General features: G+C 43.9%; 121 protein-coding genes (1 of these 121 running past the window's edge). 83 read left to right on the forward strand and 38 right to left on the reverse strand.

All coding sequences use genetic code 11. From position 1 onward, the window contains the following. The first annotated feature begins 25 nt into the window (after positions 1–25). On the forward strand, positions 26–190 hold the full coding sequence (locus AS034_RS07770) for an IS3 family transposase (RefSeq protein ID WP_082641752.1): 165 nt from the start codon (positions 26–28) through the stop codon (positions 188–190). Positions 191–697: 507 nt separating this feature from the next. Here the strand turns inward: AS034_RS07770 and AS034_RS07775 are convergent. Continuing rightward, a complete protein-coding gene (locus AS034_RS07775) occupies positions 698–1369 on the reverse strand; it encodes a B3/B4 domain-containing protein (protein WP_058298111.1) in 672 nt (223 codons plus the stop codon). 104 nt (positions 1370–1473) lie between these two features. Between AS034_RS07775 and queG the strand changes: the two genes are divergently transcribed. The 13 genes from queG to proC all read left to right on the forward strand — a co-directional run bounded on the left by queG (position 1474) and on the right by proC (position 12706). Continuing rightward, positions 1474–2616: a tRNA epoxyqueuosine(34) reductase QueG gene (queG, locus tag AS034_RS07780; protein ID WP_058298112.1), complete on the forward strand. Its 1143-nt coding sequence runs from the start codon at positions 1474–1476 to the stop codon at positions 2614–2616. A gap of 90 nt (positions 2617–2706) precedes the next feature. Continuing rightward, complete coding sequence (locus AS034_RS07785) at positions 2707–3582, forward strand: amidase domain-containing protein (protein ID WP_244888149.1); 876 nt, start codon at positions 2707–2709, stop codon at positions 3580–3582. Between the two features lie 64 nt (positions 3583–3646). Further along, positions 3647–4135, forward strand: a complete 489-nt coding sequence (gene trmL / locus AS034_RS07790) for a tRNA (uridine(34)/cytosine(34)/5-carboxymethylaminomethyluridine(34)-2'-O)-methyltransferase TrmL (RefSeq protein WP_032089361.1) — start codon at positions 3647–3649, stop codon at positions 4133–4135. Between the two features lie 85 nt (positions 4136–4220). Then, positions 4221–4970 carry an oxygen-insensitive NADPH nitroreductase gene (gene nfsA, locus AS034_RS07795; protein WP_058298113.1) on the forward strand — a complete coding sequence of 250 codons (750 nt, stop codon included), beginning with the start codon at positions 4221–4223 and terminating at the stop codon, positions 4968–4970. A 358-nt stretch (positions 4971–5328) separates the two neighbouring features. Further along, complete coding sequence (locus tag AS034_RS07800) at positions 5329–7224, forward strand: PrkA family serine protein kinase (RefSeq protein ID WP_032089359.1); 1896 nt, start codon at positions 5329–5331, stop codon at positions 7222–7224. A 100-nt stretch (positions 7225–7324) separates the two neighbouring features. Next, positions 7325–7519 (forward strand): hypothetical protein, encoded by a 195-nt coding sequence (locus AS034_RS07805; RefSeq protein ID WP_032089358.1) that lies wholly within the window; start codon positions 7325–7327, stop codon positions 7517–7519. Between the two features lie 87 nt (positions 7520–7606). After that, the gene (locus AS034_RS22705) at positions 7607–7777 is read left to right on the forward strand and encodes a hypothetical protein (RefSeq protein ID WP_098151221.1); all 171 of its coding nucleotides are present in this window, start codon (positions 7607–7609) and stop codon (positions 7775–7777) included. A 487-nt stretch (positions 7778–8264) separates the two neighbouring features. Continuing rightward, the gene (yhbH, locus tag AS034_RS07810; protein WP_411159365.1) at positions 8265–9425 is read left to right on the forward strand and encodes a sporulation protein YhbH; all 1161 of its coding nucleotides are present in this window, start codon (positions 8265–8267) and stop codon (positions 9423–9425) included. Between the two features lie 191 nt (positions 9426–9616). Next, a complete protein-coding gene (locus tag AS034_RS07815; RefSeq protein WP_032089356.1) occupies positions 9617–10108 on the forward strand; it encodes an STAS domain-containing protein in 492 nt (163 codons plus the stop codon). Positions 10109–10242: 134 nt separating this feature from the next. Next, a complete protein-coding gene (locus tag AS034_RS07820; protein ID WP_032089355.1) occupies positions 10243–10542 on the forward strand; it encodes a YciI family protein in 300 nt (99 codons plus the stop codon). A 21-nt stretch (positions 10543–10563) separates the two neighbouring features. Next, a complete protein-coding gene (locus AS034_RS07825; RefSeq protein WP_058298114.1) occupies positions 10564–11580 on the forward strand; it encodes a phosphotransferase enzyme family protein in 1017 nt (338 codons plus the stop codon). Positions 11581–11584: 4 nt separating this feature from the next. Then, on the forward strand, positions 11585–11788 hold the full coding sequence (locus AS034_RS07830) for a hypothetical protein (protein WP_058298115.1): 204 nt from the start codon (positions 11585–11587) through the stop codon (positions 11786–11788). Positions 11789–11899: 111 nt separating this feature from the next. Further along, the gene (proC, locus tag AS034_RS07835; RefSeq protein ID WP_058298116.1) at positions 11900–12706 is read left to right on the forward strand and encodes a pyrroline-5-carboxylate reductase; all 807 of its coding nucleotides are present in this window, start codon (positions 11900–11902) and stop codon (positions 12704–12706) included. A 51-nt stretch (positions 12707–12757) separates the two neighbouring features. On the opposite strand, the gene AS034_RS07840 is transcribed toward proC, so the two are convergent. The 3 genes from AS034_RS07840 to AS034_RS07850 all read right to left on the reverse strand — a co-directional run bounded on the left by AS034_RS07840 (position 12758) and on the right by AS034_RS07850 (position 14864). Further along, entirely contained in the window at positions 12758–13426 is a 669-nt protein-coding gene (locus AS034_RS07840; protein ID WP_058298117.1) for an SIMPL domain-containing protein, read from the reverse strand. A 3-nt stretch (positions 13427–13429) separates the two neighbouring features. Continuing rightward, positions 13430–13825 carry a hypothetical protein gene (locus AS034_RS07845; protein ID WP_058298118.1) on the reverse strand — a complete coding sequence of 132 codons (396 nt, stop codon included), beginning with the start codon at positions 13823–13825 and terminating at the stop codon, positions 13430–13432. 91 nt (positions 13826–13916) lie between these two features. Then, on the reverse strand, positions 13917–14864 hold the full coding sequence (locus tag AS034_RS07850; protein WP_058298119.1) for an L-lactate dehydrogenase: 948 nt from the start codon (positions 14862–14864) through the stop codon (positions 13917–13919). A gap of 241 nt (positions 14865–15105) precedes the next feature. Between AS034_RS07850 and AS034_RS23405 the strand changes: the two genes are divergently transcribed. The 3 genes from AS034_RS23405 to AS034_RS07870 all read left to right on the forward strand — a co-directional run bounded on the left by AS034_RS23405 (position 15106) and on the right by AS034_RS07870 (position 16992). Continuing rightward, a complete protein-coding gene (locus AS034_RS23405; RefSeq protein WP_321203269.1) occupies positions 15106–16155 on the forward strand; it encodes a tetratricopeptide repeat protein in 1050 nt (349 codons plus the stop codon). Between the two features lie 62 nt (positions 16156–16217). Then, positions 16218–16421, forward strand: a complete 204-nt coding sequence (locus AS034_RS07865) for a hypothetical protein (protein ID WP_058298120.1) — start codon at positions 16218–16220, stop codon at positions 16419–16421. Positions 16422–16437: 16 nt separating this feature from the next. After that, a complete protein-coding gene (locus AS034_RS07870; RefSeq protein WP_058298121.1) occupies positions 16438–16992 on the forward strand; it encodes a histidine phosphatase family protein in 555 nt (184 codons plus the stop codon). 185 nt (positions 16993–17177) lie between these two features. On the opposite strand, the gene AS034_RS07875 is transcribed toward AS034_RS07870, so the two are convergent. Next, positions 17178–18479: an NCS2 family permease gene (locus AS034_RS07875; protein ID WP_032089348.1), complete on the reverse strand. Its 1302-nt coding sequence runs from the start codon at positions 18477–18479 to the stop codon at positions 17178–17180. 191 nt (positions 18480–18670) lie between these two features. On the opposite strand from AS034_RS07875, the gene AS034_RS07880 reads away from it, so the two are divergent. After that, complete coding sequence (locus tag AS034_RS07880; RefSeq protein ID WP_419184976.1) at positions 18671–20317, forward strand: M20/M25/M40 family metallo-hydrolase; 1647 nt, start codon at positions 18671–18673, stop codon at positions 20315–20317. A 41-nt stretch (positions 20318–20358) separates the two neighbouring features. On the opposite strand, the gene AS034_RS07885 is transcribed toward AS034_RS07880, so the two are convergent. Continuing rightward, on the reverse strand, positions 20359–20976 hold the full coding sequence (locus tag AS034_RS07885) for a nitroreductase family protein (RefSeq protein WP_032089347.1): 618 nt from the start codon (positions 20974–20976) through the stop codon (positions 20359–20361). Positions 20977–21168: 192 nt separating this feature from the next. Beyond that, positions 21169–21297, reverse strand: a complete 129-nt coding sequence (locus AS034_RS23315) for a hypothetical protein (protein WP_272867397.1) — start codon at positions 21295–21297, stop codon at positions 21169–21171. 126 nt (positions 21298–21423) lie between these two features. On the opposite strand from AS034_RS23315, the gene AS034_RS07890 reads away from it, so the two are divergent. The 6 genes from AS034_RS07890 to wrbA all read left to right on the forward strand — a co-directional run bounded on the left by AS034_RS07890 (position 21424) and on the right by wrbA (position 29412). After that, the gene (locus AS034_RS07890; protein WP_058298122.1) at positions 21424–22383 is read left to right on the forward strand and encodes a LacI family DNA-binding transcriptional regulator; all 960 of its coding nucleotides are present in this window, start codon (positions 21424–21426) and stop codon (positions 22381–22383) included. A gap of 304 nt (positions 22384–22687) precedes the next feature. After that, positions 22688–23149 carry a large conductance mechanosensitive channel protein MscL gene (gene mscL / locus AS034_RS07895; RefSeq protein WP_058298123.1) on the forward strand — a complete coding sequence of 154 codons (462 nt, stop codon included), beginning with the start codon at positions 22688–22690 and terminating at the stop codon, positions 23147–23149. An 81-nt stretch (positions 23150–23230) separates the two neighbouring features. Further along, positions 23231–24163 (forward strand): ATP-grasp domain-containing protein, encoded by a 933-nt coding sequence (locus AS034_RS07900; protein WP_058298124.1) that lies wholly within the window; start codon positions 23231–23233, stop codon positions 24161–24163. 1103 nt (positions 24164–25266) lie between these two features. Continuing rightward, on the forward strand, positions 25267–27537 hold the full coding sequence (gene helD, locus AS034_RS07905) for an RNA polymerase recycling motor HelD (RefSeq protein WP_058298125.1): 2271 nt from the start codon (positions 25267–25269) through the stop codon (positions 27535–27537). 144 nt (positions 27538–27681) lie between these two features. Continuing rightward, complete coding sequence (locus tag AS034_RS07910) at positions 27682–28512, forward strand: aldo/keto reductase (RefSeq protein ID WP_058298126.1); 831 nt, start codon at positions 27682–27684, stop codon at positions 28510–28512. Positions 28513–28797: 285 nt separating this feature from the next. Beyond that, the gene (wrbA, locus tag AS034_RS07915; RefSeq protein WP_058298127.1) at positions 28798–29412 is read left to right on the forward strand and encodes an NAD(P)H:quinone oxidoreductase; all 615 of its coding nucleotides are present in this window, start codon (positions 28798–28800) and stop codon (positions 29410–29412) included. Positions 29413–29477: 65 nt separating this feature from the next. Here wrbA and AS034_RS07920 read toward each other — a convergent pair whose 3' ends face one another. Then, a complete protein-coding gene (locus tag AS034_RS07920; RefSeq protein ID WP_058298128.1) occupies positions 29478–30368 on the reverse strand; it encodes an RluA family pseudouridine synthase in 891 nt (296 codons plus the stop codon). A gap of 174 nt (positions 30369–30542) precedes the next feature. On the opposite strand from AS034_RS07920, the gene AS034_RS07925 reads away from it, so the two are divergent. Then, positions 30543–30941 carry a YhcU family protein gene (locus AS034_RS07925; protein WP_231938024.1) on the forward strand — a complete coding sequence of 133 codons (399 nt, stop codon included), beginning with the start codon at positions 30543–30545 and terminating at the stop codon, positions 30939–30941. Between the two features lie 469 nt (positions 30942–31410). Here AS034_RS07925 and AS034_RS07935 read toward each other — a convergent pair whose 3' ends face one another. Together AS034_RS07935 and AS034_RS07940 are read right to left on the reverse strand one after the other, a co-directional pair. Beyond that, positions 31411–31878: a thioredoxin family protein gene (locus tag AS034_RS07935; protein WP_058298130.1), complete on the reverse strand. Its 468-nt coding sequence runs from the start codon at positions 31876–31878 to the stop codon at positions 31411–31413. A 1-nt stretch (position 31879) separates the two neighbouring features. Then, positions 31880–32305, reverse strand: coding sequence for a disulfide oxidoreductase (locus AS034_RS07940; protein WP_032089339.1), 426 nt, complete (start codon positions 32303–32305; stop codon positions 31880–31882). 292 nt (positions 32306–32597) lie between these two features. On the opposite strand from AS034_RS07940, the gene AS034_RS07945 reads away from it, so the two are divergent. From AS034_RS07945 to AS034_RS07970, 6 genes are all read left to right on the forward strand, one after another. Continuing rightward, positions 32598–34139: a bifunctional GNAT family N-acetyltransferase/carbon-nitrogen hydrolase family protein gene (locus AS034_RS07945; RefSeq protein ID WP_058298131.1), complete on the forward strand. Its 1542-nt coding sequence runs from the start codon at positions 32598–32600 to the stop codon at positions 34137–34139. Positions 34140–34694: 555 nt separating this feature from the next. Continuing rightward, positions 34695–36428, forward strand: a complete 1734-nt coding sequence (locus AS034_RS07950; RefSeq protein ID WP_058298132.1) for a phospho-sugar mutase — start codon at positions 34695–34697, stop codon at positions 36426–36428. 134 nt (positions 36429–36562) lie between these two features. Further along, positions 36563–37285: an SDR family oxidoreductase gene (locus AS034_RS07955; RefSeq protein ID WP_058298133.1), complete on the forward strand. Its 723-nt coding sequence runs from the start codon at positions 36563–36565 to the stop codon at positions 37283–37285. A 644-nt stretch (positions 37286–37929) separates the two neighbouring features. Beyond that, the gene (locus AS034_RS07960; protein ID WP_058298134.1) at positions 37930–39045 is read left to right on the forward strand and encodes a GAF domain-containing sensor histidine kinase; all 1116 of its coding nucleotides are present in this window, start codon (positions 37930–37932) and stop codon (positions 39043–39045) included. Positions 39046–39056: 11 nt separating this feature from the next. Continuing rightward, the gene (locus AS034_RS07965) at positions 39057–39692 is read left to right on the forward strand and encodes a response regulator (protein WP_058298135.1); all 636 of its coding nucleotides are present in this window, start codon (positions 39057–39059) and stop codon (positions 39690–39692) included. A gap of 20 nt (positions 39693–39712) precedes the next feature. Next, positions 39713–40258, forward strand: a complete 546-nt coding sequence (locus tag AS034_RS07970; RefSeq protein ID WP_058298136.1) for an NADPH-dependent FMN reductase — start codon at positions 39713–39715, stop codon at positions 40256–40258. Between the two features lie 117 nt (positions 40259–40375). Here the strand turns inward: AS034_RS07970 and AS034_RS07975 are convergent, their stop codons facing one another. Further along, positions 40376–40630: a YhdB family protein gene (locus AS034_RS07975; RefSeq protein ID WP_058298714.1), complete on the reverse strand. Its 255-nt coding sequence runs from the start codon at positions 40628–40630 to the stop codon at positions 40376–40378. A gap of 171 nt (positions 40631–40801) precedes the next feature. On the opposite strand from AS034_RS07975, the gene AS034_RS07980 reads away from it, so the two are divergent. From AS034_RS07980 to AS034_RS07995, 4 genes are all read left to right on the forward strand, one after another. Next, positions 40802–41119, forward strand: a complete 318-nt coding sequence (locus AS034_RS07980; protein WP_058298137.1) for a DUF3889 domain-containing protein — start codon at positions 40802–40804, stop codon at positions 41117–41119. A 209-nt stretch (positions 41120–41328) separates the two neighbouring features. Further along, positions 41329–42510, forward strand: a complete 1182-nt coding sequence (locus tag AS034_RS07985) for an MFS transporter (RefSeq protein WP_058298138.1) — start codon at positions 41329–41331, stop codon at positions 42508–42510. Positions 42511–42928: 418 nt separating this feature from the next. After that, complete coding sequence (locus AS034_RS07990; protein ID WP_058298139.1) at positions 42929–44341, forward strand: SpoVR family protein; 1413 nt, start codon at positions 42929–42931, stop codon at positions 44339–44341. A gap of 108 nt (positions 44342–44449) precedes the next feature. Beyond that, positions 44450–44794 (forward strand): hypothetical protein, encoded by a 345-nt coding sequence (locus tag AS034_RS07995; protein ID WP_058298140.1) that lies wholly within the window; start codon positions 44450–44452, stop codon positions 44792–44794. Between the two features lie 447 nt (positions 44795–45241). Here AS034_RS07995 and AS034_RS08000 read toward each other — a convergent pair whose 3' ends face one another. The 3 genes from AS034_RS08000 to AS034_RS08010 form a co-directional block, all read right to left on the reverse strand. After that, positions 45242–45874 carry a YczE/YyaS/YitT family protein gene (locus AS034_RS08000; RefSeq protein WP_058298141.1) on the reverse strand — a complete coding sequence of 211 codons (633 nt, stop codon included), beginning with the start codon at positions 45872–45874 and terminating at the stop codon, positions 45242–45244. Between the two features lie 296 nt (positions 45875–46170). After that, positions 46171–46947, reverse strand: coding sequence for a 3-hydroxybutyrate dehydrogenase (locus AS034_RS08005; RefSeq protein ID WP_058298142.1), 777 nt, complete (start codon positions 46945–46947; stop codon positions 46171–46173). A 41-nt stretch (positions 46948–46988) separates the two neighbouring features. Continuing rightward, positions 46989–48275, reverse strand: a complete 1287-nt coding sequence (locus AS034_RS08010) for a GntP family permease (protein WP_032089324.1) — start codon at positions 48273–48275, stop codon at positions 46989–46991. 187 nt (positions 48276–48462) lie between these two features. On the opposite strand from AS034_RS08010, the gene AS034_RS08015 reads away from it, so the two are divergent. Continuing rightward, positions 48463–48813: a hypothetical protein gene (locus tag AS034_RS08015; RefSeq protein ID WP_032089323.1), complete on the forward strand. Its 351-nt coding sequence runs from the start codon at positions 48463–48465 to the stop codon at positions 48811–48813. 110 nt (positions 48814–48923) lie between these two features. Beyond that, positions 48924–49112 carry a Fur-regulated basic protein FbpA gene (locus AS034_RS08020; RefSeq protein ID WP_032089322.1) on the forward strand — a complete coding sequence of 63 codons (189 nt, stop codon included), beginning with the start codon at positions 48924–48926 and terminating at the stop codon, positions 49110–49112. 44 nt (positions 49113–49156) lie between these two features. Here AS034_RS08020 and AS034_RS08025 read toward each other — a convergent pair whose 3' ends face one another. Then, positions 49157–50059 (reverse strand): aldo/keto reductase, encoded by a 903-nt coding sequence (locus AS034_RS08025; RefSeq protein ID WP_058298143.1) that lies wholly within the window; start codon positions 50057–50059, stop codon positions 49157–49159. A gap of 93 nt (positions 50060–50152) precedes the next feature. Here AS034_RS08025 and AS034_RS08030 point away from each other — a divergent pair, with 93 nt between their 5' ends. The 3 genes from AS034_RS08030 to splB all read left to right on the forward strand — a co-directional run bounded on the left by AS034_RS08030 (position 50153) and on the right by splB (position 52493). Further along, a complete protein-coding gene (locus AS034_RS08030; RefSeq protein ID WP_058298144.1) occupies positions 50153–51052 on the forward strand; it encodes a phosphotransferase enzyme family protein in 900 nt (299 codons plus the stop codon). 156 nt (positions 51053–51208) lie between these two features. Beyond that, positions 51209–51454 carry a transcriptional regulator SplA domain-containing protein gene (locus AS034_RS08035; protein WP_058298145.1) on the forward strand — a complete coding sequence of 82 codons (246 nt, stop codon included), beginning with the start codon at positions 51209–51211 and terminating at the stop codon, positions 51452–51454. A 10-nt stretch (positions 51455–51464) separates the two neighbouring features. After that, positions 51465–52493 (forward strand): spore photoproduct lyase, encoded by a 1029-nt coding sequence (gene splB / locus AS034_RS08040; protein WP_058298146.1) that lies wholly within the window; start codon positions 51465–51467, stop codon positions 52491–52493. Between the two features lie 48 nt (positions 52494–52541). Here splB and AS034_RS08045 read toward each other — a convergent pair whose 3' ends face one another. Further along, positions 52542–52970 carry a low molecular weight phosphatase family protein gene (locus tag AS034_RS08045; RefSeq protein ID WP_141687694.1) on the reverse strand — a complete coding sequence of 143 codons (429 nt, stop codon included), beginning with the start codon at positions 52968–52970 and terminating at the stop codon, positions 52542–52544. 353 nt (positions 52971–53323) lie between these two features. On the opposite strand from AS034_RS08045, the gene AS034_RS08050 reads away from it, so the two are divergent. Both AS034_RS08050 and AS034_RS08055 read left to right on the forward strand, forming a co-directional pair. Further along, complete coding sequence (locus tag AS034_RS08050; protein ID WP_058298148.1) at positions 53324–54568, forward strand: dicarboxylate/amino acid:cation symporter; 1245 nt, start codon at positions 53324–53326, stop codon at positions 54566–54568. 222 nt (positions 54569–54790) lie between these two features. Next, the gene (locus AS034_RS08055) at positions 54791–55249 is read left to right on the forward strand and encodes a helix-turn-helix transcriptional regulator (protein ID WP_058298149.1); all 459 of its coding nucleotides are present in this window, start codon (positions 54791–54793) and stop codon (positions 55247–55249) included. Between the two features lie 29 nt (positions 55250–55278). On the opposite strand, the gene AS034_RS08060 is transcribed toward AS034_RS08055, so the two are convergent. Further along, positions 55279–55815 carry a universal stress protein gene (locus AS034_RS08060; RefSeq protein WP_032089314.1) on the reverse strand — a complete coding sequence of 179 codons (537 nt, stop codon included), beginning with the start codon at positions 55813–55815 and terminating at the stop codon, positions 55279–55281. Between the two features lie 309 nt (positions 55816–56124). Continuing rightward, a complete protein-coding gene (locus AS034_RS08065; RefSeq protein WP_058298150.1) occupies positions 56125–58161 on the reverse strand; it encodes a sigma 54-interacting transcriptional regulator in 2037 nt (678 codons plus the stop codon). A gap of 157 nt (positions 58162–58318) precedes the next feature. Here AS034_RS08065 and yfcC point away from each other — a divergent pair, with 157 nt between their 5' ends. The 11 genes from yfcC (at position 58319) to AS034_RS08120 (ending at position 70226) form a co-directional block, all read left to right on the forward strand. Further along, the gene (gene yfcC, locus AS034_RS08070) at positions 58319–59821 is read left to right on the forward strand and encodes a putative basic amino acid antiporter YfcC (protein ID WP_058298151.1); all 1503 of its coding nucleotides are present in this window, start codon (positions 58319–58321) and stop codon (positions 59819–59821) included. A gap of 107 nt (positions 59822–59928) precedes the next feature. Beyond that, the gene (gene iadA / locus AS034_RS08075) at positions 59929–61104 is read left to right on the forward strand and encodes a beta-aspartyl-peptidase (protein WP_058298152.1); all 1176 of its coding nucleotides are present in this window, start codon (positions 59929–59931) and stop codon (positions 61102–61104) included. A 261-nt stretch (positions 61105–61365) separates the two neighbouring features. After that, positions 61366–62241 (forward strand): P-loop NTPase family protein, encoded by an 876-nt coding sequence (locus AS034_RS08080; protein ID WP_141687695.1) that lies wholly within the window; start codon positions 61366–61368, stop codon positions 62239–62241. Positions 62242–62351: 110 nt separating this feature from the next. Next, positions 62352–63620, forward strand: coding sequence for an MFS transporter (locus AS034_RS08085; protein WP_058298154.1), 1269 nt, complete (start codon positions 62352–62354; stop codon positions 63618–63620). Positions 63621–64080: 460 nt separating this feature from the next. Then, positions 64081–64623: an RNA polymerase sigma factor SigY gene (gene sigY, locus AS034_RS08090; RefSeq protein ID WP_058298155.1), complete on the forward strand. Its 543-nt coding sequence runs from the start codon at positions 64081–64083 to the stop codon at positions 64621–64623. Next, positions 64598–64924, forward strand: a complete 327-nt coding sequence (locus AS034_RS08095; RefSeq protein ID WP_058298156.1) for a YxlC family protein — start codon at positions 64598–64600, stop codon at positions 64922–64924. The genes sigY and AS034_RS08095 overlap by 26 nt, the downstream gene beginning before the upstream one ends. Further along, on the forward strand, positions 64921–65133 hold the full coding sequence (locus tag AS034_RS08100; protein ID WP_032089309.1) for a hypothetical protein: 213 nt from the start codon (positions 64921–64923) through the stop codon (positions 65131–65133). The genes AS034_RS08095 and AS034_RS08100 overlap by 4 nt, the downstream gene beginning before the upstream one ends. After that, positions 65130–65444, forward strand: a complete 315-nt coding sequence (locus AS034_RS08105; RefSeq protein WP_058298157.1) for a YbjQ family protein — start codon at positions 65130–65132, stop codon at positions 65442–65444. Before AS034_RS08100 ends, AS034_RS08105 begins: the two co-directional genes overlap by 4 nt. A gap of 675 nt (positions 65445–66119) precedes the next feature. Beyond that, entirely contained in the window at positions 66120–67877 is a 1758-nt protein-coding gene (locus AS034_RS08110) for an ABC transporter ATP-binding protein (protein WP_058298158.1), read from the forward strand. Next, positions 67874–69889, forward strand: coding sequence for an ABC transporter ATP-binding protein (locus tag AS034_RS08115; protein ID WP_058298159.1), 2016 nt, complete (start codon positions 67874–67876; stop codon positions 69887–69889). The genes AS034_RS08110 and AS034_RS08115 overlap by 4 nt, the downstream gene beginning before the upstream one ends. 16 nt (positions 69890–69905) lie before the next feature. After that, complete coding sequence (locus AS034_RS08120) at positions 69906–70226, forward strand: hypothetical protein (RefSeq protein WP_058298160.1); 321 nt, start codon at positions 69906–69908, stop codon at positions 70224–70226. Between the two features lie 105 nt (positions 70227–70331). Here AS034_RS08120 and AS034_RS08125 read toward each other — a convergent pair whose 3' ends face one another. Then, on the reverse strand, positions 70332–70943 hold the full coding sequence (locus AS034_RS08125; protein WP_058298161.1) for an NAD(P)-dependent oxidoreductase: 612 nt from the start codon (positions 70941–70943) through the stop codon (positions 70332–70334). Between the two features lie 184 nt (positions 70944–71127). On the opposite strand from AS034_RS08125, the gene AS034_RS08130 reads away from it, so the two are divergent. From AS034_RS08130 to fumC, 6 genes are all read left to right on the forward strand, one after another. Next, on the forward strand, positions 71128–71940 hold the full coding sequence (locus AS034_RS08130) for an amino acid ABC transporter substrate-binding protein (protein ID WP_032089303.1): 813 nt from the start codon (positions 71128–71130) through the stop codon (positions 71938–71940). Further along, the gene (locus tag AS034_RS08135) at positions 71924–72628 is read left to right on the forward strand and encodes an amino acid ABC transporter permease (RefSeq protein ID WP_058298162.1); all 705 of its coding nucleotides are present in this window, start codon (positions 71924–71926) and stop codon (positions 72626–72628) included. The genes AS034_RS08130 and AS034_RS08135 overlap by 17 nt, the downstream gene beginning before the upstream one ends. A 12-nt stretch (positions 72629–72640) precedes the next feature. Continuing rightward, positions 72641–73375, forward strand: coding sequence for an amino acid ABC transporter ATP-binding protein (locus tag AS034_RS08140; RefSeq protein ID WP_058298163.1), 735 nt, complete (start codon positions 72641–72643; stop codon positions 73373–73375). Between the two features lie 116 nt (positions 73376–73491). Further along, a complete protein-coding gene (locus AS034_RS08145; RefSeq protein ID WP_162266025.1) occupies positions 73492–74385 on the forward strand; it encodes an ABC transporter permease subunit in 894 nt (297 codons plus the stop codon). After that, positions 74378–75400, forward strand: a complete 1023-nt coding sequence (locus AS034_RS08150) for an ABC transporter permease subunit (RefSeq protein WP_058298164.1) — start codon at positions 74378–74380, stop codon at positions 75398–75400. The genes AS034_RS08145 and AS034_RS08150 overlap by 8 nt, the downstream gene beginning before the upstream one ends. Before the next feature lie 91 nt (positions 75401–75491). Then, the gene (gene fumC / locus AS034_RS08155) at positions 75492–76871 is read left to right on the forward strand and encodes a class II fumarate hydratase (protein ID WP_058298165.1); all 1380 of its coding nucleotides are present in this window, start codon (positions 75492–75494) and stop codon (positions 76869–76871) included. Positions 76872–77180: 309 nt separating this feature from the next. On the opposite strand, the gene AS034_RS08160 is transcribed toward fumC, so the two are convergent. Next, complete coding sequence (locus AS034_RS08160; RefSeq protein ID WP_032089298.1) at positions 77181–77396, reverse strand: alpha/beta-type small acid-soluble spore protein; 216 nt, start codon at positions 77394–77396, stop codon at positions 77181–77183. 278 nt (positions 77397–77674) lie between these two features. Between AS034_RS08160 and AS034_RS08165 the strand changes: the two genes are divergently transcribed. Continuing rightward, positions 77675–77926 carry a hypothetical protein gene (locus AS034_RS08165; protein WP_032089297.1) on the forward strand — a complete coding sequence of 84 codons (252 nt, stop codon included), beginning with the start codon at positions 77675–77677 and terminating at the stop codon, positions 77924–77926. 47 nt (positions 77927–77973) lie between these two features. On the opposite strand, the gene AS034_RS08170 is transcribed toward AS034_RS08165, so the two are convergent. Both AS034_RS08170 and AS034_RS08175 read right to left on the reverse strand, forming a co-directional pair. Continuing rightward, complete coding sequence (locus AS034_RS08170; RefSeq protein WP_032089296.1) at positions 77974–79071, reverse strand: ABC transporter ATP-binding protein; 1098 nt, start codon at positions 79069–79071, stop codon at positions 77974–77976. A 99-nt stretch (positions 79072–79170) separates the two neighbouring features. Continuing rightward, the gene (locus AS034_RS08175) at positions 79171–80085 is read right to left on the reverse strand and encodes a PucR family transcriptional regulator (protein WP_058298166.1); all 915 of its coding nucleotides are present in this window, start codon (positions 80083–80085) and stop codon (positions 79171–79173) included. Positions 80086–80225: 140 nt separating this feature from the next. Here AS034_RS08175 and AS034_RS08180 point away from each other — a divergent pair, with 140 nt between their 5' ends. Continuing rightward, entirely contained in the window at positions 80226–80486 is a 261-nt protein-coding gene (locus AS034_RS08180) for a metal-sensitive transcriptional regulator (RefSeq protein WP_032089294.1), read from the forward strand. Positions 80487–80583: 97 nt separating this feature from the next. Here the strand turns inward: AS034_RS08180 and AS034_RS08185 are convergent, their stop codons facing one another. Both AS034_RS08185 and AS034_RS08190 read right to left on the reverse strand, forming a co-directional pair. Continuing rightward, entirely contained in the window at positions 80584–80778 is a 195-nt protein-coding gene (locus tag AS034_RS08185; RefSeq protein WP_032089293.1) for a hypothetical protein, read from the reverse strand. A gap of 85 nt (positions 80779–80863) precedes the next feature. Next, positions 80864–81073: a YheE family protein gene (locus AS034_RS08190; RefSeq protein WP_032089292.1), complete on the reverse strand. Its 210-nt coding sequence runs from the start codon at positions 81071–81073 to the stop codon at positions 80864–80866. Positions 81074–81249: 176 nt separating this feature from the next. Here AS034_RS08190 and AS034_RS08195 point away from each other — a divergent pair, with 176 nt between their 5' ends. After that, positions 81250–81648, forward strand: a complete 399-nt coding sequence (locus AS034_RS08195) for a ferritin-like domain-containing protein (RefSeq protein WP_032089291.1) — start codon at positions 81250–81252, stop codon at positions 81646–81648. 33 nt (positions 81649–81681) lie between these two features. Here AS034_RS08195 and AS034_RS08200 read toward each other — a convergent pair whose 3' ends face one another. From AS034_RS08200 to AS034_RS08215, 4 genes are read right to left on the reverse strand one after another with little or no spacing between them, the layout of a single operon-like run. Next, on the reverse strand, positions 81682–82806 hold the full coding sequence (locus AS034_RS08200) for a YheC/YheD family endospore coat-associated protein (protein ID WP_162266026.1): 1125 nt from the start codon (positions 82804–82806) through the stop codon (positions 81682–81684). A 59-nt stretch (positions 82807–82865) separates the two neighbouring features. After that, positions 82866–84239, reverse strand: coding sequence for a YheC/YheD family endospore coat-associated protein (locus tag AS034_RS08205; protein ID WP_058298168.1), 1374 nt, complete (start codon positions 84237–84239; stop codon positions 82866–82868). Next, positions 84240–85331 carry a YheC/YheD family endospore coat-associated protein gene (locus AS034_RS08210; protein ID WP_058298169.1) on the reverse strand — a complete coding sequence of 364 codons (1092 nt, stop codon included), beginning with the start codon at positions 85329–85331 and terminating at the stop codon, positions 84240–84242. It lies immediately after the preceding gene. After that, positions 85328–86668 (reverse strand): YheC/YheD family endospore coat-associated protein, encoded by a 1341-nt coding sequence (locus AS034_RS08215; RefSeq protein ID WP_058298170.1) that lies wholly within the window; start codon positions 86666–86668, stop codon positions 85328–85330. The genes AS034_RS08210 and AS034_RS08215 overlap by 4 nt, the downstream gene beginning before the upstream one ends. Before the next feature lie 93 nt (positions 86669–86761). On the opposite strand from AS034_RS08215, the gene AS034_RS08220 reads away from it, so the two are divergent. The 7 genes from AS034_RS08220 (at position 86762) to AS034_RS22710 (ending at position 94565) form a co-directional block, all read left to right on the forward strand. Beyond that, positions 86762–87931, forward strand: coding sequence for a DUF445 domain-containing protein (locus AS034_RS08220; RefSeq protein ID WP_058298171.1), 1170 nt, complete (start codon positions 86762–86764; stop codon positions 87929–87931). A gap of 121 nt (positions 87932–88052) precedes the next feature. Then, positions 88053–88406: a YlbF/YmcA family competence regulator gene (locus tag AS034_RS08225; protein WP_032089287.1), complete on the forward strand. Its 354-nt coding sequence runs from the start codon at positions 88053–88055 to the stop codon at positions 88404–88406. A gap of 286 nt (positions 88407–88692) precedes the next feature. Further along, positions 88693–89562 carry an HAD-IIB family hydrolase gene (locus tag AS034_RS08230; protein ID WP_058298172.1) on the forward strand — a complete coding sequence of 290 codons (870 nt, stop codon included), beginning with the start codon at positions 88693–88695 and terminating at the stop codon, positions 89560–89562. Between the two features lie 160 nt (positions 89563–89722). After that, positions 89723–91219, forward strand: a complete 1497-nt coding sequence (locus AS034_RS08235; protein ID WP_058298173.1) for a coproporphyrinogen III oxidase — start codon at positions 89723–89725, stop codon at positions 91217–91219. 379 nt (positions 91220–91598) lie between these two features. Continuing rightward, positions 91599–93212, forward strand: a complete 1614-nt coding sequence (locus tag AS034_RS08240) for a long-chain fatty acid--CoA ligase (protein ID WP_058298174.1) — start codon at positions 91599–91601, stop codon at positions 93210–93212. Positions 93213–93402: 190 nt separating this feature from the next. After that, positions 93403–94191, forward strand: a complete 789-nt coding sequence (locus tag AS034_RS08245; protein ID WP_336433368.1) for an enoyl-CoA hydratase — start codon at positions 93403–93405, stop codon at positions 94189–94191. Positions 94192–94403: 212 nt separating this feature from the next. Continuing rightward, a complete protein-coding gene (locus AS034_RS22710; protein ID WP_156416139.1) occupies positions 94404–94565 on the forward strand; it encodes a hypothetical protein in 162 nt (53 codons plus the stop codon). A gap of 50 nt (positions 94566–94615) precedes the next feature. On the opposite strand, the gene AS034_RS08250 is transcribed toward AS034_RS22710, so the two are convergent. After that, positions 94616–94801 (reverse strand): YhzD family protein, encoded by a 186-nt coding sequence (locus tag AS034_RS08250; RefSeq protein ID WP_058298176.1) that lies wholly within the window; start codon positions 94799–94801, stop codon positions 94616–94618. A 167-nt stretch (positions 94802–94968) separates the two neighbouring features. Here AS034_RS08250 and AS034_RS08255 point away from each other — a divergent pair, with 167 nt between their 5' ends. The 6 genes from AS034_RS08255 (at position 94969) to AS034_RS22305 (ending at position 103121) form a co-directional block, all read left to right on the forward strand. Beyond that, positions 94969–95868 carry an ABC transporter ATP-binding protein gene (locus AS034_RS08255; protein WP_058298177.1) on the forward strand — a complete coding sequence of 300 codons (900 nt, stop codon included), beginning with the start codon at positions 94969–94971 and terminating at the stop codon, positions 95866–95868. Continuing rightward, positions 95861–97111 carry an ABC transporter permease gene (locus AS034_RS08260; protein ID WP_058298178.1) on the forward strand — a complete coding sequence of 417 codons (1251 nt, stop codon included), beginning with the start codon at positions 95861–95863 and terminating at the stop codon, positions 97109–97111. The genes AS034_RS08255 and AS034_RS08260 overlap by 8 nt, the downstream gene beginning before the upstream one ends. A gap of 136 nt (positions 97112–97247) precedes the next feature. Further along, a complete protein-coding gene (locus AS034_RS08265) occupies positions 97248–98465 on the forward strand; it encodes a metallophosphoesterase family protein (RefSeq protein ID WP_058298179.1) in 1218 nt (405 codons plus the stop codon). A gap of 16 nt (positions 98466–98481) precedes the next feature. Beyond that, a complete protein-coding gene (locus AS034_RS08270; protein WP_058298180.1) occupies positions 98482–101445 on the forward strand; it encodes an ATP-binding protein in 2964 nt (987 codons plus the stop codon). A 69-nt stretch (positions 101446–101514) separates the two neighbouring features. Beyond that, complete coding sequence (yhaM, locus tag AS034_RS08275) at positions 101515–102456, forward strand: 3'-5' exoribonuclease YhaM (protein WP_032089277.1); 942 nt, start codon at positions 101515–101517, stop codon at positions 102454–102456. A 488-nt stretch (positions 102457–102944) separates the two neighbouring features. Next, positions 102945–103121, forward strand: coding sequence for a sporulation YhaL family protein (locus tag AS034_RS22305; RefSeq protein ID WP_074439983.1), 177 nt, complete (start codon positions 102945–102947; stop codon positions 103119–103121). A gap of 60 nt (positions 103122–103181) precedes the next feature. On the opposite strand, the gene AS034_RS08280 is transcribed toward AS034_RS22305, so the two are convergent. Next, complete coding sequence (locus AS034_RS08280) at positions 103182–104126, reverse strand: peptidylprolyl isomerase (protein WP_058298181.1); 945 nt, start codon at positions 104124–104126, stop codon at positions 103182–103184. 186 nt (positions 104127–104312) lie between these two features. On the opposite strand from AS034_RS08280, the gene AS034_RS22310 reads away from it, so the two are divergent. From AS034_RS22310 to AS034_RS22315, 3 genes are all read left to right on the forward strand, one after another. Beyond that, entirely contained in the window at positions 104313–104399 is an 87-nt protein-coding gene (locus tag AS034_RS22310; RefSeq protein ID WP_032089275.1) for a YjcZ family sporulation protein, read from the forward strand. An 87-nt stretch (positions 104400–104486) separates the two neighbouring features. Further along, positions 104487–104570 (forward strand): YjcZ family sporulation protein, encoded by an 84-nt coding sequence (locus AS034_RS08285; protein WP_032089274.1) that lies wholly within the window; start codon positions 104487–104489, stop codon positions 104568–104570. 128 nt (positions 104571–104698) lie between these two features. Further along, positions 104699–104785 (forward strand): YjcZ family sporulation protein, encoded by an 87-nt coding sequence (locus AS034_RS22315; RefSeq protein WP_032089273.1) that lies wholly within the window; start codon positions 104699–104701, stop codon positions 104783–104785. A gap of 215 nt (positions 104786–105000) precedes the next feature. Here AS034_RS22315 and AS034_RS23135 read toward each other — a convergent pair whose 3' ends face one another. From AS034_RS23135 to AS034_RS08305, 4 genes are all read right to left on the reverse strand, one after another. Beyond that, positions 105001–105180, reverse strand: coding sequence for a hypothetical protein (locus tag AS034_RS23135; RefSeq protein WP_032089272.1), 180 nt, complete (start codon positions 105178–105180; stop codon positions 105001–105003). 207 nt (positions 105181–105387) lie between these two features. Then, positions 105388–105924: a DUF3267 domain-containing protein gene (locus AS034_RS08295; RefSeq protein ID WP_032089271.1), complete on the reverse strand. Its 537-nt coding sequence runs from the start codon at positions 105922–105924 to the stop codon at positions 105388–105390. A 327-nt stretch (positions 105925–106251) separates the two neighbouring features. After that, positions 106252–106827 carry an HTH-type transcriptional regulator Hpr gene (locus tag AS034_RS08300; protein ID WP_058298182.1) on the reverse strand — a complete coding sequence of 192 codons (576 nt, stop codon included), beginning with the start codon at positions 106825–106827 and terminating at the stop codon, positions 106252–106254. Positions 106828–107432: 605 nt separating this feature from the next. Next, a complete protein-coding gene (locus AS034_RS08305; protein WP_058298183.1) occupies positions 107433–107798 on the reverse strand; it encodes a YtxH domain-containing protein in 366 nt (121 codons plus the stop codon). Between the two features lie 155 nt (positions 107799–107953). Here AS034_RS08305 and yhzF point away from each other — a divergent pair, with 155 nt between their 5' ends. Then, positions 107954–108145, forward strand: coding sequence for a membrane protein YhzF (yhzF, locus tag AS034_RS08310; protein WP_032089268.1), 192 nt, complete (start codon positions 107954–107956; stop codon positions 108143–108145). A gap of 216 nt (positions 108146–108361) precedes the next feature. On the opposite strand, the gene AS034_RS08315 is transcribed toward yhzF, so the two are convergent. Both AS034_RS08315 and AS034_RS08320 read right to left on the reverse strand, forming a co-directional pair. Beyond that, complete coding sequence (locus AS034_RS08315) at positions 108362–108898, reverse strand: tryptophan transporter (protein ID WP_058298184.1); 537 nt, start codon at positions 108896–108898, stop codon at positions 108362–108364. A gap of 166 nt (positions 108899–109064) precedes the next feature. Next, a complete protein-coding gene (locus AS034_RS08320) occupies positions 109065–109487 on the reverse strand; it encodes an HIT family protein (RefSeq protein WP_032089266.1) in 423 nt (140 codons plus the stop codon). 708 nt (positions 109488–110195) lie between these two features. Here AS034_RS08320 and AS034_RS08325 point away from each other — a divergent pair. The 3 genes from AS034_RS08325 to AS034_RS08335 are packed head-to-tail and all read left to right on the forward strand — an operon-like array spanning position 110196 to position 112927. Then, positions 110196–110939: an ABC transporter ATP-binding protein gene (locus AS034_RS08325; RefSeq protein ID WP_032089265.1), complete on the forward strand. Its 744-nt coding sequence runs from the start codon at positions 110196–110198 to the stop codon at positions 110937–110939. Then, positions 110929–112161, forward strand: a complete 1233-nt coding sequence (locus AS034_RS08330; protein WP_244888137.1) for an ABC transporter permease — start codon at positions 110929–110931, stop codon at positions 112159–112161. Before AS034_RS08325 ends, AS034_RS08330 begins: the two co-directional genes overlap by 11 nt. A gap of 58 nt (positions 112162–112219) precedes the next feature. After that, entirely contained in the window at positions 112220–112927 is a 708-nt protein-coding gene (locus AS034_RS08335; protein ID WP_058298185.1) for an EcsC family protein, read from the forward strand. A gap of 30 nt (positions 112928–112957) precedes the next feature. Here the strand turns inward: AS034_RS08335 and AS034_RS08340 are convergent, their stop codons facing one another. Next, positions 112958–114163 (reverse strand): M20 metallopeptidase family protein, encoded by a 1206-nt coding sequence (locus tag AS034_RS08340; protein WP_272867398.1) that lies wholly within the window; start codon positions 114161–114163, stop codon positions 112958–112960. Between the two features lie 103 nt (positions 114164–114266). On the opposite strand from AS034_RS08340, the gene AS034_RS08345 reads away from it, so the two are divergent. Next, entirely contained in the window at positions 114267–114881 is a 615-nt protein-coding gene (locus AS034_RS08345) for a phosphatase PAP2 family protein (RefSeq protein ID WP_058298186.1), read from the forward strand. Between the two features lie 27 nt (positions 114882–114908). Here the strand turns inward: AS034_RS08345 and AS034_RS08350 are convergent, their stop codons facing one another. Beyond that, positions 114909–115343, reverse strand: partial view of a hypothetical protein gene (locus AS034_RS08350; RefSeq protein ID WP_058298187.1) — the final stretch only. It continues 960 nt past the right edge of the window; only the last 435 of its 1395 coding nucleotides appear in the window; its start codon lies beyond the right edge, outside the window; its stop codon occupies positions 114909–114911.

Here is a 115343-nt window from a genome sequence, read left to right on the forward strand (position 1 = left end):
TCATGCGACAATCAAAAAAGAACTTATCTATCGTTCTAGATTTAAAACAAGGGATGAAGCGACAAAAGTCATTAACCACTATATTTCAAACCGGTACAACGAGAGAAGAAAACATTCAAAGCTGGGGTATCTTTCCCCAAACAATTTTGAGAGAAATTATCAGCGTTCAAACCTGGACTCAATCTCATAAATTCATCTTAGGCGTTAGAGGCAATCAATCTTGGTTTTAGATTGATTGTTTCTAATGCCCCACCAAACGAAAGTGCGGTAGGGATTTCAGCTAAAACATTCTCATTTTTAGGTGTCCATTTTCTTGACAGAAGTCCACAAACTAAAAGATTCATGATTTAATCAGCGACGTACGCTCGAATATATGTGATTTTGTCCATTATAAAAGCCCCGAAATAGTCAAATTAAAAGATTTCACGTTTTGATCAGCGCCGTACACTCTAATATACGTGAATTTGACCTACATAAACGCCTCTAACTCTGCAAATTAAAAGAATCACGGTCTAATCAGCCTCCAATCCCCACTTCTAGTGGTATTGGTCATTATAAAACCCCCTACCTCTACGGCACATATCTAAATAGTGACTCCAGCAGCGTAAAAACAACCAATCCCATAAAAAATAACCCGAAACTCATCATTCGAATGGGATCCGGGTTAATCATCTTCATCTTTTTGCAAAAAACAGGCCTATCCTCCAACCACTTCATAAGTACCTTCGCCGCCATGAATGCCGACGAACATATCCATCAGCGATTTCGTCAGTTTCCCGCCTTCTTCTACAGGGAGGGAAGGCTTCAAGAAAATGATTTGTACTGCATTTCTAGTCTCATCCCCAACGGGTGCACGATTCGAGTCAACGAACGGACTGCCGAATGGTCCGGACTCATCTTCAGCAATGATCAGGTTCTCCAATGAATTTTCCCGCCCGTTCAGTCCAGTATAGGTTTCTCCGGACTGCCCGACTCTTAACACAATCGAACCTCCCTTGAGCTTATCCAGATCATAGATCCCGATCGGTACTTCATACTGTAAAGAGAAAAAGTTATTCAGATCGATGGCCGAGTTGATTGTCGAAAGATAGTTTTGCTTTTTTACCCGCCGGTAAAGGGCTTCAGCAGAGTGGCGGTAGCGGTTCGGATCTTTTCCCGTCATTTTGAATACGTCCCGCCATTCAGCTACACCCTCAATGCCAGTAACGTTCTTATCCTGAAGTTCGAAGAAAATGGATTCTTGAAATAACTGAAGCCTTCCCTTCAGCATTTGAGGAGAATCGCCGACTTCGATATCATGGTAATGAATGACCCCGGCTTTGAAACCGGGTACAGCTGAAGTAATTGATGAATGTATAGTGATTTCCATTATTTTTCCTCCACATTTCGTTTGAAATAGTTTATCATAATAATCGGCTGTAATCATTTATAAGAATTCAATACATTTATATATAAGGAAAGGAGGCAATTGCAATGGATTTTGATCAACTGAAGCAGGATATCATAGAATACAGCAAGGAAATCGGTATAGATAAAATTGGATTCACTACTGCCAATACCTTTTCTGAAATGAAAAACAGGCTGATCCGGCAGGAGATGCTTGGTTATCAATCAGGCTTTGAAGAAAAGGATATCGAGAAACGGGTCGATCCATCCCTTATATTCGACGGACCCAAATCGATCATCGCCATTGCCCTTGCCTATCCTTCCAGGATGAAGGATGCCCCTCAAAGCAAGCGCGGAGAACGACGAGGCATTTTCTGCAGGGCTTCATGGGGTGCTGATTACCATCATGTGCTGCGGGACCGTCTTGCTAAATTGGAAGATTATATCGTTTCACGCATTCCGGAGGCCCGCTTTAAGTCGATGGTCGATACAGGAGAACTTGTGGACCGTGCTGTTGCCGAACGTGCGGGGATCGGATGGAGCGGAAAGAATTGTTCTATCATCACCCCTGAATTCGGTTCCTATGTGTATCTTGGGGAAATGGTGACGAATCTTCCTTTTGAACCGGATGAACCGATGGAGGATCAGTGCGGGACATGCAATAAATGTGTGGATGTCTGTCCGACAGGGGCTTTGATTGAAGGCGGACAGCTGGATGCACAGAAATGCATCGCTTTTTTAACGCAGACAAAAGGTTTCCTTGCCGATGAATACCGGGTGAAGCTTGGAAACCGGCTGTACGGCTGTGATACCTGCCAGACCGTCTGTCCCGAAAATAAAGGGAAGGACTTTCATTTCCATCAAGAAATGGAGCCGGATCCGGAAATTGCGAAGCCTTTGTTAAAACCGCTGCTCACGATCAGCAACCGTGAATTCAAGGAAAAGTACGGGCACGTTTCCGGTTCATGGAGAGGCAAGAAGCCGATTCAGCGGAATGCCATCATTGCGCTCGCTCATTACAAAGACGAAACTGCTGTTGAAGATTTGATAAATGTGATGAAAAACGATGTTCGGCCGGTCATGCGGGGCACCGCTGCGTGGGCTCTCGGGAAAATCGGTGGAGCCGAAGCGGAAAAAGCATTACTGGCAAAGCAGTCGGTTGAAACAGATGACGAGGTCTTGGCTGAAATTGAAAAGGGCATGCGGATGCTTGCACCTGATGCGGGATAAGGATAAATCCAATGGAAGGTTGGATTTATCCTTTTTTGTTGTGAAAAAGGCGTTTCCCTCATAGAAATGAAAAGAGGAGGGAAGACGATGATCAGAAAATTGCTGATGGATACGATCAACGATGTGATCAGTGAATATACAACGAGGGGACTGTCCCATTTTCAGCATGATAAAGTAAAGCGGAAGAAAGAATCGTGCGAAAACAGGCATGCGGAAATCGTCAAAGTGGAAGCGGCAGGTAAAGTAAAAGAGGTATCCACACAACCCGATGAAACCCAGACAGTCCTGTATGATGTTCATTATAAATATTTAGTGAAACAAGGATCGTTCATTTATTTGGAAGAAGAAATGGAAAATCGGCGGGCGGTGTATTATGACGGACGGATTTACAGTGATGAAGAAGAGACAGCAGCGGTTGATCAGGCAGTTACCACTGAAGAAAATTCCCTCACGGACGAGGAGGGTGAAAGGGTCACATATCAGTACAATCGGCTAAAGGCTGTTCAATATGCAGAGAAATGGTGGAATACGTACAATCCCGCTTACCGGAAGTTCGAGAATGACTGTACGAATTATATTTCTCAGTGCCTGCATGCCGGTGATGCACCGATGAGGGGATACCCTTCGCAGGGAAAAGGGTGGTGGATGAGGAACAACAGGTGGAGCTATAGCTGGACGGTGGCAAATTCGATGCGGCTGCATCTGCCCCAGTCCACAATCGGACTGAGGGCCAGGGAGGCGGAGGGTCCGCATAAACTGAAGCTGGGTGACGTCATCTGCTATGATTTCGAAGGAGACGGGCGCTTCGATCATACGACGATCGTCACAGGCCGTGATGCTGACGGCATGCCTCTTGTCAATGCTCATACCTTCAACAGCAGGATGAGGTATTGGAAGTATGAAGATTCCACAGCGTACACACCAAACATCAAATATAAGTTTTACACGATAGTGGATGATCGTTAAGTGTTGTCCTCCCGCTGATAAATGGTATAATGTCACATAGAGTTTTATGAATGAGGTGACATACATGGGAGTACATGTCGTACTATATCAACCAGAGATCCCGGCAAATACGGGAAATATCGCAAGGACGTGTGCAGCCACCGATACGACGCTGCATTTGATCCGTCCACTTGGGTTTTCAACAGATGATAAAATGTTGAAGCGGGCAGGGCTCGATTATTGGCAATATGTAAATATCGTTTACTATGATTCCCTTGATGAATTTTTTGAGAAGAATGAAGGCGGCGAGTTCTTCTACCTGACCAAATATGGAAAGATCCCGCACTCGAATTTTGATTACAGTGTCGAAGATAAGGACTATTACTTCATCTTCGGAAGAGAAACGACGGGACTGCCGGATGACGTGATCCAAAATAACCTGGATCGTGCCCTGAGGATTCCAATGAATGAAAATGTCCGTTCACTGAACCTCTCCAATACGGCTGCCATCCTGATTTATGAAGCCTTAAGGCAGCGTGATTATCCGGGTCTTCATAGGGAATTGCCGAAATGATAAGGGAGGAATGAGAATCAAATGATTTTCATTCCTTTTTTTAATTGGCTTATACTATAGGTAATGAAGTTAGGAGGAGTACATAATGAACCAGACAATTGAGACCATCTTAAATCATCGTTCGGTCCGTCAGTTTAAAAATGAGGCGCTGTCCGACGAGCAGATACGGACCATTGTCCAAAGCGCACAGGCAGCAAGTACGTCGAGCTATATTCAGGCATACACTATCATCGGTGTGAAGGATCCCGTTAAAAAGAAAAAACTGGCCGAGATTGCAGGCAATCAGAGCTATGTAGAGGAGAATGGCCACTTCTTCGTGTTCTGTGCGGACTTGTACAGGCATGAGAATATCGGAAGATGGGAAAATTCTGATGTGATCCACTCATTGGAAAGTACAGAGAAATTCATGGTGGCACTGATCGATGCCTCACTTGCCGCCCAGAACGCTTCGATTGCAGCCGAATCAATGGGGATGGGCATCTGCTATATTGGGGGCATCCGCAACGATTTGGAAGCAGTGAGTGAAGTGCTGGAGCTTCCAGATCGTGTGATTCCGCTATTCGGACTGGCAGTAGGATATCCGGCGGGGGATTCAAGCGTCAAGCCGCGCCTCCCGATGGGGGCCGTCTATCATGAAGATGTGTATAATGCTGATGAAGCAGGAATGAGAGCTGAACTCGACCGTTATGATGAAACGATTTCTTCCTATTATCATGAGCGCACCGGCGGCAAACGATCCGACCGATGGACCGGTCAGATGGCGAAGATGCTGTCAGGGAAGAAGAGAATGTATATGAAGGAATTTGTACAGGGACGCGGGTTTGATAAGCGTTGAGGAAAGGCAGAAATAATTCAAAAAACCCCGGGAAAGCGTGAGCTCTCCCGGGGTTTTTTGTAACTTAGTTTGAACCTGGCTTGTCGTTATATCCAGCAGTGAAGATTGCTGTAAGGAATGCCGCAGTCACACCTAAAATAATGATTGTACCCATAATTGGTAAACCTCCAGTTTCATATTCCACAGTCTGTCTTTAGTATAGCCTATTTTTTCAAAGTTGTGAATGAAAGTGGAATATTTTTGTTGCAAATTCATTAACTTCAAAAGGAAGATTAATCAGAACTTCTTAACATTTTAGAGTGAACAAGCGCATACAGTATATTAATCGTCTCTCATTAAGCGACAGGGGGAGGTCCATATGGATATTTTAAAAAAAGTTGAACATTACCGCGAAGAAGAAGTGAAACTGAAATGGGAAGGGACGTTTGCTCAGTACCTGGAATTGTTGAAGGAAAAGCCTTGGATTGGTCAATCAGCTCACTCTAGAGTCTACAATATGATCAAGGATGCTGGAGTCGAAGAAGTAGATGGGAAACGACGATATAAATTCTTCAGCAATCAGTTATTTGGCTTAGAAGAGGCGCTGGAAAGACTTGTAGAAGAATATTTTCATCCTGCTGCGAAACGGCTGGATGTCAGAAAGAGGATTCTGTTGTTGATGGGGCCGGTCAGTGGAGGTAAATCGACGCTTGTATCTATGCTGAAACGCGGTTTGGAACAGTATTCCCGGACAGACAGGGGAGCTATTTTTGCCATAAAGGGATGTCCGATGCATGAAGATCCGCTTCATTTGATCCCTCAGCATTTACGTGAGGATTTCCATAAGGAATACGGCATCCGTATCGAAGGGAATCTTTCACCGCTGAATACAATGAGGCTTGAACAGGAGTATCAGGGAAGGATCGAGGATGTCCAGGTAGAGAGGGTCTTCTTCTCGGAAGACAAACGTGTCGGAATCGGTACGTTCAGCCCATCCGATCCGAAGTCCCAGGATATTGCCGATTTGACGGGAAGCATCGACTTCTCGACGATCGCTGAATACGGTTCCGAATCAGATCCGCGTGCCTACCGTTTTGATGGTGAGCTGAATAAAGCAAACCGGGGGCTGATGGAGTTCCAGGAAATGCTGAAGTGTGACGAGAAATTCTTATGGCACTTATTATCCCTCACTCAGGAAGGGAATTTTAAAGCGGGACGATTTGCACTGATTTCTGCGGATGAGCTGATCGTGGCGCATACCAATGAAACAGAGTACCGGTCATTCATTTCTAATAAGAAAAACGAGGCATTGCACTCGCGTATCATCGTAATGCCGGTTCCATATAATCTGAAAGTGACCCAGGAAGAGAAGATATATGAAAAAATGATCGGGGAAAGTGACGTCTCGAACGTCCACGTTGCACCGCATACGATGCGCGTCGCGGCGATGTTCACCATCTTGACCCGGTTAAAAGAACCGAAGCGCGGCGACATTGACCTGATCAAGAAAATGCGGCTGTACGACGGGGAAAGTGTGGAGGGCTTCAACTCCGCAGATGTCGATGAAATGAAGAAAGAATACCAGGATGAGGGAATGAGCGGAATCGATCCGCGTTATGTGATCAATCGGATTTCATCTACGATCATTCGTAAAGAGATACCGACCATTAACGCGCTTGATGTCCTGAGGGCCCTTAAGGAAGGTTTGGATCAGCATCCATCCATAACAAATGAGCTTAGGGAAAGATATCTGAATTTCATTTCGCTTGCCAGAAAAGAATACGATGACATTGCGAAGAAAGAAGTTCAGAAAGCATTTGTGTATTCATATGAAGAATCAGCTAAAACGCTTATGGACAATTACCTGGATAATGTCGAGGCTTACTGCAATAAAGCGAAGCTTCATGATCCACTGACCGGTGAAGAAATCAATCCGGATGAAAAGCTTATGAGGTCGATTGAGGAGCAGATCGGCATTTCTGAAAATGCGAAAAAAGCGTTCCGTGAAGAGATTCTCATCCGCATCTCGGCCTATGCGCGCAAAGGAAAGCGGTTCGACTATAATTCACACGACCGCCTCCGTGAAGCAATCCAGAAAAAGCTGTTTGCCGACCTGAAGGATGTCGTCAAGATCACCACATCCACCAAGACGCCGGATGAACAGCAGCTCAAAAAAGTCAACGAAGTCGTCGCCCGCCTCATCGACGAGCACGGCTACAACTCAACATCAGCCAACGAACTGCTCCGCTACGTCGGAAGCCTGCTGAACAGATAACAAAAGAATATCAAGAACGGGGTGTGAGTCCACATCCCGTTCTTTTTTCGTTTACTAAAGAACAGAACGGGGAAATGTAAAAGGTAAGAGGTGATACACAATGACCAAGAAACAAGAAGTGGACAAAAAACAGGAACTCGATAAAAACTATGAACCGGACAACGGATCCATGGCCCATGACATGGAAGAGATGGAGCAGCTCGGAAAGCAGATGGACAGGCTCCGTACGAACGAGGAATTGAAAGAAGACGACAAACAACCAGATCCTGTTCAATATAAAGAAAAAGATAAATAGCGGAAATATTGACAGAAAAATCAGAATAAAATACAATGTAGATAGATAGAGCCGGGACCATCTCTCATAGGAAAGCAGGTGAAGGGCATGCCTTCAAAACCTCAGCCTCATGAAGAACCGGTACCTTTTAACGGAACCATGGCCTCCAATATGGAGGAACTGATCAAGTTGGGAAAGCAAATGGAGAAATTGCGTTCCAGCGGAGAATTGAAGAACAATAACCGAATACAAGATCCGGCTCAATACGAAGAGGATTAAGATGAACTGACCAGGGGAAAACACCTGGTTATTTTTTATGTATCCGCATAGATTTGTCTTCATAAGAATATAAAGTAGGAGATTTACATATTGCCTTAATAAAGGGGCTTAATGAAAGTTCTATTTTGTTCTTTCAGCTGTTGATTGGAGTGCAAGGCGAAGACTCCTGCGGGAAAAGCGAGTTAGGTGAGACCCCGCAGGGAGGTACGACCGAGGAGGCTCACCAACCGCCCGCGGAAAGCGAAGCCTTGCACGGAAATCAACAGCGTTGTATAAACAGAAAAACAGGCTCGTCCAATTTCAAAAAGAACCTTCAATTGTCGAAATTATTTGTAAATTTATCGATACTTCTGCATAGGATAGAGTAATCCCCGATTCATCCTTTTTAAAGGGGAAATTGTCAGTAGATTAGGCAGTCAACATAGTGTATGCAGCGTAAAGAAAAAGTGTGAAAAAATTTTTTAAGGAGGGAAAAAGTTTGAGCCAAATGGATAATCATCAGTTTGTCATTTCCAAGGAAGATTGGGCCCTCCACCGCAAAGGTCACGATGATCAGCAAAGACATCAAGAGAAAGTACAGGATGCAATAAGAAATAATTTACCTGATCTGATCACTGAAGAAAACATCATTATGTCCAATGGCCGTGATGTCGTCAAAATTCCGATCCGTTCGTTAGATGAGTATAAAATACGTTACAACTACGATAAAAACAAACATGCAGGACAGGGAGACGGCGACAGTCAAGTTGGAGATGTAATTGCCAGAGATGGTTCCCAGCAGCAAAAAGGTCCCGGGAAAGGGCAGGGAGCAGGAGATAAAGCAGGAGAAGACTATTATGAAGCAGAAGTGTCCCTTATGGAAATTGAGGATGCGCTATTCAGTCAGTTGGAACTTCCGAACCTGAAAAGGAAAGAGCAGGATGTCCAGACCGTGGAACATATTGAATTTAATGATATTCGTAAAACGGGACTTATGGGGAATATTGATAAGAAGAAAACGATGATGTCTGCATTTAAGAGGAATGCCATGAAAGGTGCCCCGAGCTTTCATCCGATTATAACCGAAGATCTGAAATTCAGAACGTGGAATGAAGTATTGAAGCCTGAATCCAAAGCAGTCGTTTTAGCGATGATGGATACAAGCGGAAGTATGGGCGTTTGGGAAAAGTATATGGCCAGAAGTTTCTTTTTCTGGATGACGCGGTTCTTAAGGACGAAATATGAGACCGTAGAAATTGAGTTCATTGCTCACCATACTGAAGCGAAGGTCGTCTCGGAAGAACATTTCTTCTCAAAAGGAGAAAGCGGCGGGACGATTTGTTCATCAGCCTACAGAAAAGCGCTGGAACTTGTTGATGAGAAATACAACCCATCACGTTACAACATTTATCCTTTCCATTTCTCGGATGGAGATAATTTAACTTCTGACAATGTACGCTGCGTCAAGCTTGTTGAAGAGTTAATGAAGGTATCCAGCATGTTTGGATATGGTGAAGTTAATCAGTATAACCGTCACTCAACCCTCATGTCCGCTTACAAAAACATCAAGAATGAAGACTTCCGTTATTATATCCTCAAGCAAAAAGCCGATGTATTCCATGCCATGAGAAGCTTCTTCAAGAAAGAAGAAGAAAAAGCATACGCGTGATAAAAACCAGCCGGAAAGGCTGGTTTTTAGCTTTTTGAGGGTGATGTTCCGTTACCTGTAAAAAACAGTACTCTTTTGCAAAGGTTTGATGCTAAAATGGGGATAGGAGTATTATTTCTAGTTTAATATGGCTCTTTTAAGGGTGATGTTTTTAAACGGGCCTAAAATATATAGATATGGTGAGGTTTAGAATGATAAACGAATCAACGCAAATCCATGAGCTAAAAGATGAAATCGCCAGACTGAAAAAACGACTGGAAGAATCTGAGGAATTAATCAAGGATATCTCAGCTCCCATCATACCATCCATCGTCCCTGAAACCATTCTTGTCCCGATTACCGGCCGCCTTTTACCAGAGCGTTTCGAGATGATCATCACAAGGATCCTGAACGTCTCTTACCAGGAGGAGATCAATACGATCATCATAGACTTCTCTGCCATTACAGAAAAAGAGATCTGTGAATTGGAAGTGTTCGGCACATATATCGAAAATATGGCAAGAGCCATTTCCCTGATGGGTATAGAAGTCATTTTTGTCGGGTTCAACCCGTCCCTTACGCAGATCATAGTGAATTCCGGTGTGCAGCAGATCCTGGAAGTGAAAAGCTTCCTTTCATTCAGGACGGCTCTTCAATATTTAATGAAACAAAAAGGAATTACATTTCAAAGTATCAATGATTAATCGGCCAGCCCAAGGGGTTGGTTTTTTTATTTGTACTCCACCAGCCGGGTTTTCCAAAAGTAAGAATAAAAGGAGATTGGAACATGGAAGTCGAATTATAGCAATGTAAAAAAAATAAAAAAAAGAGGGGTTTCATGGAATATATCTATGTATTAAAGCTGATTCCGCGCTTATTTAAACAAGAAAATTGGACTGCTGAAGATGAAAATTTCGTAACGGCACATTTCGAAAGACTAAAGAAGTTCAGAGACCAAGGTACAGTCATCTTAGCCGGCAGAACATTGAATGAGGAAGAACATGCCTTTGGTATTGTTGTGTTTGAAGCGGAAAATGAAGAAGAGGCCGAAGAATTTATGAAGGAAGATCCGGCTGTGAAAAATGGAATCATGACAGGCGAGTTATACCCGTACCGGGTTGCATTGCTGAAGGAATAATCACGTGTAAGGAGAATAAAGATGGAAAAATGGATAGAAGAATTATTCAGTGAGGAACTCCTGGAAAAAGCGGCCGGGAAATTCGGATGCGAAGCTTCCGGGGCAAAGAAGCTTGGAGACTTTGAAAACTATGTATATGAGGTGCATAAAGGAGATACGCCTTACATATTAAGATTGACTCACAGTTCACACCGGTCAGGCATCGATGTTGAAGCTGAACTGAGATGGGTGAATTATCTGCATGAAAACGGTGTGAATGTCTCACTTGCCAATCGTTCACGTGAAGGAAGATTAGTAGAAAAGCTGGAAGCAGGCGATACCTGCTTTTATGTATGTTTATTTGATAAAGCACCCGGAAAACCGGTGAGGGTCAATGATCCCCTGTTTGATGAAGCCCTGTTTAAAGAATGGGGTAGGGTAACCGGGAAAATGCACAGGCTCACGAAAGAATATAAAGCTGGGGAATACCAGAGGGAACGCTGGGACGAAGATGATATACTCAGCTATTCAAAGTACCTTACTCAAGAAGACGCTGTGATTATTGAGAAAGCAGAAAAGAACAAAAAGGAGCTGCAAAAGCTGGATGAGACCCCGGAAATCTTCGGTATCATCCATTCTGATATCCACGCAGGCAACTTTTTTTATCATGATGGAGAGATGCACGTGTTTGACTTTGATGACAGCATGCAGTTCTTCTTCATGAGTGATTTAGCAATACCCCTCTATTATTCTGTATGGTGGAAACATGGAAAAGGGAATCTTCGGGAGAGATCCGAATTTGGAGAGACGTTTTTAAAAGCTTTTCTAAATGGATACCTCGAAGAGAATTCAGTTGATGAAAAAATGATTGCCCGTCTTCCTTCATTTTTATCATTGAGGGATTTTACCCTTTACTCGGTTTTCCATAAAAAATGGGATCTGACCAATTTATCAGAAGCCGAGGAGTCATTGCTGTCAGGATTGAAAGAAAGGCTGTTGAACGATGAACCGATTGTGAGCCTTGATTACCAGGCAATTCTCACACAGGCGAAAGGATAAAGGGATGATTTGGGCACTGCTGGTGACGGGTGGCGTGATCGGTCTTCTCGTCCGGCTGACAAGGAAAACCTTTAAAAGCGGGTACGGCTTATCCCAGGATCTGTTTGATCAGCCGCAATACATCAAGACCTGTGCACACTGTCATAAAAAACTGCGGAAAGAGTATAAGAAAACGCTGTGTCCCCATTGTGGAAAGCTGACAGAATAGGAAAATCGCTTAGACCCTGCGGCAATGAGCGCTTCAGGGTCTTTTTTTACGGAGAGAAGAAAGTCTGGTATGATTCTAAAAGACAAAAGTGAAAGACAGAGGTGAAGCTCATTGGAGAAAACGATTGGATTCATCGGCTGCGGCAATATGGCCCAGGCCATATTAGGCGGAATCCTGAAGGCTGACATAGTTGATAGAAGTGCCGTCATGACAAGTGCGAGGACGGCTGCAACACGTAAGGAAGTCGAGAAAAAATTTCAGGTTGAATGTACAGAGGATAACCTGGCTGTAGCAGGTTTCTCGGATGTTTTATTCCTTTCCATCAAACCGGACCAGTATGAGAAGGTTATTGCAGAAATAAAAGATGATATAAAAGAAGATGTCATCATCGTGACGATTGCTGCCGGGATCACCCTGGACTGGATGGAAGCCCGGTTTGGCAAAGCGGTCAAGGTTGTGCGTACGATGCCAAATACCCCTTCTTTGGTAGGGGAAGGAATGACGGCTTATTGTGTGAATGACCGGCTGACCCACAAGGAATTGAATGAGGTTTACACCATATTAGGAAGCTTCGGGAAAGCTGAGTCGGTTGAAGAGAGTTTGATGGATGCGATCCCTGCGGTCAGCGGATCTTCCCCTGCCTATGTATTCATGTTCATTGAAGCACTCGCAGATGGCGCGGTCCTTCAAGGGATTCCAAGAAAACAAGCGTACAAAATGGCAGCGCAGGCTGTTCTCGGTGCTGCCAAAATGGTGCTGGAGACAGGCACACATCCAGGTGAATTGAAAGATGCTGTCTGCTCTCCCGGCGGCGCTACGATTGAAGCAGTTGCTGCCCTTGAGAAAAATGGATTCAAAGGCTCCATTTTGGCCGCCATGGAAGCATGCGGAAGAAAATCGACATCGTTAGGCGGATAAAAAAACAAAGCCCGTTTCTCCATTGCTTAAGCAGGGATGGACGGGCTTTGTTTAATTCGTACGGAATTCTGCTGTAAGGGAAGCGGTCACCCCGATCTGGCCGGGCTGCAGGCTGGTGCTTTCTTCAGCAGCTTTAACGAAGGCAGCGGGGGCAAATACCGTTTCGGCAGAAACCCCATGCTCCGTAATGGATTTAGGATAAGGGTTCAATTGCTGATGAGATTGACCCGCCAGTGTGCGCGCTTTCTCATATGCTTTTTGATAAGCAGAAGAGAGCGCCTGCCTGTAGGCAGCGGAAGGGGCAGAATTTACAAACTGAATATTTTCAACACGATTCGCGCCGCTCTTTATGGCATCATCGATGATTTTCCCGAGAGTGTCTACATTGTTCACGGTGATCCTGAAAACATGCCGTACCTCATAACCTGTAAAGACCTGCTTTCCGTCTTCGTAATTATATTGTGGGAAAATCTGATAGCCCGACGTCTGGATGTCCTTTTCAGGAATCCCATTCCCTCTCAGTGATTGCACAACCCGGCTGGAAATTTGCCGGTTTTGGTCCTGTGCCTCTTCAAGGTCCTCGCTCTTTGTAACGATACCGATCGAAATAATTGCCTGATCAGGGTCTACATAGATTGTATGCTCCCCGGTGACCCTGATTGTTCCTGATCTGTTTTCTGCACCTGTTCGAAAATAAGAAGGGTACGAGTACATCGTCATCGCCTACACACATGTGAAGGACTGGATGTTATCCAAGTCAATTCCGAAGTACACCCATCTCCATCCGATCCATCTCCATCCTGCAATGGATCGCCGGCCGATAAATACAGGATAAAACCAGAATTGATCTCTTCGCAGCCAAATATACGTGTAGCGGAACAGGCAGCGCCGGATTGCACCGGGATCTACAGCCAACACGCTCGGCCCGCCCTGCGCTGCAGTCATCTGCGGTGTGAAGTTCGGCGGAGGTCCCGGCGGAGGCTGCTGACTCCCCTGATTCCCCCCGCCCGGCGCTCCTCCTGGCGGCGGTGCGCTTGGCGGACCGCCAGGGAAACCGCTGCCGGGGCTTCCTCCTGGAAAACCGGGGAATCCAGGGAATAGTTGTCTATCGTCGTACATGGAAAAACCTCCTCATAAACGGATTCACCATAGTCTATGAGGAGGATATCTGGGCGTGCGTGTCTATCAGTTACCGGGAAGCGATCTCTTTTCAGCTAAAAGCATTCTCCATAACCTTTTTTAATGTCCCTGATGAGTGTTCGAATTGCTGCCGTTCTTTTTCATTCAGCGGAAGCTCTACCACTTTACGGACCCCTTCACGGTTGATGATCGCCGGGACACCGATATACACGTCATCCTGGCCGTATTCTCCCTGGAGAAGGGAAGAAACGGTGAGGATGCTGTTCTCATTATTGAAAATTGCCCGGGTGATGCGGGCAAGTCCCATCGCGATTCCGTAATAAGTTGCACCTTTCCGTTCAATGATGTGATAAGCTGCATCCCTTACATTGAGGAAAATTTCATCCAACTTATTTTGGATATCCTCATTCTCCATATCAATCAATTCGCTTAAATGGCTTGCACCGATTGTAGTATGGCTCCATACCGGAAATTCTGTATCGCCGTGTTCACCCATAATATATGCATGAATATTCCGGGTGTCGATGTCAAAGTGTTCCCCGACCAGGTAGCGGAGCCTGGCCGTATCCAGAATTGTCCCGGAACCGATGACCCTTTCTTTCGGAAGTCCGGAGAATTTCCAGGTTGCATAAGTAAGGATATCGACAGGGTTTGTGGCAACAAGGAAAATCCCGTTAAATCCGCTCGCCATTACCTGATCCACGATCCCTTTAAAAATCTTTATGTTTTTCTCCACTAAATCAAGGCGGGTTTCACCAGGCTTTTGATTCGCTCCCGCCGTGATCACCACAAGGTCCGCGTCCTGACAATCACTGTAATCACCGGCGTGGATCTTCATAGGGGACGCGAATGCAAGACCGTGATTAAGATCGCGGGCGTCCCCGTCCGCTTTATCCTTATTCATATCGATTAACACGAGTTCATGGGCAATCCCCTGATTCAATAGGGCAAACGCATAGCTTGAGCCGACAAATCCAGTGCCGATAAGGGCCACCTTGTTTGTACATTTGATTGTCATTCTTCATCACACACCTAACGTTTAGGAAGTTTTAAATAGGTTGATTCGAATTTAAATATTTGTGAATCATTTCACAAACTAATGATAACATGAAAGTCTACCATATTCTACTTCTAACCATTAAAGAAAATACTTAAACAGAAGAAAACAATGAACCTTTCACACGATTGTCAAAAAATGCAGGCTGAAGGATTTCTGCCTCTGTTCAGTGAATATATACTAGTGGAAAGAGGTGTCAGTAATGGAACGAACCAATGGCCGCATTAAAATCCGCCCCATTAAAGAAGAAGATAAATATATCATAAAGAAATGGCTGTCCGATCCTGAGGTGCTTCAATTTTATGAGGGAAGGGACCGTCCTTTTACCCTGGAAATGGTTGAAGAGAAATTTATGAAAGGGAGCCCACCCGTATCCAGATGCATCGTGACTTTTGAAGACCGGGAGATAGGATATCTTCAATATTATCCCATAGATGAGGAAGAGCGAGATAAATATGGATACAGCCAATCACAGGAGGTCATTTACGGGACCGATCAGTTCATCGGTGAATCCGCCCTATGGAATCAGGGTATTGGGACACTGATGATCAATGAGGTGAAAAAATACCTGACAGAAATAAAACGTGCCGACCGCCTCGTCATGGACCCAATGGTTTGGAATGAACGTGCCATAAAATGCTACGAAAAATGCGGCTACAGAAAAGTTAAGATCCTGCCGCAAAATGAACTTCATGAAGGAGACTGGCATGATGCCTGGCTCGTCGAGTATAGGCCGGAGAAGAAAAAGATATGGGCTGAATCGGTTGAAGAGAGGATAAAACAAGGTATCAAACTTAGGGATGGGGGGAATATCCAGGCTTCGATAGAGCTTTTTAAAATGTTGATAGAGAAAGAACCTCGTAATGCCGGCATTCATTATCAATGTGCCTGGAGCCATGATGCCCTCGGAAAGGAAAGAGAGGCAATCCCATATTATGAAAAAGCTATAACGCTCGGTTTAAATGAAAGCGAACTCCAGGGGGCATACCTGGGGCTCGGCAGCACCTACCGTACATTGGGCGAATATGAACATGCAAAACAGGTTCTATTGAATGGGATGGAAAGGTTCCCGGATCACAATGCCCTCAAACTCTTTTACAGTATGACATTACACAATACTAACGAGCATAGTGAGGCTATGGGAATTCTACTGAACTTATTGGCAGAAACCTCTGCAGACAAAACCATTCAGTCTTACCGGAAAGCGATTGAATTTTATGCCGGGCAGCTCGATAGGGTATGGGAACAGTAAAAAGATGAAACCTTTCTTCTTTGATTTCGTATTATTTACTAACAATGATAGGAGGGGTCTTCTTGGGGCTGACTTTAATACTAGTTATCACCGGTACCATGCTCGGCTTTACGGTTTACCTGATTAATAAATCTTATCTAAGATGGCTTCACGGCAATAAGGGGCTGGATCTTCATAGTAAAGAAGTAGAATGCCCCAATTGCCGAAGACTGACGAAACGGCAGAAGACAGCTCAGGAGTGCTCACATTGTTATACAAGTTTCTAAGAAAAGAAGTGAAAACATGCCAACCACCATCTATTTTGTCCGACACTCCCATTCTGTCTATACCCCGGAGGAGCTGGAGAGGCCGCTCTCCGAAAGAGGAAAACGCGATGCAGCCCGGGTGAGGGGCATCCTGAAAGACAAGAATCTCCATGCGGTCTGTTCAAGCCCATATAAAAGGGCCATTGAAACAGTAGAGGGAACAGCCTCCTTTTTCAATAAAAAAATCGATATCTATGAAGATTTGAAAGAAAGACAGCTTTCCGGTGAACCAGTGGAAGACTTTTCGCAGGCCATCCTGAAAGTGTGGAAGGAACCTGAATTTTCTTTCCCCGGGGGTGAATCCAACAGAGAAGCCCAGAAAAGGGGTATACAAGATTTCCTTGAAATCTTGGAAAGATATGAAGGCAAAAACGTAGCAATCGGCACACACGGCAACATCATGGTCCTCATCATGAACCACTTCGATCCTCAATATGACATTGAATTCTGGCAGAAGCTTGAAATGCCTGATATCTATAAACTTACCTTTGAAGGAAAATCTCTGCTCGGAGTGGAAAGAGTGCTGGATTAAAAGGCAAGCTGAAGAGACAAATAAACAAGCCGATACAAAAGTGTTTCTTATCAAAGTAAAACCCGAACTAATATACCTATTAGCAGGTATATTAGTTCGGGTTTTTTAGATTTTTACAGCGTTTGATTGGAGTGCAAGACATAGACTCATTGCAGAGCTTTAAAAAGTATTAATCGCGATTCTATTTAATGCGGCAGGAACGCCAATTGATAGAAAAATAATACCGCAAAGATATACACAAGCGGATGTACCTGCCTCCATTGTCCTTTAACCACTTTCAACAGTGGATAGGAGATGAATCCAAGCGCAATCCCAGTTGCGATGCTTGATGTCAGAGGCATGCTCAGGATGATCAGGAAAGCAGGGAACGCTTCGTCCAGCTCATCCCATTTAATATGGGAGATGCTTCCCATCATCAAACTTCCGACAATGATGAGAGCAGGGGCCGTAATGGCCGATATCCCGGAAACCGCGCTTACAAGCGGGCCGAAGAAGGCGGAAACAATGAATAGAATCGATACCGTCAGCGTCGTCAACCCTGTCCGTCCTCCTGCGGAAACACCGGCGGAAGACTCGATATAAGCTGAAGTCGGACTTGTACCGAACATGGCCCCGATCGTCGTTGCCACAGAGTCTGCAAGCAGTGCTTCACGGGCCCTTGGCAATTGATTGCCCTTCATCAGACCAGCCTGCTGGGCAACCCCGATCATCGTGCCGGTCGTATCAAATATGGTCACAAGCAGGAAGGAGAATACGACTGCATACAAACCGTATTGAACCACATCTGCAAAAGCGGTGACCGGATTGCTGATGATCAGTCCTTCCGGAAGATGAGGGATGGCGAAGATCCCTTTGTCAAAAGAAAGGTCACCTGTGAAATAGGCAATGAAAGCTGTCACAATCATTCCGATGAATAGTGCTCCATGTACGTTCAGCACCATAAGCACAAGCGTCACAGCCAATCCTGCAAGGGCAAGGAGCGCAGAATGTGAATGCAAATCCCCGAGCTTTACTAAATTGGTAGGATGAGCTTCGATCAGTCCAGTCAGTCTTAAGCCGATGAAGGCGATGAACAGGCCGATACCAGCGGTGATCCCGTGTTTCAGATTCTGGGGGATCGCCTCGATTAATTTAGCACGGAATGGCGTCAATGAAAGAATGACAAATACGATACCTGCTACAAATACGGCAGAAAATGCTACCACATAAGAAATATCGGCATTGGCTCCGACAACCGAATAAGTGAAGTAAGCATTCAATCCCATACCCGGAGCAATCGCAATCGGATAGTTTGCAAATAACGCCATCCACAGCGTACCTGCGACAGCTGAAATGATTGTAGCCAGGAATACCTGATCAAACGGTACACCGGCATCTGCCAGGATGATCGGATTGACGACCACGATATATACCATTGTCAAGAACGTCGTCAAACCCGCCAATATTTCTGTTTTAGGGGTAGTGCCGTTCTCTTGTAATTTAAACATGTAAAAACCTCCATAAAAACGAACATTAAAAACACACAAATAATATAATATTCGGTATTAGGGTGAAATTCAATAGTTTAACTAAAAAAGAATAAAAAAATTATTTTGAAACCCCTTCCAAATAGATGGCTTTTTCGATAAGATGGTCTCAATTACAGAGATTAATTTGAAGGGAAAGGAGCGGTGTTAACGTGTATATGAAACTGCAAAACAAACCGATCTCCGAACAGATCGACCACATCACACGATCACTAGTCGCTCTTGAAAGTTATAATGGTACAGCCGGCGAAAGCAGGAAAGCTCATTATATATATGAAATTATCCGGTCATTTCCTTATTTCCAGAAGCATCCTGATAAAGTCTGGATGCAAAAGGTCCCCAATGACGGAATCGGCAGGCAGAATGTCTTTGCGCTCCTAGAAGGGGAATCGGCAAAAACTTTATTATTCCATGCACATTATGACACAGTCGGCACGGATGATTACGGTGCCCTGCAGGACATGGCCCATGATCCCGATTTCCTCCAGAAATTCTTTATGGACTATGAAGGGGAAGACAAAGTGAGGGAAGATGCCCGTTCAGGCAATTGGCTGTTCGGAAGGGGGGCGCTTGATATGCAAAGCGGGATTGCCGTCCACCTGGCCAATCTGCTTTATTTTTCCGAACAAAAGGAGCTCCCTAAGGGAAATTTACTGTTCCTGTTCAATGGGGATGAGGAAAGTGAGCATGCAGGACTGATTGCAGCCTTGTCCGAACTCGACAGGCTGAAAGGAGAAGGCTTCGACTATCTTGCGGCCGTCAATACCGATTTCATTTCACCTATTTATGATGGGGATTGCAAGAGATATATATACACCGGGGCGGCGGGTAAATTTCTGCCGGGCTTCTACATCTATGGAAGGGAAGCGCATGTCGGTGACGTATTGACGTCGATCGACCCGACGGCAATCGCTTCTAAAATCAATTTGGAAATTAATCAGAATCTTGATTTCGTAGAGAAAATTCCGGGTGAATTCACCCTCCCGCCGTCCTGTCTGTATTTTAAAGACGATAAGACGGCATATAATGTGCAGACACCACTAAGTACATCGATTTATTTCAATTACTTTGTTTATGAAAAAACGGCCAGGGACGTTTTATACGTTATGAAAAAAGCAGCCATAAAAGCGGTGGAACAGCTTGAAATGAAGAGCAGGGAACAGTACGAGAACTACCGTACCTATCACGGTTTTCCTGAAAGGGAGCTGTCCTGGCATGTGGATGTTCTGACGCTGAGGGAATATATTTTCTGGCTGAAGGAGCGGGGGCTTGATCCGGATCCCGTCATGGAGGAAGTTTTTCGCAGGCATGAAGGGGAGGATCGACGGACGATTGCTTACAAAATGGTTGAAGCGCTTCAGCTTCTCGACCCGGACCGGACACCGAGAGTCATCATTTTCTTCGCTCCGCCATTTCTGCCGCATAACTATTTAAATGAAGAAAATGAGTACGGTAAGAAAGTGAAGGATATCCTGGAGGGCTGTCTGAATCAAATTTCACATGAGACAGGGGAAGAATTCGTAGTAAAACGCTTTTTCCCTTATCTTGCAGACGGCAGTTTTCTATCCCTGCACGAGGAGGATGAAGATATAGAGGTCATCACGAAGAATCTGCCGATGATTGACGATCTCTATCCTGTCCCGATCGAAACAATCAGGAAGCTGAACATTCCTTCCATCAATATCGGCGTCTATGGTAAAGACGGTCATCAGTGGACGGAACGTGTCTATAAACCATACACTTTCTCCGTGCTGCCGGAGATCATCCAGAGAGTAACAAAGGATTTATTGAATATTTAAAAAAGAGCCGCATCGCTGCCATAGCAATGCGGCTTTGTCTTTTATTCCGCCCAATCGATCAGGTTGCGGATATCCAGCCGGTCTGTTTTTCTTGCTTCCTTCAGAGGTTTGCCTATCGTGATCAGCATGATGGGCAAGTAACGATCGGAAACGTTGAATTCAGATACGAGAGCAGATGGGTTGAAGCCCCCGATCGGGCAAGTGTCCCAGCCTTTTGCCTTTGCTGCAAGCATCAACTGCATGGCTGCAAGTGAAGCATTGCTGAAAGCAGCGTCCCTTGGATAAAGGTCACGGCTGTATGCTCCTTTGATCTGCTTGGAGAGGATCTCCTTCAATTCTGGTTTCATTTCTCCTTTTTCAACCGAAGGATCAAGGACCGGATCAATCTTTTTATCTGCCTCAAGATCGCCTAGTACTGCGACAACTGCCGAAGCATCAACGACCTGCTGCTGATTGTACGCAATCGGAAGCAGGCGCTCCTGAACCTCTTTGCGATCGAACACAAGAAACTGCCAATGTTGAAGATTCCAGGCTGACGGTGCTTTTCCCGCAACCTGAAGAATCTCTACCAATTCTTCACGGGGAATCTCAACTTCAGGGTTATACACTTTCGTAGAGCGGCGTTCTTCTGCCACCTGAAAGAAATCTGTCATGATCATGCCTCCTTGATGTGAAAAAAGTGCTATAATTCAGGATGAATCTGGATGCTGCTTACTTTTTGTAAGTGTCTGATAACATGACCACTATAACGGACGCACTTTTTTGCGTCAAGTGATGAGAATTTCCTTACACATTGCACGTTGCTAAAATAAGTTGCTTCATAAGAGTAATATTAGATAGAAGCAGCAATTTTAATGAAATAATGAATCAAAAGGATCATCTGCCTCTATGGGTGTGAAGAAATCAATGGGTTTAAGAGCCATCCAGCTCCCTCCGATAATGATGAGACAAAGAATGGGAAGATAAAAAATACCCAGCATAGCGCATCCTCCTTGCAGTTCATTTTGTGAATGGGTTAACCTTATCTTGACTATAATCTGTGAAACGCGTTTCAGAGCAAGCGCTTATATAAGAAATATTTTATCCTTACTAAAGGAGAATGGGTCATGACTAATATCCGTGAAATTGCCCGTCTCGCCGGTGTCTCAGTTTCAACCGTCTCGAGGGTCTTGAATGAACATCCTTACGTCCGCGAAGAAAAAAGACGCAGGGTCCTGGGCGCTGTAGAAGAATTGAATTACATAAAGAACGCGAATGCCGTCCACTTATCAAAAGGGAAAACATATTGCATAGGGGTGGTGATTCCCTTCTTGAACCTGCCGTACTTTGGTGAAGTACTGCAGGGAATCGCGGGGGAAGCATTGAAACACGGGTATCACCTCAAGATTTTTCAGACCAATTATGAAAAAGTGGCCGAACTAGATGCATTTCACCGCCTGCGGATGAAGGAGGTGGATGGCCTTATTCTTGCATCAAGGGCGAACTCCCTTGAAGCACTGCAGCCATTCATGGAGGGGACCAATGTCGTCTTCTGTGAGAATCTTTCCGGTGTGGAGAAAAAAGTCTTCATCAACCATTATGAAGCGGTCCGAACCGCAATGGATCACCTCCATTCAAAAGGCCATAAAGATATCGGACTGTGTATTCACCGTACGTTCGGGACAAATAGCGAAGAAAGGGTACGGGGATTTTTCGATGGAGCCGAAGCTGCAGGGCACAAGATACAAGACGGATGGATTTTCAACGACTGCATCAGCCTCCAGGACGGAAGGGAAGTCGTAGGACAGTGGGAGTCCCTTGGTGAGAGGCCGTCTGCCCTTATCGTCACGAGTGATCAAGTATCGGCAGGGATTGTATCTCAGGCAGGCAGGAAAGGGATCTCCATACCCGATGAACTGGCAATCTTAAGTTTTGATAATCATCCTATATCAGAAGTATTTGACATCACGTCTTTTGACGTACCGATCAGACAGCTGGGGGAGGAAGCATTCAAACTATTTTTAAAAGAAGAACCATCTTCCCCTGTCATCCTTGAAACCACCTTGTTTGAACGAAAAACAATGTAAGAAGTGTTGTTGGCTGAATAAGAGGGAAAACTATATTAAACTGGGTCAAAGGTATACTGCTGGGAGGCGATTCGCAATGCTTGGTAATAAAGAAGAAAAAATCCTGGTCATCGTCATGTTCGTCGTTGCCTTGTTCCTTCTTTTTGCGATTGTAAGAAAATATATCATGTAACTTATTGTTGAACCGGGCCGGTCCTTTTGGGATCGGCTTTTTATATGGGGCAATGATGAAAAATTGGAATGTCCTCATACCTTCCTGATTTCTGCCATATGATTTAGTAATGAAACGGCAGGTGAAGGGATGATGTGGAGAGAATTCAAGCAGTTCATTTCCAGGGGGAATGTGTTCGACCTTGCGATAGCGGTTATTATCGGTGCGGCATTTGGTAAGATTGTGGAATCTTTGGTGGAAGATATCATGATGCCGATTGTCGGTATCTTATTTGGCGGCGTGAATTTTGAAGGACTAAACTTGAGAGTTAGAGCCGAGGTGATTGAAATAGGAAAGTTCATTCAAACCACAGTCGATTTTCTCCTCGTTGCTGCCAGTATTTTCTTCATGATCAAAGTCTTTAACCGCCTAAAGGGAGGCGAGGAGCAATACAAAGTGAAGCAGACAACCAATCTGGAAGTGCTTCAGGAAATAAGGGACCTGCTAAAAATTGAACGGACGCATGACCCCCTGCATCTGAAGGACCCCCTGCAGCCTCCCGTCACGAAAAGCGGGATGAAAATCCATTTCAAAAATAAGAGAAATGAAAAATGAACAAAGATTTTGACTTTAATCCTACTTTTATAGTAGGATTACTTTGTATTTAAGTCGGAATCAAAAAGAGAGGGAATCATCTTGAGAAAAATTCATGTCATCCATGAAAATAGTGAGTGGACCAGGCATCTGACCGATCGTTTAGATGAATTGAATCTACCATATGAAGAGTGGTTCCTTGACCAGGGCACCGTCGACTTAACGGAAGCTCCACCGGAGGGAATCTTCTACAACAGGATCAGTGCTTCATCCCATACCCGTAATCACCGCTATGCACCGGAGCTGACGGAAAGTGTCCTGTCCTGGCTTGAGTTTCATGACCGCAAAGTTCTGAATGGTACGCGGGCACTCCGTCTCGAAGTCAGTAAAGTGAATCAATATATGGCTTTGAATGCGTCAGGAATCAGGACGCCTAAAACGATTGCGGCAGTAGGGAAGGACCAGATCATCCAGGCAGCAAAAAAATTGGACAAACCATCTTTCATCACAAAACATAACCGGGCAGGAAAAGGTTTGGGAGTACAGTTGTTTCATTCCATTGATGCGTTGAAGGAATACGTCTACAGTGACTCATTTGAAGAACCATTGGACGGAACAACCTTGATTCAGGAATATATCCAATCACCCGATCACTCCATCACACGTTGCGAATTCATTGGAGGGGAGTATCTATACGCTGTCCGGGTGGACACCTCCGAAGGCTTCGAACTGTGCCCGGCGGATACCTGCCAGATCGACGACCTTTTCTGCCCTGTTGGAGAGCAAGAGGAGAGTCCGAAGTTTCAGGTGATCGACGGGTTCGATGATGGAATTATTGCAGAGTATCAAGCATTCCTCCGTGATAACAAGATTGACGTTGCCGGAATTGAATTCATAAAGGATTCTGAAGGTGTGATTTACACATATGATGTCAACACCAACACGAATTATAACAAAGATGCAGAAGCGGCGGCTGGTCAGTACGGGATGCTGGAGCTAGCGAAGTACCTTGGCCGCGAATTGGATAGGATTTGATTTGATGTGATGTGGCCCCTCTTGGTGGAGGGGTTTTTTTATGTGGTGATGAGGGGGCATGCTGGAGGTGTTGATTTCCTTTTAAGGGGAGTGCGGATGCGGGAGAGGTGGTGTGCGTATTTGGCCTTATTTTCCAAGTGACGGAATTATCTTGAAAATTAAAAGATTATAGGATGGAATTCGAAGATTAAGCGTCGGAATTAAAAGATTCCTTGGCAAAATTAAAAGATTTTAGATCAAAATTCGAAGATTCGGGTTTTATGTCATGCCGAAATCTAGTTTTAGCAGCGTCTAGGGATACCCTTCTCGCTGAATTCTAGTATAATACCACCTTTTATCCTGTTTTTTTCTGCAAAAACTGGCGTTGCACTTCATTTTATCCAGTTTCGTCGGCTTGGTAGCCGCTACCGATTCGGCAGCAGTTGAATACATAGGTTTACTTTCCAAGTGGAGGAACAAATTTGAATATTAAAAGAATATTGGGTGGAATTCGAAGATTAATATGGTTGATATTAAAAGATTACTTTTCAAACTTAAAAGATTTCAGCCCTATAATTCGAAGATTCCGGTTTTCCAGCCCACTAAACCGGTCAGGAAGGCAAAGAACGCCTTCATGCCCGGTTCGTCTTATGCCACACGCCTCTGACCAAAGCCCTTCCGCATTTCGTATTGTCCAGCTCCGGTGGCTAGAGGCTCGAGGTCATAAGTCAAACAAGCCAAAAAGGCAAAGAGCGCCTTTCCGGCTTGTCTGCCTTATGCTTGTCGCCTCTGAACGAGCCGCCTCCGCATTTCGTATTGTCCAGCTGCAGGGCTTAGAGGCACATGTCATAAGCCAAACCGGTCAGGAAGGCAAAGAACGCCTTCATGCCCGGTTCGTCTTATGCCACCCGCCTCTGACCAAAGCCCTTCCGCATTTCGTATTGAAACTTTACCAATTATCTGATAATATATATTTCTGCTCCCAAACGCCTACATAATTTTTACAGATTTCGATGTGTCTCATTGAACGTGTTAGACCGCACGCACGGGAGTCGTTACCCCGGCGGTTTGATTAAGACGTTTTTTTCTCCATTGCGCAAAACCACTTTTGAAAGGAGAAAGTTATGACGAAGGAATCAGCACTGCACCCCGATTTTTCCAATGAATCAGAACGACTTGAATTTACAAAAAGGTATATTGACGTGGTGATTGAAACATCCCAGTCAAGCAAAGAGAAGTACAAAGAGAATATGGAGAAAGCCTTCGGGGATGTCGACTGGGGGGAATCCAGTGCGGCCTATATCGACATTCTCACCAACTCGAGCTTTTTTGAAATGTCCAAAGAAGAATTGGAATCCCTCCTTAAGGCGAAGAACAAGCCGTACTTTGCCCGGATCGATTTTAAAACCCAGGGATCGGACAGGACGGAAAAGCATTATATCGGAAAGACTTCCTTGTATCAGCGTGAAAACCAGGAACAAATCATTGTTGACTGGCGTTCCCCGATTGCGAATCTCTACTACGAGGGAAGAATCGGCGATGTCTCATATGAGGCCGAGGGTGAAACGTACGAGGGTGACCTCTCCTTAAAACGCCAATATATGATTGAAGAAGGCCGGCTTGAAGAAATCAGGGACATCGACCTGACTACAACCGACGAACTTCTGCAAGATTCATTGGCTAAGAGCTCAAGCAACCGTCTGACCGAAATCATTTCCACCATCCAGGAAGAACAGAACCGGATCATCCGGGCCGATCTGAACAGGCCGATCATTGTTCAGGGCGCGGCAGGCAGCGGGAAAACGACGATTGCCCTTCACCGAATCTCATACTTTATCTATAACTACAAGCAGCATTTCGATCCGAGGCAGCTGATGATCCTTGCACCGAGTAATTTGTTCATCGATTACATATCGGAAGCCCTGCCGGAGCTAGGGGTGGAAAAAGTGAGGCAGACGACCTTTTCCGATTATGTGATGACCTGCCTTGAAAAGAAGTTGAAGCTCGTCGAAGATGACAAGTTGATCAGGCTGATTGAGAGGAATCATGAAATTGAGGTCAAAAAGGCTTCGTGGATCTCAGGATTCAAGGGATCAAAGACGTTCAGGAGGATCCTGGATCACTATATTGAAGAAATCGAGAAAAGATTTTATCCGTCCCAGGATTTCTATGTAGATAAATATAAACTATACTCCGCAAAGAAGTTCACCCATCTTTTTAAAGAAGAGTACACCTATATGCCGGTTTACCGGCGGATTGAAAAGCTCAAATTCCTGCTGCAGGGGTATGTGCGATCAAATAAAAAACAAATGATCGAGAAGGTCGAGACTTTTTTCGACGAGAAAATCGAGAAAGCACTTTATCAGCGGGCCGGTGCCGGAAACCGCAAGGAATATATATCAAAGGCACTGGATAAAAAGGCTGAGCGGCTTGAAGAAGTGAAGAAGGCTGTAAGAACAAGTGTTACACAATACATGAAACAATTTGAAAAAAAGAATCTGGAGCAGTACTATTCCGAGCTGTTTTCAGACCCTGAACGGCTGGTTGAATACTCCCGGGGAGAGCTGGACCTGCACCAGGCGGAGGATTTGTGCTTCTATACGATGAGTCTTTTAATGAAGAAAAAATACGAAGTGGAAGATCTGGCACCCCTTCTATACTTGCAGACCCACTTGTTCGGGATCGATAAGTTCTATAAGGCCAAGAACATTGTGATCGACGAAGCACAGGATTACAGTTATATGCAGCTGTACACGCTTAAAAGGGCGCTTGAGACCGATATGTTCACCCTTGTGGGGGATCTTGCACAGGGAATCCATTCCTACAGGGGACTTCAGGCATGGGAGCCGGTCTACAAGGAAGTGTTTCCAAGAGCCACTTATACGGAACTTCAAAAAAGCTACCGGACCACAATCGAAATAATGGAAGAAGCGAATAAGCTGTTGAGCCTGCTTCCGAATGAGTTTCCAAAGGTGAATCCGGTTGTCAGGCACGGGGATGCCCCCTGTTCAATCATGTATGAAGAAGCAGGTGAGCTGGCTGAAATCATTGGCGGCATTGTTTCAAAGGGGAAGGAAGAAGGATTCCAAACGTTTGCAGTCATCGGGAAGAGCATGAAGGACTGCAGGCAGATCTACAAAACCCTCAATGAGAAAATGCCGGGGAAAATAAAGCTGTTGGAAGAGCAGGAGTCGATTCCAAAAGACAGGATCGTCGTAGTTCCTTCTTATTTATCAAAGGGTCTGGAATTCGATGTCGTGATGATCACGGTCATCGATGAAGTATTCAGCAGCGGGAATGAACTGGATATCAAGCTTCAATACGTCGCTATGACGCGTCCGCTGCACAGACTTTCTTTCATAGGAAAATCCATGGGTCAATTTATCAATCGATAAGGGTTGTCAGGCTTTTCTCCGGGGTATTCTGCACTGGGGAAAGGCTTTTTTATATAGGAGGATTAACCGAAAACGAAAACGACAATCATAATATTCGCGTTCTCCCCGGCGGATTTTGTAAAATATAGAAAGGAGGGATGCACTATGTTGAAAAATCTGCAAAGTAAAAAAACGTTACATAATGGAATCGGAATTCCATACGTTGGACTTGGCGTTTATCAAATGAAAGATCCCAGTGAAACTGTCCAGGCAGTCAAGTCCGCCATTGAAACAGGGTATCTTTCTGTCGATACGGCGGCTGTTTACGGGAATGAAGAGAGTGTCGGTCAAGGTGTAAAAGAAAGCGGCGCCGACCGTAAAGATCTATTCATTACTTCAAAGGTTTGGAACAGTGATCAAGGGTACGATACAACATTGAAAGCATTCGAAACGAGCCTGAAGAAACTTGAGATGGACTATATGGATCTGTATTTGATTCACTGGCCTGTTGAAGGGAAGTACAAGGATACGTGGAAAGCACTTGAAAGGTTATACAGCGAAGGACTTGTAAAATCAATCGGAGTGAGTAACTTCCATCAGCATCATCTTGAAGATCTGATGAGCAGCAGCAATGAGAAACCTGTGATCAATCAGATTGAATGCCATCCTCGTTTGAGTCAGGAAAAACTCAAAGCCTTCTGTCAGGAAGAGAATATCGCGGTGGAAGCATGGTCACCGATTGCTCAAGGCAGAGTACTTGATGAACCGGCCTTGAAACAAATCGCTGAAAAGCATGGAAAGTCTTCCGCGCAGGTCATCCTGCGCTGGCATCTGCAAAACGATGTTGTGATCATCCCTAAATCGGTACATGCAAACCGCATTAAGGAAAACGCTGATTTATTCAATTTTGAACTTTCATCAGATGAAATGAACAAAATCAATGACTTGAATCAAAATGAACGATTCGGTCCGGACCCGGACAATTTCGATTTCTAATAAGTTGGCCCGTCTCCCATTATGAGGGGACGGGCCGTTTTTTCTGACTATTTCCTTTTTTATGTTGACAGGTGAGATCAAAGTGATATACAATTATCTCGAAATCAAAATAAATACCACTGAGATATTTCGCCATATATTTTTTGTATGATATCTCAAATTAAAGATTTATTATTTTGAAGTAATTTAAAACGTTTTATTTATGATTTCATTGGGAAGACAGTAAATAGGAAATTTTTAGTATGAACTGAACAAATATTTTTTTAAAAAGGAGAGATTTCGAGTATGTCAAATGTAAAATTAGCAGTCATGTACTACAGTTCCACAGGGACGAACTATCAAATGGCCAAATGGGCTGAAGAAGCTGCAAAGGAAGCGGGAGCAGAAGTAAAATTGCTTCGCTTTGAAGAGACAGCACCTGAGGCGGCGATCGCTTCGAATCCAGCATGGGAAAAGCACTACAATGAAACGAAAGACAGCGTACCGACAGTAACCCTTGACGATCTGGAATGGGCAGATGCCTTTTTGTTCAATGTACCGACCCGATTTGGTAATGTTCCGTCCCAGGTGAAATCTTTCCTAGATACAACAGGCGGACTTTGGTTCCAAGGGAAACTCGCAAACAAAGTCGTCAGTGCGACATCTTCCGCAAGCAACTCGCACGGCGGCCAGGAGCAGACGGTTCTAGCCCTTTATACGACAATGATGCACTGGGGTGCAATCATCGCAGCACCGGGTTATACAGATGAGTCATCATTTGCTACAGGAGGCAATCCTTACGGAACAAGTGTAACGGTTGATCAGGAAGGCAACATGGTGGAAAGCGTCGAACCTGCCGTGAAGCACCAGACGCGCCGCACAATTCAAGTAGCGGAAGCGATCAAGAACGGATTGAAGTAAGGAATAAAAAGAGCACCCGGCTGCTTAAAAACAGTCAGGGTGCTTTTTTATGGAACGGATACGATTCAACTATTCAGTCCGATATCATCCACACACTCCGCCTCACACACTATCCGTTCACCCGTCAAAGGGTGGGGGAATGTGATCCGTGCAGCATGCAGTGCCTGGCGCTTAAAGACAGGCTTGCCCCCGTATAGAGTATCCCCGGCCAAAGGGTGCCCGACGTGACTCATATGAACCCGTATCTGGTGGGTCCTTCCTGTATCGAGCACGACCTCAACAAGAGTCATATTTTCCCGGAATTCTAATACTTTATAATGAGTGACGGCTTTTTGGCCGGAAGGGGAGACCCTCTTTCTCGTATTATGATGACGGTCGCGCCCAATTGGTTCAGATATGGTGCCTTTCTTTTGTTTAAGCCTGCCGTGTACCAGTGCAAGGTAGGTTCTTTTCACTTGGCGCTCAATCAAAAGCCTGTCTAGAATCGCTTTGGCAAGGGGATGTTTGGCAAAGATGACGGCTCCTGACGTATCACGGTCCAGCCGGTGTATATGCATGACCCGGCAACTTTCCCCCTTTGCCTGGAAGTGGAAAGCGATGAGATTCGCAAGTGTTTCTGTGTCCTGGGGACCGTTTGGATGTGTATCCATTCCCGCGGGTTTATTGACGGCAATGAGGTGGTCGTCTTCATATAAGACTTGCAAATCACCATAAGCGGGAGGGACATCATAATCCGTCTTTTTAAACAGCTCCATCTCCAAAGTGTCGCCAGGGGTTAATGGTTTATCCCATGGAAAATAGTCGCCATTTACCTTGATATCCTTATTCATCCTCATGGAATGTATTAGCTTTTTGGGTGCCTGCCACTCCTCCTTTAGGATGTGCTCTATCGTTACATTTTTCCAATTGGAGGGTAACACCAGTTGGAAGAGTGAACCTTTTCTCATTGTTTTCATCAAAAAGCTCCTTTAACTGACAAAAATCTTATACGCTTGTGGGTATTTAATCCCATTTCATCACCTGTTTTACCAAATTCATGGGTATAATTACCACACTTGAGGGTAGTTATCTATGTTATCCTAGATGTATCTATTACAGAGAGATTACAAGCATTACAAAGGTGGGTTATGATGGTGAAGGTTTTACTGGCTTCAACACATGAACAAGATACGAAAATCCAGGAATTAATCAATCATATGTATTGTACTATTTTCCCTGATTATTTCACAGACGAAGAAATTGAGCAATTTGAAAACATGGAAATCTTACATACGGCAAATAGAAACTTTGAATACTGCGGGACATTGAAGGAAGCGTTTCAGGTGATTTCCTGTCTACAGACACTGATCTCAATTGTTGAATGCGGTGTGAGGGATGAGGTCTATGAGGAAATGTTTTATCATAATGTCCAAATCCTGCAAGGGTTCGGGCTCTTCTTCCCATTGTCCTTCGATCAATTCACGGACGAATCAGAGTGCAGACATTCATTAAGTGTGTATTCAAAGGCGGCCAATCAGCTTTTAATTTAGTGATTGTTTGGAAAATTAGATAAATGCGGTTTATTTGCAGTTGAGGGGGGAATATATCAAGTAATTAATTTTATTGAGGATACAGCGTATCTTCTCTTGAAATTCCTCCTCATTGATGGGACTGACGGCGGCGTCGGTCCCTATTTTTTGTGGTTTGGACGCTGCTGGTGGTTTCCGTGCAAGACTTCGCTTTCCGCGGGTGACTCGTGAGCTCCTTAATGATGGAGGAACTGTCCAGCTGCAGGGCTTAGAGGCACATGTCATAAGCCAAACCGACCAAGAAGGCAAAGAACGCCTTCAAGGCCGATTCGACTTATGCCACACGCCTCTGAACAAAGCCCTTCCGCATTTCTGATAGGAGTCTTCGTCTTGCCCTCCAACCACCAGCAGGATCCGTTTGAAATCTGCTTCTTCCAAAAAAACAGTCCTTCATCACTGGAATGTTCCAGGATGAAAGACTGTAAATGAACTATTTTACATTCTTATCAAAGAAGTTTCTGTAGACTTCTTCAGGCTGGCTGCCGACGAGGCGGTCCACTTCTTTCCCGTTTTCGAAGTGAACAAGGGTAGGGGTGGCTTCGATTTGGTAGTCTGTCCAGCCTTGTTCGAACTCAAGCACATTGTATTGAACCATATCAACTCCCATATCTTCTGCGAGCGGAGCAAGTATAGGGGTCGTTTTCTTACAGTGCGGACATGTGGAACTGTAAAAGTACACCGTTACATCTTCTTTCTCCCCGAGCTTCTTTTCAAGCTCTTCAGGAAGGATGACATTCTGATAGTTTGGGTCATCCAGAAGATCTACTGTGGCAGGGTCGAGGTCATCTTTTTTAAATTTATTTCCTTCTGCTTTTTGACTGTTCTGAATGTTGGTCACGATTGCGATTGCCGCGAACAGACCGACGACAATGGCCAGGAATATAATGATTTTTTTCAATTTACTGGTCCTCCTTGATTGCTTTTAGCGTTAACAGGCTTGAGATGAAAATGATGATAAACCCTGTCAGTGCGAGGAATGGAATCGTGATGAACCCCATCCAGTTTATGTATTCTCCTGTGCATGGTACACGGCCGCATGACGGGGCGTTTTCTGATAGGAACGATAGTTTTTGCAGTGAATAATGATAAATGGATACGGCAAGTCCGATCCCGGAAAGAATCAAAGAATATAATGCTGCATTAAAGTCCTTCCGCACATACGCCACCCCTAAAAGGATGACCATCGGATACATCAGAATCCGCTGATACCAGCATAACTCACATGGCTCATATTTCATCACTTCAGAAAAAAACAAGCTGCCGAGCGCAGCGACGAGTGAGGCTGCCCATCCTGTGAAAAGGAGGGAATCTGCTTTTTTATTCATAGAAATATCCTCTCTCTTAACGTATTTTCATTATTTATTATAACGGTTAATCCTTCATCCCTGTTAGAGGATTTTTAAGGGTTCCAAGTTCCCCGCTATTATATAGTAAGTGGAATGATCTTTTGGAGCAAATCTTTTGCGCATCCATGATTCAAAATCCTATTATATTCTTTCTGCCTTTTGGTAAAATGAAAAAGGATAAAAATCAAACTTTGCTTGCGGGGACTCATGAACTTCGTTTCCCGCGCGCATGATAAGGGTATAACAACAGCGTACTGAAGGAGTGATTGATATGGCAGAAAAATTGGATTTATCCCAATTTGAGAAGAAAATGATCATACGTCCTATGGAGCATAAGGACATTCAACATATAATCAAGATGCAGGAGGTCTGTTTTCCCGGCATGGAGCCGTGGAAGGTTGCGCACCTTGAAAGTCATTTAGAAGTATTTCCCGATGGCCAGCTTGTGGCGGAACTCGATGGTGATATCATCGGCTCATGCTCAAGTTTAATCATCAATTTTGATGAATATGATGACCGTCATACATGGGATGATGTTACAGACAACGGGTACATAACCAACCATAATCCCGACGGTTACAATCTATACGGAATCGAAGTGATGGTCCATCCGGATTACAGGAGGATGAAAGTCGGGCACCGCCTCTATGAAGCCCGAAAGGACCTTGCCCGTCAATGGAATTTAAAGAGCATCATCATCGGAGGAAGGATCCCGAATTACTATAAGCACTCGGACGAAATGTCACCGAGGGAATATGTGGATGCGGTAGGACGCCACAAAATTTATGACCCTGTACTGTCTTTCCAGCTGCTTAATGGATTCACTTTGATGAGGATCAATCCGAACTACCTTCCTGATGACAAGAGATCGCAAAAATATGCGACATTGATGGAATGGAATAATGTCGATTACCGCCCATCAAGCAAGCGTCACTTCAAAACGAGCTACCCTGTCCGGATTTGCGTCGTGCAATATATGATGAGGAAAATCAACTCATTTGAAGAATTTGCGAATCAGGTTGAGTATTTTACCGACGTAGCTTCGGATGCGAAGTCAGATTTCGTGGTGTTCCCTGAGATTTTCACCACTCAGCTCATGTCTTTCTTAAACATCAAATCACCAAGCCTAGCGGTGAGGAAGCTGACTGATTTCACGGAAGAGTACATTGAACTCTTCACAGACTTGGCGGTCCGATACAATGTCAATATCATCGGCGGATCCCATTTTGTGAAAGAAGAGGATGACGAGATCTATAATATCGCCTATCTCTTCCGCCGTGACGGGACAATCGAGAAGCAGTATAAGATCCATATTACACCGAATGAGCGGAAATGGTGGGGGATCAGCCCTGGTGATTCAGTGAGGGTGTTCGATACCGACTGCGGAAAGATTGCCATTCAGATTTGCTATGATATCGAATTCCCTGAGCTTGCCCGCATTGCAACGGACAAAGGAGCCAAAATCATCTTCACGCCATTCTGTACGGAAGACCGTCAAGGCTATCTCCGCGTAAGGTACTGTGCTCAGGCACGCGCGGTTGAAAACCAGATTTACACGGTCATTTCCGGTACAGTCGGAAATCTTCCGCAGACGGAGAATATGGATATTCAATATGCCCAATCAGGAATCTTTGCACCGTCTGACTTCGAATTTGCCCGGGATGGAATCGTAGGGGAGACGAACCCGAACATCGAGATGGTCATGATCGGGGACGTCGATCTGGAAGTACTCCGCCGCCAGCGCCAATCCGGCACAGTAAGACAGTTAAAAGACCGCCGCCATGATGTGTACGGTGTGAATTATAAGAAATAGAATATGATCGCAGGAAAAAGTGTTTTAGCCTAAGTAAAACCCGAATTAATTCGCCTTCTGGCTGGCAAATTAGTTCGGGTTTTTTTGTTTTGAATATTAGATGTTTCCAGCGGTTGATTGGAGGGCAAGGCGAAAACTCCTGCGGGAAGTGTAGCTAATGGGAGACCTGTCCAGCTTCAGGGCTTAGAGGCATATACCATAAGTCAACTCGTCCAATAAGGCAAAGATCTCCTTCGTGGCCGATTCGCCTTATGCCACACGCCTCTGACCAAAGCCCTTCCGCTTTTCTTACCGCAGGAACGAATGTGACGAGGAGGCTCACGGGCTACCCGCGGAAAGCGGAGTCTTGCACGGAAATCATTAGCGGAGTAAAGGAAAGAAATTTAAAGATTATTTTAAGATTGTTCCAAACTCTTTTTTTTCTGCATGCACAAAAGTGATATTATGCTAAAATAAGAACGGTTACATTCTGTCGGATTGTGACGGAAGGTTTTAAAAGGAATCCGGGTATCTTAGATAGAACTATTTATTATACAGCTTTAGGAGGGGATCGCAATGAATTGGCAATCAGCTTGGAAAAAGTGGAGTGACTACGTACATATTGATCAAGAGATCAACGAACAATTAGGTTCATTGAAGGATGATGAAAAGGCATTGGAAGATGCTTTCTATAAAAATCTTGAATTCGGTACTGGCGGAATGAGAGGGGAAATCGGCCCCGGGACCAATCGCATGAATATCTATACGGTGCGTAAAGCCTCTGAAGGCATGGCACGATTCATTGAACAGGAAGGGGATGGCGCGAAACGAAGAGGTGTGGCAATCGCCTATGATTCGCGTCATAAATCACCCGAGTTTGCAATGGAGGCAGCGAAGACGCTTGCGACCCACGGCATTCAAACCTATGTATTCGATGAACTTGCTCCTACACCGGAGCTGTCTTTTGCTCTCAGATATTTAAACGCATTCTCCGGTATCGTCGTGACAGCAAGCCACAACCCGCCGGAATATAATGGTTATAAGGTGTATGGTGAAGATGGGGCTCAGCTTCCTCCTCATATCGCTGATGCCGTGATCGGAAAAGTAAATGAAGTGCAAAATGAACTCGAAATTGACGTGAAATCAGAAGAAGAACTGAAGTCCCAAGGGTTGATTAAGATGATCGGGGAGGAAATCCATCAGTCGTATCTTGACCATCTGATTTCCATTTCTGAAACACCGCAGATCAGTAAGGAAGTCGATTTGAAGATAGTTTTCTCCCCACTGCACGGGACAGCCTTGAAGATGGCAGAAAGAGGGTTGACTGCACTTGGGTATGAACACATCCATATCGTCAAAGAACAGGCTGAGCCCGATCCGGAGTTTTCAACGGTTAAATCTCCCAACCCGGAAGATAAAGAGGCATTCGAACTGGCCATTCGTGACGGTAAAGAAATCGATGCCGATATCCTGATTGCAACGGACCCTGACGCCGATCGTTTGGGTGTTGCCGTCAAAGGAAAAGACGGGGATTACGTGCTGCTGACCGGGAACCAGACCGGGGCTGTCCTCATGGACTACATCCTTTCCCGCAAACAGGAAAAAGGCATGATCCCTGATAACGGACGTGTGTTCAAAACAATTGTTACCTCCGAGCTTGGGAGAGAAGTGGCCGAACACTACGGTGCTTCCGTAGAAGATGTCCTCACTGGATTCAAATTTATCGGTGAGAAGATCAAGCAGTATGAAGAAAGCGGGGAATATACATTCCTATTTGGATATGAAGAAAGCTACGGCTATCTGATCGGTGATTTCGCCCGTGATAAGGACGCGGTCCAGGCCGTATTGATGGCTGCAGAAGCGGCTGCTTATTATAAGAAACAAGGCAAGTCCTTATACGATGTCCTAAATGATTTGTATGAGCGTCATGGTTATTATCAAGAAGGACTGAAGAGTCTGACTTTGAAAGGAAAAGAAGGCGCCGAGCAGATCCAGGGCATCCTGAAAAAGTTCAGGGATGAGCCGCTTGATGAAGTGGCGGGTCTTAAAGTGGTATCGGCGGAAGATTATCAAACACAGCAAAAAGTGGAATTGGCCACAGGTGTAAAAACAGCCATTACCCTGCCGGCTTCCAATGTCTTAAAATATTTCCTTGAAGACGGTTCCTGGGTCTGCCTTCGCCCATCAGGGACAGAACCGAAAATCAAATTCTACTTCAGTGTGATCGGGAAAACCCAGGAGGAAAGCGATAAGAAATTAACCTCCCTGACAGAAGATCTTATGAAAAAAGTAGAAAGCTTCATTCAATAATAAATTCGCCCGCTCCTTCCTGCCCGAAAGCAGTGAGGGGCGGGCCTGTTTCACGGCTGTGAGTATACAATTGCCGCGGGAAGAAATGCTGGGCATATAGACAGCTGACAACTTAGTTAAAAGGAGAATGCAGGATGTTAAAGGATCAAATTGCAATCATAACAGGAGCTTCAAGAGGGATAGGGCGCGAAATCGCGCAGCAGTTTTCAAAAGAAAATACAAAGCTCTCGCTTGTTGGAAGTTCCAAAGAAATACATAAAACAGCTGGGGAGCTTAAAGAAAACGGTTTTGAACATGTGATATCCATTCAAGCGTATGTGTCGAAAGAAGACGATGTAAAAAAAATCGTCGATGAAACTCTTTCTGCATACGGAAGAATCGATATTTTAGTCAATAACGCAGGCGTCGGGTTCTTCAAGCCGACTGAAGAAGTGACTGCTGCCGAATGGAAGAACATTTTTGATGTGAACGTACAGGGTGTCTTCCTTTGCTCAAAAGCTGTTCTGCCGCATATGAAGGAACAAAAATTCGGAACAATCATTACGATTTCTTCCGATGTTGCCCGCTATACAATCCCAAATGGTTCTGCCTATGTGGCCACTAAATATGCAGTCCAGGGCTTCTGCGGTTCGCTTGCCCAGGAAGTGAGGGAATATGGAATCAGGGTCGGAACGATCAACCCGGGGATGGTCGATACGTACTTTGCAGACTCGCAGCAGGGACTTCCGGAGAAAGAAGACTGGCTGAAGGTGGAGGACATCGCTAAGTCGGTCATTTACATGGCTTCCGCACCGAAACATATGCTGATCGATGAAATCAAGATCCATCCATTTGCACAGGACTATCCAATAGCGTAACAGGGAAAAAGGGGGGCGGCTGCTCCCCTCTTTTTCATGTAACGGAGAGTGAATGGTTTTCCATAGATGTTGATGAAAGCAGCTGTTTGCCCGATGAAATTCCTTTTTTATCTTGAATCCAATAATATCAGGGGACACGTACATTGCCCGGAGCTGTGCCTTTGTAGATTAGAATGATTATCAAAAGATCATATAATTCGAAAATGGATCATATTTTTCCGGAATGGATCATAAATCCTGAAACAGGCGCGTATTTTTTGTCGAATGGATCATAAATTCCTGAAATGGATCATAAATGGTTTCTGCCATCATGTTCAATCAATAAAAGCCTGTCTGTCAGCGACCATTAAAATACGGGCTCTAAGATAAAAAACGGACTAAAACGATCAAATATTGTCAGTAAACGAGAAAAATACATCTAAAAAGGGCAGATACCGGTGATCAGAGCCTGTTCAATTCCATTTTGTGAATGGGCCACGGTACCTGTCCCCCTGGCTCACCCGCCCTGGCTCATAAACAGCCGAAAACGAAACGAACGGATGTTTTCAGTCAAAAGTCGTACAAAAATTCCTTCTTTCTTAGAATATCGGATTCCGAACAAAGCTGTATAATGATAGTAAGAGACAAGAGAGGACGATGCAGGGATGAATGAGGAGGCACTTTCAAACATCGAGCTTTTGAAAGAAATTGCCGAGTTTTTGAATAATGAAACGGAACAGTGTGATATGCTCCACGGGGCTTTGAAAAAATTGATCAAGGGCACCAGTTTTACGACGGGGTGGATCTTTTTTATAGAGGAAGGCGGGAAGCATCAGCTTGCTTCTTATGAAGATCTTCCGGAATCTCTTGAGAACAATGGCTGCGAACTGATGCATAATGGCGGATGCTGGTGTGTCAATCGTTTCCGCCAAGGGAAGCTTACAAAAGCTTCGAATATCATTGAATGTCAAAGGATCGAAAAAGCCATCGACGAAAAAAGGGGAGAAACCGACGGTATCACGTACCATGCTACCGTCCCGCTTTCGTCAGGTGATGAGGCTTACGGATTGCTGAATGTTGCGGCACCGAATAAGACCCATTTTTCCAAGGATGAATTAGCCTTGCTGGAATCCGTCGCTTTTCAGATAGGATCGGCAATCAAACGGATCGCCCTGACAAAAAAAGAACAGGAAATCGCATTGCTTGCCGAGCGGAACAGGCTGGCGAGGGATCTTCATGATTCCGTTAATCAGTTATTATTCTCCCTTACACTTACGGCTAGAGGCGGGGTGGAAATGACCTCAGAGGAACAAGTGAAGGAAACGTTTCAAACCGTCCAGACCCTTGCGCAGGAAGCATTATCTGAAATGAGGGCGCTGATCTGGCAGCTGCGGCCCCACGGCCTTGAAAACGGACTGGTGGAAGCAGTAAAAGGATATTCCGATATGCTTGGCCTGACTCTTGAAGCAAAAGTGGAAGGCGTCATTTCCTTAAGTTCAAAAGTGGAAGAGGTTCTCTGGAGGGTGAGTCAGGAGGCACTGAATAACTGTAAGAAGCATGCAGGCGTAAATACAATCCACTATCTTCTAAAAGATGATGGTAAAAAAGTTTCCCTTTTGATCCAGGATAAGGGGGACGGTTTTCAGTACGATGAGGCACAGCCGCTCCCTTCCATCGGGATCGAAAGCATGAAAGAGCGGGTGAAAAGCCTGGGCGGGACGTTTCTAATGAAAAGTGCCCTCGGGAAAGGTACAAAATTAACGGCGGAAATTCCGTACTAGGAGGACCGGGTATGTCGATTAGGATTTTGATTGCAGATGATCATCATGTAGTGAGAAGGGGACTTGTCTTCTTTTTAAAAACACAAAAAGATATAGAAATCGCAGGGGAAGCAAAAAATGGCGCTGAAGCCGTTCAGTTGGCAGAAAGGCTGAAGCCAGACCTGATCTTGATGGATCTCATGATGCCGGTCATGGATGGAATCGAAGCGACGAAGGAAATCAAAAAGAAGCATGGGGACGCTATCCAAATCCTGATGCTTACGAGTTTTTCAGATCAAAATCATGTGATACCGGCAATCGAAGCTGGAGCCGCCGGTTATCAGTTGAAGGATATCGAACCTGATGAACTCGTCGCAAGTATCCGGAAGCTGTTGTCGGGGGAAAACTCCCTTCATCCGAAAGCAACCAATCATTTGCTGACAAGGATTTCGAAACAGGATCCCCCTCATAAAATCCATGCTCTTACAAAAAGGGAAAAAGATGTTTTGGCCGAGTTGACAAAGGGGAAAAGTAATAAGGAAATTGCTTCAAGCCTGTTCATTACGGAGAAAACGGTTAAGACCCATATCTCCAACATATTCTCGAAACTTGAAGTATCCGATCGAACACAAGCGGCACTTTATGCTGTGAAACATAATCTTGCTTGAAAAGAAAGGACGTTTTGAACATGGACATCGTGATTATCAACGGAAGTCCCAGGAAAAAGGGGCGCACCGGAATTGCATCCCGCCATATCGGGAGGACATACGGCGCAGAGGTGATTGATCTCAGTGACGGCACGCTGCCTCTTTATACGGGGGAACAGGACCAGGCTGAACTTCAATCCGTACAGAACTTGAAAAAAAAAGTGAAAAGAGCAGATGCTGTCATTTTAGCTTCCCCTGAATATCACAGCGGTATGAGTGGAGCATTAAAGAACGCCTTGGATTTTCTCAGCAGCGAACAATTTGCGCATAAGCCGGTGGCCCTGCTCTCATGTGCCGGGGGAGGGAAAGGCGGAATCAACTGCCTGAATAACCTGCGAATTGTCGCAAGGGGCGTTTATGCCAATGTCATCCCTAAACAGCTGGTACTGGATCCTCATTGTTTTGATTATGACAATGACGGCCTTCTGGATGATCCGGCAAAACTGGTGGATGATATGGTAAGGGAATTGAAAATTTATGTGAAAGCAGCGGAGATTGTAAAGTCTGAAACTGCAGCGGAACGATAGGAGTGATGGAAACCGGCAGCGCCGGTTTCTTTTTTATGGCATAATTCCGCTTCTTCAACCAAATACTAAAAGCTGATTCAGCAATGCTGAATCAGCGCGGTTAGGTGGAATTCTCGTTTACATCTCTGCAAATGTTTCCTCAAGTGGTTGCTCGACACTGAAGGTATAATTTGCATGTTCAATATATCGCAGTAATGTGTAAAGGTTCCGTTCAACAACGGTATAGTCCTTTGAAAAGTGATAGGCGTGCAGGAATTGTTCGATCCTCTTCGAAAGAAGGTCATCTTTCGTCCTTACCATCAGGATGAGCAGGTTGTCCCATTCTGAGCGGTGTGTGTAGTACAGGGCCCGGTCGTAATCGACTTTATTCACTTTGATATCCCTCCTTCTGAAGGGGGTAATCTTATTGTGTGACGAAACCTGGATTAATTCCGCTGAAAAACTTGGCACTCCCTGCTTCACTGACTTTCCTTCTATTGGGTGAATGAGTTTTGAATTTTTACATCATCCTAAGAAATGTAAGAAAATATTAGAGGTGATGATATGAAAAAGTTGTTGATGATACTGGTTCCTGTATTCTTTCTTTTCTTTTCAACCAATGTCCATGCACAGCAGCCGCAGCCTTCCGATTATGCGAAGTTCGGCCGTATAGCCACAGCAGTCATGAAGGAAGATTATCCAGGACAGCCATTGAAGGACTACCAATATCAAGGGCGTCAAAAAATTGATGAAAAAAGACTTGCCGATTACTTTGAATTCACTGTCCAGGAAAACAATCAGGAAAAAACGGTCATCGTCAAGGTGATTCATGACCTGGCTAATGAAAAGACGTTGAATATTGCTGTAGAAGAGAAAAAATGAATGAACAGATGAACAGATGACTGACTCGGCTTGAGTCAGTTTTTTATTTGTTGGGGGCGTTTTCGCCGGTAAGTAAAAATTATCCGCTGATTCAGTGTCCCCCGTCAGAATTATTTGATAAAATGAATGTATTCAAAAAAGAAGGGAGCCATTATCCAATGTGATTTGTCTTTTACCTTTACACTAATTGAATAGAAGGAGGAAAAGACATGGCTTCTAAATCTTTTCGGCATCTCTGGGTAGGCCAGGCACTTGCGAATATAGGGGATATCGTATACATTGTGGCATTGATCTCCCTGATTCATAAGATAACCGGGTCACCTTTATTTCTGACTGCGGTGCCGCTGGTCATCACGTTTTCCAGATTCATCAGCAGTGTGGCGGCTCCGCTTTTAATGAACCGGACACAAATGAAATCCTTGATTGCGTATTCACAGCTTGCGAAGACGGTGCTGCTTATTCTTTTTTTGCTATGCGTTTTATTTTCAATCGGCAATGTGTGGGTATATCTGGGTGTTGCAAGCATGATTTCCTTTTTGGACGGCTGGGCACTTCCCGCAAGGAACGCCTATGTCCCATTCATTGTTAAACGCGAAGAATTGATGGGGGCCAATGGTTTTTTATCGACTGTTGATCAATCCATTCAATTTTCGAGCTGGGCTATCGGGGGACTCCTGTTAACCCTCTTAAATGAAAGCCTTTTGTTCGTGCTGGTCATCCTTCTGTTTCTGATCAGTACGCTTTATATGCTGAAGCTGCCCGTCATTCCGGGTACCACACTAAAGCAAAAGAAACATTGGTGGAAACAAATCGGGGAAGGCTGGTCTGAGGTGAAGAGGAATGGCAGGCTAAGGAGCATATTCTTCATTTACGGTTTGGAATCGGCGGCCGGAACGGTGTGGATAGCTGCAGTACTTTATCTGTATGTTGACATTGTCCTCAGTCGTAATGAATCTTGGTGGGGATTCATCAACAGCAGCTTTTTCGCAGGACTTGTGATTGCATCTTATTTAGTGTTTAAACTGCACGGCTTGTTTTCACGGAGGAGATCTGTGTGGCTGCCCTTATGCATGGTCATGACCTCGCTGGTTACGCTTATCTTCGCCTGGAACCAGTCTGCCTTGTTTGCACTGATCCTGTCGGTGATTTTCGGTGCATTCGATCAAGTGAAAACCATCATCCTGCAAACCTGCTTGCAGGAAACTGCGTCCCATGAGGAAATAGGAAAAGTTTACGCTGCACAAGGTGCATTGACGACACTGATATTCGGTCTCTCATCCTTGGGAGTCGGATTGCTCCTTGAGGTCACTACCGTCCAGATCATTTTCACCATCTCGGCACTACTGCTGATGATGACCCTGATCCCGATAGTATCTCTAAAAAAAGCATAAATAAGAAGAGGGCTGCATTCGATTATTGAAAACGGATGCAGCTTTTTTTACGAAGTCATCTTATTTGTTATACCAGGTTCCAGCAATTGATTGGAGTGGAAGACGAAGACTCCTATTAGAAATGCGGAAGGGCTTTGTTCAGAGGCGTGTGGCATAAATCGAATCGGCCTTGAAGGCGTTCTTTGCCTTCTTGGTCGGTTTGGCTTATGACATGTGCCTCTAAGCCCTGCAGCTGGACAGTTCCTCCTTCATTAAGGAGGCTCACGAGTCACCCGCGGAAAGCGAAGTCTTCCACGGAAATCAAATGCGGTATTATGAGGACTCAAAATAAAATTGACTTCTATCTTAATGAGAACAGACTCATGAATCACTCTCCCCTCTCATACATTGTGATAAGAGTAAAAAGAGGGGGATGACCATGAACCTAGAGGAACAAAAGCAATTGCAGAACGCAATTGGCGAAATAACCGAAATAGCTGCCGGATTCGGACTCGACTTTTATCCGATGAGATATGAAATCTGTCCCGCTGAAATCATTTATACATTTGGTGCGTATGGAATGCCGACCCGCTTCTCCCATTGGAGCTTCGGAAAGCAATTTCATAAAATGAAGCTTCAATACGATCTCGGACTCAGCAAAATTTATGAACTGGTCATCAATTCAGATCCATGCTACGCATTCCTGCTCGATTCAAACTCATTGATTCAGAATAAGTTGATCGTTGCCCATGTACTCGCACATTGTGATTTCTTTAAAAATAATGTGAGATTTCAAAATACAAAACGCGATATGGTGGAAAGCATGTCGGCGACAGCCGAACGTGTACGAAGATACGAAATCGAACATGGGAAACAGGAAGTGGAAAACTTCCTCGATGCCGTCCTTGCCATTGATGAACATATCGACCCTTCCCTTATGAGGCCCAAGCTTTCATGGACGATGGACGATGTGGAATGGGTGGAAGAAGAGGTAAACCCGGTCACACCATATGATGACCTGTGGTCGCTTGACGAGAAACCGAAAAAGCGTCAAACCAAAAAAGTGAAAAAGAAGTTTCCGCCCCAGCCGGAGAAGGATATCCTTCTTTTCATCGAGCAATACAGCCGGGAACTGTCGGATTGGCAAAGGGACATCCTCACGATGATGAGAGAAGAAATGCTCTATTTCTGGCCTCAGCTTGAAACCAAGATCATGAATGAAGGCTGGGCTTCTTATTGGCATCAGCGGATTATCAGGGAAATGGACCTGACAAGCGGAGAGGCAATTGAATTTGCCAAGCTGAATGCAGGGGTGGTACAGCCATCGCGGACGGGAATAAATCCATACTACCTGGGATTGAAAATTTTTGAAGATATCGAAGAGCGCTATGATAATCCGACCGAGGAAATGATAAAACGGGGTGTAAAACCAGGATCCGGACGGGATAAAATGTTCGAAGTGAGGGAAATCGAATCGGATATCTCCTTCTTACGCAATTATTTAACGAAGGATCTAGTGATGAGAGAAGATATGTATCTATTCCAGAAGCAGGGTAAGGATTATAAGATCGTTGATAAAGAGTGGACCGCGGTGAGGGATCAGCTTGTAAGTATGAGAGTAAACGGTGGTTTTCCGTATATTACCGTGACCGACGGTGATTACATGAAGAGCGGGGAACTTTATCTTAAACACTGGTTTGAGGATGTTGAGCTTGATATTAAATACCTTGAGAAAGTGCTTCCTTATATCCACCGCCTCTGGGGCAGACCTGTCCATATCGAAACACATGTGGAGAACCGGGATATGCTGTTCACTTATGACGGAAGGAGCGTTCAGAGGAAATATCTCTGAGCCGGATGAAAACCGATTCCTCCCCCGGGAATCGGTTTTTTCGGTTCTAAATCAAGTGGACAGCCCTATATATAGTAATAAACCAATTCTGGGTAAGGGGGAATCGATATGGCAGACGTGGAAGTATTCATTGGGGATCTTTCTGACGGGACTTTCCATTATGAAGGCGGGGACTGGAATCATAATTACCCAAAGCGGATAAGTAAATTCTTTCCGAAAGGGTATGAGTTGTTCTTTTCGGTGCTTGATGATATTTACTATAACCGGGTCGAAGGCAGGCAGACTGACTGGGGGAGCCACACGTGCCCGATGTATCCGAATGAAATTCTTTGCCTACTTGAGGATTATTATAAAAGGGATATGGATGATCCCAAGGTACAGGAGCTGTTTGAGTTCGTCAAACAGTTGGATCCTTACCGACAATACGGTTTGGTGGCATGTGAAATGACATAGAATCAAAGAGGTTGGGGCAAAACTTTCAAGCCAATGTCTATAGGCGAACATTTAGAGTGGACACTAAACAACGCTAATGATTTCCGTGCAAGAGTTCGCTTTCCGCGGGTAGCCCGTGAGCCTCCTCGGCAAGCCTGCGGGAAGAAAAGCGGAAGGGCTTTGTTCAGAGGCGGGTGGCATAAGGCGAATCGCCCACGAAGGCGTTCTTTGCCTTCTTGGGCGGTTTGACTTATGACATGTGCCTCTAAGCCCTGAAGCTAGACACGTCTCACATAAGCTACTCTTCCACCAGGAGTCTTCGCCTTGCACTCCAATCACCCGCTGAATGAGCTAATCCCTAAATGTATAATGAACAAATTAAAAACCCGAGCTAATTTGCCTCACCTCATGCAAATTAGTTCGGGTTTTGCGTAGACTAAATCACTTCTGTCACATCCTCTTTTTTCGTCATCCAGCCTTTCTGCGGGTTGGTTCATGAAACTTATTGTCCAGTACGGAAGTGAAGGAGAGAAAGGTTTTCTGGAAAATGGGACTCTGGATGAATGTATAGATGAATGTAAAGATAAAGACGGGACCTCCAAGCAGCAGTCCTATAACCAAGACTGAGCATTCGCATAGGATCCGCACTGTACTGATCGATAAACCGGTCCTGTCTGAAATTGTCAGCATGAACCCATCTCGCGGTCCCGTCCCGAGCTGCGCTGCTGAATATAATCCTCCCCCGATTCCCATCAGCACAATTGCTGCAAGGAGCAAGAAAACATCTGCAGCAGCATTTGTCTGCGGAGGTAGCAGATTGAAATGCAGAAAGAAATCCACAAGCACGCCCACCATGACTCCATTGATGATCGTCCCGAGACGGACGTACTTCCCTTTTAAGAGAAGGGTGCCGAGAATCATGGCCGCACCTATGATGATATTCCATGTCCCGATTGTAAGTCCGATTTTTTCGAACAGGGCGATATTCAATACATCCCAGGGGTGGATCCCTAAGTATTGCACTTTGATGGACATACTGATGCCGTAGCTGAAAATGAGTAATCCAATGATAAAATAACCCAATTGCCAATAGATTTTCATAGCTTCTCCTTTTCAATAAAACAATCTCACTATACAATATTTTACACCTGAATCAATTATGTAGAAACAGTCAGTTTTCACTGTTTTATCCAAATGGAGAGCATTTTGTAACAGGTTCTAATTACAGCTATTGATTTCGTGGAAGACTTCTTTTCCGCGGGTAGCCCCGAGAGACTCCAGGCAAAACTAAAAACCCGAACTAGTTTGCCTTTCCCACTGCAAATTAGTTCGAGTTTTATTTTGTCTAAAATTCTTTTTTCCCAGCTGCGAAATCCTGTATTTTTTTGACTGCTGGCTTATTGAGCCGTATATCCGCCATCGAGGACGACTGCCTGGCCGGTGACTCCTTTTGCTTTGTCGCTGGCGAGGAACATCGTGTAATCCGCAATCTCTTCAACAGAGAGCAGGCGCTTCTGAGGGACAAGTGGATAAATGACCTCTTCGAGCACTTTCTCCAGCGGCACTCCCCTTGTAGATGAAATATCCTGAAGCTGGTTCCGCACAAGAGGGGTGTCAACATAACCCGGGCACATTGCGTTCACGGTTATGCCGTGTTCAGCACCTTCAAGTGCAGAAACCTTCGTCAATCCGATGACACCATGCTTTGCACTGTTGTATGCGGCTTTCCCGGCAAACCCGATGAGACCGTTGATGGAAGCCATATTGATGATGCGGCCGAACTTTTGCTTTTTCATATGCGGAAAAGCAAATTTAGTAGCGATAAATGGTGCAGTCAGCATAATTTTGATGAGAAGTTCAAACTTTTCGATCGGGAACTCTTCGATCGGGGCTACATGCTGAATTCCTGCATTGTTGATCAACACATCGATCCGTCCGAAATGCTCCACAGTTTTGTCGATTCCAGCTTTGACTTCTTCTTCGCTTGTCACATCACATTTGATGCCGATTGCGTCGAATCCTCTGTCTTTGAGTTCATCGACTGCCTCATCCAGACCTTCCTGATTGATATCCGATAATACCACCTTTGCACCGTTCATGGCAAAATGCTCACCGATTTCAAATCCAATCCCGCGTGCAGCTCCTGTAATGAATACTACTTTTTCATTTATCATAATGAATTCCCTCCATTTATAATAATGATTTTGCTGGTGTTTTAATAAATACCCATATTTGCTAAAATGATAGACACAATTTCAGCTATAGTCGGGATTAATAACCCGACGACGGCTACATCCAGATAAGAATCTTTATGCGTCAACCCTGTAACGGCGAATAGCGTCAGTAGAGCGCCGTTGTGAGGGAGGATGGAAGCCCCTGAGGAGATCGAAGCAATCCGGTGAAATGCTTCTGCACTGATTCCGGAAGTCTGGGAGAGCTCATAATATTTATCCCCAAGCGCTTCCAGGGCGATTCCCATCCCGCCGGAGGCTGAACCAGTGATTGCTGCAAGCACCTGTACGGCAATTGCTTCCGAAATGACAGGGTTTCCTTTTATACCCAGGATCAGATTTGTCAGGGTTTTGAACCCGGGGGCAGCGGTTACGACTGCTCCGAATCCCACGGCGGCACTCGTGTTGATGACAGCCATGACAGACCCTTTTGCCCCTCCGTTGATGGAAGGGATGAATTTCTTGAAATGCTTGATATTGATCAGAAGTATCGCAAGGATCCCCACTAATAGTGCAGTCAGGATATTCCAGTCAAACACATTCAGCGTAACGACGACAATCACTAAAGGTAAGAAAGACAAATAGAAATTGGGCAGTTCATCTTTATTGATTTCTTTCACTTCGTTGCCTTCATTCGGTTCAGTAAACGTATCTCCCCGTTTAGTGAAAATGCTCTGGCGCCACCTCAGATAAAAATAACCGCCTGCAGCCATCACCAATCCGCCTGTAATCCCGATGATGGGGGCAGCTGTCGGAGAGGTCTTGAAGTAATCCATTGGAATCAAATTCTGGATCTGGGGGGTGCCGGGGATAGCCGTCATTGTGAAGGTGAATGCCCCCAGTACAAATACGGGAGGGAGCAGCTTTCTCGTGATATCCGCTTCCCTGAACATGGCAATCGCCAATGGATAGATTGCAAAGACCACCACGAACAAACTGACACCGCCATATGTAAGGACCGCTGCAGCGATGAGCACGCCGAGTATCGCACGGTCCTTTCCGATGATGCTTGTTATTTTATAAGCGACAGATTGCGCTGCGCCGACATCTTCCATCAGCTTTCCGAAGATTGCACCGAAAAGGAAGACCGGAAACCATTCTTTAGCAAAGTCCACAAATCCCGTCATGTAAGTCTCGGTGTATGCCGGAAGCAGGTCGAGGCCGCTCATGAGCGCTACAAGCCCTGCGACCAGCGGTGCGATCCAAATGATGGACCAGCCTAAATAAGCCAATAACATAAGAAGAATCAAGCCAATAATAATGCTAGTCATAATTCACCTCGGAAAGATTGTTTGGTTACTATTCTCCCTATAGTGACCGGCTTTATGTGGGAGTGGAGAAAGAAACTGAAAAATAAGTCCGGTATTTTTACTTGAAATACCTCTTCAATGGGTTTATCCTTTAAAAAGGATCATTCTGTACATAAGGATCCACGGAAAGTCGGAAAGGAGAAAAAGTATGGCTGACGTATTTAATCAGGAGTTTGTTGTTGCAATCATCATAGCCTTTTCTGCTTACATTATTTTAAGAGGAATCGCAATCTTCTTTGGAAAAGCAGGGAAAGGGTATCTGGAGAATATAGAATCACCAAGAAAGGTATTTCTGCAATTAATCGGGGTTTATTATGTCGTTTCCGGCGGATTGGGTTTGATGATTCCGAGACTTGAATGGAAAACGGAAGACATTTATTTCGCCATAGCATATTTTGCAATCATATCAGTCGTTTTCTGGGCAGGGCTCGATTTCTTCATCAAGCGTGATAAGAAAAAGCAGCTGCAGCGGAGCGAGGGAGAAAATGCTCAGGTATAATGGACCGGGGCATTTTTTATTTTTACAATCAATTGTAAATGATGGAAAAAATAGTTTTCTGGTTTAGCATTGTCCCTTAATTGGGTATATCTCGGAGTGGAGGGATGAATATGTTACACCAGGAAAGTAAAACAAATCATTTGAATTCACCTGAATTGAAGAAAGACTTTTATATTCAACAACTATTAAGGATTGGCGTATATAAATATTTTGGTAAACAACTCTATGAACTATCGATGAGTGAACTTCAGGATGTTTACATCGAGTATTATGTAAGCGACCATAATCTTATAAGTTAAAAAGACGACCCTTTCGAAAAGGATCGTCTTTTTTATGTTTCTATTTAAGGTACATCATGCCCCATTGAACTTTGCAGTATTTCAAACCACTGATCATGGTCCAATTGGAGCTTTAACGAATCGATCGCTCTTTGAATGCGTTCCTTTTTACCAGAACCTACAATCGGCATGATACGGGCAGGGTGGTTCAACAGCCATGCGTAGAGAATGGAATCGATTCCTTCAGCACCTGTCTCACCCTGCACTTTTGTCAAAGTGTCACGAAGGCGTACAGCCTTCTCATCCCCGCCGGTGAATATGTTCCCTCCGGCAAGCGGGGACCAGGCCATAGGTGCAATCCGTTTTTCCTGGCAAAGGTTCAGGGTGCCGTCTTCGAAGTTCTCCAGATGATAGGCTGAAAGCTCAATCTGGTTGGTAACCAACGGGAATGGCAGGTATGATTGCAGCATATTCCATTGATGGTCCTTAAAATTAGACACTCCGAAATGACGCACTTTTCCTTGATCCTTCAACTGAGTGAAGGCTTCAGCCACTTCCTCTCCATCCATAAAAGGATCTGGACGGTGGATGAGCAGTGCATCAATATAATCGGTACCAAGATTTTTCAGGGACTGTTCCACTGAAGATAAAATGTGTTGTTTACTCGTATTATAGTGATGAGTTCTGTGGTCAGGGCGATTTTTTGACGGGAGGACGATCCCGCACTTGGTCACAATCTCCATTTCTTCCCTGATAGACGGTTTCAGGGATAGGGCCTCTCCGAATTTTTCTTCACAAGTGTAAGAACCATATATATCGGCATGGTCAAATGTCGTGATCCCCTGTTCCAGATTGAATTGAATCAGAGATAATGTTTCCTCTTTTGTTTGCTCCCAATCTGAAAGTCTCCATAATCCGTGGATGATTCTTGAAAATGATAATTCTTCATTCATTTTGATTCTTTCCAATTGTATAACCCCTTTTCTTTTCTAGTTGGTATGCTGCTGCTGACGATTTCCTATACTAAATTGTATCTTACTATGACGGGGAATGAATTGAAAATGAAAGGTCTTTTAACTCATTGGAACATAGGCAATGTTCAATTGTTGGAACATCGTAAGAATATAAAGAAATTCATTTTTGAAGGAAGCACGTTCTTTTTAAAAGAAAGAAAGGGGACCTCATCCTGGGAGCGCACGGAAGAATACCGGATCACCCAGTATTTAATCAGGAATGGGATTAATGTAGAAACACCGCTTTTGAATATCAGCGGGGAACCGTACGTAAAAGGGGATGGGAATTTTTATTCTTTATATGCATCCCTGGAAGGGAATCCGCTTCAGGTATGTAAAGAGGCATGTTGCGGGCAATTCATCAGGATCGGGGAATATCTTTCAAGATTCCATCTTGCATTGGGTAAATGCCCGTTTGAACAAAGCACAAGAGTATGGGATGTGTTTAACTATTCGAAAAGCTGGTTATCAGAAGCAGCTCCTGAATTGAGCATGTGGGCAGCGGAAGTGTACGGAGAGATCTCAACCTATGAATTGATTTATAAACAGCTTCCCCTGCAGCTTGTCCACAGTGATGTACATGTAAGAAATTTTTTGTGGAGGAAGGATGGAAGCATCGGGCTTGTGGACTTTGAGCGGATCAGGCTGGCCCCCCGTATAGGAGATCTTGCATATATCATCACGAGTTTGCTGAGGAACAGCAACTCACCAATGGATTTTCATCACCTCCACAGCCAGATGAAAGAGTTGATCAGGGGATATACGTACAATCAGGGGCTTAGTGATGAGGAATCCGTGCTTCTTCCGCATCTGGTCATTCTTTTTCTCCTGCAATATACCCTGTATTATTCACAACTGGGGTTCGTCAAGGCATCCATTTTTCATAAAAATAGCGTCGAATATCTGATAAGCGATAAGGAGTATTTAGAAGCACTAACCGTGCATTAACATCTCAATGTCCTAAAACATCATTTACCATCATAATTTTACCGATTATGAGAGAAAATGAAAGCATTGGTCTTGTAAGCAAAAATGCTTTTAGTAAAGTTTACACTGAATCATGCAGAGATTTAAAGCCAAATAAGAAATGAGAAGGTGAAGAACATGGATCTGAATAGTCATACTCCCAACTATAACGCAGGAGATGTGGTATATGTCATATACCGAAATCCTCATACCCAGTCTGTTGCAAATGTCCAGGAAGCGGCTGTGGTGAAAAATCCTGAAAACCCCGAGGAATTGGCTTTGTTTTTATATGAAACATATTATCCCTTAACAGATGATCTGGCAGTATACTCTTCTGAAGCAGAAGCAGAACAGGTATATAACCAATCATTTGGAGAGCTTTAGGTGATCCGGCATGGTTAAGCCTTTCATCCCGCAGCTCGTATACTTTGAACCTGGTGCTCTTGAATATCCTTTAGGGAAAGAGCTTAAAGATAAATTCGAAAAAATGGATATTGAAATACGCTATACCACGTCTCATAACCAGGTGAGGAATCTTCCAGGGGACAATCATTTCCAGAAGTACAGGATAGCGAAGTCGACCCTTGTTGTGGGGGTCCGGAAAACATTGAAATTCGATACGTCCAAACCATCTGCAGAATATGCAATCCCCTTCGCAACGGGATGTATGGGGCATTGTCATTATTGCTACCTGCAGACGACAATGGGAAGCAAACCGTATATCCGTACGTATGTGAATGTGGACGAAATACTGGAAGCAGCGGATCATTATATAGCCGAAAGAGCGCCTGAGATGACCAGGTTCGAAGCAGCCTGCACGTCAGATATCGTAGGTGTCGATCATCTCACTCACACGCTTAAACGTGCAATCGAGCATTTTGGTAAGTCGGAACATGGAAAGTTAAGATTTGTGACAAAGTTTCACCATGTCGATCATTTGCTGGATGCAAAGCATAACGGGAAGACGAGATTCAGGTTCAGCATCAATGCCGACTATGTCATAAAGAACTTCGAGCCGGGTACATCCCCGCTTGATAAACGATTGGAAGCTGCGGGGAAAGTCGCAAGGGCAGGGTATCCTTTGGGTTTCATTGTCGCCCCGATCTACATCCATGAAGGATGGGAGGAAGGGTACAGGAAGATGTTTGAACATCTGAATCAACATCTGCCTCCGGAGGCAAAGGAAGATTTGACCTTCGAATTCATTCAGCACCGTTTCACTAAACCTGCGAAACGGGTCATTGAAAAAAACTACCCTATGACAAAGCTTGAACTAAATGAAGAAGAACGCCGTTATAAATGGGGAAAGTATGGAATCGGGAAGTACATCTATCAAAAGGATGAAGAACAGGAACTGAAGGACCGTCTTTACTCATATATGGAGGAATTTTTTCCTGAAGCGAAGCTTGAATATTTTACGTGATATAAAAAAAGGGACTGATGTCAATTGAAATCATGATCATCAGTCCTCTCAGTTGAACCCTGTAAGAAACGTGTTAAGGCTTTTTACTTTCATGGCTATTTCATCACAGATTTCCTGATATCTTGCCCACTCTTCCAGCTTGTCTCTTGAACGTTTTCGCGGATTGGGAAGATCCCAGCAAATTACTTTATCCTCAAGTTCGGAAGGCAGAAGGATATCTTCATCAAATTCAGTATCTTGAATCTTTACGATGACAGAAGCTTGCTTTAAGCAGGGAAGCTCTGCCTGGCCCCGGGGAAAAGAACTAATATCAATACATAGCTCCTTCATGGCAAGAACCGAGAGATCTCGATCGGCCGTTTCCTGCCATCCCGCACTTTTGAATGACCAGTCTTGAACAGAAAGTTTTTTGGCCCAGCCCAAGGCTATCAGACTCCGCTGATGGCTGCTAGAAAGAAAATATACCGTTTTATCCATTGCGATGTTCCTTTCTGAATTCATGATGTACATACTATTTACCCAATAAACCGTAATATAATCAGAACGGTTATTGAAAGTTTATGGAAATGCGCTACTAGGAAATATTGATTAACAAATCCCTTATTTTATGTAATGAAACTTTCTTTATCTAGTAGAAAAGATTGAAATTATCAAAGAACTAATTTAATTTTTAAATAAATCAGTATAATGGTAAAGGGAAAATTTTTTGCGGGTGTTCATAATGTGAAAGTGAATATCATGTTTAGAATTTATATGAAAGGGTAAACATCTGTAAATTATTTTGCGTAATTTTCGCTATTAAGAATTCATTTATATAAGGAGGTTCATCTATGAAATTCAACTTAACAACAAAGATTATCCTTGCCTTGATATTGGGGGCTCTGGTGGGACTGGCCCTGAATATATTCGCTAAAGACGTGTTCGATATATTGGATCCTTACCTGTTTACTCCGTTAGGTAAGATATTCTTGAATCTGATCAGCATGCTGGTCGTACCGATTGTATTCTTATCCATCGTCCTTGGGTCAGCTGGCCTCGGGGATCCGAAGAAACTTGGAAGAATCGGCTTGAAGACGATTGTTTACTTCCTAGTGACGACATGTATAGCCATCGTCATCGGGCTGGCACTTGCGAACATCATCGATCCTGGAATGGTTGAAGGAATCGACCGCACGCAGGCAGAAGAATTTAAATCAGAGAAGGCTCCTCCGGTCGGTGAGACAATCATGAATATTATTCCGAAAAATCCTTTGACCGCTATGACGGAGGGGAATATGCTTCAGATCATTGCCTTCGCCATTTTCATCGGTCTTGGACTCACAGCCCTAGGTGAGAAGACAAAAGGGATATTGAAATTGGTCGAACAGGGAAATGAATTGATGATGTATCTGGTGACACTGGTCATGAAGTTCGCTCCATATGGTACATTCGGATTGATCGCTTCTGCCATCGGGAGTCAGGGGATGAGTGCACTGAAGGCAATGTGGCTGTATTTCGTCGTTGTCTTGGCTGCATTGATCATCCATGCAATCATCACTTATGGAAGCACCGTACTGCTGCTTGCCAAGAAAAGCCCGCTATGGTTCTTCAAGAATTTCAGTCCGGCAATGAGTGTTGGATTCAGTACTTCCAGCAGTAATGCCACGCTGCCGCTTTCTATGGAAGTGGCCCAGGAGAGATTGAATGTCTCCAAACCTGTGAGCTCATTCGTACAGCCTCTGGGGGCTACCATCAATATGGATGGTACGGCCATCATGCAGGGTGTCGCTACAATCTTCATTGCACAGGTGTACGGCATTGATCTTACCCTTGAACAGCTGGTCACAGTCGTGCTTACGGCCGTTCTTGCAAGTATCGGTACAGCAGGGGTCCCCGGAGTGGGATTGATCCTTCTTGCGATGGTATTGAGTTCCGTTGGTCTGCCTGTAGAAGGAATCGGGCTGATCCTTGGTATTGACCGATTGCTTGATATGGCAAGGACTGCTGTCAACATCTCAGGGGATGCAGCATGTGCCCTGTTTGTTTCAGAAAGTGAGAAAAAACGTACCATCAGGGAACAAAGAGGGAACGTTTAACATAGAAAGAAGATAAGGCCGGGACATAAGTGTTCCAGACTAAGTAAAACCCGAACTGGTTTGCCGTTATAAAGGCAAACCAGTTCGGGTTTTTGTTTGAAGCAGAAGGTGGAGGTATATCTCTTTCAGGCGGTTGATTAGAATGAGAGCCGGTTATCCCTGTTTGCGTGAAATATTAGCATGGTGTAAAATTACACTAAGTTAAGAAAAGCAGGTGTTCCAATGAAGAAGGAAGAAGTCATCACCATCATATCTGATAAATTGAGGTTGATCAGAACGGAAGCAGGCTATACACAAGATAAAATGGCTAATGTGATTGGGATCTCCAAAAAAACCCTCGTACAGATCGAGAAAAGAAGGGTCGATGCAAGCTGGACAGCCGTGATTGCTGTATGTGCCTTATTCAGGGACAGTGAAACCTTAGTATCAAGTCTGGGGGGAGAGCCGCTTGAAGTCATCGAGACCCTTGCCCGTGAAGGAGTGGACTTCAGGAAAGAGAAAACACTCGGAGGTAAAGTATGGTGGAAGGAAATCAAGAAGAGTGATGAGTACGTACTTCAGCAGAATTTATTCAGCAAACATTATAGAATCCTGGATAGAGATCACTACCGGATTTACAGCAGTTTTAATGAAGAAGAATCAGAAAACCGTTTTAATGAAATACAAGGGGAGGAAGATTGAGTCTCAATCTTCCTCCCCTTAACTAATTTTTATTTAACAAGCAGTACGCTTGTTTCACAATCATGGGCAATCTTTTCACTGACACTTCCCAGCATCCATTTTTTAAGGTTTGATTTTCCTGAATGACCTACCAGTACAAGGTCTGCATTATGATCTTTAGCATATTCGCAGATCCGCTTTGCTTCGGAACCTGATAGATTGATGTATTCAATGTCGAGCTGGTAAGGTTTTAATTTTTCTTTTACGTTTTTCAACACGGAATGAGTAGACGACGGTGCAGAAATTCCATGTTCATTTTCAACAGTCTGGTTTGAATTTAGTTTTTCATCGCGTGATGCAGATAAATTTCCCACGTATTGATTATCTAATCCCGGCGCTGTATCAGCAAGTGCGTGGGTCGGAGTATAATTATCCTGTGTTGCACCCGTTCCGATACCTTTATCATTAGAAACATACAGAACTGTAAGCTTTGTTTGTGGTGATAATTTCGTTAATTTCAGTGCTTCATCAAGTGCTTTCTTGCTTCCATCAGACTCATCATAAGCAACAACTAAGTGCTTATACATATGATCACCTCGTTTGTAGTATATGCGTTATTTACCCCGTTTTTTGAATTCATAATCATTTTTATTCGGAAAAGGAAAGAGCAGGATAGGGGGAAGTCTATCCTGCTCTTTTGATTTTTTTATAAACTTATAATTGCTGATTATTTTTGATCTTATAGCATGCTGATGATCCAGCCAATTACTACAATTGCACCAATGACCATTAGGATTGTACGTAACATGAGATTCACCTCGACTTATTGTTCTAATAATGTAATTTTAAATTTCATTTTCAACCGGTTAGTGTATTGTTACCCGGTGTGTTCCATTTCAAAACATGCTTGATTTCTCTTTTAACCATTTTAGCCCGGATTCCGTCAATTCTGTCCCTTTTCTTCCACGGTGGATAATTACGTAGCCCAGCTTCTGCAGTTCATTCAGCCTTGAACGTATCTGTTGGACTGAAAGAGGGGTTGAAGAGTGATTTAAATAAGAAGAAAGTGCTTCCCTTCCGGCCCTCTCTCCTTTCTCGGACAAGACACTGAGTTGTGTCAAGATATTTCGGTACTCTTCGGTTTGGTTCAAAGATAATGATGTAGTAGTAGTGTGATCCTTTTTAGAAAAATTATGATCATTTTTAGGCAATAGATGAATGGTTAATCGTTCCTCTTCGCATATCGTCAACATGTATAGCAATGTATTCTTAAGCTCCCTTACATTCCCTGTCCACTTTGCTTGCATAAAGACATTTAGTACTTCCTTGTCCACCTTTGCGAGGCTGCTTTGTTCTGTACTTAGAAAGTATTGGATCAACTCAGGGATATCAGTGGACCTTTCCCTTAAGGCTGGCAGCCTTAGAGACAGGATTTTTAGTCTGTGATATAAATCTTCCCTGAACATGCCCTCTGAAATCAGTTGTTCCAGGTTCTTATTGGTTGCAGCAATAATCCGCACATCCACCGGGATATTTTTGTTCCCGCCAATTTTCCTTACTTCCATTTCTTCAAGCACCCTCAGCAAACGTGTCTGCAGTTTCATACTGATATCACCTATCTCATCAAGAAATAGAGTACCGCCGTCCGCTTGCTCAAATAATCCTTTCTTTCCGCCTTTTAGAGCGCCTGTGAATGCTCCTTCCACATACCCGAATAATTCACTTTCCAGCAGGTCTTCAGACAGGGCGCTGCAGTTTACAGCTAGGAACGGGCTGGAAGAGCGGGTTGATTCGTTATGTATCGCACTGGAGAATAATTCCTTGCCAGTACCCGTTTCCCCTACAATCAAAATGGGCAGTTCGCTTCTTGCCAGTTTTCGCGCTATTGAAATGGTCTCCGAAATGATGGGACTGCTGCCTAAAATGCTGTTAAAAGTGTATTTGGCTATATGACCGCTCTTCTGTAATTCCCGTTTTCGTACCTTTTCCATTTCTATAGTTTCATCCAAGTCTTTAAATGTAGCTACAACTACGCCTTCGGATTTCATCCTGAAACGGTATACCATTACATTTTTTTGTCTTAATATAAAATATTCCTGATTCTCTTCTTCCATGGATTTAAGGAATTGAGTAAGTTCAACATTTTGGAATACTCTTGTAATCTTTTTCCCTTTTGCGGTGGCTGCTGGCATACCGAGCATGTGTTCAAGGACCTCGTTGAATACTGTGATTTCTCCGCTTTTTTCCTGAAAGGCAAGAATGCCGTCATTGACACCGTCTACTACTCTGTTTAAAAATTTATTTAATGTGTTTGCTTTTTGATTAATCGATCCCAGCCTTTTACTTAATTCAATTATCTTTTTCGTATAGCGGTCTGTGATATCAAACGTAACCTGTTCAGACAATTTGAAATGGTGGATGATTCTAGTAATGGTGTTGAGATCGATTAATCGGACACCAATATTTATTTTAAAAGGGATAGAGTCGGGGATAAGTCCGGTTTCCCCGGGAGAAATGGCTGTATCAGCATCAAAATTGATCGTTTCACCTGGCGAGTAAGGGATATAGTCAACATGATCGATTCCCAGTCTTTTTAAATTGTAAACAGCTTCTCTGGCTGTTTTGAGAAAATCGTTCACATATAGGATTTTCTTGCCTGGGGGAAGCTCAAAAATACGGTCTATATATTCATAGTTGACGGTTCTTCTTGCTTTGATGATTGTGCAAGAAGAATGATCGATATAATCTTTTACTTCTTCTTCGATTAAGGAGGAAGAATACACAATCAATGAGTTGGTGAAGAAGGAAGTGATACCCTCATCACAAGAATAGCTTTTAATGGAGATTAAATTTCTGAAAACCGACTGTAATTGATCCTTGAGTGTTTTTTCGGTTTCTTTCGTACCTGCAAGGAGAATTAATTCGTGTGTCATCTTTTCCCACCTTTATAAGGGTTTATTTGGTTTTATGTGGTCTTTAATTGAGTCACCTTTAATGACCAATATAACATAAAAAGTCCGTATTTTCTGATATTAATTGTTGGCATGGTAATTGCATGAATAGTAGTGAAGAAAAAAAGGGGGATTTGGTATGGAAAAAGAGCAAAAAGCATGGAAAGTTCCGCATACGTTCATCATTGTATTCTTCGTAGTGCTTGCAGCAGCGGTTCTGACCTATATCGTGCCGAAAGGTCAATTTGACACTGAAGAAATAACGTACATGGAAAATGGGCAAGAACAATCAAAGACTGTTCTCGATCCTGACTCTTTCAGATACCTGAAGGATGAGGAAGGAAACTTGATCAGAGAGGGTACAAGTCTATTTGAACCTGGCGGGGGAGCCGGGTTCCTGAATTATGTTTTCGAAGGGCTCGTATCGGGTGATAAATGGGGTTCAGCTGTTGGTGTTGTTGCATTTATCTTGATTATTGGGGGAGCCTTTGGGATCATCATGAGAACAAGGGCAATTGAAGAAGGGATCTTAAAAGTGATTCAAAAAACCAAAGGCAGGGAATCGCTTATCATTCCCATAATGTTCTTCCTGTTTTCTTTAGGCGGGGCCGTATTTGGAATGGGAGAAGAAGCGATAGCGTTTGCTATGATTCTCGTGCCCATCATGATCACCATCGGTTATGACGCCATCACGGGGATCATGATAACGTATGTCGCCACACAGATCGGTTTTGCCGCGTCTTGGATGAATCCATTCGGAGTAGCGATCGCACAGGGAGTATCGGGAGTTCCCGTTCTTTCAGGCGCGGGTTTCAGGATTGGCATGTGGGCGGTGTTTACTTTAGTTGGAATCATCTATACTTGGAAATATGCAAAGGCAATCAAGAAAGAACCAGGAAAAAGTTTATCGTATCAATCAGATGAATACTTCCGTAAAGAAGGAAAAGTGAGAGATTTGAATACTACATTCACAATCGGTCACTCGCTGGTCATCCTAACGGTCGCTGCAGGTATCGTATGGATCATCTGGGGGGTTGTGAAACATGCTTATTATATTCCTGAAATCGCCACTCAATTCTTTACGATAGGGATTGTGGCAGGGGTCATAGGCGTGATCTTCAAATTGAACGGTATGTCTTGGGATGATGTTGCTGAAGGGTTTATTGACGGGGCTAAGGATTTACTGCCTGCCGCATTAGTCGTCGGAATGGCAAAAGGAATTGTGATTATCCTGGGGGGGGATGCCCCTGATGCACCATCCGTACTGAATACGATGCTCTTCGGTGCAGGCCAGGTTGTGGGGGATTTCTCGCAGGCAATTTCTGCATGGTGCATGTATGTATTCCAATCTGTTTTCAATTTCTTTGTTGTATCAGGTTCAGGGCAAGCGGCCTTGACCATGCCGTTGATGGCGCCGCTTGCAGATATAGCAGGTGTCTCACGACAGGTTTCTGTCCTTGCGTTCCAACTTGGGGACGGATTGACGAATATCCTCGTACCTACATCGGCTGCATTAATGGGTACCCTAGGTGCAGCGAGAGTGGACTGGGGAGTGTGGGTGAGGTTCATCATTAAATTCATGCTGATTTTATTCATCTTGTCCTCGGTATTTGTCGTTACAGCCGCGTTAATAGGTTTCTGATCGAAATTTGGAGGTCCGTCGACATCTTCATCTGTTGTCGGACCTTGGCTTAACGTTATAGACGCAAGTGAAGAACATCCCTGTTTGATATGGAAGGAGCAGACATCATGTTGACATTAATACAAAACGGAGAGGTATACGCTCCAGATTACCTGGGGAAGAAAGATATTTTATTAGTGAATGATAAGATCGGTTATATTGAAGAAAGTATAGAAGTTCCGGAGAATTTCGTCGATATGACAGTCATTGATGCGAAAGGGAAATGTGTTGTTCCAGGCTTCATTGATTCACATGTACATATTACAGGCGGAGGCGGGGAAGGAAGCTTTAAGACCAGGACTCCTGAAATACAGTTAAGTCAATCGACCCTTTCGGGCATTACAACACTGATCGGGGTGATTGGGACTGACGGGACAACACGGACGATGACCAATCTAATCGCGAAGGCCAGGGCTCTCGAAGAGGAGGGGATCACCTGCTTTGTGCAAACTGGTTCATATCAGGTTCCTTTGAAGACTCTTACAGGGAAGATTGAAGATGACATCATCCTGATCGACCGCATCATAGGTGCGGGGGAGGTAGCCATTGCTGACCACCGTTCTTCTCAGCCCACCGTCAATGAACTTGCCAAGATTGCTTCTGCAGCCCGGATCGGGGGGATGCTCTCGGGGAAAGCTGGTATCGTGAATATTCATGTTGGCGACAGCGGTGATCATATTAATTTGATCGAAGAAGTAATCGAAAAGACAGATATACCAAGGACTCAATTTTATCCGACACATATCAATCGCAATCCGCATTTATTTGAGGCAGGCATCGAGTTTGCCAAAAAAGGCGGTTATGTCGATTTTACTACTAGTACAATCCCTCAATTTCTTGAAGAGGGTGAAGTGAAATGCAGCAAAGGACTCAGCAGGATGCTAAAAGCAGGAGTTTCGATTGAACAGATCACTTTTACGTCCGACGGTCAGGCAAGTTTGCCTCAATTTAATGAATACGGAGATTTGACAGGGCTGAAAATCGGACAGGTCTCCAGTTTATTTCAGGAAGTAAGGGATGCAGTAATGGTAGAAGGCATACCCCTTGAAACGGCTATCAAAGTCATTACTTCCAATCCCGCAAAAATATTGAAATTAAAAACAAAAGGTCAGATCCAGAACGGTATGGATGCGGATCTTGTGCTGCTGGATGTAAAATCGTTAAAGATTCATACAGTATTGGCGAAAGGGAAAATCATGGTTGAAAATGGAGAAGCAGTTGTAAAAGGAACCTTTGAAGATTAAACTTTTTAATTCAAGACTGTTTTCTAAAAGATTGTTGCTTTTCGTATAGGTCTTGCAGCCTGAATATAGCTAGTGGACGTGCTCTTTTCGAACGCCAGTTCAAACAACATAGGGACGGACAAGCCGAAAATACCCAAGTCCCGGTATTTTCTTGTGTGCAAAACAACAAAATATGCGAAAAGAGCCTAATTCAAAGAATGGCAAATTTTTTATTGCCATTCTTTTTTTATCGTTTCCAATTGCAAATGGGTGGTAAAATGGATGATATTGGGTAGAGGAGAGATGAAGATGAGTGGAAGGGTCATATTTGTGGAGGGTATCCCAGGTGCTGGGAAGACATCCACGGTTCAGAAGATTTCGCATTTTTTAAAGGGCAAGGATATTCCTGTAAAAGAAGTTGTGGAAGGAAACCTTGAGCAGTCCGCAGATTACGAAGGTGCCGCTTTTTTGACTGAAGATCAGTTAAAGACCATGGAAGCAGAATATGGTATCGATGCTGGAAGTGTCAGCCCTTATTGTGAAATCCTAGAACCCGGGATGCTGGTTCATTATGCAAGAATGGGTGAAACTGAAGCATTCTCAAAATCATTCATAAAAGAACTTGAGCAGTTTGATATTTATAATACTGATCCAGATATATACATGATGGTGATAAAACATAAATGGGGCTTGTTTAAAAAGTTACTTGCCGGCGCGGATGAGGTATATGTTCTGGATTGCAGCCTGCTGCAAAATCCATTGACCTTTCTAAGTGCAAGGAATGATTTGCCGGCGGAATTAATTAAAACCTTTGTCAAGGACCTTCTCATGCTGGTGAAGGAATTTCGTCCGCTGGTCGTTTACCTTGAGCCGAAAGAAATCAAAAAAGCATTGGAGCATGTGATGGCAGAACGTTCAGAGCATTGGTTTGCATTTGTGAAGGACTACTACACGAAACAAAAATATGGGATCAATCATAATCTCACTAATGATTTAGAGGGGGTCGTGAAATTTTTGGAGGATCGCATAGCATTGGAAAAGTCTATATTGAAAGATGCAGGAGTTGATTGGCTGCATATTGAAAGAGATCAAGCATCATGGAGGGACATCCTAACAAAAATTGAAGATGAGCTAACTTTGCGTTTTGTAAAAGGATGAAGCCTCATCAGACTCTGGACGGAGGAAAAAACCACCAATAGTCGCTCGGAAGGTCTAACGGACTTGGGGTATGATTTACATATACTAGAAAATGGTGGGGATGGGTTACAATGAAAAAAATGATGGAAATATTCAAGAATCCGATTTTTGTGAAGCTGTTCATGGCTAATTTGACTTCTCATATGGGAAGTGTGGTCGGACTCACGGCATTTATGTTTTACCTTTTGGACCGTTTTTCAGACCAGCCGATGTATGCTTCGATTACGGAAATGATGTATTCACTTCCGACTCTGGTTGTGTTTTTCCTGGTCGGTGTATTGGCAGACCGGATGGACCGTCAGAAAATCGCTTATCACTGTGATACGATCAGCGCAGTTTTAACCGTTATCCTGGTCGGGGCAATTTATATCGGCTGGCTTCCTTTAATTTTTGCTGTCCTTTTCATAAGAAGCGGGGTACAGAAGTTTTTCTTTCCGGCTGAACAGGCAATCCTTCAAGGAGTACTTTCTAAGGATGACTACTCAACGGCAGCCGGTTTAAATCAGATGGTCATGAGTTTGTTCATGCTGCTCGGCAACGCCATCGCGATTTTTGTTTATTGGAATGCAGGGATATATGGGGCACTCCTTGTGGATTTCGTCACATTTGTTTTAAGTGCCATCTTAATCAGGAAGTGTGTCATTCCTGAAGATGTACGGCAGCCTAATGGGAAACATACCTGGAAGGACCTTAATGTGTCTTTCGTCATGAAAGATTTCAAGTCCGGGCTTGTCTATATCCTGCACCATAAACTGCTGCTTTCATTGATCGGGGGATTTGGCGTCTTTGGAATCGTCAACGGAGGTTTCTCGGTCATTCCAATCTTCATCCTGAAGTATAAACTGGCCCCGGAAACATATGAAGAATATTCAATCATACTTGGGATTGCATTCGGTTCCGGGGTATTGATCGGAAGCGTTGTTTCTTCCATGCTCACCCAGAAATTTAAATTCCATCAATTGATCGTTGCCGGTCTGGTCATTTCAGGAACCTTTATCATAGCAGCCTCATTTGCTCCCAGTACATGGATATTTATGGTGATTGTATTCATCGCTGCATTGGGCCTTCCGCTTGTAAACATTGCAATCGGAGGCTGGATGCCAAGTATTATAGATCCCAAGATGATGGGGCGCGTACAAGGATGGATCAATCCCCTTATGATGTTGTCACAATCCATCACACTCGGAGCCATCGCCCTGACATTCCCGTCGGTGGTAACGGTCGAAATGCTATACTGGCTCGTCGGAGGCTGCCTCATCATCGTAGCGGCGTTCTACACAATCATCCTGCCAAAATTCACAAACCAGGAAAACATCCAGCCGGCAGCAGTGAACGGGTAATTAAAAAAGGATAAGAAAAATTGTATATCTGCTTTGGTTAAGACCGAACTATATTATGGATCCTTGGAACCAATTAGTTCGGTTTTTTGGAACGTCTAGATTAATTTATTTAGTTTCAGTACTTACCAGCGGTTGATTGGAGTGCAAGACGTAGACTCCTAACCGAAAAGCGGAAGGGCTTGGTTCAGAGGCGTGTGGCATAATACGATCGGCCTGGAAGGCGTTCTTTGCCTTCTTGGTAGGTTTAGCTTATGACATGTGCCTCTAAGTCCTGCAGCTGGACAGTTATCCATCCTGAGGAGGCTCACGGGCTACCCGCGGAAAGCGAAGTCTTGCACGGAAATCATTAGCGGTATTGAAAGGGAAAAGTTTTTTATAAAAAGAACAAAATAATTTTGAACGTTTTTACATATCATTCGTATTATCAATGAACGCACAGGCGATGGAAGGGATACATGCGATGGAAGAGAGAGAATTAATCAAACGTGCAAAAAAAGGGGACCACGAAGCCTTCGCTTCCTTATTCAGACAGAACTATCCTTTTTTAGTGAAATATTTAATAAAAGTGACAATGAATAAAGATCAGGCAGAAGAACTCGCACAGGATACGATGGCAAAAATCGTTGAAAAGATCCATCTCTACAATGGAAAATCAAAATTTTCTTCCTGGCTGATCACGATTGCAACCAATCGATATATCGATATCAAGCGGAAAAACGGAAAAGAGAAGGACTGGCAGAAAGAAGAGGCCAACTACCGCAGTCTTAAATGGAGTCTGGAATCAAGAAATGAAGAGTGGAATGATGTACTTAAGGCATTGTCGGTTTTAGAGAATGGGGTTAGGATACCTGTCATTCTTAAACATTATTATGGATATTCTTACGATGAAATATCAGATATGATCGGACTGCCGGCAGGTACAGTAAAATCAAGAGTGCATCACGGCATTCTCAGGATAAGAAAGGAGCTGAAACTGGATGAACAACGAACATCAGCCAACTAAAGAAAACGAACTGGACCACATCCTAAAAGCCGGAATGGAACCGATGGATAAAGAAGTCGAAGATACCACACCTTCAGAAGAATGGTTTCAGCAGTTCGTCCTTCAACAGCAGAAAGATATAAAGGCCGGATTGAAGCGGGATCTCATTCTTTTTCTGTTGATAGCAGGCTGTCTGCTTCTGCTCCTTTCTCTCACACTTCTGAAACAGCCTATGCTGTTCCTTTTGCTTCAGGGTGCAGTGTTTATTGGAGGGGCTGCTTTTGCCAGTCTTGTGTTTTTCAAGCAGGTGAAGAAGATATGACGAAAGAAGAAATGTATTTGCTGCTGTTTATTATACCGATTCTTCTTGCACAAAGTATCTATTTATTTCTCGACGCGAGAAAGAATGGTCATCTTTATTGGTTCTGGGGATTATGGGGATTGATTCAGACGCCTATGCCACTTATTTTTTATCTGATGTTCGCGAAGAAAATATGGAAGAAGTTAAAGAAAAGGGAGAGAGTGGAATGATCATTGTAACGACAGACTATGTACCGGGAAAAGAAGTAAAAGAACTAAAAGGATTCGTCAGGGGAAGTACTGTCCAGGCGAAGCATATAGGTAAAGATATCGTTGCCGGCTTAAAGACCATTTTAGGTGGTGAAATCAGCGAGTACAGTGAATTGATGGAGGAAGCGCGGCATCAGGCAATCGAAAGAATGAAAACAGACGCAGTCCAAAAAGGGGCAAATGCAGTGATCGCGGTGAGATTGGAAACGTCCGCCGTGATGCAGAATGCCTCCGAAATCATCGCCTACGGTACCGCTGTGACGGTGGAATAATACACAATAGTGGCACATATAGTGAATTGGGTGCACACGGATAGAAGCAGACTCATAGTGTATAGAAAATTAGTAATAAAAATAAAATTGACACAATTCAAAACATGTAGTATGGTTAATGATGGAATAAAAACGATTGAAGAAATGGAGGGTTTGTGATGATCAAGTTATATACAGTTCAAGGCGTAGGAAGAGCATTTTTCCCTAATTTCATATCATCACATAACCAGTAACTTCTTATTCAAACCCAAATGAATAACAGGCACAGGTTATGTACACTAACCTGTGCTTTTTTATGTCCAATTTTCGGGCGTTAACAAGGCACCCGCAGGCCCGCTGATGCAAATCAGCCCTGCTCGTAGAGCCTTATTAGCGCCTTTTTTATTTGGGTGAATATGTAAATATGTTTTGTGGATTCCGGACGGCTTCAGAGGTTGATTGCAGTTGGACGGTTCCCTGATGAAAGGCTCACCAACCGCCCGCGGAAAGCGAAGTCTTGCACGGAACTAAGTAGCGGCATTAAAACCGGTGTTCTCAGGTAAAGCACCTGTTCACATAAATAAAAAAACTTTAGGAGGAAAAAAAGATGCTGAGAGTACAAAAGAAAAAAATGATGACAATTGTGGAGACAGAAGGCGGATAGTAAACGAATGAAAGAATGAGGGGGTATAAACGATGTTTAGTATTTTTAAGAAATTATCATGGTTTTTTAAAGAAAATTGGAAGAGGTACACGGTTGCAATCATCCTGTTGACGATCGTGGGGATCCTCGATGTGATCCCTCCAAAGCTTGTGGGGAACGCAATTGATGATATTCATCTCGGATCGTTGTCCTGGGATGTGTTGAGTAAATATATTTGGCAGTTAGCCGGAATCACGATCATTTCATACTCGTTGACTTATATATGGATGTATCAATTATTTGGAGGAGCTTTCCTTGTAGAACGGAAGCTCAGGTCAAACTTCATGGGACATTTACTAAAGATGACCCCGACTTTCTTTGAAAAGAACCGGACAGGGGATTTGATGGCCAGGGCAACGAATGATTTGAAGGCGATTTCAATCACTGCCGGCTTCGGTGTGCTGACGCTGATCGACTCAAGTGTTTTCATGCTCACAATCTTATTCACCATGGGGTTTTTAATCAGTTGGAAATTAACCCTTGCGGCCATTCTCCCATTACCGGTCATGGCTCTATTGATGAAAGTGTATGGGGCAAGGATCCATAAACGTTTTACTGAAGCACAGGACTCTTTCGGCGACCTTAATGATAAAGTTCTGGAGTCGGTTGCGGGTGTCAGGGTCATCAGGGCTTATGTCCAGGAAAGAGCGGATGAGGGCCGTTTTTCTGCCATGACAGAGGATGTTTACAAAAAGAATATCGAAGTAGCAAAAATCGACTCGCTTTTCGATCCAACCATTAAAGTGCTGGTTGGTTTAAGTTATCTGATCGGACTTGGATACGGCGCCTATCTTGTATTCCATCGTTCAATCACACTGGGGGAGCTTGTGTCATTCAATGTATATCTGGGAATGCTGATCTGGCCGATGTTTGCGATCGGTGAACTGATCAATATCATGCAGCGGGGGAATGCATCCCTTGATCGAGTGCAGGAAACGCTTGATTACGTGCAGGATGTAAAAGATCCGGAGAGTCCTAGAACGGTCGGCAGGCCTGAAAATGTTGCATTTGATGGTGTGCACTTCAAATATCCTTCTTCACAGGTGGAAAATCTGGTCAATCTAAACCTGAAATTAAGCAGGGGGGATACTCTCGGAGTGGTAGGGAAAACCGGAAGCGGGAAGACGACCTTCATCAAACAGCTTCTGAGGGAATACCCGGCAGGAACAGGTGCATTGTCGCTTTCCGGTATCGGAATCAATGACCTTACACTCGAGCAGGTAAGAAGCTGGATCGGTTACGTCCCGCAAGATCATGTGTTGTTCTCAAGAAGTGTAAAAGAAAACATCATGTTCGGACGCGAGGATGCAGACGAGAATGACCTGGAAAAAGCAATCGAGCTTGCCGATTTCAAAAAAGATCTGGAAATGCTTCCGGATGGTCTGTCAACCCTTGTCGGAGAAAAGGGAGTCGCTTTATCAGGAGGTCAAAAACAACGGATTTCGATTGCGAGGGCGCTTATCAAAAATCCTGAGATTCTAATTTTAGATGATTCGCTTTCGGCGGTCGATGCCAAAACGGAAGCAAAGATCATTGACAATATTCGAAATGAGCGTGAAGGAAAAACAACGATCATCACGACCCATCGCCTGTCTGCTGTCCAGCATGCGGACTGGATCATTGTAATGGAGGATGGGAAAGTGGTGGAAGAAGGGGTTCACGGGACACTTCTTGAAAATGACGGCTGGTATAAAGAGCAATTCGACCGTCAGCAGGTTGAAGATTCCTCACAAGAGGAGGTGGGCGTATGAAAGTCGGAAAAAGACTTGTAGATTATGCGCTTTTGTATAAAAAAATCATTATAGCCGCTTTGCTGATGCTGACTTTTTCAGTAGCGGCAGAGCTTGCCGGCCCGTTCATCGCCAAGAAAATGATCGATGACCATATTCTTGGAATCGAAGCGGCATGGTACGAAACGGATAAAGGAAAGGATGCTGTTTCCTATAAAGGAGAATGGTATAAAAGAGAGCAATATTTCAATGATGGTGAACAAAAAGGGAAAGAGGTACGGATCCTTCAAATCGGGAGGGAATTTTACTTTGTCCCTGCAGCCATTTCGTTCGATGGAGAACGCAGAGTGAAGGGCAAAGAAATGATGATTACGAAAGGGAAAGAATCCAAATCATATCCTGCACAAAAATTAGGAGGAGATGAGCTGTTGGATTTTTACAGCCCTGAAATTCCAAGGATCATGAAATTGATTGCCTTTTATTTCGGGCTCCTTGTAGTGGCTTCGTTCTTTCAATACGGACAGCGCTTCTACCTGCAGAAGGCGGCCAATAGAGTCATCCAGAAGATGCGGAACGATATCTTTCAGCAAATCCAGAAGCTGCCGATCCGATATTTTGACAATCTGCCGGCTGGAAAGGTCGTTGCCCGGATTACAAATGACACGGAAGCGATCCGGGATTTATATGTAACCGTTTTGTCTACGTTTTTTACAAGCACGATTTATATTCTTGGAATCTATATCGCGTTGTTCATACTCGATGTAAAGCTTGCGGCAATCTGTTTGATTCTGATTCCAATCCTTGTCATCTGGACGTATTTGTACAGGATCTATGCGTCTAAATACAATCATATCATCCGTTCGAAAGTAAGTGACATCAACGCGATGATCAATGAGTCGATCCAAGGGATGAATATTATCCAGGCGTTCAGCAGGGAAAAACAAACAAGCAGCGAATTCGAAGAAATGAACGGCACCCATTATAAATATCAGAATAAGCTTTTGAGCTTGAACTCCATGACCTCACATAATCTTGTAGGAGTATTGAGGAATATCACGTTTGTGGCATTCATCTGGTATTTCGGTGGAGGCTCGATCGGGGTAGGGTCTGTCGTGACTCTGGGTGTTCTCTATGCTTTCGTTGACTACATCAACCGATTATTCCAGCCTGTGACCGGAATCGTCAATCAGCTTGCCAACCTGGAACAGGCCCTTGTGGCAGGCGAACGCGTATTCAGTCTTCTTGATGAGGATGGAACGAAAGTAGTCGATGATAAGATGGCCCGCTACCAAGGGAACGTCAGCTTTGAGCACGTATTCTTTGGCTACAAAGAGAATGAATATGTGCTGAAGGACATCACATTTGAAGCAAATCAAGGAGAAACCGTGGCACTTGTCGGACACACAGGATCAGGCAAAAGTTCGATCATGAATCTATTATTCCGTTTTTATGATGCAAACGAAGGGAAAATCATGATTGACGGACAGGACATCAAGGATATTCCATATCAGACCATACGTGAGCACATGGGCATCGTCCTGCAGGACCCGTACTTGTTCACGGGTACGATTGCATCCAATGTGAGCCTTGATGATACGAAAATTTCAAGGGAAACAGTGGAAGCCGCACTGAAAGCTGTAGGTGCGGAGAGAGTATTCAAAAACCTTGAAAAAGGCTATGACGAACCGGTCATTGAAAAAGGAAGCACCCTTTCATCCGGACAGCGTCAGCTGATTTCATTTGCCCGGGCGCTTGCCTTTAACCCGGCAATCCTGATACTCGATGAAGCAACCTCAAGCATCGATACTGAAACCGAAGCCGTGATCCAGGAAGCGATGGAAGTATTGAAGAAGGGGAGAACGACCTTCATCATCGCTCATCGACTTTCCACAATCAAGAACGCCGACCAGATCCTTGTACTGGATCGGGGAGAAATCGTTGAAAAGGGAAATCACGACGAACTCATGAAAGCGGGCGGCCGTTATTATCAAATGTATCAGCTTCAGCAGGGATCTTCAGACCTAGCGGGATGATCAGAAGGAGTCCAGCATGTCTATGGGTGAGGCGAGTTTTAAAAAAGAAGAGAGCCAAAAACATTTTTCACTGTTTTTGGCTCTCTTTTATTGCAGTGTGGAGGAAATCCAGCATTTGGGGAAGACTGGTGCATGGATTTGGGAACAAGAAGACTGGTTGTTACAGTACCAAAAGAAGAAAATTGTCCCAGAGGCAACGGGGCTGGGAAGATATCAACGTTTTTTGAGGGTGTATCAACAAAAATTTGGATTTACCAACAAAAATTCAAGGATACCAACAATTTCTCTGCACTTACCGACAATTCTTCAAAAACCGACAAGTTTCGCACACAGATGAAACGTTAATCCGCCTAAAAGGCCTCAAAGCCGCGCCAGGCTCATACCGCCGCAAACGAGCCAGGCACCGCAAAGCTCCAGCCCGCATAAAACGGCACCTTTTGCTCTAATAACATATCCCTACCCTCTTTCGGATAAATTGCGGGTTCATCAACTCATGATAAATAAAATCACCTGTATCATAAATGGAGATACTCTTGCCATCTTCAGGGAGGGTGTCTCTTTCTATGCGGTATTCTCCTATTCGTTCCCCGTCAGGAAGATACGTCGGACAAACGACCGTCCATTGGAGTCCTGAAGCCTGAAGCATCAGGAAGGCCCTGAGATGATCTTCCGCAGCGGTGGAGCTCCTTCTCTTTGATTCATTCGATTGGAAACGGTATAAATGAGGTTCCGTCCTTGAATTCAGTATCCCGGCAGTGCCGCATGTGATGATGCGGGTGATGCCGTTTTGCCTCATCGCTTTTAAGATAATGGGCATACTCCTCGACAACACATCTTCCTTGTCTGTATTCAGACAGCTGACGACTGCATCGCAGCCGAAAATCGTATTGAATACATCTTCCTCATTGAGTACATCGCCTGTCACTGCAATTTCCTGATGACTTTTTTCTTGAACAATCTTTCTCGTCAATCGGTGAATCGTATGTTCGTTTCGTGCATTTTCATATACAACAGCACCGACCCTGCCGGTACTGCCAAAGAGAGCGATTTTCATGGATACCCCTCCTTAAAAAATCTTTGTGTTCATTCAATAGGTTAGATTAAAAGTATACCAAAGGAGTGTGCATCTGAGAAAAATTAATCTTGAAATTAAGATTTTCTCATTGACTTTTTACAGGTATCGTTTTATGATGACATTCGTAGTTAATAATTCCGATAAGATTAGTGGGGGTTTGATGATGAAAAAGTGGAAAATTTCAGCTGTTATGCTGCTGGTTCTTTCAATAGTGCTTTCAGCATGCGGACAATCTAAAGATAATGAAGGGTCAAGCGGGGATTCGAAACAGTCTCTTTACGATAAAGTGAAAGAAGAAGGAAAGCTGCTAGTGGGAACAGAAGGAACATATCCTCCTTTCACATTTCATGATGAATCAGGCAAGCTAACTGGATTTGACGTTGAAATCGCACGAGAAGTGGCTAAACGGCTCGGTGTTGAAGCTGAGTTCAAGGAAACACAATGGGACGCGATGTTCGAAGGGTTGAATTCCAACCGCTTCGATATGATTGCCAACCAGGTGGGGATCCGTGAAGACAGACAGAAAAAGTATGACTTTTCAAAGCCTTATATTGAATCAAGTGCAGTGGTAGTCGTTTCGAAAGATAACAACGATGTGAAATCATTTGAAGATATTAAAGGGCTGACTTCTGCTCAATCACTGACAAGTAATTACAGGGATATTGCCGAAGAAAATGGTGCTGTCATCCAGGGAGTCGACGGGCTCGCCCAATCGATTCAGCTGCTTGAACAGGGCCGTGTGGATGTGACAGTCAATGATAAGATTTCAATCCTCGACTATATGAATAAACAAAAGAATTCCAATATCAAAATCGCTGCCGAAGCTGAAGATGCAGGACAAAGCGGCTTGATGTTCCGTAAGGGTAATGACAAGTTAGTGGAAGAAGTCAATAAAGCGTTAGAGGAAATGATGGAAGACGGAACTTACGAAGAGATCTCCAACAAATGGTTTGGCGAGAATGTATCTCCTAAGTAGTATTTTTCAAAATCCTGAAGAAATGTTCGATATTTTACAAAGCTCCCTGCTTCCGATGATCAAGGGAGCTTTGTATTATTCTATCCCTCTAACGCTCATATCGTTTACTTTAGGATTAATCATTGCTGTTTTCACTGCTTTGGCCAGACTATCAAGGTTTTCAGTTTTACGGGGCATTGCAAGGGTCTATGTGTCCGCGGTCAGAGGAACGCCGCTGCTGGTGCAGCTGTTCATCATTTTCTTTGGACTCGGTTCCCTCGGCGTCGAATTCCTTAAGCTGGAACCATTTCCTGCAGCCGTCATTGCGTTCTCATTGAACATGGGGGCATACTCTTCAGAAATTGTGAGGGCTGCCATCCAGTCTATTCCTAAAGGTCAGTGGGAAGCAGGATACTCCATCGGGATGAGCTATTCACAGACGCTTAAGAGAATCATTCTGCCGCAGGCGACAAGGGTGTCCATCCCTCCATTGTCCAATTCATTTATAAGCCTGGTAAAAGATACGTCGCTTGCTTCACTGATTTTCGTGACAGAAATGTTCAGGAAAGCACAGGAAATTGCGGCAACCAACTATGAATTCCTTCTAATGTACATGGAAGCGGCATTATTATATTGGATCATTTGTTTCATTCTATCGATCATACAAGGAAGAGTGGAAGCACGACTTGATCGATATATCGCTAAATAAAGGAGGGTAAAGATGATTTCGATAAAAGGACTGAAGAAGCGCTTTGATGACCTGGAAGTGTTAAAAGGCATGGATGTGGAAGTCAAAAAAGGGGAAGTGATCGTTCTGATCGGTCCCTCCGGATCCGGTAAAACAACGTTTCTCAGATGCTTGAATGCACTCGAAACACCTAATGAAGGCACCGTATCGATCGGAGAAATGACAGTCGATTTTTCTGGAAAAGTATCAACTGCCGAGCTTTTGAAATTCAGAAGAAGGACCGGCATGGTCTTTCAGACTTATAATCTCTTCCCGCATATGACGGCTCTTGAGAATGTCATGGAAGGCCCGGTCGTCGTACAGGGCAAGAAAAAAGCCGATGTCCGGAAAAATGCCATCCGGCTCCTTGAAAAAGTGGGCCTAGGCGACAAAATCGATTATTATCCGTTTCAGCTTTCCGGAGGACAGCAGCAGAGGGTCGGCATCGCAAGGGCCCTTGCAATCGAACCGCAGGTGATGCTGTTTGATGAACCGACATCCGCACTCGATCCCGAGCTGGTTGGAGAAGTACTCAAAGTCATGAAGGATCTTGCAGAAGAAGGGATGACGATGGTCGTCGTCACCCACGAAATGAGATTCGCAAAAGAAGCCGCAGATAAGGTGATCTTCATGGACGGCGGTTACATCCTGGAAGAAGGAACTCCTCAGGAAGTATTCGAGAACTCTAAGCACGGCCGCACACGTCAATTTTTAAACTTGATAAGATGAAAGGAAAAGATGAATGGGCCCTCACCATTCATCTTTTTTTTGTGTAAAACAGGAGAAAAAGCAGGGATTTCTCCATTATGGAAAGAAAAGGTAATATAGCAGAAATGGGGGATTCAATGAAGATATTCAGAAGATTACTACTTATCTTTTCAGGATTGGTTTTTATCAGTGCACTGCCAAATCTGTTCTTTAATGCAGATTTTCAATATGTCTATTTGAATGGAGAAAGCGGCTCATTTGGTTTATATCCGTACGCATATCTCAGTGCAATTTATGATGTTTTTCTTTATTTGGCAAGGCCGGATCAATGGTCAATTGTTGTCATGGGAAAGGAATATGCCCTTATTGATGTTCTTTTTGAAAGGGTTGCGTATTCGATGAAAGTTTTCTTTATTTCACTCTTGCTGGCTGTCATCATCGCTTTTCTTGTGAGCATGATGATTTCACTCGCATCCGGAACCATTAAACGCTTTCTTCTATCTGTTGTAAATGTGATAGAGTCGCTGCCGGATATCTTTATCATCATCGGCGTGCAGCTGCTCGTTGTTATGTACTTCAGGGAGACGGGTGTGTTGATCGGGGATATCGCCATGACTGGTGAAGAAATCTATTTACTTCCTGTCACTTGTTTGACTGTAGTTCCTGCCGTTTTTTTAGTCAAGACGATCGTATTGCTTTTGAAAGAAGAGGAAAAGAAGGCTTATGTTGAACTTGCCCGGGGTAAAGGGCTGAGTTCTGTTCATATTTTGGTGGTCCACAGTTTCAGGAATGTGCTGTACAGTTTATTTTATCAAATGAAACTGGTCTTTTCCTTTATGCTTTCGAACCTCTTCATCCTTGAACAATTATTTAATATGCGCGGTGTGATGGGACTTTTGATGTGGTCGACGGGATACACCTTCGTCATTATCAGTACACTGATTTTTCTGCCGTTCTTCCTTCTCTTTACTTTAATCGAGCAGCGCATGAAAAAAAGCATCGGCATGAAGGAGGACGGGACGTATGCTTAAGCAGCTGTTGAAAAAGCCGAAGTTCTTGACTGGGTTCATCTTTCTCACTGTACTTTTACTGGTTAGTTTCCTTTATGAACCATTTTTCGAAAAAGGAGTTGAAAGCATCAGCTTCCTGCACCTGGATGGGGGGATGGCGGGTCCCCCTTTCACTCCCGCAGAGCTGCCCCCTCTGGGATCAGACAGGCTGGGAATCCCTCTCTGGACTTATATCATCCAAGGGGCAAAATTCACTATTCTGCTCGGCCTGCTCATCAGTTTTTTACAGCTGGTTCTTTCCCTGTTTTTTTCTATTGCTTTTACGGGATTGTCTAAAAGATTCTTGACTGTCTTTGAAGAAGCAGTGGAATCCATGATTTATGTTCCAATGGCCGTCATCGCTTTTATGCTTCTCTTTCCGCTCCGCTTTGTGGTGGATGCGGAAGTTGAACCAATAAAATTTCTCAGCATTCAAATCTTCCTGCTGACTCTGATAGGGATGCCGCAGATCGTTGTAGTGCTTTCCAAAGAGATCCAAAAGACGATGCAGGAAGAATATATATTGAGCGCCAGGACCCTGGGGGCGCGGGGATGGTACCTATACCGCCGTCATGTTCTTAAGAATCTGCTGCCCCGCCTCTTTCTGTTATTCTTCCAGCGCAATGTGAGCGTGCTGATTTTGTTTGCTCATCTTGGGATTTTAGGGGTAATGCTGGGGGGACAGGTGGAAAAGGAAATAATGGTAGGAGAATCCCGAATCTTTTCCCTTTCCAATGAGTGGGCCGGGAACATAGGTAATTCACGGATCGAGATGATGACGGGCCCATGGATCATTTTTTCCCCGCTTGCTGCTCTTTCCCTTACTGTCCTTGCTTTTAATATGATGGCTTCGTCCCTTCAAGCATTGATAATGGGAGAAACGGCAGTGATAAGACGAAAGGATGTAAGAGATGAAAAGGCAAATCCTCATTCTTCGGGCGGAACAACCGAGGAGGGGAAGTTCACCCTTGAAAAGCACCGAACCTACCCCGGCTGACATTTTGATACAAAACCTGTCCGAAAGTGGTTAGTACAGGTCAAATAGTGGAAATATGGTAATGTGACTATTATTTGAGGGAGGAAGAGAAATGGATTACCGAATTGAACGGGATACAATAGGTGAAATGAAAGTGCCCAAGGAAAAATACTGGGGTGCACAGACACAGAGAAGCAAAGAGAATTTCAAAATCGGTACAGAAAGAATGCCGCTCGAAGTTACATATGCTTTCGCGCAGCTGAAAAAGGCGGCGGCAATGGCGAATCATTCGTTAGGCAAACTTTCTGAAGGGAAAATGAAAGCAATCAGCGGGGCATGCGACGAGATTCTGGAGGCTAAATGGGATGAACATTTTCCATTGGTGGTCTGGCAGACGGGAAGCGGCACACAATCAAATATGAATGTAAATGAGGTTGTTGCCTATCGTGCCAATGAACTTTTAAAAACCGCAGGCAGTGATGAAAAGATTCACCCGAATGATGACGTCAATATGTCGCAAAGCTCGAATGACACTTTCCCTACTGCAATGCATATTGCTGCATATAAGGAGATATCATCTAAACTTCTGCCGGTAATCGATGAGTTCATTGAAACCCTCCGGGAAAAAGAAGGGAAGTTTCAGGAGATCATCAAGATCGGACGTACACACCTGCAGGATGCCACGCCTCTGACACTTGGTCAGGAGGTAAGCGGCTGGAGGGCAATGATGGAAAAATCGCGTCATATGATCGAAGAGAGCATGGGTCAGCTTGTCCACCTTGCGATAGGCGGTACTGCAGTGGGGACAGGGATCAATGCCCATCCGTCATTTGGAGGGAAAGTCGCCGGGCAGCTTGAAGAACAGACCGGCATCCCATTTGTTTCATCCGACAATAAATTCCATGCGCTCACTTCCCATGATGAAATTGTTTATGTACACGGTGCGTTAAAGGCGCTGGCTGCAGACCTGATGAAAGTGGCAAATGATGTCCGCTGGCTGTCAAGCGGTCCACGCAGCGGGATTGGTGAAATCACGATCCCTGCAAACGAACCTGGAAGTTCGATCATGCCGGGGAAGGTCAATCCTACACAAAGTGAGGCTGTCACCATGGTCGCCACCCAGGTTTTCGGGAACGATGCCAGTATCGGATTTGCAGCAAGCCAGGGCAATTTCGAGCTGAATGTCTTCAAGCCGGTGATCATCTATAATATGCTCCAATCTGTACGACTGCTGACAGACGGTATCCGTTCATTCAACGATAAATGTGTGAAAGGCCTGGAAGCCAATGAGGATGTTATAGAGGATTTCGTCCAGCGTTCATTGATGCTTGTAACAGCATTGAATCCTCACATCGGCTATGAAAAAGCAGCGGAAATTGCAAAAAATGCACACAAAAGCGGCTCGACCCTAAAAGAAGCAGCGATTAAATCCGGTTATCTTACAGAAGAGCAATACGATGAATGGATCAACCCGGCGAATATGGTTAAATAACAAATGAATTAGGTAGAGGATAGCTGGAAAATCACCGTTGATTGTGAGATAAAAGAGTTTGACTGTTTCCAGCTGTTGATCGAAGTGCTAGACGAAGACTCCTAACCGAAGGGCTTTTTTCAGAGGCTTATGACTTGAGTCTCTAGGCCTTGCAGCTAGAAGAAACTAATTCAATGAGGGGCGGGGGTTTCTCGCGAAAAACGTAGTCTTACACGGAAATCAATAGCGGAATATAGTACCGTCCTCAAAAATAAAAAACCCCTGGCATCTGCCAGGGGTTTATCCATACATATTCATTTTTGCTGCGGATTAGTATTGTCCGCCGCCGATTTGTTGTTCAGCCATTTGAACAAGACGCTTAGTGATTTCTCCACCAACAGAACCGTTAGCGCGTGATGTAGCGTCTGGCCCTAATTGTACGCCAAACTCAGAAGCGATTTCGTACTTCATTTGGTCGATAGCTTGTTGAGCTCCTGGAGCTACCAATTGGTTAGATGAATTGCTGCGAGATTGTTGTTGTTGCATAATCTTTCATCTCCTTAAATATAGGTTGTTTTTTGGTTGGGTCAACCGGAGTTGCACCGGCACGCATTCCATTAGCGACCATCTGTAATGGTATGACCCAAGGTTATGAGTTGCTTTATGTGTTGTTACTAAGTATTATGGTTCGTCCATGAAATTATATGCGGGGGAAAAACAAGGGAATTTATTCCTGTTTCTTTCCCTGTATTTTCTCTACATAAAACAGTGTCAATCATAAAAGGATATGTTTAAACACTTAAGTTGAAAGAATGGTGACACGCATGAAAGCATGTGCATTATGCAACGGGATTGTTGAATATAAGGGTCTGTGCCCGAAATGCGGCGATTCCACTTTGGATCAAGGAAGATATTACGATTATTATGATGAATATAGTGCCTATATGGATATAAAACATGTGCAGCTGGCAGACGGCATACCGAATAGCAGCTGTACGGATACATGCCTGCATTTATTCACCTGTATTAGATGCGGGGAAGAAGAAGGAAAAAGCATCAATTTGACTGAATTCTAACCAATATAAAAACCACACTCCGGCCGGAGTGTGGTTTTTATCATTTATTAACGAATTCTTGTTTCTGATTCAGAATCGAAGAAATGTGCTTTGTTCATATCAAATGCAAGGTCGATTGTCTGTCCTGCGTTGATGTCAGTACGTGAATCGACACGGGCCACGAACTCCTGGCCTTCGATTTGAGAGTAAAGCATGGTCTCCGCACCTGTTAACTCAGATACTTCAATTTTTGCTTTGATCTTGGCACCTTGTGCTGTATCGATGAAAATAGGCTCATCATGAATATCTTCCGGTCTTACCCCCAGGATGATGTCATTTCCAACATAACCCTGGTCGCGAAGCACTTTCATTTTTCCTTCCGGTACAGCAACCTTAGAAGAACCGATCACAAAGGATCCTTCTTCAACTTTACCGTGGAAGAAGTTCATAGCCGGACTGCCGATGAAGCCTCCGACAAATACGTTTTCAGGCTTATCATATACTTCTTTAGGTGACCCGACCTGCTGGATGACACCGTCTTTCATGACAACAATCCGGGTAGCCATTGTCATCGCTTCAGTTTGATCATGCGTTACATAAATGGTTGTAGTTTGAAGACGCTGATGAAGCTTGGCGATTTCTGCACGCATCTGCACACGCAGTTTTGCATCAAGGTTGGACAAAGGTTCGTCCATCAGGAAGACCTTTGCATCACGTACGATCGCTCGTCCTAATGCAACACGCTGGCGCTGTCCGCCTGATAATGCTTTCGGTTTACGGTCCAATAGTGCTTCCAGACCAAGGATTTTAGCAGCTTCCTGTACACGTCGGTCGATTTCTTTTTTATCAAATTTACGAAGTTTAAGACCGAATGCCATATTGTCATACACACTCATATGCGGATAAAGGGCATAGTTCTGGAACACCATGGCAATATCGCGGTCTTTAGGGGCTACATCGTTCACGCGTTTTCCATCGATGGAGAAGTCACCCTTTGAGATTTCCTCAAGCCCCGCGATCATACGGAGTGTCGTTGACTTACCGCATCCTGATGGACCGACGAATACGATGAATTCCTTATCGTTGATATGAAGATTGAAATCATTTACTGCAGTCACTTTATTGTCATAGATTTTATAAATATTATCTAATTTTAATTCAGCCATTTCCGATTCTCCTCCTGTAATGAAAACGTTTTATTCTATGCATTCATTTTAAAGAAAGCGGATTCAGAACGGTATGGTAAACTTGCACAAACTTCCCCATCATTTTTTAGGCAGGTTGTCAGATTCGTATTCGAGAACGGCGAGGTAAGCAAGCAGCGCGCCTTCAAATGTCTTGATATCAATCATGGTTTTTTCAATGAATTTCTCGATTCGGTACTGCACACTGTTCCGGTGCATATATAACGTTTTTGCTGTTTGACTGATATTGGACTGATTTTCCAGAAATGCCTTGACGGTCTGAATCAGTTCCTTGTCTTCTGAGAATACTTGTGAGGTTTTACTGAAGATATATTCTTTCCATTCTATCGGCAGATGCTTCAGCATATAGGATGGCAGGGCTGTCACAACAGATTCGATAGAATTAGCACGGATGGATGATTTGGAATATTTATTCATGATACGCTCGTAGTTGAATGATTTACTGAAACCGGGGTCGACCTGCTGGAACTGGCCGATAAAAAAAGATATGCTCGCAAAGAAATCAGATTCAATGACGTGTGAAATGGACCGAAGCTGCTCTGCATCTAATTGAATCTCATTACTTTCCTCAATAATCAGCCCTTCATATTCATTCAGCATGACCAGCATTGTATGATGGGGCAGTAAATGACTGAACGCCTCTTTCAATAAATGCATATCCGTTTCTTCATGAATGGTGAATTGAATCACTCTATACTCAATTGAACGAAGTGAAGGAAGAGGTCCATTCTCAAATAAAAAATCAACCCACTCATTCGCAAGCGGTGACTCATTCAATCTCTTATTTCCACTTGGCAGTTCTTTAAAGAGACATCTCAGCAATTCTGTTTCTTCTCTTGATAAATCGCTTGCATCAATTCCGATGAATTCATTTTCATGCTCATCGGTAAACCAGATTTTTTTAGACGTATGTACTGTCGGGTAGTGTTTCTGAATGGCTGCATTTGGGTATTTCAAAAGTAAAGAAGTTAACATTTCATCCCTCGGTTATCAATTATTTATGTATATTATCCATTGTACTGAAAAAAATGAGTGAATCAAAGGGTCCCGGATTGCAAATTCTTCCTGATTCTACTACTATGGGATAAGGAATAAATCATTATGAGGTGTCCAATATGGAATACAATAAAGAAGTAACAAACCGTTTGAAACGCTTAGAAGGACAAGTCCGCGGCGTCCTTAAGATGATGGAAGAAGAAAAACATTGTAAGGATGTCGTTACACAGCTTTCAGCAGTGCGGACTGCTGTAGACCGTACAATCGGTTTGATCGTTGCGAAAAACCTGGAAGCATGCATCCGTGAATCGGAAGATGAAGGCGGCAGTGCAGAAGATGCAATCAAGGAAGCCGTTAACATGCTGGTGAAAAGCCGATAAATTAAGGAAAGCTGCCGTTCGGGCAGCTTTTTCTCTTCGTAAGCAGTAATGACAAGGGAAAGGGAGGCCTGCATGTGAGGCCTCCCGCCTGAAGACATTAAGAATGAGCCGGGGGTTCCTCATAATCAGTGATGAGAGTCGTTTCACCGATGTTTGTGGAATCACCCCTCATATGAACGGAGCCCCCTGATAATCCCTCGTTGATAATCCTGTCAACATCAAGGAAAAGACTTCCTTTTCCCTCGTAGTTGGTATCCGGAAGAAATTGATAGTCTTTTTTATCTTTTTCCATTCTTATCAGCCTCCTGAGTTTAGTTTTTGAAAAGAGGCTGAGGTTCATTCAGCTTTTTTCTGGGTAATGGAAAGTGTGAACGAATTTATTCATACACATGGAACAACATTAGTTCATGCAGTTGTTTTTTCAGATCCTCTTGTTTGACTGCAGGAGGCTCGTGGCTTGTCCATTCAATACTCCCGTTTTTATGATAATTCCCTTCGTATTTCTTTCCACTGAAGTAGAACGAGAAGGTCCAACCCGGAAGCTGTTTGTTATCATACATGCTTTTATACTGGAAATGCTGTATCAATTCAATCACCTCAACTATATTGTAAACGTTTCACCGCCTGCTGTGTAGGAGTTCATGCTATCCATTGAAATTTCATTCGTATAATACAGGCAGGTATGCGAAAAGAGTCTTATCCAATCATAATTTTCTTTTTTAATAAATAGAATTTATTGAAGAGATTTTAGGAGGGACAAAGCATGAATTCCTTTATTCGCGATTTAGAGAAAGCGATCAGTGATGAGTGGACAGCCTATTACTTTTATAAAGATTTAAAGCAGAGGACTAATAATCCTTTATACGTAGAATTCATCGAGCATGCAAAAAAAGATGAGAAAGAACATTATGAAATGTTCCAGTATCTTCATTATCTATTTACAGGTGAGTATTATGAACACAAGAAAGAGAAGATTGAATACACAACCTTCAAGGAAGGGATTCTGCGCGCATTGAAAAATGAGCTCGAGGCTGCAGAGTTCTACAGGAATCTATTACTAGAAATGCCAAACAAGCAGGCTTACAATCCATTATTCATCGCCATGACAGATGAAATGGAACATGCCACCCGTTTTTCAACGATTTATAATTCACTTCGATAATAGAAGGGTTGACCACTGTAAGTGTACAAACGGTCAACCTTCTTTGTGTTCGGAAAGAATAAGAAACGTGCGGACAAGCTGCTGCCGCCTATTCTGTTCAATGTCTTCTTCGTCAAAGGTCATTGGCTTTGAATTGATTTCAAAAAGTACATAACCTCCTTCTTCACGGGGGGCCAGATCCAGTGAAAATTCACCTACGTAACCGAAAGCTGCCACAAGTTCCCTTCCGCAAGTCTTCACTATGTCCAGGATTTCTTTCTTTGTCCTGGGAGCTGAAACTTCTTCAATTGAAATTATTTTTCCGCCTGCAGGAACATGGGTGGTCACTTCCTGTCGCTGAGAAATACGCACGCCGATCCCTATTAGTCTGAATTCCATTCCGGTATGGACTGCCAGGATCCGATAATCATAACGGTGGTCTTTTAAGGTTTTGCAAGGGACCGCTTTCTGTATAATCAGATTCTGCCCGGGGTGAAACCATTCCCCATAAGTGGAGAGGAAACGGGACAGGGATGTATACTTTTCAATCTTCTTGATACTTTTGCATATGATCGTGCCGTTTACTTCCTTTTCTATCAGCCTGATGCCTTTTCCCTGTGAGGCAAAAGTTGGCTTCACGTAAATTCTTTTATACCGTTCTAAAAAGTCCGTAAAGCCTGCTTCACTTTCCAACTTTTCAGTGGGAGGCAGGTAGTCTTTTAAATCGCTGCATTGAGACAGAATCTGATGAACTTCCCACTTATTGAAGAAATGAGGATTGAAATAGGGGATATTGAATGTCTTAATAAACGTTTGCAATGCTTTGTATTCCTGATGCTGTTCAGCGTCCCTTGAAGGGATTCTGTTATAAATCACGCTGGGTACCGGGAAGATGCACTTCACCCATTTATTCAATTGTTTGTTGAAGATGATCCCGTTTATGGTCTTTCCATCAACATCCTCAGGGGAGAAAACGAAGCAAAGGGCTCCTTGCTCCTCCAGCTCCTCTTGTATCGACCTGAACAATTCAAAATTTCCTCTATATCTATTTTCTTCTTTACTTGCGACGATGCCTAATAGGGGGACTGAACGGATTTCCTTTTTTGAATGTATCTTGAAATGATATGCTTCCTGGTGTTTGTGGGAGGAGAGAAGGAAGGACCCTTTTGCAAATGGCACTGCGGTGAGAGCTTCCTCCTTATGAAAAAAACACTTTCGTGATAAGTCATAAAAGATGTTCATGGCATCATTTCCTCAGGGTGTTGGAGGGCTTGCTGTGATAAGAAGACCCCGAAAGATAAGGCAAGCTTCCTCGTCAATTTGTCAAAACTTCTTAAGTGTGGATGTGAGAAAATGGCTCTCCCGGGTTTTGAATTTGCTTCGAACATCCAGACCCTGCCGTCTTCATCAATGCCCAGATCAAATCCGATTTCGCCGATATATCCTTCCATATTTTGCTCAATCGCATGTGAAAGCTTAAGTGCTGCATCTTTCAATGATTGTTCTGCCTCAGCTTTACTGGAAGTGTTTGGAAACAATTCTTTGAGACTTTTTACAACTCCGCCATTGTTAGCATGGGAGGTGACACTGCCGATCCCTGAGACTTTTCCTGCTATTGCACTTACATGCCAGCTTCCTTCTTCGTCTTTGTTCGTATGGACGCGGAAATCAATAGGACGGCTGTCTTCCGACAGAAGGGATATGCCCTGCTGGACAAGAAATGAATCAAGGCTGCGGTTTTTAAAGATGGAATTCATCAGCCGTTCGAGGGATGAGAATCTTACCAGCCTGTTTTTCCCGCCCGGATCTCGGAACCTGCAGTAGTAATCCTGTGCCTGCCGGTCGTATGTGAGTTTGTGTATGCCGTTGCCCAGGCTTCCGTTTCGCGGTTTAATATAAACTGAATGATAGAGGGAGAGCATCCGCTCGATCTCTTCAAATGATTGAAATGCATGAGTCTCCGGTAGGTATTGGCTGACGGAATCAACTGATTCCAGTCGTTCGAACAGATCAAGTTTATTGAAGAATCCTGGATTGTACCACGGAATCCCGTACTCCCTTTGCAGTCTTTCTTTGATTTCTTTATATGTTTTTCTTTTTTCGCTGCGCCGATTTGGGAGCCGGTCGTAAATGACATTAGGAAAAGGAACCGTTTCCACTTCCCACCCTTCCCCAAAATGAAAATACCCTGTCACGAGTCCGTTTTCCCAATCAATATGCTTCTCTCCAAATACAAATGGAATCACGCCCAGGGAAGACTGGACAGATAATAGTTTCCTGAAGAAATAAGAGCGCTCCCCCACAGGACTTAGTTTGAAATTTGTGAATCCTGCAGTGAATACCCCTATCAGCACCCCAAGATATATACTGTCTTCTTTCATGAAAAGTGACAGTGCAGTCACCTTTTTTGGCAGATTAAGGCTGCTGGCAAGGGCTGTACTGATACCGATCACATTCCTTCCATTCGGATGCCGCTTACATGCGATAGACTGTCTGTTGGTCCCTAGAATAGCGGTCTTCGGTAACTCATTCTTTTCCGGGTTCCAGCCCGAAGGAAGATAAAGGATTTGTTCATTCGCTCTGAATTGTTCCAATTTATACGTTTTTAACATTTAATATTCACCTCGCCTTAAGGATGGGAGAGATCGGGAGTTTAAATATTTACAATATTCAAGGGGGGCGCGGTATAAGTGGTGCTGTTTTTCTGCGGCAAGTGTCTCAACGATCTTGTGGCCCGGTTTTGAGTTGATATCGAGGATCCACAGCGAATTGTCCCGAGCAAGAAGAATATCAATCCCGAGTTCAAATAAAGGAGAAAAATAATCCTCCAAAAGATGGGGGAGTTGATCCAGAAATTCATTCATCTCGGCTTTGATAAAATCCCAGGCAGCTTTTGGATATCTGCTTTCCCAGTCTTCTTGTTTAAAGTAAGATCCCCCCCTGCTTATATTTGTTAAAATCGCACCTTGAGGCCCTTCCCTGAAGGCCCGCTGAAACTCCCTCCATTCCCCGCAATCATCTTTATTCAACAGGATCCTTACGTCATATGGTGTATCTTGGTCGGTTTTGTTATCAATCCTTCTCTGGGCAATGAACGTATATTGGTCAAGAAGCCTCTCAGCCCATTTCAAAAAAGTGGATTTCGACTGGAACGATTGTTCGGCGATCTGCCGGTTTTTGGTCGTGCGGACAGTCACTCTGTTTCTTGATAATACTAAATGATACACAGCAAACCCATGTGCCCCGTCAACAGGTTTGATAATGATATCTTTATGTTTGATAAGGATATTAAATAAGTGAAAATGGTCCTTTAATAAGAATGTTTCAGGGATATAGGAAGCAAGGGGGGAGTCTTTCAGTTTTTCGTAAATTTTCAACTTGTTTGGGAGTCCATATCCGAGAAAGCGGATATGGGGCTGATTTTTCAACCACTGAACTACCGCTCTCGCCTGTCTGGACGGCAGGCTGGCATCATAATAGGTCCGGTCATAGATGAATTCGGGAATCTCAAAGGTATTCTCTTCCCATCCGCAGCTTTCTTTATTGAAAACAAACCCTTTCACTGTCTCATCGACAGGGGAGATATCAGCAGGCGAAAATAGGCAAAGGTCAATTGAATAAGGGGCAGAGTGGATGCCGATTTCCCTGAAGTACGAATGATCAGGGGCGGGATTGAGTGTCATAATGCCAAGTGTTGAATTCATGATATTCCTCCTTTTCCCTTCCAGATATTGTAGCTGTATTCATATAAGGCTATCACAGATGGCCTGATGCGCTCATTGTCAATGAACGTCTTTTTGGAAGGTTTGGAGTTTACTTCAATGATCCAGGGCTTCCCGGCTGAATCAACCCCGATATCAACGCCGAATTCAGCAAAGTTTCCTTCCAAATGTTCTGATAAGTAAGAAGAGCAGGACAGTGATACCTCTTTCATGTTTGAATAGATTTCAGAGTGGTCCACGGGAAAAAGGACACTTAAAATCTTAATAGGGGATTCCATCCGTCCGCCCTGGTCGATATTTGCAACAAATTGATTTTCTGAACCGATGCGGGCTGCAGCAGAAATGACGGACCAGCTTCCCCTGTGGTTCTTATGACACAAAAACCGAAAGTCCATCGTCTGCCCATTGAATGTCAAGAAAGGGATGGTCTCCTGAACGATGTATTGGGAATGACGGCACCAGGATTGAAGCTGTCTGTAAAGGGATGAATAAGTCGGGAATATGTGAGTAGGTTTAGAAGAAAAGGAGTTTTGGGAGACAAGATAATCTTTTTCCCTTTTTTGAATCCGGATAATGTAGCGGCCTTTACTCCCATTAACTGCTTTTACGAAGACATCGTTATAAATGGATAACATCTCTTCCAACTGTTCTAGTCCTGTTGCGGTTTCGGGAAGATGGGGCAGGACCTCGGAATGTGTTTTAAGATGGGCATAAGCTGAATCCTTGGATAAGAAAGTAGAGTTGAAAAGGTGTATGGATCGATCTCCGGTCCTGGTCAAAGCAGTCAGAAATTGTTTTTGGCTTTCAATCTTGCGTGAGTGACTCCGGTTATAGATTACATCAGGGAATGGAAAGATTCGTTTCTGCCATTCTCCTTGCTCGAACAAATATCCTTCTCCCTCATCCTTTACGAATGAAGAAACCGTCATGAGGAAAAAAAGCCCGCCTTGTTGTTGAAACCACCGCTGACACTCTGTAAAATATTCCTTTAAAGAGTGTTTGTATAACTTTTCTTCTTGAAGATTATCAATTAATAGAGCGGTAATCGGCCCGATTGAGATCAATTTACGATCGCGGTCTACATCTACAAGTGCATGTTCCATCCTGGGAAGCGAAGAGAATAACGGGTCGCTGCTTCTCAATGTAACACCAGGAGCACTCGAACCCGAAGGAAAGCACTCTATGTGTAGAGAGGCAGCTCCTGCTTTCAATTTCCACTTTCCTGCAAAGTCAAATTTATTGTAGATGGCATGGGGTAAAATCAATTCATTTTCTTCTCTATGATTCTCTAAACTGAAGAAGGGACTTTTAAACATCATCATACATTCCTCATTTGCATAAAGAGATGGAAAAACACTATAATTATATATTGGGCTAATGCACATATTGCATTGTATGTAAAGGTAGGCAAAATGTTCAAAGCAGAAAAGGAAGGTGCCATTATGCTGGATGCTTTCATCCTCATTGGATTCATGGTAGTGATTGGAGCGCTTATTGGAGGCGTCACGAATTCACTTGCCATCAAAATGCTTTTCAGGCCTTACAAGGCTTACTATATTGGAAGATTCAAAGTTCCGTTCACACCCGGCCTTATCCCGAAAAGGAGGGAGGAGCTTGCTGAACAGCTCGGGAATATGGTGGTCGATCATTTAATCACACCTGAGAGTCTTCAGAAAAAGATTATGAATGATGATTTTCAAAGAGACGTCATTGATTGGCTGAAGGAGGAATCTGACCCTGTATTCCACTCGGATAAGACGGTCAATGAATGGCTGGAGATACTTCAAATCCCGGTTTCATCCGATGTTTTGAACCAGTGGCTGAAAGATTGGGTGGAAGACAAGGTTACCCGATCAAAACTGGAATACAGCACAAAGAGCGTTGCAGAAGCTCTCCCGGAAAAATGGCAGGAGAAAATCGAAGATGCAATCCCGAAACTGGTCGACATGATTGCAGATCGTGCTGAAAACTACTTCACAAGCCCTGAAGGGAAAGCGAAAGTGAAGGTGATGATTGATGATTTCCTGAAAGAACGGGGGATGCTTGGAAACATGCTCGGGATGTTCCTGGGAAATACATCAGTAGCTGATAAGGTCCAGCCTGAAATCGTCAAATTCATCAAACATGAAGGGACCCAGGAAATCCTTCACAATCTTTTGCGGAAGGAATGGGGAAAACTGAAACTTATGCAAGTCGGAGAAGTGATCGATAAACTTCCTGAAGAGGACATCATGACCCAGCTCCACACCTCATTGATCCGAATCGCCGATATCGAGGGGCATCTTTCAAAACCATTGTCTCACTGGCTTGCACCTCATCAGCATAAGTTTACGGATACGTTGCTGCCCGGATGGATTGAAAAAGGCACTGACCTCTTAGCGGCAAAGATCCCGAATCTGATGACAAAGCTGCATCTTCAGAAAATCGTCCAGGAGCAGGTGGAATCTTTCTCGGTTGCCAGACTCGAAGAATTAGTGCTTGGCATTTCAAGGCGTGAATTCAAGATGATCACTTATCTCGGCGCCCTGCTTGGAGGGATCATAGGGTTGATCCAAAGTATATTTGTCATGGTATTTTCTTAGTCGTCCTTTTGGAGGATTCATTTTCTGAAAAAGGGCAAAAGGGAACTTCCTAGAATTCTCCCTCATAGTTTGTTATAGTGGTGGAGGAAACAAAGAGTGAAAATATTAGGAGGTACGTATTTTGGCAATTAACTTATACGATCAGGCAAATGAACTGGAAAGTGCGCTTAGACAAAGCGACGAATTCTTGGAACTTAAAAAAATGTATGACGAAGTAAACAGCGACGAATCAGCAAACAAGATGTTTGAAAACTTCAGAAACATTCAAATGACACTTCAGCAAAAACAGATGAACGGTGAAGAAATCACACAGGAAGAAGTGGAACAGGCTCAAAAAACAGCACAGCTTGTGCAGCAGCACGAAAAAATCGGCAAGCTGATGGAAGCTGAACAACGCATGAGCATGGTCATCCAGGACTTGAACAAAGTCATCATGAAGCCACTTGAAGAGCTTTATGGTTCTATGCAGAAATAATCTTTTCCACTAAAAGTGAGGCTGGGACAAAGTGTCTTAGTCTAGGAAAACCCGAACTAATTTGCATTCCAGGATGTAAATTGGTTCGGGTTTTTAATTTTAGTAACATCTTTAGTTTAGCTCATTCAAGCGATTGATTGGAGTCTTGAACGGAAATTATTAGAGTTGGTTAACGACTACTCTAGTGTGTTCGTCTCATTCACTAAAACCACCCTCTTGTCATATTTGTCTATATCCCTTCATAAAACTAAAGAAAGGAAGTAGACAACACTTAGGGGGGACACCAATGATTTATAGAATGATGGCACTTAATATCGACGGCTCTGTTGTTAATGAAAACGGAAAAATCGCCAAAGAAACAAAGGAAGCGGTTGAGTACGTCCAAAATAAAGGAGTGCAGGTCACTCTTGTCACAAGCAGAAACTTTGCTTCTGCCAGAAAGGTTGCAAAAGCCTTGAAGATAGACGGTCCAATCATCACCCACGGGGGGGCTTATATAGCTGCTGAACGGGACCGGCCGCTGTATGTGAGGAAAATTTCTGAGGCACTCACTTATGAGATCACACAATTCCTCGAAGGCTTCCCCGGACAGGTTCAGCTTTCTCATGAAAAACAAAGCATTGTAGGCAAAGCGAATAATCAATCCAAACTGACATCCACTCTGTCCTGGGATAGGGATTCACGATTTTTATACAGCAAGCAATACGTGAATGTGGTGAGCGACCACCTGCTTGAAAATCCTCTTGCTGTTCCGAAAATTTCTGTGCTGCTGGAACATAAAGAAGATGTTTGGGATATTGCTGCTTCACTGAAAGGAATGTACGAGGAAGTGGACGCGATCCCTACTTCCGAACATACCCTTGATATTCTTCCTAAAGGGGTCTCGAAACTAAGGGGGCTGTTGTACCTGTCTGAAAGGCTCGGCATCAGAAAAGAGCAGATTGTCATGGTAGGTGCGGGTATAGATGATGTCGACGCCATCAGATGCTGCGGACTCGGGGTCGCGATGGGAGAGGCGCCACCGGAGGTAAAAGCACATGCAGACTGGGTTACTAGAAGTCAGGACCTGAAAGGGCTCCCTTACTTCATCACAGAACTCTTCAGGAAGCAGCACCCGATTCCATTTCTTAAGAAAATGAACATCATCAGATCATGAACCCCAACGGGCCGATTAGGCGGAATGCTGCCTTATCGGCCTGTTCGCTTTTACAGTAGGAAATTTGATCATCAAACAGGCCGTTCCCGGGTTCATTGACCATTTTCATCCCTTTCTGTACACTAGAAAAAGCTAGTTTTATTGAAAGGTGATTATAAAGGTGAATATTTTAATAACAGGAGTGGCGGATGAACGTTTTGAACGGCCTCTGCGATTGATAGCCAATTTATTTTTTGAAGAGACAAGCATTTATTTTAATGAGTGCGATTCCGTTGATTTAAAAGTCCATATAGACATAAATACTGAAAATAGAATCGAGGCAAAAGCGGCTCTTGAGGATCCGGAAAGCGGAAAGGAAATCCGTTCTGAGTATTCGAAGGAATGGAGACCCTTTGAAACGGAGAAAGAAGGGTTCAGGCAGGTGAAGACTGCCCTTTCCCATGTCTATTTGAATGTACTGCAGGACCTCACCGGAATCAGGCAAAAATGGGGTATCCTCACAGGTATCCGCCCAACCAAGCTTATCCATAAACAAAACCAGATTGGCACGCCAAGGGAAGAAGTCCATGCAAAGCTGAAGGAAGAATATCTGATCACGGACGGAAAAATAGAGCTGATGCAGAACATCGTCGACCGCCAGCTCTCCGTCGTTCCGGATCTCTATGATGTCCAGAATGAAGTGAGCATTTATATCGGGATACCATTCTGCCCGACAAAATGTGCGTATTGTACATTTCCGGCCTATGCGATCCTCGGAAAACAGGGCCGCGTCGACTCGTTCCTTGCCGGTTTGCATTATGAAATTCAGGAAATGGGACGATGGCTGAAAGAAAAAGGGATTAAAATCACCACTATTTATTACGGCGGCGGGACACCTACGTCGATTACTGCAGAAGAGATGGATGCCTTATACGAAGAAATGTACCGATCCTTCCCCGATGTGGACAAGGTAAGGGAAGTGACGGTGGAAGCGGGCCGTCCGGATACGATTTCAGTGGAGAAACTGGAAGTGTTGAATAAGTGGAATATCGACCGGATATCCATCAACCCGCAGTCTTATACACAGGAAACCCTAAAGGCGATCGGGCGTCATCATACAGTGGAAGAAACAATCGACAAGTTCCACCTTGCCCGTCAAATGGGAATGAACAATATCAATATGGACTTGATCATCGGACTTCCAAATGAAGAGGTACCCGAACTTCAACATTCATTGGATGAAACGGAAAAGCTCATGCCTGAATCGTTGACGGTCCACACCTTGTCATTCAAACGTGCATCGGAAATGACCCAAAATAAAGAAAAGTATAAGGTAGCCGACAGGCTTGAGATTGAACGGATGATGAATCTTGCTGAGGAGTGGACGAGCGCGCACGGATACGAACCATACTATCTCTACCGCCAGAAAAATATCCTTGGGAACCTCGAGAACGTCGGGTATGCACTTCCCGGACAGGACAGCATCTATAACATCATGATCATGGAAGAGGTTCAGACCATAATCGGAATCGGCTGCGGCGCAGCAAGCAAATTCATCGATCCGAAGACAGGGAAAATCACCCACTTTGCAAATCCAAAAGAACCAAACGCATATAACCTTGCATTCAAAGAATACACCGAGAAGAAAATCAAGATATTGGATGAACTCTTCTCCTAACAAAAAGGCTGGGACAAAAGTGTCTCAGGCCAATTTAAACCCGGACTGAATTGCCTGCCAGAAGTCAATTCAGTCCGGGTTTTTAGTTTGGATGTGCTTTTTAGGTGTTGGGGCTTTCCAGCGGTTGATTGGAGTGCACGACGAAGACTCCTATCAGAAAAGCCCTGCAGCTGGACAAACTTTGCCGAGAGAATGCCTGGAGGCTCACGGGCTAACGGGCTGCCCGCGAAAAGCAAAGTTTGCACGCAAATCAAAAGCGTGGATTAATCATGATTCTGGGTAGTGTGAATTTACTTAAAGGAGAATGCAGCCGTTGAGGAGAATAGTACTAATAGATAGAAAATGAAAGCGCTTCACTAATTGAGGGGAGAGATCGAATATGATGCAAACACCTCTGCTTTTGACACAAATGATAGAACGAGCTGAAAAATACTTTCCAAAGAAAGAAATCGTGTCCCGCACAGAATCAGGGATCCAGCGATTCACCTACAAACAATGGGGCGAACGGACAAGGCGCCTAGCAAGTGCACTGCATAAATTAGGAGTGAGAGAAGGAGACAAGGTAGGTACACTCGCCTGGAATCATCACCGCCATCTAGAAGCCTATTTTGCGATTCCATGCAGTGGAGCGGTACTGCATACCATCAACATACGCCTCTCCCCGCAGCACATAAGCTATATCATAAATCATGCCGGGGACAAAGTACTGCTTATCGATTCTGATATCCTGCCGCTCATCGACAAGATCAAAGACAGCATCCAGGGTGTCGAAGCCTTCATCGTCATGACGGATGGAGAAGTCCCGAAAACCTCACTCGAAAACGTCTATCATTATGAAGAATTATTGAGCGAAGGAGATCCGTCATTTTCATTCCGGACGGATCTTGATGAGAATGCTCCTGCAGGGATGTGTTACACGTCTGCGACGACCGGAAATCCTAAAGGCGTCATTTATTCCCACCGTGGAATCGTGCTTCACGCAATGGCACTCGGTCTTGCTGATACCACGGGAGTATGTGAAAAGGATACGGCTCTTCCGGTTGTACCGATGTTCCACGTGAACGCATGGGGCCTTCCTTTTGCATCGGTATGGTTTGGTACGAAGCAGGTCCTTCCAGGTCCCTATTTTACACCGGGCATCCTTGCAAAGCTGATGCAGGATGAGAAGGTGACCATCACGGCAGGAGTCCCTACGATCTGGCTCGGGCTCCTCAATGAGATTGAACAGAATGAATACGACTTATCCAGTCTGCGTTCGATTTTATGCGGGGGATCTGCAGCACCGAGAGGGATGATCAAAGCCTTTGAAGAAAGATTCGGAATCCCTTTCATGCACGCATACGGTATGACAGAGACGAGCCCGCTGGCCGTCATCGCTGCTTCGAAAAGCTATCACGCTGATTTGCCTGCTGATGAAAAGCTGGACTTGAAAGCGAAGCAGGGGATCCTAGTTCCCGGGCTTGAAATGAAAATCATCGGAAAAGACGGTGAAGTAGCCTGGGACGGAAAGGAAATGGGAGAGCTTGCCCTGAGAGGTCCATGGATCGCTTCCGAATATTATCAGGACGAACGGAGCCAGGATGCATTCCGCGACGGATGGCTCTATACCGGTGACGTAGTGACCATCGATGAAGAGGGTTATATAAAGATTGTTGACCGTACAAAAGATTTAATTAAATCCGGTGGTGAATGGATTTCTTCAGTCGACTTGGAAAATGCACTCATGGCGCATGAAGATATCTTCGAAGCAGCCGTGGTTGCAGTCCCTCATGAGCAATGGCAGGAGCGCCCGGTCGCATGTGTCGTCTTAAAGGAATCTTCGCGTGGGAAAGTGACAAAAGAGGATATACTCGACTTCCTCAAACCCCAGTTCGCAAAATGGTGGATCCCAGACGATGTCCTGTTCATGAGTGAAATCCCGAAAACATCCGTCGGTAAATTCCTGAAACGGACACTCAGGGATCAAGTGCAGGATAAAATCAAACAGGTGTGAATTTAGTGAGGTCAGCCGCTCGATAGGTTGACCTCTTTTTTAATTGCCAAATCAATTGAAGAAAATATATAGGTAAATCAACAACGGCGGCAAGAAGTTTACTTATCGAATAGTAAAACTATTCAAAAAATGATTCACTATTCATTTTTTATGAGGTATCCTAGAATGAAGGGGAGGGATTACATTGACAGTGTCAAACCATTATGAAACGGTCAAGCTACATAAAGAAGGAAGGGTGGCAAGGCTCCAGCTGAACCGCCCGAAATCTCTGAATGCTCTTGATGCAGGACTTATGAAAGATCTTCTTGGTGCATTAAAGGAAGTCAAAGCAGATCCTGAAGTTTCCATCCTGGTCCTGACAGGGGAAGGAAAGGGATTCTCTTCGGGAGGGGATATCAAATCGATGCTCATGCTGAGCGGGGAAGAACAATTCTCAGGAATCATGGATACAATCAGTGAACTGGTCATGACTCTGTATTCGATGCCGAAAGTGGTGGTAACCGGCATTCACGGGGCTGCTGCTGGTCTTGGATTCAGTTTGGCCCTTGCATCCGATTATATTTTATGTGAAGAAGATAGCAAGCTTGCGATGAACTTCATCGGAATCGGCTTGATCCCTGATGGGGGCAGCCACTTCCTTTTACAAGAAAGACTGGGAACCCATAAAGCAAAAAGGCTGATTTGGAATGGAAAAGTGTTCGAGGGGCAGGAAGCTTTGATGAAAGGGCTCGTCGATGAGGCACTCCCATCCGGAAAGCTGGAGGATGGCATAGAACGCTATATCAAACAATGCCTGGCCGCACCGACAAGAGCGATGCTCAAGACAAAGGAAGTGTACGTGTCACTGAATAAAGAAAGATTGCAGCACGCACTTGATCTGGAAAAAGAAGGACAATGGCTCATGCGCCAGACAGATGATCACCAAGAAGGCATCCGGGCATTCGTCGAAAAAAGAAGACCTGAATTTAAAGGAAACTAAACTCATAGATTACCGTACTATTAAAAGGTTCATTACAGCTGCCATCGGCTGTAATGAACCTTTTCTTATTTTGACAGTTACAAATCAGAGCTTTGTGGTAAGGGAATAACTTAAGGTGGAACCTAAATTACTGGAGTTAAGAAAAGTTGTCCAGACAAACTATATTCTCTTTGCATAAACTATTAATCCCCCCTATAGAGGGGGATGTTATGATGACGATTATTATAAATCAATTGAACGGAAATTGGGCAGTTCCCGGAACCACATACCGGGAGAGTATATTGAGTGTTTACAGCAGAAATCTAGATCATGCACTTGAAAAAATGGAAATTAAAAGGAGAAACATTCAAGAGATGCAAGATCTATTGAAATAAAAAAAAACCGGACCCCTGAACAACTAGTTTCAGGGATACCGGCCATTTTTTTAGGCATGGAATAATACGAGCTTGCCAAGCGGGGAAGTGCATCGGTGAGTGTGGTCAAGGTATCCCTTTTCCTCCAATAATGATTCCCCTGTTTTCTTTGCCTCGTTGTCAGTCGATGCTTCAAATGTTTCATCAAGAATCTTTTTACCGTCTTTTTCAAAGACCGTGAGCTTATACGTTTTCATGATTTATACCCCTTTGTCTAGAAATCTTTCACTCTTATTATTTTTCCATACTATTGAAAAAATTAAAAGTATTTAGTGATAATAATTAAAAGCCTGAAAAATGAAACCTTTTTCTGACAGAATCGTAAAGTAATGAGAAAAGGAAAAGATGAGAGGGGAAACTTCAAATGGGTTTATCTATTGGGCATGTCACCAAGAAGTTTGGCAGCTTTACGGCAGTGGACAACTTATCCCTTACCATTGATACTGGAGAAATGTTCGGATTCCTGGGTGCGAATGGTGCCGGCAAGACGACCACGTTCAGGATGACACTTGGTCTCTTGGATCCGACTGCAGGGGAAATAACATGGGATGGAAGAAAGATTGATTATTCTACAAGCGGGGAAATTGGATATCTTCCTGAAGAAAGAGGTCTTTATCCCAAGATGAAAGTGAAGGATCAAATCGTGTATCTGGCGAGGCTCCGGGGGATGGACAAAAAGGAAATTGTAAAAGAATTAACTTACTGGCTGGAGCGATTCAATATACCGCAATATGCAGATAAAAAAGTAGAAGAGCTTTCGAAAGGGAACCAGCAAAAAATTCAATTCATCTCTTCAGTCATACATAAGCCTAAGCTGTTGATCCTTGACGAACCGTTCAGCGGACTTGATCCAGTAAATGTTGAATTGCTGAAAGAGGCAGTCAGGGATATGAAAAGGGAAGGGACTACCATTGTGTTCTCAAGCCACCGTATGGAACATGTCGAAGAATTGTGTGAGAGCTTATGCATCATGCACCATGGACGTCCTGTCGTACACGGGGGTTTGAAGGACATCAAGCGTTCCTTCGGTAAAAAGAATGTGGCTATTAATTCTGATGTAGATTTAGCTGAGCTGCAAAGTTTCAATGGTGTGACCAAATTCAGGGAAACGACAGAAGGGATCCTGCTGCAGGTAGAATCGGAGAAAACTGCGGAAGAAATCTTCCATCTTGCAGCCCGAAAAGGATTCCTGCGCAAATTTGAACTGGAAGACCCGTCATTAAATGATATCTTCATAGAAAAGGTGGGGACTTCTTATGAATAAATTTTTTATCATGCTTGCGCATTCCTACTTTTCCAAGCTTAAAGCGAAATCGTTCATCATCTCAACCATCATCATTGCAGGCGCACTCGTATTGTTGACGAATTTCGATCAAATCCTGTCGAGTTTCGGCGGGGATGATGAAGAGAAAATTGTGGTACAGGATGAAACGGGATATCTTTATTCCATGCTGAAGGCACAGGTAACCGTTCTAAATAAAGACATTAAGTTATCTCCTTCTGATGATACAAATGAAGAAATAGAAAAGAAAATAGAAGAGGAAGACATCAAGGGCCAGCTTATATTGACAGAGGGGAAAGACGGTCTGCCGAGCGCACTTTACAAATCAGCCTCCTTATCTGATTCCACGGTGACGTCTGATCTGCAGCTGGCACTTCAAAACATAAAATCTTCCCTTGCTGCAAATAAGCTTGAGCTTTCAAGTGAGGAATTGGCTGGATTGAGCGGACCTGTCACATTCGAAAAGGAAGCTCTGTCTGAAGGGGCTAAATCTGAAGAAGAATTAAGTCAGGCAAGAGGGATTGTATATGTACTATTATTCTTCATCTACTTTTCCGTTATAGCTTATGCCAATATGACGGCAATGGAAGTGGCAACTGAGAAAAGTTCACGCGTGATGGAGATCCTGATCTCCAGTGTATCCCCTGTAAAGCAAATGTTTGCAAAGATCATCGGGATCGGGCTTGTCGGATTGACTCAGCTGGCAGTCATCCTTGCAGTGGGTTATGTTACGCTGCTTAACAGGAAAGATGATTTTGCAGGGGGATTCTTTGAGTCATTCGGATTTGAATCCCTGTCAGTAAGTGTGATCTTGTTTGCAGTCGTTTACTTTTTACTTGGTTATTTCCTTTATGCTACGCTTGCGGCTCTCCTGGGTTCGCTAGTCAGCAGGATCGAAGATGTTCAGCAGATGATCATGCCGATGACGTTTCTCATCATGATCGGTTTCTTTATCTCCATGTTCGGTCTTGGCAATCCTGAATCAAGTTTCATCACTGTTACATCCTATATTCCATTCTTTACCCCGATGGTCATGTTCCTGCGGGCCGGAATGCTGGATTTACCTGTTTATGAACCAATCATTGGCATCCTGGTCCTGGTAGCAACGATTATTTTGCTGGGAGTCTTTGGCGCACGTGTATATCGCGGTGGTGTGCTGCTTTACGGGAAATCAAATTCGTATAAGGACATCAAGAAAGCGATTGATCTTACAAATAATAAATAATTTGTGGACTGTCTCCTGAAGAGGGGGCAGTTTTTATATTTTTTCTTATACTTTTTCTGATACAGGCTGAAATAACGGCTGCTTTTAGGATATAATGAAAATACAGAACGTACATTCGTAAGTGAGGAGGGGCCGAATGGAGAAAATACGATTTATTCATTGTGCCGACCTGCATCTGGACAGCCCGTTCAGAGGTCTGCAGCATTTGCCGCCAGAGTTATTTGCACGCATTCAGAACAGCACATTTGCCTCATTTGAAAAGCTGGTAAAAAGAGCGATACATGAGCAGGTTGACTTCATTGTCATAAGCGGTGATCTGTTTGATGAGGAAGATCGAAGTATCCGGGCGCAGGCCAGATTGCTGAATCAATTTAACTTGTTATATAAGAATGAAATTCCAGTCTATGTCATTCACGGAAATCATGATTATCTGGGCGGATTCCGGTTGAAGCTTGATATGCCAGATAATATTCATGTATTTAATAATAAAACGGAAGTGAAGGAACTGATCACCAAAAAAGGTGCTGTGGTTAAATTAACAGGATTCAGCTATGACACCAGGCATATCCGTGACCGGCGGATCTCAGAATATCCAAAGCAGCTTGAGGCCGATTATGTCATCGGACTGCTGCACGGAAGTGAGGGGAGTCTTCACTCCGAACACGAAAATTATGCCCCTTTCTCAATCAGTGAACTAAAAGAGAAGAACTACCATTACTGGGCACTGGGTCATATTCACCAGCGGCAGGTCCTGAACCCGGCCCCCCCTATTGTCTACCCGGGCAATATTCAAGGGAGACATCGTAAAGAGACGGGTGAAAAGGGATGCTACCTTGTCGAGTTAGATAAACACGATTCCTTTCTTACATTCATCCCGACACAGGAAATGATTTGGGGGGAAGTGGAAGTGTCACTGGCCGGGTTTGAGCGGTTCGGTGAAATTTATCAACATATCAAAAGGGCAGCTGAGGAGTATGAAACACAGGTTGACTGTTTGCTTCAAATACATATCAGAGATGTGAACGGCTTATCCCCGGATGTACTGGCGGCAGTCGAAAACGGTGATCTCCTTCAAGCACTGCAGGAGGATTCAGCCGAAGGAGAGCCCGTCCGTTGGATCCACTCCATTAAGCCAGTCCCTTCTGAAACGGACATCGATAGTAAAGATCCATTCATCAAGGATGTCTTGCAAACTCTTAAAAAAATGGATGCCGAAGAGGGCAGGGAGGCTTTAGCTGAACTAATTGAGCATCCTGGCCTGTATCGGTTCCTGGACCCTTTGGGAGAAGAGGAAATGTCAGATTTGGTTCAGGAAGCAGTAGAATTAATCCTATACCCAAAGCGGGTGCAGTAAGAAAAGAGGTGCCGTGATGAAAATCACCCAGTTACATATTTACGGTTATGGAAAGCTGATAAATAAGGTTTACTCTATAGAGGACCTTCAACTATTCTATGGAGAAAATGAGGCGGGGAAATCTACCATCATGTCTTTCATCCATAGTATCCTGTTTGGGTTCCCAACCAGGCAGCAATCCGAGCTTCGTTATGAACCGAAGGAATCCACGGAATATGGCGGAAAGGTCCTTTGTGTCTCTGAGAAGCATGGGAAGGTCAGCATTGAACGGATTAAAGGAAAAGCAGCGGGTGATGTTACCGTTCAATTTGAAGATGGATCCTCAGGAGGGGAAGAAGCACTGCTGGATTTGTTGGGAAGTGTGGACAAGACGACTTATCGAAATATCTTTTCCTTTAATCTTGATGGGCTGCAGGATATACATAAATTGAAAAAAGAAGAACTGAATCGTTATTTATTCAGTGCAGGTTCTACCGGCACCGACCTGCTGCTGCAAATGGAACAGAATTGGCAAAAAGAACGGGAACAATTATTTAAAAGGTCGGGAAGAAAGCCGGTAATAAATACAAAACTGGGCGAATTGAAAGCGTTGGAAAAGAACGTTGCGGAAGCCAGGGAAAAAAATAAACAATATGGACCGCTCCAGGAGGAAAAGCAGTCATTGGAGTCTGCCATTTCTACTCTGGAAGAAGAAAAAGAAGCCCTCTCTAAAGAAAAAGAAGGTTTGCAAGTAATTGAAGAACAATGGGAGCCTCTTACTGAATTTGTTGCCACATCCACTAAATTGGAGGCATTCGAAGATGTTTATTTCCCTCCTCAGGGGGCAGAACGACTGAATGCTTTGAAAGCAGAGTGGAGGCAGGTTTCCTCTTATCTGGAAACCCTCGATTCGAAACAAAGGAAACTCTCTGAAAAGCTTGAAGATACACAGCAGGCTTCTCAATTCATTTCAGAAAGCCAGCAAGTCGAATCCATGCTGGCACAGCAGCCTGTCTACATGAAGTGGAGGGATGACCTGAGAGAGTTGAACCGGGAAATCAGGGCATTGCAAAGCGGAATAAGGGAAGCGATGAGAGAACTTGATTTGAATGCTGAGGAAAAAGATATTCCTTCCATCAATACCGGCATGCTGATGGGAGATCGAATCGAAAAGGCATTGCGGGAAAAAACAAAATGTCAAAATGAACAGGAAACCCTATTAAATCAGCTGCAAGAAGAAAAAGAAGCCTTGATCATCATTGAACGGAAGTGTGATGAACTTGAAGAGCTTCTTATGGAGGAAGAAGAGTATCAGGCATTGCAGAGAAAAGTGAAACAACATTCTTACAGCCAGGTTTCCCAACATCGGAAAATATGGGTCCAAAACCAGCTTGAAGATGGAGAGAAAGAAGTGAAGGAAACACGCAAATCTTTTTCCAATCAGCTCTTATACAGCTCCATCATAATTATCCTATTGACGGGTTTCAGTGTCTGGGCCATCTTAAATGATTCTTCTATGTGGACCTTCAGTATTATGATCATTGCCCTGCTTGCCGTTAATCTATGGAAAACAAGACAGTATGTAAATGAAAAGCTGAACCATCTTGCAAATTTGAGAGGGAAACTCCGTGAATTCTCGGGGGGAAGCAGCAAAATAATTGACGAAGACGCTCCTCTTGAAACTTCAGAAAAAGTCTTAAAAGAACAATTGGAGATTCGAAGTGAATGGAAGCAGCGAATCCTACAATTGGAAGAACAAAGTGCGAAAATAGAAAAATTGAATAAGCAGGCAGAATCCATCCAGTCCAGATTGACCGCTGATTTTCAATCAATTGAAAAAGTGAAAGCGGAGTTATATCTCCCGGCTGAATTTCCTGCTGAGTGGCTGAGGGACGCATTCGGAAAACTGAAAGAACTGGTGAATTCGTATGAAAAGTTGCGGCGATTAATGGAGGAGGAAAAGATTCTTCAAGAGAAGATTGATGACTTCTCCACAGGGTGTGAAGAATGGTTCATCCGGCATTCGATCATCTTTACAACGGTGGAAGAAGCATTCACGAAAATGAAAAGCATGATTCAGGATATTGAAAGAAATAAATTGATTCACGGACAAATTCAGGGTGACTTAGAGTCGCTGCGTCTGGAAAGAGAGCAATCCCTATCACAGGTGAGAAAAATCGATGATGAGATCCATTCCTTGTTGGAAGAGGCGGGATGCAGGGACGAGGAGGAATTCCGCGCACTTTCACTGAAGTCTGAGGAGAGGAAAGTGCTGCTTGCAAGCTTTGAAGGAATGAAGACAAGAGTCAATCAGCAAACGTTGGACATCTTTACTGAATTCGAATTCAAAGAAGACGTAACCAAAAGGCTAAGTGAATTGGGACAAAGGCTAAATGAACTGATAAAAGAAGTGTCATCGTGCAGGAAGAGGCTGGCATCGGTCGAGCATGAAATCAATTTGCTGGAAGAGGGCACAGGCTATTCGAGGCTTCTGCAGGAGTTTCAAGAGAAAAAGGCTGATTTGCGTGAATATGTGATGAAATGGTCCAAGTTTACACTGGCCCGGGAAAGTCTCAAGAAAACCATTGATCATTATCAGCAAACAAAGATGCCGAATGTGATTGCGCTGGCTGAGGAGAATTTCTCTGTATTGACAGAGGGGATTTATCACACCATTCGTGTGAGCAATGAAACAATAGAAGTCGAGCGAAAGGATGGCGTGCGGTTCCAGGCTGTCGAGCTGAGTCAGGGAACGAAGGAGCAGCTTTATATTTCCATCAGGTTTGCACTGGTTCGATCTTTCAGGGACATCTATAAACTTCCGCTGCTGATCGATGATGGAGCGGTAAATTTTGATCGTGATAGAACGAATGCATTTCAGAAACTGTTGAGAACAATGGAAAAAGAACATCAAATCATCCTTTTTACATGCCACCCTCATATCAGAAGTTACTATAAAGAAAATGAAGTGATTCTATTAGAAAAAGCCGTGATGGTTTAAGCACGGAAAACAATGAGTCTATCATATATGTTATACTGAAACTGATTAAAATGAGGACGGAGGATTACGATGACAGGAATCATGACATTCAATGCAGGGGAAACGGTCGATCTGCATCTGCTTATAAAACAGATGACCAAAGGGACAACAAATGCCGGAAAGCCATTTTTGACGCTCATTCTCCAGGATAAAAGCGGAGAAATGGAGGCGAAGCTTTGGGACGCCTCGGAGCAGGATGAAAAAGCATTCCAGCCTGAAACCATTGTAAAAGTAATTGGGGATGTCCATAACTACCGGGGGAAAAATCAACTGAAAATAAAGCAGATCCGTCCTGCATCACCGGCAGATGGACATAAAATTTCAGATTTTCTCCAAACTGCACCGTTGTCGATCGATGAGATGACGAGTAAAATCACACAATATATCTTCGAAATGAGAAATCCAAATATACAGCGCATCACGAGGCATCTGCTTAAGAAATATCAAAAGCCGTTCCTTGAGTATCCCGCGGCCACAAAAAATCATCATGAATTCGTATCGGGACTTGCATATCATGTCGTATCGATGCTTGACTTATCAAAGGCAATTGCAAGCCTTTATCCGTCACTGGATACTGACCTGTTGTATGCAGGGGTCATCCTTCACGATCTAGGGAAGGTCATGGAACTGTCAGGAGCCACTTCCACTACGTACACGATAGAAGGGAATCTTCTGGGGCATATTTCCATTATGGTCAATGAAATCGGGAAAACAGCTGAAGAGTTAGGAATCGAAGGAGAAGAAGTGATGATCCTTCAGCATATGGTATTGAGCCACCACGGAAAAGCGGAGTGGGGAAGCCCGAAACCGCCGATGATCCGTGAAGCGGAAATCCTTCATTATATCGATAACGTCGATGCAAAGATGAATATGCTCGACCGTGCACTTGAACGCGTTAAACCGGGTGAATACACCGAAAGAATCTTCCCGCTGGATAATCGATCTTTCTACAAACCGACATTTCATAAATAATAAAGTTGTTGATTGAAAAAGTTTTCTGAAAAAAACCCAAACTGATTTGCATGTGATAAGGCAAATCAGTTCGGGTTTTTTATTTGTTCAACCAAGTACATTTAGATTTTAGTTCTTTCCAGCGGTTGATCGGAGTGCAAGACGAAGACTCCTATCAGAAAAGCGGAAGGGCTTTGCTCAGAGGCGTGTGGCATAAGACGAATCGGCCAGGAAGGCGTTCTTTGCCTTCTTGGTCGGTTTGGCTTATGACATGTGCCTCTAAGCCCTGCAGCTGGACAGTTAACTCTCCTTACTAAGAGAGGAGGCTCACAGGTCACCCGCGGAAAACGAAGTCTTGTACGGAAATCATTTGCGGTATTGATAGACTTCAAAATATATAACCAGCAACAATTAAATCCCTTTAAATGAATCTTCAATATTAGGTTATGTTTCCGACAGGCATCTCATATAGTATCAATAAGAGGACAAACTATAAGGAGATGAAATAAATGACTCTACCAATTTGGATGTACTTCGTTGTGGCAGGAATCTTTGCTAGCGCCTTTATGACAATCAAATCAGCAAAGGAAGAAAAACAGGTGGAAGATGAATGGATTGAAAAAGAAGGGGAAGTGTACATCTCCCGGATGCAGGATGAGAAAGAACGGAGACGTCAATTTTCTTGAAATACAAAAAGAAGCCTGAAGGAGTTACTTTCTCCTTCAGGCTTCTTTTATTTATCTTTATTATTCAGCAACTGGCTTTTCTTCACTCTCCGGGGCAGGTGTTTCCCCGTTTTCTGGTGCAGCCGGCGGATTCAATACTTGGTCAAATGATTTTTTCAAATCTTTGTCTTTGATATTCAGGTCAGCTTTTTCTATCTCGCGCTTCATTGCTTCCTGGATTTTTTGAGGATCTACTTTAGAAAGTTTTAGTTCTTTCTCAAGTTCCTTCTTCATTTCATCGAATGATTTCTTTTCTTTCTTATCAGTGACTTCGATGATATGGTAGCCGTATTCAGTTTTGATCGGCTCGCTGACTTTCCCTTTTTCTAATGTATCAAGTGCTTTTGAGAATTCAGGCACAAAATTCTGACGTCCCGCATAATCTACCCATCCAAGGCTTCCGCCCTTTTCGGCAGAACCGGGATCTTTTGAATACTCCTTAGCAAGTTCTTCGAAGTTACCGCCGTCCGCCAGTTTTTGTTTTACTTCCTTGGCAGTTTTTTCATCATCTACAAGGATGTGGCGGACTTCAATTTCAGGTTTCCACTTCTCATAATATTCCTTGAGTTCTTTTTCAGAGACTTTCACATCAGAGGTAGCCGCTTTTTCCTGAAGAAGTTGAAGCTTCAAGTATTCTTTAAATGACTTTTCATTAAGATTGTACTGCTGAAGGAACATATCGAATTGAGGCCCGAGCTGGTCTTTCGCTTCATTCAATTTCTCATCCACTTCTTTGTCGCTGACTTTGTATTTATCAGACAGGACCTTTGTGTAAACAAGTTCCTGAAGCGCCTGCTCCATTTGTGGAGTGAATTTTTGCTTCATTGATTTGTATAATTCATCCTTGGTCACATCTCCGGCTTTAGTCGTTGCAACCACGTCACTTTTGTCTGCACTGTCTCCGCTGCAGCCTGCAAGGCCGATCATCCCGGTTGCAAGGGTCACTGAAATAATCCATTTTTTCATGCTGAACATCTCCTAGTATATAGATTGTTACGACTTGTCAAAATTCTACAACCCATACTATATCACACTTTTTCCATGAAAAAAAATATTTTCCAAACTTAAGATGATAAAAATGGGCATTTTACACACCCATTTCCCAGGTTCATTCATATGATAAAAACGAATAGAGAAAAGGAGGTAATAAATATGAGCTGTGGATACAATTCAGGATTCGCTTTGATCGTAGTGCTGTTCATCTTATTAATCATCGTTGGTGCCGCGTATCTATATTAAAAAAAATTAGAAATATGACAAAAGCCTAAAACAAAAGGCGACTAACTTGAATAAGATAAATTAGCGCTTCAAAGGAGGTGGAAAGTTATGGGTAACGCATACGGCGGAGGTTTCGCGTTAATTGTTGTACTATTCATCTTGTTAATCATTGTAGGTGCAGCTTGGCTATAATTTAGCCTCGGGATAGTGCAGTGTTACACCGGATAAGAACAAATAGGAGGGGCGTACTTTTAGGAAGGAAGCCCCTTTTCCTAATTCTTTTCACCGGTGCTTTCCATAAATGAAAGGAGGAGCACATTATGTCTGGTGCTTACGGCGGAGGATTTGCTTTACTTGTTGTGTTATTTATTTTGTTGATTATCATCGGCGCAGCGTACGTTTGCTAATCAATCTATAAATGTAAAAACCAGTCCGGTTTGAAATCGGGCTGGTTTTTTAGTGTGCAGTGGCTGAGCGAGCCGCCTCCGCATTTCAGATTGTCCAGCTCCAGGGCTTAGAGGCACATGCCATAAGCCAAACCGGCCAAGAAGGCCAAGAACGCCTTCCCGTCCGGTTCGTCTTATGCCCCCCGCCTCTGACCAAAGCCCTTCCGCATTTCAGATTATGTATAAAGTATTTCTACGTATGAAGATACCAATAGTATGGTGATTAGAATGTTGATGGTTCTAAATACCTTTGGCTGGCGATCTTCAGGTATTTCTTTCTGCAAGCATAATGCGTTTGTCATCTTGTTTATATAGAACAAGATAAACACCGCAAAGACTAAAAACATGGAGATCATTCTAACCCCTCCCCGTTATCTCCTATAAACTATACGATACCAAAATATGAAACAGAATGGTAGAGCGAGTATTGCCGAAATATTGGTAATGAGTGAACATGCAGAGCATTTCTGCTGGTTTCTTCAGATAGGTCCAGCATGTTTAATCAGTAAAGGAGAAGGATGATCATAAGCCCTTGCCAGTCAGGCAAGGGACTTTTATCATCCTTACTGATAAATGAGAATTTCATATCCGTCTTCATTCTCTTCGATCAAAGCATTCCGCGGTGAGTCCAGCAGTTGTTTTGCATAAATGAAATCAATGGCACAAATGCCAGAGTGAAATGCCAATAATATTGCAAAATAATGAGAGTAATGCGGGAAAATGATACATCCGTAAAGCAGGAGGCCGTTAATGACCAGGAATGGTGCAAACAGGGCCGCCATATACAGATATTTTGAAATCGGCCGATTGACTCTCAGGGTCACGATCGGAAGAAAGACCAGCTTACGGTCCCATCTCCACCTCATCAATTTCACATACGGGAATATTGGCACCAAGTGAATGAGTTTATGCAATGGATATATGCTGATCAGTCCCAATAGAAAACCGGGCAAATGATTATCATAAAACGAACTCGAGTACATTAATGTAATAGGTACGTATATAAATGAGAATACCATCATCATGATTATTGATGAAAGTAAAAAGACTCGGTAAAAGCCAAATTGTCTCTCTAAATTGATTGATTTCCAACAGTGCATAAAAAAATCGCCTCCATAGACGATGGTTTTGTGTTTAATATGAACGCTTTACATACTTTATTACGATTATGGAAAAAAATCAACACATAATTTGAGATTTTTTTAAGGAAATATAAAGGAGGGAGTAAAGTATTTATGTGATATGTTGAACAAAGTCAGAGAAAAGCAAAAAAGCGGATGGATTTTTATATGTACTCCGCTTTTTGTTGAAAGGTTCAGACTGATTAATCTTTTTGCAGGGGCTCTGGAAGTTGGATAGCTGCATGGCCCTGGGAATCAATCAATTACTGGTGTGCATCTAATATCTGATAGACAACAGGCGTAAAATTAAGCAAGTTCTTCGTTATTTTCAAATAGTTCATTCAGCTTTGAATTATCCTCACCAAATTCACTGTCGATGTTATGAAATGATTTTTCGAAAATCTCCATAAAATCATTACCGTAAATATTACGGACAACAGACATCATTTCTATCATTTCAGGGAATTTACCATATAGTTCTTTCAATGGGGCAACTCCCTGAAAGATTGAATGTGTCTCCGGTTTATAGTTTTTCATAAGTTCGAGCAGGATTTTTTCCCCTTTACCCGTAAGCTGGATGTATGTGTTCCTTTTGTCATTATCCCGCTTGGAGAATTGGAGCAGTTCCCGTTCCTCGAGTTTTTTTGAAAAGTTGAATGCTGTTGATACATGCATGACCCCGAATTTTGCTACATCTGAAATCGATGCACCCTTAAGATGATAAGCAATCCAAAGGATATGGTGTTCGTTGATATTTAAATCATAAGGCTTGATCCATTGCTGCCAGTCTTTTTCAATGGCTTTCCACAGAGCTTTGCTCAGCTGTGCCATGCGTTGACTGAAGATGATAGCCTCTTTCAATGAATATTCTCTTTCTTCCATCCCTTACACCCACTTTGTTAGAAAATCTTTTTCTTTGTTTGCGCATGCCCCTTATTCTTACTTTAACAGCTACCGATTATAAGAAAGCGCTTTTATATTATTATGCCAATAAAATAAAAATTAATAAAGGATAAATTGACAAAATTTTTTGAAGTATGTGTTTTTCTTTGTTATTGTCCCTTGAATACCGCTATTGATTTCCGTGCAGGACTACGCTTTCCGCGGGTAGCCCGTGAGCCTCCTCGGCAAGCCTGCGGGAAGAAAAGCGGAGGGGCTTTGCTCAGAGGCGTGTGGCATAAGACGGATCGGCCACGAAGGCGTACTTTGCCTTCTTGGTCGGTTTGGCTTATGACATGTGCCTCTAAGCCCCGCAGCTAGACAAGTCTCACATAAGCTACTCATCCCGCAGGAGTCTTCGTCCTGCACTCCAATCAACTGCTGGATCCGGTAAAAAACATATTTGCAATTTATAGTTTGTGCCTATCTCCTGCAAGGATTTTTTTCTTTAATCCTAATATTTTGTTATGTAATGAGAAAGAAGACCCTGGCTGCATTGGTTTATCGTGCAGCGTTGAAGGTCTTCTTTCTTTGGGTTATATTGCGGTTTAGTTTTTGTTGGTGTTGTTTAGTGAGTTTTCTAGTTCTTCGATTTTAGTTTGGATGAGCTGGATTTCCTGTTGGAGTTTCTGGTTGTTTGGTTCGGTTGATGCCTGCCATTGTTTCACGGATGCCTGCAGATCTTTTGAAATCTGCTGGACGGTTTCTTTGCCTTCCTGGGAAAGGCTGCTTATGGAATCCTTAAGGTCTCCCAGATGCACTTTCATTTCTTCAAAAACCTCGCTCCAGTCTTCTTTCTTGCTTTTGATCTGACTTCTCAGTTCACGCCCGGAAGATGGGGTTGAAAGGAGTGAAACGACACTTCCGACCACACCGCCGATAATTAATCCATAAGTAAGAGATTTTACTTTCATTAGAATCACCTCGTTATTCTATAATACTACCTTCTACAAAAAACATGTATAATCCTTTTCCCTAATGAAAAGGAAAGGAAACAAGTAATTTCATATCCCTATTCCATGCCGCATAAAATGAATGATAAGAGGCGGAGCAGAGGAGGGGTGAGGAAATGGACGGGATCATTTTCGGATTTTTTGCACTTAGCGGTGTACTGTTTTTAAGTATGGTTTATAATTTCATCGGAATTCAGAGGCCCGGTATGTATCCCCCTAAGAATATGTTGAAAAGGAGAGCAGCGATGCTTGGATCGGGCGGGGTGATTTCTTTCTTGATCGGCATCTTATTTTGGTTTGCTGCTTAAAAGAAAGCGGAGGCGGCTTGCCAGAGGTGACAAGCATAAGACAGGGCAGCCATAAAGGCGTTTTTTGCCTTTTTGGCTGGTATGACTTATGAGCCTCTAGCCGCCGGAGCTGGACAAAAGATAAGCGAAGGCGGCCGGTTCAGCCGAGACAGGGCTATGATTCGGGGTATAATAAAAAAAATGCCTGTATTGCAGATGCAACACAGGCATTTTATTTCATGAAAGTTGTTCAGAAGTTCTTACTTCTTTCAGGTTTGATCGTTTCAAAATGGAATGAATGATTGGATAAACGACAAACATGGCCGCGGCGTTCACAAGGGTTGCAGGCAGTACGACTGCTGCAAACAATGCAAAGAATGCTCCTGGAAGTCCTACGATTACATATGCCGAAAGAAGGAAAATACTTCCGGACACAAGGGTACCGGCCGCAGTCAGTACGGAAGCACCTATGACTGAACGAGTGACCTTTTGGGTAGCCAGGAATAATCCGTAGAACACAAAGGCAGTGATTGGTTTATCAATCAGGTTTGGCAGGAATCCGCCTGGAAATTGGGTCGTCAATCCTGAGATTACTCCTGTCAGCACTCCAAGCAGTAATACATTCTTTTTGGCTGGGAACAGGATGATGCCCAAGAACATCATGGTAAGCATCATATCAGGTTTCATTCCAAGGAAGAATCCCGGGATGACCGTATGCAGGACGGCTCCGATCCCTACTAATAATGATAGGGATACTAATGTTTTTGTATTCATTTCTCATCTCTCCTCAACTAATCTAACTTTTGTCCCCTCCTGATGTGCACTCATTGCCATCAGCGAAAAGATAGGTACATTATAACACAGCGAAGAATGGTGTCAAAGATTTAATTTTCTAAAAATAAATATCCGGCCCATATGATGGGCCGGATGAGTAATCGGGTTATGAAATATGTTTTGAAATGGACTCTGCAATTCCTTTTAAATCATCTGTGCTGTAGTCATCGTTGTGTGTCTTCCAGATGGCTCCGAAGCCGTCTCCCTGGCCGTAGCGGGGGATGAAATGCATGTGGAAATGGAAGACGGATTGGCCGGCCTGCTCTCCGGTGTTATTCAATAAATTGAATCCGACCGGTTCAAATTCCGCTTTAAGGGCATTTGCGATCTTCGGTGCAACGGAGAACAGATGACTTGCTGTTTCAGCTGACAGTTCGTAAATATTTTCTTTATGTACTTTTGGGATCAGCAGGGTATGTCCCTTTGTAACCTGGCTGATATCCAAAAATGCCAGGACATGATCATCTTCATATACTTTCATTGAAGGGATATCGCCATTGATGATTTTGCAAAAAATACAATCGCTCACAATATTTCCACCTTTCAATCATGTGATTTGTTGAGTTTATTTTATCACGAATGGAAAAAGAAAGAAAAGAAAAGAAGAGACAGGAACGGTTTTCCTGCCTCTCTTTGAAGGGGTACTTCTAAAGGTTTATACGTCAAGTTTCCTTTCTTTGATAAACACCTCATTTGCTTGTCAGCGTAATCAGAGAATCCATCCGTTTAAAGAATGAACTTTTTGCAATGCGACCATCCCCTATTCTTTCAGCTGGTAGGCTTAAGACAATAGAAACTGTATGTGGTCTGCGACAAACACCTCATTTAGCTTTAAGCATGATTTGTGCAATCTGGAAAATGAATGACTTTGTTCAAAGTGACCATCCCCTTATCTTTTCTAGCTGAAAAGCTGTACAAGATAATTGATTTTAGTCAAAATGTTCTTTAACAAACACCTCATTTATCAAGTTTGTGATGAAATGAATCGGTGAGTGTGTCATTCACTATGGAAGACGACTATCCTTTAAGCCGCAAACAATAGTGAAATCGGTAAACTGGTCTTTAACAACCACCCCGTTTTACTTATTGCTGGCCCCTTCAAAGATTAGAATGTGCAGAAGCGACCATATGTATGAATACTAATTATTGGAATAGCTGACTAAATCACGATGCCTTTAGGACGGAATTTTGCTAAAATAGAGTCAAACCATGTAGAAGAGAAAGGACGTTGCTGCCCATGGCGTTATTAGAAATAGATCATCTTGTTGGAGGCTACACCCGAAAGCCTGTTCTGAAAGATATCAGTTTTTCAATCAATTCGAATGAGATTGTCGGGCTTATCGGCTTGAATGGTGCCGGTAAAAGTACGACGATCAAGCATATCATCGGGTTGATGGAGCCGAAGCAGGGGAAAGTTGCCATTAACGGACATACATTGAAGAAAGATGCCGATCAATATCGCAAACAGTTCTCATACATACCGGAAACACCCATTCTCTATGATGAATTGACTCTCGAGGAACATCTTAAGCTGACGGCGATGGCATACGGCCTCACTGAAGACGAATATAATCTGAGGGTAGGGAGGCTGCTGAAGACGTTCCGGATGGAGAAGAAGCTGGGCTGGTTCCCTGCCCATTTCTCCAAGGGAATGAAACAGAAAGTGATGATCATGTGTGCCTTTCTTATCGAACCGAGCCTGTATATTATCGATGAGCCGTTTGTTGGTCTGGACCCGCTCGCCATCCAGTCATTATTGGATTGGATGGAAGAAATGAAAAAGAGCGGTGCCGGCATTTTAATGTCGACACACATCCTCGCGACAGCTGAGAGGTACTGTGATTCGTTCATCATCCTTCATGAAGGCAGGATCAGGGCAAAGGGCACATTAAAAGAACTGCAAACAGAATTCTCCATGAGAGGCGCCACCCTTGATGATATATACATCCAGTTGACAAAGGAAGAATCCGATGATGAATAACGTGGAGAGTATCTGGAAGAAACGTGTTCTGGAATACAATCAGGAACTTCAGAAATATCTCAAGTACATGTTCAACGATCATCTGCTCTTTGTTTTGATTTTTGCGTTGGGCGGTGCTGCCTTTACATATAACCAGTGGGTGAAGACTCTTGATCCCACGTTTCCGGCAGCCTATATTATGGCAGTCATTTTGGGGCTGGTCCTTGCCTGGAGTCCGGTATACACCTTTTTGAAGGAAGCGGATGCGGTATTCCTTCTATCGCTTGAAAACAGACTGAGTTCCTATTTCAGGAAATGCATCTGGATCAGCTTCATGTTCCAGTCATATATCCAGCTCCTCATCCTTGCGGCCATGATGCCTATGTATGTAGCGGTAACAGGAAATGGTTTTAATAGCTTCTTTCCGCTGCTTGCACTCGTACTCGCCATAAAGGTATGGAATCTTTATGTAAGGTGGTTCCTTCTCAGGTTTCAGGAAAGAGAAGCTCACTGGATCGACAGCATCATCCGATTCCTGCTGTCCGGTTCCTTGATGCTGCTTGTGTTATCCGGATCATCCATTGTTTTAATACTGGCAGTGGCCGTGATCATGGCCGGGTATTTATTTTATTTTTTCAACGCAGCAAAAAAGAAGAATTTGAAATGGGATCTGCTGATTCATCTTGAGCAGCAGAGGATGCTGATGTTTTACCGGATCGCGAATATGTTCACGGATGTACCAAAATTAAAAGGGAAAGTGCATAGAAGGAAGTGGCTGGATTTCTTAGTCAAAACGGAATTCTCCCAATCATCGACCTTTAGGAATCTGTACCTCCGCTCCTTGGTCCGGACGAGTGAATTCTCGGGATTATACATCCGGCTTACATTGATCGGTGCTATCTTGATCTATACAAATCAGTCTTTTATAGTCAATATCCTGACCGCTCTGTTATTCCTGTATCTGACAGGATTTCAGCTCGTGCCGCTCTATAATCGGTTTGACTACAAAATATGGGTACTTATCTATCCGGTTTCGACTCAATTGAAAAAGTCGTCGTTTAAGAAAGTATTAAATCAGTCGATGATGATCCAGTCATTCATCTTTTCCCTTCCGCTCCTAATGAAAGGTATGTGGGTCGAAGGAGTCATCATTCTCCTGGCTGGATTTATTTTCTCTTTATTATTCAGTCAATATTATGTGGTTCAGAGGCTCAGAAAAATGGATGAAAGTATGTATCTTTGAAACCCCGGACTGTTGCTTGCGTATATAGGGTAGACAAAACCAAAAGGCGGGATGGAGAATGAATAAGGAAAGAGAAGAACTGGAATCCTGGAAACGTAAAATAGTTAAACGCTCCTCGGTATTTCAACGTGTTTCAAAGCAGGCTCAAAAGAAGATAAATCAATTCATTCCTGAAAAAGCCCATAAGATAATCACGGAAAGCATAAAGAAAATGGTTGAAGTCACCTTGAAGGGCAGTGAGTGGTCGAATTCGTCCAAAGCGGAGGTTCATCTTTCTCTGGAAGAAAGAGAAGCGCAGATGGAGGAAAGGTTGGAAGCCCACCGTAAAGCTGCTGTCATCGAAGGAGCAGGGACAGGGGCAGGAGGCATTTTTCTCGGGCTTGCGGATTTCCCTTTACTGCTTTCCATCAAGATGAATTTCCTGAGTGAATGCTCCGCCATCCACGGCCTGGATGTAAAGAAATATGAAGAAAGACTGTTTCTCCTATATGTGTTTCAACTTGCATTCTCAAGCGATGAGCACAAAAAAGAAACGTTGATGGTGATCGAAAAATGGAATGAGAAAAAGGAAGAGCTGAAGGAGATGGACTGGCGAACTTTCCAACAGGAGTACCGTGATTATATTGATTTCGTAAAGATGTTCCAGCTCATTCCCGGAGTAGGGGCGGTAGTGGGTGCCTACGCAAATTATCAGCTTTTGGACCAGCTGGGAGAAACGGCGAAATATGCGTATCGGATCAGGTATTTTAATGAAAGTGGGAAATGAAAAAGATCGGCCTCGGCCGATCTTTTTGTATTACTTCCTGGCAGTGATTCCGGGCTCGGCATGTTTTTTCTGATAGTGCAGGGTGGCGGAGGCCAGAGTCTTGGCGGCAATCAGCAGCGCTTTCTCATTGATGTCGAACCTAGGGTGGTGATGGGGATAAAGTGTATCGGCATTTTCAGGGGCCGCACCCGTGAAGAAGAATGTCCCTTTCACCCTTTCGAGATAATAAGCGAAGTCTTCTCCTCCCATTTGAAGTTCAATCTCTTCCACATTGTGTACTTCATCGATCTCTGCGGCAGATTCAATGAGAAGCTGAGTTTCCTCTGAATGATTCACCACCGCAGGGTAGCCCCTTTCAAAACGGTACTCGAATTCACAGCCGAAGGAGAGGGCAACCCCTTTTATGATCTGCTCGATCTCCGTTTCGATGAAATCCCTTACTTCCGGATTGAACGTTCGGACGGTACCGATCAGTTTAGCGCTGTCTGCAATCACGTTGAATGCATTATCAGCAACAAATGACCCCACTGTGACAACAGCCGGATCAATCGGATTTACCCGCCTGCTTACAATCTGCTGCAAATCGGTTATCAGCTGGGCACCCGCGACAATTGCGTCTTTTGTTTTATGAGGCTGTGCACCATGACCTCCCGAGCCTTTGATCACGACTTCGAATCGATCGGCTGCGGCCATGATCGGACCTGTCCTGAACAGGATCTTCCCGAGCTTTTCCGTTGCCCACAAATGAGTGCCGAAGATTACATCGATGCCTTCCAGGCAGCCGTCCTCTATCATCGGCTTGGCGCCGCCCGGAGCATATTCCTCAGCATGCTGATGAATGAGTTTGATCGTTCCCTGAAGTTGATTGCGGTATTCATTCAATGTCTTCCCCAGAACGAGGAGAGTAGCGGTGTGGCCATCGTGTCCGCATGCATGCATCACTCCGGGTACGGTCGACTTGTATTCCACATCCTTTTCATCCTGGATGGGAAGTGCATCAAAATCGGCGCGCAGCCCGACCGTTTTTCCCGGGAGGCGGCCTTTAATCGTTGCGACTAAACCGTTGCCGCCTACGTTTTCCCGGACATCGATCCCTATGTCACGGTAATATTCCGCGATATATTTGGCCGTGTTTTTTTCCTGGAAAGAAAGTTCAGGATGTTTATGGAGATGCCTTCTTATTTCTACCATTTCCCCCCATCGCTGTTCCAATTTCTGATATAATTCACTCAGCAAGTTAAAGCCCCCCTTATAATGTTGAAGATTTAGAATATTATAACATTAAATGGGAGTGAAAAATAACTTAATCTTAGACTATCCTAATGAAAGGAGGGATTAGATGAAAAAGGGATTTTACATAACCGGAATCATTACGTTCATTCTTTTTATGACGATTGCGCATTTTGTTTATTATGATTTGTCCATTCCATGGGATCCCTATTTGCTGGAAAACATGAATCATATGCGATTCATTAAGATCTTTTCGGTAATGGGGACTGAACTCGCTATCGGGGGAGGTGCCATTTTGCTTATCCTGTACTTATGGTGGGCCAAAAAAGATTTTCCGGGCATTTTAACCGTAGTGGTCGCCGTTGCAGGCAGCAATGTATTGAATAAAAGCATAAAGAATTTAATGGAAAGAGACAGGCCGCCGTTTCCGCATGAGGAAGAGAGTTTCAGTTTCCCGAGCGGGCATGCTATGGTCGGGATCGTGTTCTTGCTGACGGCTTCTTATTTTATCAGCAGGGAGTTTTCCTCAATCAAAGTGAAATGGGGCATATACATCCTTGCATCGGCAACAGCTTTCCTGGCAGGGATGAGCAGGGTGGTGGAACAGGCCCATTACCCTTCGGACGTTCTTGCAGGCTTTCTCATCGGCTATTCCATCTTTACCTTGACCACCTTCCTTTACGAAAAAAATCCATATAAAAAGGTCCGTCCTTCAGGTGCATAAACGCACTGAGGATGGGCCCTTTTCTTTTTACAGGATAAAAATGGCCACTATGGTCGTGACGGTCAGTCCGATGACGACCGGCAGCATATTCCTCCTGGCTAGCTCGAACGGATCTACATTACAGATGGCAGCTACAGGAATGATGGCCCAGGGTACAAGGGTTCCGCCACCAACCCATATACCTGCAATCTGGCCAAGTGCTGTAAGAGTTGCGACACCCGTGCCTATACTTTGGGCAAATAAATTTGCCACCGAACCGGCAAGTGAAATACCTGAGAATCCTGAACCGTCAAGTCCGGTTATGGCACCGACAACCGTCAGCGTAACAGCCCCTACTGCCTTCGAAAGCGGAACGACTGCAGCAAGGGATGCGCCAAGGTCATTGACGATCCCGTGGGACGTTTCCGGGAGAAAATCCCCGATGATGGTCCCGAACCCGGCATCCCCCAAGTAGAAGAAAGC

It is taken from the genome of [Bacillus] enclensis, from assembly GCF_001456935.1.
Taxonomy (GTDB): domain Bacteria; phylum Bacillota; class Bacilli; order Bacillales; family Bacillaceae_B; genus Rossellomorea; species Rossellomorea enclensis.

Coding starts and splice junctions, on each gene's coding strand:
- AS034_RS07775 (WP_058298111.1), bottom strand. CDS start 1,369: ATGGAAATCACTATACATTCATCAATTACTTCAGCTGTACCCGGTTTC.
- queG (WP_058298112.1), top strand. CDS start 1,474: ATGGATTTTGATCAACTGAAGCAGGATATCATAGAATACAGCAAGGAA.
- trmL (WP_032089361.1), top strand. CDS start 3,647: ATGGGAGTACATGTCGTACTATATCAACCAGAGATCCCGGCAAATACG.
- nfsA (WP_058298113.1), top strand. CDS start 4,221: ATGAACCAGACAATTGAGACCATCTTAAATCATCGTTCGGTCCGTCAG.
- AS034_RS07800 (WP_032089359.1), top strand. CDS start 5,329: ATGGATATTTTAAAAAAAGTTGAACATTACCGCGAAGAAGAAGTGAAA.
- AS034_RS07805 (WP_032089358.1), top strand. CDS start 7,325: ATGACCAAGAAACAAGAAGTGGACAAAAAACAGGAACTCGATAAAAAC.
- AS034_RS22705 (WP_098151221.1), top strand. CDS start 7,607: ATGCCTTCAAAACCTCAGCCTCATGAAGAACCGGTACCTTTTAACGGA.
- yhbH (WP_411159365.1), top strand. CDS start 8,265: ATGGATAATCATCAGTTTGTCATTTCCAAGGAAGATTGGGCCCTCCAC.
- AS034_RS07815 (WP_032089356.1), top strand. CDS start 9,617: ATGATAAACGAATCAACGCAAATCCATGAGCTAAAAGATGAAATCGCC.
- AS034_RS07820 (WP_032089355.1), top strand. CDS start 10,243: ATGGAATATATCTATGTATTAAAGCTGATTCCGCGCTTATTTAAACAA.
- AS034_RS07825 (WP_058298114.1), top strand. CDS start 10,564: ATGGAAAAATGGATAGAAGAATTATTCAGTGAGGAACTCCTGGAAAAA.
- AS034_RS07830 (WP_058298115.1), top strand. CDS start 11,585: ATGATTTGGGCACTGCTGGTGACGGGTGGCGTGATCGGTCTTCTCGTC.
- AS034_RS07840 (WP_058298117.1), bottom strand. CDS start 13,426: ATGACGATGTACTCGTACCCTTCTTATTTTCGAACAGGTGCAGAAAAC.
- AS034_RS07845 (WP_058298118.1), bottom strand. CDS start 13,825: ATGTACGACGATAGACAACTATTCCCTGGATTCCCCGGTTTTCCAGGA.
- AS034_RS07850 (WP_058298119.1), bottom strand. CDS start 14,864: ATGACAATCAAATGTACAAACAAGGTGGCCCTTATCGGCACTGGATTT.
- AS034_RS23405 (WP_321203269.1), top strand. CDS start 15,106: ATGGAACGAACCAATGGCCGCATTAAAATCCGCCCCATTAAAGAAGAA.
- AS034_RS07870 (WP_058298121.1), top strand. CDS start 16,438: ATGCCAACCACCATCTATTTTGTCCGACACTCCCATTCTGTCTATACC.
- AS034_RS07875 (WP_032089348.1), bottom strand. CDS start 18,479: ATGTTTAAATTACAAGAGAACGGCACTACCCCTAAAACAGAAATATTG.
- AS034_RS07885 (WP_032089347.1), bottom strand. CDS start 20,976: ATGATCATGACAGATTTCTTTCAGGTGGCAGAAGAACGCCGCTCTACG.
- AS034_RS23315 (WP_272867397.1), bottom strand. CDS start 21,297: ATGCTGGGTATTTTTTATCTTCCCATTCTTTGTCTCATCATTATCGGA.
- AS034_RS07890 (WP_058298122.1), top strand. CDS start 21,424: ATGACTAATATCCGTGAAATTGCCCGTCTCGCCGGTGTCTCAGTTTCA.
- mscL (WP_058298123.1), top strand. CDS start 22,688: ATGTGGAGAGAATTCAAGCAGTTCATTTCCAGGGGGAATGTGTTCGAC.
- helD (WP_058298125.1), top strand. CDS start 25,267: ATGACGAAGGAATCAGCACTGCACCCCGATTTTTCCAATGAATCAGAA.
- AS034_RS07910 (WP_058298126.1), top strand. CDS start 27,682: ATGTTGAAAAATCTGCAAAGTAAAAAAACGTTACATAATGGAATCGGA.
- wrbA (WP_058298127.1), top strand. CDS start 28,798: ATGTCAAATGTAAAATTAGCAGTCATGTACTACAGTTCCACAGGGACG.
- AS034_RS07920 (WP_058298128.1), bottom strand. CDS start 30,368: ATGAAAACAATGAGAAAAGGTTCACTCTTCCAACTGGTGTTACCCTCC.
- AS034_RS07925 (WP_231938024.1), top strand. CDS start 30,543: ATGGTGAAGGTTTTACTGGCTTCAACACATGAACAAGATACGAAAATC.
- AS034_RS07940 (WP_032089339.1), bottom strand. CDS start 32,305: ATGAATAAAAAAGCAGATTCCCTCCTTTTCACAGGATGGGCAGCCTCA.
- AS034_RS07945 (WP_058298131.1), top strand. CDS start 32,598: ATGGCAGAAAAATTGGATTTATCCCAATTTGAGAAGAAAATGATCATA.
- AS034_RS07950 (WP_058298132.1), top strand. CDS start 34,695: ATGAATTGGCAATCAGCTTGGAAAAAGTGGAGTGACTACGTACATATT.
- AS034_RS07955 (WP_058298133.1), top strand. CDS start 36,563: ATGTTAAAGGATCAAATTGCAATCATAACAGGAGCTTCAAGAGGGATA.
- AS034_RS07960 (WP_058298134.1), top strand. CDS start 37,930: ATGAATGAGGAGGCACTTTCAAACATCGAGCTTTTGAAAGAAATTGCC.
- AS034_RS07965 (WP_058298135.1), top strand. CDS start 39,057: ATGTCGATTAGGATTTTGATTGCAGATGATCATCATGTAGTGAGAAGG.
- AS034_RS07970 (WP_058298136.1), top strand. CDS start 39,713: ATGGACATCGTGATTATCAACGGAAGTCCCAGGAAAAAGGGGCGCACC.
- AS034_RS07980 (WP_058298137.1), top strand. CDS start 40,802: ATGAAAAAGTTGTTGATGATACTGGTTCCTGTATTCTTTCTTTTCTTT.
- AS034_RS07985 (WP_058298138.1), top strand. CDS start 41,329: ATGGCTTCTAAATCTTTTCGGCATCTCTGGGTAGGCCAGGCACTTGCG.
- AS034_RS07990 (WP_058298139.1), top strand. CDS start 42,929: ATGAACCTAGAGGAACAAAAGCAATTGCAGAACGCAATTGGCGAAATA.
- AS034_RS07995 (WP_058298140.1), top strand. CDS start 44,450: ATGGCAGACGTGGAAGTATTCATTGGGGATCTTTCTGACGGGACTTTC.
- AS034_RS08000 (WP_058298141.1), bottom strand. CDS start 45,874: ATGAAAATCTATTGGCAATTGGGTTATTTTATCATTGGATTACTCATT.
- AS034_RS08005 (WP_058298142.1), bottom strand. CDS start 46,947: ATGATAAATGAAAAAGTAGTATTCATTACAGGAGCTGCACGCGGGATT.
- AS034_RS08010 (WP_032089324.1), bottom strand. CDS start 48,275: ATGACTAGCATTATTATTGGCTTGATTCTTCTTATGTTATTGGCTTAT.
- AS034_RS08015 (WP_032089323.1), top strand. CDS start 48,463: ATGGCTGACGTATTTAATCAGGAGTTTGTTGTTGCAATCATCATAGCC.
- AS034_RS08020 (WP_032089322.1), top strand. CDS start 48,924: ATGTTACACCAGGAAAGTAAAACAAATCATTTGAATTCACCTGAATTG.
- AS034_RS08030 (WP_058298144.1), top strand. CDS start 50,153: ATGAAAGGTCTTTTAACTCATTGGAACATAGGCAATGTTCAATTGTTG.
- AS034_RS08035 (WP_058298145.1), top strand. CDS start 51,209: ATGGATCTGAATAGTCATACTCCCAACTATAACGCAGGAGATGTGGTA.
- splB (WP_058298146.1), top strand. CDS start 51,465: ATGGTTAAGCCTTTCATCCCGCAGCTCGTATACTTTGAACCTGGTGCT.
- AS034_RS08045 (WP_141687694.1), bottom strand. CDS start 52,970: ATGGATAAAACGGTATATTTTCTTTCTAGCAGCCATCAGCGGAGTCTG.
- AS034_RS08050 (WP_058298148.1), top strand. CDS start 53,324: ATGAAATTCAACTTAACAACAAAGATTATCCTTGCCTTGATATTGGGG.
- AS034_RS08055 (WP_058298149.1), top strand. CDS start 54,791: ATGAAGAAGGAAGAAGTCATCACCATCATATCTGATAAATTGAGGTTG.
- AS034_RS08060 (WP_032089314.1), bottom strand. CDS start 55,815: ATGTATAAGCACTTAGTTGTTGCTTATGATGAGTCTGATGGAAGCAAG.
- AS034_RS08065 (WP_058298150.1), bottom strand. CDS start 58,161: ATGACACACGAATTAATTCTCCTTGCAGGTACGAAAGAAACCGAAAAA.
- yfcC (WP_058298151.1), top strand. CDS start 58,319: ATGGAAAAAGAGCAAAAAGCATGGAAAGTTCCGCATACGTTCATCATT.
- iadA (WP_058298152.1), top strand. CDS start 59,929: ATGTTGACATTAATACAAAACGGAGAGGTATACGCTCCAGATTACCTG.
- AS034_RS08080 (WP_141687695.1), top strand. CDS start 61,366: ATGATATTGGGTAGAGGAGAGATGAAGATGAGTGGAAGGGTCATATTT.
- AS034_RS08085 (WP_058298154.1), top strand. CDS start 62,352: ATGAAAAAAATGATGGAAATATTCAAGAATCCGATTTTTGTGAAGCTG.
- sigY (WP_058298155.1), top strand. CDS start 64,081: ATGGAAGAGAGAGAATTAATCAAACGTGCAAAAAAAGGGGACCACGAA.
- AS034_RS08095 (WP_058298156.1), top strand. CDS start 64,598: ATGAACAACGAACATCAGCCAACTAAAGAAAACGAACTGGACCACATC.
- AS034_RS08100 (WP_032089309.1), top strand. CDS start 64,921: ATGACGAAAGAAGAAATGTATTTGCTGCTGTTTATTATACCGATTCTT.
- AS034_RS08105 (WP_058298157.1), top strand. CDS start 65,130: ATGATCATTGTAACGACAGACTATGTACCGGGAAAAGAAGTAAAAGAA.
- AS034_RS08110 (WP_058298158.1), top strand. CDS start 66,120: ATGTTTAGTATTTTTAAGAAATTATCATGGTTTTTTAAAGAAAATTGG.
- AS034_RS08115 (WP_058298159.1), top strand. CDS start 67,874: ATGAAAGTCGGAAAAAGACTTGTAGATTATGCGCTTTTGTATAAAAAA.
- AS034_RS08120 (WP_058298160.1), top strand. CDS start 69,906: ATGTCTATGGGTGAGGCGAGTTTTAAAAAAGAAGAGAGCCAAAAACAT.
- AS034_RS08125 (WP_058298161.1), bottom strand. CDS start 70,943: ATGAAAATCGCTCTCTTTGGCAGTACCGGCAGGGTCGGTGCTGTTGTA.
- AS034_RS08130 (WP_032089303.1), top strand. CDS start 71,128: ATGAAAAAGTGGAAAATTTCAGCTGTTATGCTGCTGGTTCTTTCAATA.
- AS034_RS08135 (WP_058298162.1), top strand. CDS start 71,924: ATGTATCTCCTAAGTAGTATTTTTCAAAATCCTGAAGAAATGTTCGAT.
- AS034_RS08140 (WP_058298163.1), top strand. CDS start 72,641: ATGATTTCGATAAAAGGACTGAAGAAGCGCTTTGATGACCTGGAAGTG.
- AS034_RS08145 (WP_162266025.1), top strand. CDS start 73,492: ATGAAGATATTCAGAAGATTACTACTTATCTTTTCAGGATTGGTTTTT.
- AS034_RS08150 (WP_058298164.1), top strand. CDS start 74,378: ATGCTTAAGCAGCTGTTGAAAAAGCCGAAGTTCTTGACTGGGTTCATC.
- fumC (WP_058298165.1), top strand. CDS start 75,492: ATGGATTACCGAATTGAACGGGATACAATAGGTGAAATGAAAGTGCCC.
- AS034_RS08160 (WP_032089298.1), bottom strand. CDS start 77,396: ATGCAACAACAACAATCTCGCAGCAATTCATCTAACCAATTGGTAGCT.
- AS034_RS08165 (WP_032089297.1), top strand. CDS start 77,675: ATGAAAGCATGTGCATTATGCAACGGGATTGTTGAATATAAGGGTCTG.
- AS034_RS08170 (WP_032089296.1), bottom strand. CDS start 79,071: ATGGCTGAATTAAAATTAGATAATATTTATAAAATCTATGACAATAAA.
- AS034_RS08175 (WP_058298166.1), bottom strand. CDS start 80,085: ATGTTAACTTCTTTACTTTTGAAATACCCAAATGCAGCCATTCAGAAA.
- AS034_RS08180 (WP_032089294.1), top strand. CDS start 80,226: ATGGAATACAATAAAGAAGTAACAAACCGTTTGAAACGCTTAGAAGGA.
- AS034_RS08185 (WP_032089293.1), bottom strand. CDS start 80,778: ATGGAAAAAGATAAAAAAGACTATCAATTTCTTCCGGATACCAACTAC.
- AS034_RS08195 (WP_032089291.1), top strand. CDS start 81,250: ATGAATTCCTTTATTCGCGATTTAGAGAAAGCGATCAGTGATGAGTGG.
- AS034_RS08205 (WP_058298168.1), bottom strand. CDS start 84,239: ATGTTAAAAACGTATAAATTGGAACAATTCAGAGCGAATGAACAAATC.
- AS034_RS08210 (WP_058298169.1), bottom strand. CDS start 85,331: ATGAATTCAACACTTGGCATTATGACACTCAATCCCGCCCCTGATCAT.
- AS034_RS08215 (WP_058298170.1), bottom strand. CDS start 86,668: ATGATGTTTAAAAGTCCCTTCTTCAGTTTAGAGAATCATAGAGAAGAA.
- AS034_RS08220 (WP_058298171.1), top strand. CDS start 86,762: ATGTTCAAAGCAGAAAAGGAAGGTGCCATTATGCTGGATGCTTTCATC.
- AS034_RS08230 (WP_058298172.1), top strand. CDS start 88,693: ATGATTTATAGAATGATGGCACTTAATATCGACGGCTCTGTTGTTAAT.
- AS034_RS08240 (WP_058298174.1), top strand. CDS start 91,599: ATGATGCAAACACCTCTGCTTTTGACACAAATGATAGAACGAGCTGAA.
- AS034_RS22710 (WP_156416139.1), top strand. CDS start 94,404: ATGACGATTATTATAAATCAATTGAACGGAAATTGGGCAGTTCCCGGA.
- AS034_RS08250 (WP_058298176.1), bottom strand. CDS start 94,801: ATGAAAACGTATAAGCTCACGGTCTTTGAAAAAGACGGTAAAAAGATT.
- AS034_RS08255 (WP_058298177.1), top strand. CDS start 94,969: ATGGGTTTATCTATTGGGCATGTCACCAAGAAGTTTGGCAGCTTTACG.
- AS034_RS08260 (WP_058298178.1), top strand. CDS start 95,861: ATGAATAAATTTTTTATCATGCTTGCGCATTCCTACTTTTCCAAGCTT.
- AS034_RS08265 (WP_058298179.1), top strand. CDS start 97,248: ATGGAGAAAATACGATTTATTCATTGTGCCGACCTGCATCTGGACAGC.
- AS034_RS08270 (WP_058298180.1), top strand. CDS start 98,482: ATGAAAATCACCCAGTTACATATTTACGGTTATGGAAAGCTGATAAAT.
- yhaM (WP_032089277.1), top strand. CDS start 101,515: ATGACAGGAATCATGACATTCAATGCAGGGGAAACGGTCGATCTGCAT.
- AS034_RS22305 (WP_074439983.1), top strand. CDS start 102,945: ATGACTCTACCAATTTGGATGTACTTCGTTGTGGCAGGAATCTTTGCT.
- AS034_RS08280 (WP_058298181.1), bottom strand. CDS start 104,126: ATGAAAAAATGGATTATTTCAGTGACCCTTGCAACCGGGATGATCGGC.
- AS034_RS22310 (WP_032089275.1), top strand. CDS start 104,313: ATGAGCTGTGGATACAATTCAGGATTCGCTTTGATCGTAGTGCTGTTC.
- AS034_RS08285 (WP_032089274.1), top strand. CDS start 104,487: ATGGGTAACGCATACGGCGGAGGTTTCGCGTTAATTGTTGTACTATTC.
- AS034_RS22315 (WP_032089273.1), top strand. CDS start 104,699: ATGTCTGGTGCTTACGGCGGAGGATTTGCTTTACTTGTTGTGTTATTT.
- AS034_RS23135 (WP_032089272.1), bottom strand. CDS start 105,180: ATGATCTCCATGTTTTTAGTCTTTGCGGTGTTTATCTTGTTCTATATA.
- AS034_RS08295 (WP_032089271.1), bottom strand. CDS start 105,924: ATGCACTGTTGGAAATCAATCAATTTAGAGAGACAATTTGGCTTTTAC.
- AS034_RS08300 (WP_058298182.1), bottom strand. CDS start 106,827: ATGGAAGAAAGAGAATATTCATTGAAAGAGGCTATCATCTTCAGTCAA.
- AS034_RS08305 (WP_058298183.1), bottom strand. CDS start 107,798: ATGAAAGTAAAATCTCTTACTTATGGATTAATTATCGGCGGTGTGGTC.
- yhzF (WP_032089268.1), top strand. CDS start 107,954: ATGGACGGGATCATTTTCGGATTTTTTGCACTTAGCGGTGTACTGTTT.
- AS034_RS08315 (WP_058298184.1), bottom strand. CDS start 108,898: ATGAATACAAAAACATTAGTATCCCTATCATTATTAGTAGGGATCGGA.
- AS034_RS08325 (WP_032089265.1), top strand. CDS start 110,196: ATGGCGTTATTAGAAATAGATCATCTTGTTGGAGGCTACACCCGAAAG.
- AS034_RS08330 (WP_244888137.1), top strand. CDS start 110,929: ATGATGAATAACGTGGAGAGTATCTGGAAGAAACGTGTTCTGGAATAC.
- AS034_RS08335 (WP_058298185.1), top strand. CDS start 112,220: ATGAATAAGGAAAGAGAAGAACTGGAATCCTGGAAACGTAAAATAGTT.
- AS034_RS08345 (WP_058298186.1), top strand. CDS start 114,267: ATGAAAAAGGGATTTTACATAACCGGAATCATTACGTTCATTCTTTTT.